Annotated in this window: 103 protein-coding genes, 1 tRNA gene and 1 pseudogene (1 of these 105 running past the window's edge); 54 read left to right on the forward strand and 51 right to left on the reverse strand. The window is 58.4% G+C overall.

The annotated features are described in order from the left end of the window. The 3 genes and pseudogenes from ACR0CA_RS04740 to ACR0CA_RS04750 form a co-directional block, all read right to left on the reverse strand. Window positions 1-103 (reverse strand): annotated as a pseudogene (locus tag ACR0CA_RS04740) ((2Fe-2S)-binding protein); the annotation flags it as partial. Between the two features lie 109 nt (window positions 104-212). Continuing rightward, window positions 213-1,214 carry a molybdopterin-binding protein gene (locus ACR0CA_RS04745; RefSeq protein ID WP_480897589.1) on the reverse strand — a complete coding sequence of 334 codons (1,002 nt, stop codon included), beginning with the start codon at window positions 1,212-1,214 and terminating at the stop codon, window positions 213-215. Next, window positions 1,211-2,179, reverse strand: coding sequence for an XdhC family protein (locus ACR0CA_RS04750; RefSeq protein ID WP_170353104.1), 969 nt, complete (start codon window positions 2,177-2,179; stop codon window positions 1,211-1,213). Before ACR0CA_RS04750 ends, ACR0CA_RS04745 begins: the two co-directional genes overlap by 4 nt. Before the next feature lie 224 nt (window positions 2,180-2,403). Here ACR0CA_RS04750 and ACR0CA_RS04755 point away from each other — a divergent pair, with 224 nt between their 5' ends. Beyond that, on the forward strand, window positions 2,404-2,904 hold the full coding sequence (locus ACR0CA_RS04755) for a hypothetical protein (RefSeq protein ID WP_170353103.1): 501 nt from the start codon (window positions 2,404-2,406) through the stop codon (window positions 2,902-2,904). Window positions 2,905-2,906: 2 nt separating this feature from the next. Here the strand turns inward: ACR0CA_RS04755 and ACR0CA_RS04760 are convergent, their stop codons facing one another. Both ACR0CA_RS04760 and ACR0CA_RS04765 read right to left on the reverse strand, forming a co-directional pair. Next, window positions 2,907-4,163, reverse strand: coding sequence for a vWA domain-containing protein (locus ACR0CA_RS04760; RefSeq protein WP_480897590.1), 1,257 nt, complete (start codon window positions 4,161-4,163; stop codon window positions 2,907-2,909). Continuing rightward, window positions 4,163-5,071 (reverse strand): AAA family ATPase, encoded by a 909-nt coding sequence (locus ACR0CA_RS04765; RefSeq protein WP_480502907.1) that lies wholly within the window; start codon window positions 5,069-5,071, stop codon window positions 4,163-4,165. Before ACR0CA_RS04765 ends, ACR0CA_RS04760 begins: the two co-directional genes overlap by 1 nt. A 152-nt stretch (window positions 5,072-5,223) precedes the next feature. Here ACR0CA_RS04765 and pyrC point away from each other — a divergent pair, with 152 nt between their 5' ends. Then, entirely contained in the window at window positions 5,224-6,261 is a 1,038-nt protein-coding gene (gene pyrC / locus ACR0CA_RS04770; protein ID WP_480897591.1) for a dihydroorotase, read from the forward strand. On the opposite strand, the gene ACR0CA_RS04775 is transcribed toward pyrC, so the two are convergent. Beyond that, entirely contained in the window at window positions 6,258-7,553 is a 1,296-nt protein-coding gene (locus tag ACR0CA_RS04775) for an MmgE/PrpD family protein (protein ID WP_480897592.1), read from the reverse strand. The genes pyrC and ACR0CA_RS04775 overlap by 4 nt on opposite strands. Window positions 7,554-7,591: 38 nt before the next feature. After that, complete coding sequence (locus ACR0CA_RS04780) at window positions 7,592-8,038, reverse strand: type II toxin-antitoxin system RatA family toxin (protein ID WP_170769594.1); 447 nt, start codon at window positions 8,036-8,038, stop codon at window positions 7,592-7,594. A 73-nt stretch (window positions 8,039-8,111) separates the two neighbouring features. Between ACR0CA_RS04780 and hpt the strand changes: the two genes are divergently transcribed. Then, complete coding sequence (gene hpt / locus ACR0CA_RS04785; RefSeq protein ID WP_170784648.1) at window positions 8,112-8,654, forward strand: hypoxanthine phosphoribosyltransferase; 543 nt, start codon at window positions 8,112-8,114, stop codon at window positions 8,652-8,654. A 133-nt stretch (window positions 8,655-8,787) separates the two neighbouring features. Further along, window positions 8,788-9,147 (forward strand): hypothetical protein, encoded by a 360-nt coding sequence (locus ACR0CA_RS04790; protein ID WP_170769592.1) that lies wholly within the window; start codon window positions 8,788-8,790, stop codon window positions 9,145-9,147. Here ACR0CA_RS04790 and ACR0CA_RS04795 read toward each other — a convergent pair. Beyond that, entirely contained in the window at window positions 9,128-10,294 is a 1,167-nt protein-coding gene (locus ACR0CA_RS04795; RefSeq protein ID WP_480897593.1) for an amidohydrolase, read from the reverse strand. The genes ACR0CA_RS04790 and ACR0CA_RS04795 overlap by 20 nt on opposite strands. Beyond that, a complete protein-coding gene (lipA, locus tag ACR0CA_RS04800; RefSeq protein ID WP_170784644.1) occupies window positions 10,291-11,241 on the reverse strand; it encodes a lipoyl synthase in 951 nt (316 codons plus the stop codon). The genes ACR0CA_RS04795 and lipA overlap by 4 nt, the downstream gene beginning before the upstream one ends. A gap of 261 nt (window positions 11,242-11,502) precedes the next feature. Between lipA and ACR0CA_RS04805 the strand changes: the two genes are divergently transcribed. Beyond that, entirely contained in the window at window positions 11,503-12,051 is a 549-nt protein-coding gene (locus tag ACR0CA_RS04805) for a redoxin family protein (RefSeq protein WP_480897594.1), read from the forward strand. 73 nt (window positions 12,052-12,124) lie between these two features. Here the strand turns inward: ACR0CA_RS04805 and ACR0CA_RS04810 are convergent, their stop codons facing one another. Together ACR0CA_RS04810 and ACR0CA_RS04815 are read right to left on the reverse strand one after the other, a co-directional pair. After that, window positions 12,125-13,048: a hydrogen peroxide-inducible genes activator gene (locus tag ACR0CA_RS04810; RefSeq protein WP_170784640.1), complete on the reverse strand. Its 924-nt coding sequence runs from the start codon at window positions 13,046-13,048 to the stop codon at window positions 12,125-12,127. 49 nt (window positions 13,049-13,097) lie between these two features. Then, window positions 13,098-14,195, reverse strand: a complete 1,098-nt coding sequence (locus ACR0CA_RS04815; protein WP_170788603.1) for a DUF6456 domain-containing protein — start codon at window positions 14,193-14,195, stop codon at window positions 13,098-13,100. Between the two features lie 242 nt (window positions 14,196-14,437). Here ACR0CA_RS04815 and ACR0CA_RS04820 point away from each other — a divergent pair, with 242 nt between their 5' ends. Then, on the forward strand, window positions 14,438-14,737 hold the full coding sequence (locus tag ACR0CA_RS04820; protein WP_170769586.1) for a DUF6477 family protein: 300 nt from the start codon (window positions 14,438-14,440) through the stop codon (window positions 14,735-14,737). Here the strand turns inward: ACR0CA_RS04820 and ACR0CA_RS04825 are convergent, their stop codons facing one another. Then, complete coding sequence (locus tag ACR0CA_RS04825) at window positions 14,738-16,282, reverse strand: trimethylamine methyltransferase family protein (protein WP_170769585.1); 1,545 nt, start codon at window positions 16,280-16,282, stop codon at window positions 14,738-14,740. It lies immediately after the preceding gene. Window positions 16,283-16,411: 129 nt separating this feature from the next. Then, the gene (locus ACR0CA_RS04830; protein ID WP_480897595.1) at window positions 16,412-16,855 is read right to left on the reverse strand and encodes a GNAT family N-acetyltransferase; all 444 of its coding nucleotides are present in this window, start codon (window positions 16,853-16,855) and stop codon (window positions 16,412-16,414) included. An 82-nt stretch (window positions 16,856-16,937) separates the two neighbouring features. Here ACR0CA_RS04830 and guaA point away from each other — a divergent pair, with 82 nt between their 5' ends. From guaA to ACR0CA_RS04875, 9 genes are all read left to right on the forward strand, one after another. Continuing rightward, complete coding sequence (gene guaA / locus ACR0CA_RS04835) at window positions 16,938-18,497, forward strand: glutamine-hydrolyzing GMP synthase (RefSeq protein ID WP_170784636.1); 1,560 nt, start codon at window positions 16,938-16,940, stop codon at window positions 18,495-18,497. A gap of 96 nt (window positions 18,498-18,593) precedes the next feature. Beyond that, window positions 18,594-19,499 carry a DMT family transporter gene (locus tag ACR0CA_RS04840; RefSeq protein WP_480897596.1) on the forward strand — a complete coding sequence of 302 codons (906 nt, stop codon included), beginning with the start codon at window positions 18,594-18,596 and terminating at the stop codon, window positions 19,497-19,499. A gap of 124 nt (window positions 19,500-19,623) precedes the next feature. Continuing rightward, window positions 19,624-20,772, forward strand: a complete 1,149-nt coding sequence (locus ACR0CA_RS04845) for an OmpP1/FadL family transporter (RefSeq protein ID WP_480897597.1) — start codon at window positions 19,624-19,626, stop codon at window positions 20,770-20,772. Window positions 20,773-20,870: 98 nt separating this feature from the next. Then, the gene (locus ACR0CA_RS04850; RefSeq protein ID WP_480897881.1) at window positions 20,871-21,767 is read left to right on the forward strand and encodes a DMT family transporter; all 897 of its coding nucleotides are present in this window, start codon (window positions 20,871-20,873) and stop codon (window positions 21,765-21,767) included. 49 nt (window positions 21,768-21,816) lie between these two features. After that, a complete protein-coding gene (locus tag ACR0CA_RS04855) occupies window positions 21,817-22,689 on the forward strand; it encodes an ATPase (protein WP_170769579.1) in 873 nt (290 codons plus the stop codon). A gap of 39 nt (window positions 22,690-22,728) precedes the next feature. Beyond that, the gene (gene metA / locus ACR0CA_RS04860; protein WP_170769578.1) at window positions 22,729-23,646 is read left to right on the forward strand and encodes a homoserine O-acetyltransferase MetA; all 918 of its coding nucleotides are present in this window, start codon (window positions 22,729-22,731) and stop codon (window positions 23,644-23,646) included. Next, window positions 23,636-24,589, forward strand: coding sequence for an alpha/beta fold hydrolase (locus ACR0CA_RS04865; protein ID WP_237217149.1), 954 nt, complete (start codon window positions 23,636-23,638; stop codon window positions 24,587-24,589). Before metA ends, ACR0CA_RS04865 begins: the two co-directional genes overlap by 11 nt. 49 nt (window positions 24,590-24,638) lie before the next feature. Further along, a complete protein-coding gene (gene ppk2, locus ACR0CA_RS04870) occupies window positions 24,639-25,508 on the forward strand; it encodes a polyphosphate kinase 2 (protein WP_170769576.1) in 870 nt (289 codons plus the stop codon). 95 nt (window positions 25,509-25,603) lie between these two features. After that, window positions 25,604-26,218 carry a TetR/AcrR family transcriptional regulator gene (locus tag ACR0CA_RS04875; protein ID WP_170769575.1) on the forward strand — a complete coding sequence of 205 codons (615 nt, stop codon included), beginning with the start codon at window positions 25,604-25,606 and terminating at the stop codon, window positions 26,216-26,218. On the opposite strand, the gene ACR0CA_RS04880 is transcribed toward ACR0CA_RS04875, so the two are convergent. From ACR0CA_RS04880 to ACR0CA_RS04890, 3 genes are all read right to left on the reverse strand, one after another. Then, complete coding sequence (locus tag ACR0CA_RS04880; RefSeq protein WP_480897598.1) at window positions 26,219-27,277, reverse strand: adenylate/guanylate cyclase domain-containing protein; 1,059 nt, start codon at window positions 27,275-27,277, stop codon at window positions 26,219-26,221. Continuing rightward, complete coding sequence (locus ACR0CA_RS04885) at window positions 27,274-27,642, reverse strand: group I truncated hemoglobin (protein WP_170769573.1); 369 nt, start codon at window positions 27,640-27,642, stop codon at window positions 27,274-27,276. The genes ACR0CA_RS04880 and ACR0CA_RS04885 overlap by 4 nt, the downstream gene beginning before the upstream one ends. Window positions 27,643-27,765: 123 nt before the next feature. Beyond that, window positions 27,766-28,608, reverse strand: coding sequence for a glycosyltransferase family 25 protein (locus ACR0CA_RS04890; RefSeq protein ID WP_480897599.1), 843 nt, complete (start codon window positions 28,606-28,608; stop codon window positions 27,766-27,768). Window positions 28,609-28,748: 140 nt separating this feature from the next. Between ACR0CA_RS04890 and speB the strand changes: the two genes are divergently transcribed. Further along, a complete protein-coding gene (gene speB, locus ACR0CA_RS04895) occupies window positions 28,749-29,723 on the forward strand; it encodes an agmatinase (protein WP_480897600.1) in 975 nt (324 codons plus the stop codon). Between the two features lie 21 nt (window positions 29,724-29,744). Here the strand turns inward: speB and ACR0CA_RS04900 are convergent, their stop codons facing one another. The 8 genes from ACR0CA_RS04900 to ACR0CA_RS04935 all read right to left on the reverse strand — a co-directional run bounded on the left by ACR0CA_RS04900 (window position 29,745) and on the right by ACR0CA_RS04935 (window position 38,998). Continuing rightward, a complete protein-coding gene (locus tag ACR0CA_RS04900; RefSeq protein WP_480897601.1) occupies window positions 29,745-30,962 on the reverse strand; it encodes an aminopeptidase P family protein in 1,218 nt (405 codons plus the stop codon). Window positions 30,963-31,124: 162 nt separating this feature from the next. Beyond that, window positions 31,125-32,336, reverse strand: coding sequence for an ABC transporter permease (locus ACR0CA_RS04905; protein WP_480549918.1), 1,212 nt, complete (start codon window positions 32,334-32,336; stop codon window positions 31,125-31,127). Window positions 32,337-32,341: 5 nt separating this feature from the next. Beyond that, complete coding sequence (locus tag ACR0CA_RS04910; RefSeq protein WP_480897602.1) at window positions 32,342-33,613, reverse strand: ABC transporter permease; 1,272 nt, start codon at window positions 33,611-33,613, stop codon at window positions 32,342-32,344. Window positions 33,614-33,681: 68 nt separating this feature from the next. Then, on the reverse strand, window positions 33,682-34,770 hold the full coding sequence (locus ACR0CA_RS04915) for an extracellular solute-binding protein (RefSeq protein ID WP_170769567.1): 1,089 nt from the start codon (window positions 34,768-34,770) through the stop codon (window positions 33,682-33,684). Window positions 34,771-34,868: 98 nt separating this feature from the next. Beyond that, the gene (locus ACR0CA_RS04920) at window positions 34,869-35,960 is read right to left on the reverse strand and encodes an ABC transporter ATP-binding protein (RefSeq protein WP_170784616.1); all 1,092 of its coding nucleotides are present in this window, start codon (window positions 35,958-35,960) and stop codon (window positions 34,869-34,871) included. Window positions 35,961-36,108: 148 nt separating this feature from the next. After that, complete coding sequence (locus ACR0CA_RS04925; RefSeq protein ID WP_480897603.1) at window positions 36,109-36,816, reverse strand: maleate cis-trans isomerase family protein; 708 nt, start codon at window positions 36,814-36,816, stop codon at window positions 36,109-36,111. After that, window positions 36,813-37,958 (reverse strand): M24 family metallopeptidase, encoded by a 1,146-nt coding sequence (locus ACR0CA_RS04930; protein WP_480897604.1) that lies wholly within the window; start codon window positions 37,956-37,958, stop codon window positions 36,813-36,815. The genes ACR0CA_RS04925 and ACR0CA_RS04930 overlap by 4 nt, the downstream gene beginning before the upstream one ends. Continuing rightward, the gene (locus ACR0CA_RS04935; RefSeq protein WP_480897605.1) at window positions 37,955-38,998 is read right to left on the reverse strand and encodes a pyridoxal-phosphate dependent enzyme; all 1,044 of its coding nucleotides are present in this window, start codon (window positions 38,996-38,998) and stop codon (window positions 37,955-37,957) included. Before ACR0CA_RS04935 ends, ACR0CA_RS04930 begins: the two co-directional genes overlap by 4 nt. Window positions 38,999-39,084: 86 nt before the next feature. On the opposite strand from ACR0CA_RS04935, the gene ACR0CA_RS04940 reads away from it, so the two are divergent. Both ACR0CA_RS04940 and argE read left to right on the forward strand, forming a co-directional pair. Then, on the forward strand, window positions 39,085-40,269 hold the full coding sequence (locus tag ACR0CA_RS04940) for a M24 family metallopeptidase (RefSeq protein ID WP_480897606.1): 1,185 nt from the start codon (window positions 39,085-39,087) through the stop codon (window positions 40,267-40,269). Further along, the gene (gene argE, locus ACR0CA_RS04945) at window positions 40,266-41,423 is read left to right on the forward strand and encodes an acetylornithine deacetylase (RefSeq protein ID WP_480897607.1); all 1,158 of its coding nucleotides are present in this window, start codon (window positions 40,266-40,268) and stop codon (window positions 41,421-41,423) included. The genes ACR0CA_RS04940 and argE overlap by 4 nt, the downstream gene beginning before the upstream one ends. On the opposite strand, the gene ACR0CA_RS04950 is transcribed toward argE, so the two are convergent. Further along, window positions 41,420-42,286 (reverse strand): urea carboxylase-associated family protein, encoded by an 867-nt coding sequence (locus ACR0CA_RS04950; protein WP_480897608.1) that lies wholly within the window; start codon window positions 42,284-42,286, stop codon window positions 41,420-41,422. The genes argE and ACR0CA_RS04950 overlap by 4 nt on opposite strands. Window positions 42,287-42,539: 253 nt before the next feature. On the opposite strand from ACR0CA_RS04950, the gene ACR0CA_RS04955 reads away from it, so the two are divergent. The 4 genes from ACR0CA_RS04955 to ACR0CA_RS04970 are packed head-to-tail and all read left to right on the forward strand — an operon-like array spanning window position 42,540 to window position 47,584. Continuing rightward, the gene (locus ACR0CA_RS04955; RefSeq protein ID WP_480897609.1) at window positions 42,540-43,790 is read left to right on the forward strand and encodes a sarcosine oxidase subunit beta family protein; all 1,251 of its coding nucleotides are present in this window, start codon (window positions 42,540-42,542) and stop codon (window positions 43,788-43,790) included. Between the two features lie 14 nt (window positions 43,791-43,804). Further along, the gene (locus tag ACR0CA_RS04960) at window positions 43,805-44,092 is read left to right on the forward strand and encodes a sarcosine oxidase subunit delta (protein WP_480549901.1); all 288 of its coding nucleotides are present in this window, start codon (window positions 43,805-43,807) and stop codon (window positions 44,090-44,092) included. After that, complete coding sequence (locus ACR0CA_RS04965) at window positions 44,089-47,031, forward strand: sarcosine oxidase subunit alpha family protein (protein ID WP_480897610.1); 2,943 nt, start codon at window positions 44,089-44,091, stop codon at window positions 47,029-47,031. Before ACR0CA_RS04960 ends, ACR0CA_RS04965 begins: the two co-directional genes overlap by 4 nt. Next, window positions 47,024-47,584, forward strand: a complete 561-nt coding sequence (locus tag ACR0CA_RS04970) for a sarcosine oxidase subunit gamma (protein ID WP_480897611.1) — start codon at window positions 47,024-47,026, stop codon at window positions 47,582-47,584. Before ACR0CA_RS04965 ends, ACR0CA_RS04970 begins: the two co-directional genes overlap by 8 nt. Before the next feature lie 5 nt (window positions 47,585-47,589). On the opposite strand, the gene ACR0CA_RS04975 is transcribed toward ACR0CA_RS04970, so the two are convergent. From ACR0CA_RS04975 to pyrH, 15 genes are all read right to left on the reverse strand, one after another. After that, window positions 47,590-48,594: a GlxA family transcriptional regulator gene (locus ACR0CA_RS04975; RefSeq protein WP_480897612.1), complete on the reverse strand. Its 1,005-nt coding sequence runs from the start codon at window positions 48,592-48,594 to the stop codon at window positions 47,590-47,592. 26 nt (window positions 48,595-48,620) lie between these two features. Next, window positions 48,621-49,229 carry a YrbL family protein gene (locus tag ACR0CA_RS04980; RefSeq protein ID WP_170788580.1) on the reverse strand — a complete coding sequence of 203 codons (609 nt, stop codon included), beginning with the start codon at window positions 49,227-49,229 and terminating at the stop codon, window positions 48,621-48,623. Window positions 49,230-49,403: 174 nt separating this feature from the next. Next, window positions 49,404-50,813: a hypothetical protein gene (locus tag ACR0CA_RS04985; protein WP_480897613.1), complete on the reverse strand. Its 1,410-nt coding sequence runs from the start codon at window positions 50,811-50,813 to the stop codon at window positions 49,404-49,406. Further along, complete coding sequence (locus tag ACR0CA_RS04990; protein WP_480502930.1) at window positions 50,813-51,559, reverse strand: methyltransferase domain-containing protein; 747 nt, start codon at window positions 51,557-51,559, stop codon at window positions 50,813-50,815. Before ACR0CA_RS04990 ends, ACR0CA_RS04985 begins: the two co-directional genes overlap by 1 nt. 10 nt (window positions 51,560-51,569) lie before the next feature. Continuing rightward, window positions 51,570-51,956, reverse strand: coding sequence for a GtrA family protein (locus tag ACR0CA_RS04995; RefSeq protein ID WP_170769552.1), 387 nt, complete (start codon window positions 51,954-51,956; stop codon window positions 51,570-51,572). Continuing rightward, a complete protein-coding gene (locus tag ACR0CA_RS05000; RefSeq protein WP_480897614.1) occupies window positions 51,953-52,912 on the reverse strand; it encodes a glycosyltransferase family 2 protein in 960 nt (319 codons plus the stop codon). The genes ACR0CA_RS04995 and ACR0CA_RS05000 overlap by 4 nt, the downstream gene beginning before the upstream one ends. A 383-nt stretch (window positions 52,913-53,295) precedes the next feature. After that, window positions 53,296-53,385: transfer RNA gene (locus ACR0CA_RS05005), tRNA-Ser, on the reverse strand. A gap of 89 nt (window positions 53,386-53,474) precedes the next feature. Then, on the reverse strand, window positions 53,475-55,892 hold the full coding sequence (locus ACR0CA_RS05010) for a DUF3772 domain-containing protein (RefSeq protein ID WP_480897615.1): 2,418 nt from the start codon (window positions 55,890-55,892) through the stop codon (window positions 53,475-53,477). Beyond that, entirely contained in the window at window positions 55,892-56,926 is a 1,035-nt protein-coding gene (locus ACR0CA_RS05015; protein WP_170788575.1) for a cysteine synthase A, read from the reverse strand. Before ACR0CA_RS05015 ends, ACR0CA_RS05010 begins: the two co-directional genes overlap by 1 nt. Window positions 56,927-56,995: 69 nt before the next feature. Next, complete coding sequence (locus ACR0CA_RS05020) at window positions 56,996-58,111, reverse strand: NUDIX domain-containing protein (protein ID WP_480897616.1); 1,116 nt, start codon at window positions 58,109-58,111, stop codon at window positions 56,996-56,998. 27 nt (window positions 58,112-58,138) lie between these two features. Further along, window positions 58,139-58,579 (reverse strand): TrgA family protein, encoded by a 441-nt coding sequence (locus ACR0CA_RS05025; RefSeq protein ID WP_170769547.1) that lies wholly within the window; start codon window positions 58,577-58,579, stop codon window positions 58,139-58,141. 16 nt (window positions 58,580-58,595) lie between these two features. After that, complete coding sequence (locus ACR0CA_RS05030; RefSeq protein WP_170769546.1) at window positions 58,596-59,804, reverse strand: SAM-dependent methyltransferase; 1,209 nt, start codon at window positions 59,802-59,804, stop codon at window positions 58,596-58,598. Between the two features lie 69 nt (window positions 59,805-59,873). Beyond that, window positions 59,874-61,295: a cryptochrome/photolyase family protein gene (locus ACR0CA_RS05035; RefSeq protein WP_480897617.1), complete on the reverse strand. Its 1,422-nt coding sequence runs from the start codon at window positions 61,293-61,295 to the stop codon at window positions 59,874-59,876. A gap of 48 nt (window positions 61,296-61,343) precedes the next feature. Then, window positions 61,344-62,570 carry an aminotransferase class V-fold PLP-dependent enzyme gene (locus ACR0CA_RS05040; protein WP_480897618.1) on the reverse strand — a complete coding sequence of 409 codons (1,227 nt, stop codon included), beginning with the start codon at window positions 62,568-62,570 and terminating at the stop codon, window positions 61,344-61,346. 228 nt (window positions 62,571-62,798) lie between these two features. Then, entirely contained in the window at window positions 62,799-63,542 is a 744-nt protein-coding gene (gene pyrH, locus ACR0CA_RS05045; RefSeq protein ID WP_170769543.1) for a UMP kinase, read from the reverse strand. 95 nt (window positions 63,543-63,637) lie between these two features. Between pyrH and miaA the strand changes: the two genes are divergently transcribed. The 5 genes from miaA to ACR0CA_RS05070 all read left to right on the forward strand — a co-directional run bounded on the left by miaA (window position 63,638) and on the right by ACR0CA_RS05070 (window position 71,352). Next, window positions 63,638-64,531 (forward strand): tRNA (adenosine(37)-N6)-dimethylallyltransferase MiaA, encoded by an 894-nt coding sequence (gene miaA, locus ACR0CA_RS05050; RefSeq protein ID WP_480897619.1) that lies wholly within the window; start codon window positions 63,638-63,640, stop codon window positions 64,529-64,531. 325 nt (window positions 64,532-64,856) lie between these two features. After that, on the forward strand, window positions 64,857-66,527 hold the full coding sequence (locus tag ACR0CA_RS05055; RefSeq protein WP_170769541.1) for an ABC transporter substrate-binding protein: 1,671 nt from the start codon (window positions 64,857-64,859) through the stop codon (window positions 66,525-66,527). 119 nt (window positions 66,528-66,646) lie between these two features. Then, a complete protein-coding gene (locus tag ACR0CA_RS05060) occupies window positions 66,647-67,693 on the forward strand; it encodes an ABC transporter permease (protein ID WP_480897620.1) in 1,047 nt (348 codons plus the stop codon). Between the two features lie 14 nt (window positions 67,694-67,707). Then, window positions 67,708-69,171, forward strand: coding sequence for an ABC transporter permease (locus tag ACR0CA_RS05065; RefSeq protein WP_480502936.1), 1,464 nt, complete (start codon window positions 67,708-67,710; stop codon window positions 69,169-69,171). 93 nt (window positions 69,172-69,264) lie between these two features. Next, window positions 69,265-71,352, forward strand: a complete 2,088-nt coding sequence (locus ACR0CA_RS05070; protein WP_480897621.1) for a dipeptide ABC transporter ATP-binding protein — start codon at window positions 69,265-69,267, stop codon at window positions 71,350-71,352. A 56-nt stretch (window positions 71,353-71,408) separates the two neighbouring features. Here ACR0CA_RS05070 and ACR0CA_RS05075 read toward each other — a convergent pair whose 3' ends face one another. Further along, entirely contained in the window at window positions 71,409-71,987 is a 579-nt protein-coding gene (locus tag ACR0CA_RS05075) for a lytic transglycosylase domain-containing protein (RefSeq protein ID WP_480549879.1), read from the reverse strand. A 206-nt stretch (window positions 71,988-72,193) separates the two neighbouring features. On the opposite strand from ACR0CA_RS05075, the gene ssb reads away from it, so the two are divergent. Continuing rightward, complete coding sequence (gene ssb, locus ACR0CA_RS05080) at window positions 72,194-72,700, forward strand: single-stranded DNA-binding protein (protein WP_170769536.1); 507 nt, start codon at window positions 72,194-72,196, stop codon at window positions 72,698-72,700. A gap of 18 nt (window positions 72,701-72,718) precedes the next feature. Continuing rightward, complete coding sequence (locus ACR0CA_RS05085) at window positions 72,719-73,789, forward strand: site-2 protease family protein (RefSeq protein WP_480897622.1); 1,071 nt, start codon at window positions 72,719-72,721, stop codon at window positions 73,787-73,789. Here ACR0CA_RS05085 and aroB read toward each other — a convergent pair whose 3' ends face one another. Beyond that, window positions 73,790-74,902 carry a 3-dehydroquinate synthase gene (aroB, locus tag ACR0CA_RS05090; protein WP_480549875.1) on the reverse strand — a complete coding sequence of 371 codons (1,113 nt, stop codon included), beginning with the start codon at window positions 74,900-74,902 and terminating at the stop codon, window positions 73,790-73,792. Then, a complete protein-coding gene (locus tag ACR0CA_RS05095; protein WP_480549873.1) occupies window positions 74,903-75,490 on the reverse strand; it encodes a shikimate kinase in 588 nt (195 codons plus the stop codon). A gap of 79 nt (window positions 75,491-75,569) precedes the next feature. Between ACR0CA_RS05095 and ACR0CA_RS05100 the strand changes: the two genes are divergently transcribed. From ACR0CA_RS05100 to ACR0CA_RS05140, 9 genes are all read left to right on the forward strand, one after another. Beyond that, window positions 75,570-75,719: a hypothetical protein gene (locus ACR0CA_RS05100; protein WP_170769532.1), complete on the forward strand. Its 150-nt coding sequence runs from the start codon at window positions 75,570-75,572 to the stop codon at window positions 75,717-75,719. Then, entirely contained in the window at window positions 75,709-77,232 is a 1,524-nt protein-coding gene (locus ACR0CA_RS05105; protein ID WP_480897623.1) for a hypothetical protein, read from the forward strand. The genes ACR0CA_RS05100 and ACR0CA_RS05105 overlap by 11 nt, the downstream gene beginning before the upstream one ends. Before the next feature lie 2 nt (window positions 77,233-77,234). Then, the gene (locus tag ACR0CA_RS05110; RefSeq protein WP_480897624.1) at window positions 77,235-78,188 is read left to right on the forward strand and encodes a site-specific tyrosine recombinase XerD; all 954 of its coding nucleotides are present in this window, start codon (window positions 77,235-77,237) and stop codon (window positions 78,186-78,188) included. A 63-nt stretch (window positions 78,189-78,251) separates the two neighbouring features. Next, window positions 78,252-79,559, forward strand: coding sequence for an HlyC/CorC family transporter (locus ACR0CA_RS05115; RefSeq protein WP_170784569.1), 1,308 nt, complete (start codon window positions 78,252-78,254; stop codon window positions 79,557-79,559). Between the two features lie 93 nt (window positions 79,560-79,652). After that, window positions 79,653-82,070, forward strand: coding sequence for a GcvT family protein (locus tag ACR0CA_RS05120; protein ID WP_480897625.1), 2,418 nt, complete (start codon window positions 79,653-79,655; stop codon window positions 82,068-82,070). 31 nt (window positions 82,071-82,101) lie between these two features. Next, on the forward strand, window positions 82,102-82,701 hold the full coding sequence (locus ACR0CA_RS05125; RefSeq protein ID WP_480897626.1) for a nucleotidyltransferase family protein: 600 nt from the start codon (window positions 82,102-82,104) through the stop codon (window positions 82,699-82,701). A 766-nt stretch (window positions 82,702-83,467) separates the two neighbouring features. After that, complete coding sequence (locus ACR0CA_RS05130; protein ID WP_480897627.1) at window positions 83,468-84,904, forward strand: DegQ family serine endoprotease; 1,437 nt, start codon at window positions 83,468-83,470, stop codon at window positions 84,902-84,904. A 182-nt stretch (window positions 84,905-85,086) separates the two neighbouring features. Continuing rightward, entirely contained in the window at window positions 85,087-85,767 is a 681-nt protein-coding gene (locus ACR0CA_RS05135) for a response regulator transcription factor (protein WP_170769525.1), read from the forward strand. Then, a complete protein-coding gene (locus ACR0CA_RS05140) occupies window positions 85,760-87,127 on the forward strand; it encodes a sensor histidine kinase (RefSeq protein ID WP_480897628.1) in 1,368 nt (455 codons plus the stop codon). The genes ACR0CA_RS05135 and ACR0CA_RS05140 overlap by 8 nt, the downstream gene beginning before the upstream one ends. Here ACR0CA_RS05140 and ACR0CA_RS05145 read toward each other — a convergent pair. Together ACR0CA_RS05145 and ACR0CA_RS05150 are read right to left on the reverse strand one after the other, a co-directional pair. Beyond that, on the reverse strand, window positions 87,108-87,575 hold the full coding sequence (locus ACR0CA_RS05145; protein ID WP_170769523.1) for a CYTH domain-containing protein: 468 nt from the start codon (window positions 87,573-87,575) through the stop codon (window positions 87,108-87,110). The genes ACR0CA_RS05140 and ACR0CA_RS05145 overlap by 20 nt on opposite strands. A 103-nt stretch (window positions 87,576-87,678) precedes the next feature. Beyond that, entirely contained in the window at window positions 87,679-89,178 is a 1,500-nt protein-coding gene (locus ACR0CA_RS05150) for a CHAD domain-containing protein (RefSeq protein WP_480897629.1), read from the reverse strand. A gap of 213 nt (window positions 89,179-89,391) precedes the next feature. On the opposite strand from ACR0CA_RS05150, the gene ACR0CA_RS05155 reads away from it, so the two are divergent. Further along, window positions 89,392-89,739, forward strand: coding sequence for a TfoX/Sxy family protein (locus tag ACR0CA_RS05155; protein ID WP_480897630.1), 348 nt, complete (start codon window positions 89,392-89,394; stop codon window positions 89,737-89,739). Window positions 89,740-89,792: 53 nt separating this feature from the next. Here ACR0CA_RS05155 and ndk read toward each other — a convergent pair whose 3' ends face one another. Beyond that, the gene (gene ndk, locus ACR0CA_RS05160; RefSeq protein WP_170352964.1) at window positions 89,793-90,215 is read right to left on the reverse strand and encodes a nucleoside-diphosphate kinase; all 423 of its coding nucleotides are present in this window, start codon (window positions 90,213-90,215) and stop codon (window positions 89,793-89,795) included. 98 nt (window positions 90,216-90,313) lie between these two features. Further along, complete coding sequence (locus ACR0CA_RS05165; RefSeq protein ID WP_480856518.1) at window positions 90,314-91,516, reverse strand: Bcr/CflA family efflux MFS transporter; 1,203 nt, start codon at window positions 91,514-91,516, stop codon at window positions 90,314-90,316. A gap of 104 nt (window positions 91,517-91,620) precedes the next feature. Here ACR0CA_RS05165 and ACR0CA_RS05170 point away from each other — a divergent pair, with 104 nt between their 5' ends. From ACR0CA_RS05170 to ACR0CA_RS05205, 8 genes are all read left to right on the forward strand, one after another. Next, window positions 91,621-93,471, forward strand: coding sequence for an ABC-F family ATP-binding cassette domain-containing protein (locus ACR0CA_RS05170; protein ID WP_480897631.1), 1,851 nt, complete (start codon window positions 91,621-91,623; stop codon window positions 93,469-93,471). Further along, window positions 93,468-93,860, forward strand: coding sequence for an ACT domain-containing protein (locus tag ACR0CA_RS05175; RefSeq protein ID WP_480897632.1), 393 nt, complete (start codon window positions 93,468-93,470; stop codon window positions 93,858-93,860). The genes ACR0CA_RS05170 and ACR0CA_RS05175 overlap by 4 nt, the downstream gene beginning before the upstream one ends. After that, window positions 93,857-94,477, forward strand: a complete 621-nt coding sequence (locus ACR0CA_RS05180) for a MarC family protein (RefSeq protein WP_480897633.1) — start codon at window positions 93,857-93,859, stop codon at window positions 94,475-94,477. Before ACR0CA_RS05175 ends, ACR0CA_RS05180 begins: the two co-directional genes overlap by 4 nt. Before the next feature lie 41 nt (window positions 94,478-94,518). Beyond that, complete coding sequence (locus tag ACR0CA_RS05185) at window positions 94,519-95,100, forward strand: retropepsin-like aspartic protease family protein (RefSeq protein WP_480897634.1); 582 nt, start codon at window positions 94,519-94,521, stop codon at window positions 95,098-95,100. 48 nt (window positions 95,101-95,148) lie between these two features. Then, on the forward strand, window positions 95,149-95,769 hold the full coding sequence (locus ACR0CA_RS05190; protein ID WP_480897635.1) for an ImuA family protein: 621 nt from the start codon (window positions 95,149-95,151) through the stop codon (window positions 95,767-95,769). A gap of 65 nt (window positions 95,770-95,834) precedes the next feature. Further along, a complete protein-coding gene (locus tag ACR0CA_RS05195; RefSeq protein WP_170769514.1) occupies window positions 95,835-97,049 on the forward strand; it encodes an MFS transporter in 1,215 nt (404 codons plus the stop codon). After that, window positions 97,046-97,642, forward strand: a complete 597-nt coding sequence (locus tag ACR0CA_RS05200) for a YceI family protein (protein WP_170769513.1) — start codon at window positions 97,046-97,048, stop codon at window positions 97,640-97,642. The genes ACR0CA_RS05195 and ACR0CA_RS05200 overlap by 4 nt, the downstream gene beginning before the upstream one ends. Before the next feature lie 70 nt (window positions 97,643-97,712). Continuing rightward, entirely contained in the window at window positions 97,713-98,933 is a 1,221-nt protein-coding gene (locus ACR0CA_RS05205) for an MFS transporter (protein WP_480897636.1), read from the forward strand. A 30-nt stretch (window positions 98,934-98,963) separates the two neighbouring features. Here the strand turns inward: ACR0CA_RS05205 and ACR0CA_RS05210 are convergent, their stop codons facing one another. Beyond that, window positions 98,964-100,625, reverse strand: coding sequence for a flotillin family protein (locus tag ACR0CA_RS05210; RefSeq protein ID WP_480897637.1), 1,662 nt, complete (start codon window positions 100,623-100,625; stop codon window positions 98,964-98,966). A 33-nt stretch (window positions 100,626-100,658) separates the two neighbouring features. Continuing rightward, window positions 100,659-101,414, reverse strand: a complete 756-nt coding sequence (locus ACR0CA_RS05215; protein ID WP_480897638.1) for an OB-fold-containig protein — start codon at window positions 101,412-101,414, stop codon at window positions 100,659-100,661. 218 nt (window positions 101,415-101,632) lie between these two features. On the opposite strand from ACR0CA_RS05215, the gene metG reads away from it, so the two are divergent. The 3 genes from metG (at window position 101,633) to ACR0CA_RS05230 (ending at window position 107,945) form a co-directional block, all read left to right on the forward strand. Further along, window positions 101,633-103,351: a methionine--tRNA ligase gene (metG, locus tag ACR0CA_RS05220; RefSeq protein ID WP_480897639.1), complete on the forward strand. Its 1,719-nt coding sequence runs from the start codon at window positions 101,633-101,635 to the stop codon at window positions 103,349-103,351. A gap of 274 nt (window positions 103,352-103,625) precedes the next feature. Beyond that, entirely contained in the window at window positions 103,626-104,804 is a 1,179-nt protein-coding gene (locus ACR0CA_RS05225; protein WP_480897640.1) for an efflux RND transporter periplasmic adaptor subunit, read from the forward strand. A 3-nt stretch (window positions 104,805-104,807) separates the two neighbouring features. Further along, a complete protein-coding gene (locus ACR0CA_RS05230; protein WP_480897641.1) occupies window positions 104,808-107,945 on the forward strand; it encodes an efflux RND transporter permease subunit in 3,138 nt (1,045 codons plus the stop codon). A 50-nt stretch (window positions 107,946-107,995) separates the two neighbouring features. Here ACR0CA_RS05230 and glpD read toward each other — a convergent pair whose 3' ends face one another. Further along, window positions 107,996-109,570: a glycerol-3-phosphate dehydrogenase gene (glpD, locus tag ACR0CA_RS05235; protein WP_480897642.1), complete on the reverse strand. Its 1,575-nt coding sequence runs from the start codon at window positions 109,568-109,570 to the stop codon at window positions 107,996-107,998. Window positions 109,571-109,768: 198 nt separating this feature from the next. Here glpD and ACR0CA_RS05240 point away from each other — a divergent pair, with 198 nt between their 5' ends. The 4 genes from ACR0CA_RS05240 (at window position 109,769) to ACR0CA_RS05255 (ending at window position 113,717) form a co-directional block, all read left to right on the forward strand. Beyond that, window positions 109,769-110,530: a DeoR/GlpR family DNA-binding transcription regulator gene (locus ACR0CA_RS05240; protein WP_480897643.1), complete on the forward strand. Its 762-nt coding sequence runs from the start codon at window positions 109,769-109,771 to the stop codon at window positions 110,528-110,530. A gap of 83 nt (window positions 110,531-110,613) precedes the next feature. Continuing rightward, complete coding sequence (locus ACR0CA_RS05245) at window positions 110,614-110,976, forward strand: DUF3302 domain-containing protein (RefSeq protein ID WP_170784531.1); 363 nt, start codon at window positions 110,614-110,616, stop codon at window positions 110,974-110,976. Between the two features lie 21 nt (window positions 110,977-110,997). Next, on the forward strand, window positions 110,998-112,143 hold the full coding sequence (locus ACR0CA_RS05250; protein WP_480897644.1) for an HlyD family secretion protein: 1,146 nt from the start codon (window positions 110,998-111,000) through the stop codon (window positions 112,141-112,143). Between the two features lie 11 nt (window positions 112,144-112,154). Further along, on the forward strand, window positions 112,155-113,717 hold the full coding sequence (locus tag ACR0CA_RS05255; RefSeq protein ID WP_480897645.1) for an efflux transporter outer membrane subunit: 1,563 nt from the start codon (window positions 112,155-112,157) through the stop codon (window positions 113,715-113,717). Between the two features lie 3 nt (window positions 113,718-113,720). Here the strand turns inward: ACR0CA_RS05255 and mprF are convergent, their stop codons facing one another. Beyond that, window positions 113,721-115,343 carry the 3' portion of a bifunctional lysylphosphatidylglycerol flippase/synthetase MprF gene (mprF, locus tag ACR0CA_RS05260; protein ID WP_480897646.1) on the reverse strand. It continues 987 nt past the right edge of the window, so 1,623 of the gene's 2,610 nt are visible here — the last part of the coding sequence; the start codon falls outside the window, past its right edge — the gene reads right to left on this strand; its stop codon occupies window positions 113,721-113,723.

Consider the following 115,343-nt stretch of genomic DNA (forward strand, 5'->3'; position numbering starts at 1 on the left):
CCGTCATCCCCAAATGATCACGCAAAAAGCCAGACAATAACGTCCGTCCCTCAACTTCACCGCTCACAGCTACGCCGTTCACAGTCATCGAGACCTGTGCCATGAAATCCTCCCGTTTCGTGTTGTTCCTCGGGTCGAGTTAAACACGCGGGTTTTCATTTGAGAACAAAAATCTGAGGCGGTTCAGAGGATTGTCGGGAAAGCTCACCGCATCACGGTTTCCGAGAAGAACGGGGCTGCGGGCGCGTCGGGATCTCTTTCAGCAACCCACCAACACCCATTCCGGCGATGTCGAGCCCCGTTGTTTCGATCCCGCAGGCCACGCGGGACAAAACCCAATCGGCCCCGTTCAGTGCAGATGAACGCGCGCAGCCCGGCAAGCCAATCACGGGCCGCTCGCTAAGCGTTCCGAGAAACAGAAGGTTGCCCGGATCGACCGGCATTCCGAACCGGTCCACCTGCCCTCCGGCGGCGCGTACCGCCTCGGGCGCCACGTCGTAAACGTCGGACGTGGCCGAGCCGGTCAGAATCATGACGATATCCCCCTCAGCGTCGGACACAGCCGAGGACAAAGGTTCTGCCTGATGCGGGACGATCCGAACGTCTGACAGTTCCATCCCCAGGGCTTCGACACGGCCGCGGATCGCTGCGATCCCCTTTTCGTTCGACGGGCCACCGGGAATATCAGTCACCACCAGACCCGCCGTTTTGTGAACCGGCGAGACCATACGGATGGATGCCTGTGCCAGACGTGCTGCGTGCATCACATCGCCTCCGGGCACGGCATAAGAGATAACCTTGATCGTAGCCACCATGCCGCCTTCGCCCATCTGCTGGTATTGCGGAACAGTCGCGACGGTGATCATCGGGTTGACGCGATTGAACGCTTCCAACGCCTCGACATCCAGCACGGCGACGCCCGGTCCATCCGACAGCAGATTCACGCGACCGGTAAAAGGTTGGGTCACGCGTAAACCCGCCTCGGTTGGGTTCGGAACTAGAGCGGCGGCCAGCATCCGGGCGGCCTCATCCTCGTGACAGTCACCGGGTTCCAGTTGCGCGACAGTGACGGAGCCAAGGCCAGCCTCGGTCAGGTCTTCGATGTGGTCTGCCGTCAGCGCGATGCCTTTACGCAGCTTACGATCACCGACCTTGATCGAGTGGGCAAGGATCGCGCCAGCGGCCTCGGCAATGGGGACAGGACCGAACTTCACGCTTTGCCCCGTAACACGGCGGTCATCTGTGCCAGTATGGCGACCGCAATTTCGGACGGATCGGCGGCCCCGATATCCAGACCAACCGGACCATGAATGCGGGCAATCTGATCTTCGGTGAACCCGGCCTCGGTCATACGAGCCACGCGTTTGGCATGGGTCCGGGTCGAGCCCAGAGCACCGATGTAAAACACCCCGGCGGCCAACGCTGATTCCAGCGCCGGGTCGTCCAGCTTGGGGTCGTGGGTCAACAACACCACAGCGGTGCGCGAATCCAGACCCAGCTTGGCAACAGCCTCATCCGGCCAATCGGTCAGTATGTTTTCACCCGGAAAACGGGCGCTGGACGCAAAAGCATCCCGTGGGTCGATAATCGCGGGGTCATACCCTGCAATCCGTGCCATCGGCACCAGCGCCTGCGCAATATGAACCGCACCCACGACAATCAGGCGCAAAGGTGGGTTGTGAACGGCCACAAAGGTCTTGCCGTCCTCTTCGAACCCCGAGCGATCCATACGCAGCCGGTCGGCATAAGCATTGCGACGCAGCGCGCGGTGGCCGGTCTCGACATTGACCTCATAGGCGAGTGGTACTCGCGCGGCACGCGCCTCGACCAGATCACGAAGCATGGGTTCGGGCAGAACGCTTCCGATGGGCTCGACCAACACCCGAATCGTCCCTCCACAGGCCAGACCAACAGCGAACGCATCTTCGTCGCTGACACCAAATTCCAACAGACGTGCTTCGCCTTCATCTATGGCCTCAAGCGCTTCGACGATCACAGCGCCTTCGACACAACCGCCCGAAACCGAGCCTTCGATCCGACCATCGCCGCCAATGACCAACTGCGCGCCCACACGGCGCGGGGCGCTTCCCCAAGTCTCAACCACGGTGGCGAGCGCGGCCTTTTTGCCATTGCTGAACCAGCGCAGCGCAGTTTCTGGGCTGTTGTCGAATCTGTCCATTGCGCCCTCCCATAGTGCTTTGACCCAACATAGGCAGGTTTGGCCAGATGAAAAGGAACCCCGACTTTAAGGTCAGACGCGGCAGTCAGGCTTCGGCGCGAATTGGCTGAGTTTTTACCATTTTCTGCAAAGCATTGATTGTCTGCAGAGCAGATTCTAGCCTACACATACATCTGCTGCATTCCAATATGCGCATATTTAATTTTCACAAGGGAGACAAAGAGTTGAAACGCATTTTTGCACTCGGAACAGCAATCGGACTTTTGGCATCCACGGCAGTCAGTGCAGATACATTCCTGCGCTATGGCGAGGTCGAGGGCTGGAAGGTATTCATTGATCAGGACAAGAAATCCTGCCTGATTGAGGCTATCGATGACTCCGAGAACGTGGTTCAGATGGGGCTAACCGAAGATCGCGGCGTTGGCTATGTGGGCGTCTTCACCAAAGAAAAAACCGACATCAAGCGCGGCGATACCGAGGCTGTGGCAATTCTTCTGGGCGACAATCTCTATATCGGTGAAGCCACCGGCATGAAGGGTAACATCACCAAGGGGTATTCGGGCGGTTACGTTCTGTCCAATGATCCCCAATTCGCTGAAGACATTGCCAAGCAAAAGGTGATGCTTGTCTTCCCCGAGAAGGAATTTGCCTTCACCGTGGATCTGACTGGCACCTACAAGGCCATGGAAATGGCCCGCAAGTGCAATGAAGAACAGCTGAGTTAACCCTAACTCGAAAGCGCGGTCATCAGCCGCGCTTTCTCACCCATGTCATCGGGTTTCGAGATGACCTCGGCCAGCTCCTCGAGCGAGGCAATCGAATGCCCGGCCCGAAAGCTGTCTACATGCGGCAACATCGCGGCCACGCCCTGCGCCTTAGGTGCAAACCCGTCCCAGCGCAGCAGTGGGTTCAGCCAGATCAGACGGCGGGCGGAAAGGTGCAGACGCTCCATCTCTTTTCCCAGCGCTTGCGGTTCGCCCCGGTCCAATCCGTCCGAGATTAGCAGAACCACCGCACCCTGCCCCATGACGCGCCGCGACCAGTCGCGGTTGAACGCGTGCAGGCATTCGCCGATGCGGGTGCCGCCCTCCCAATCCTGCGCTTCCGCCCCAGCGGCGGCCAAAGCGGCGTCCACATCGCGCTGATGCAGGTGGCGGGTAATATTGGTCAGCCGCGTCCCGAAAGTGAACGCGTGAACCTTGGCCCATCCAGCGCCTTTCGCGTTCGAGACCGAGTGCAGAAAATGCAGGATAATGCGGCTGTATTGGCTCATCGACCCCGAGATATCACACAGCACCACCAGATTGGGCCAGCGGATTCGGGGTTTCTGACGGGCGATTTCGTGCAACTCTCCGCCCTGGCGCATGGCGGCGCGCAAGGTGCGGGCGCGGTCGATCCTTTGCCCTACATGGCTGGCTTGACCGCGCCGGGATTCGATTGGTTTTACGGGTAGCGTCATACGGGCCAATATGCGCTTGGCTTGAGCGATCTCGGCGGTGCTCATCTGTTCAAAGTCCAGACTGCGCAAGCGTTCCTCGGTCGAGGCGGTTTGAGAAGCGTCGATCTCAAGCTCAGTTTCTTCGCCCGTGTCTTGCGTCTCTGGCTGATCGCGTTCGACACCGTCCAACAACGCCTCGGCCGCGCGCTTTTCGCCCGCGTCGGCCTTGCGGTCTTCCTGAACACCACGGATCGCGGGCAGCATCATGGCCATCATATGCTCCATATACCGCGGGTCGCGCCAATACATGCGAAAGACCTGCGCGAACACTGTGCGATGTTCGGGACGGTTCACGAAACAGGCGTGCAGGGTCCAGTAGAAATCCTGCTTTTCCGAGAACCCGGCAGCCTGCACCGCGCGGATGGCATCGACAACACGGCCCGTACCTACGGGCAATCCCGCCTTGCGCAGGGCCCGCGCGAAATGGGTGATGTTCTGCGCCAGTTTGGGGTTATCTGGGATATCTAGGGGAAGCTGCTCAGCCATCACACCGGTTCAAGCGTGGCTTTGGCTTCGTCCAGAATACGTTTTGCCTCAGAACCCTGCAGTTTCTGGATGTCGTCCTGGTATTTCAGGATCGCGCCCAGCGTGTCGCCGATCACTTCGGGGCTGAGGTTGATCACATCAAGTGCCAGCAGGCATTTGGCCCAATCTATCGTCTCGGCAACGCCGGGTTTCTTGAACAGGTCTTCGGTGCGCAGGTGCTGGACGAAGGCCACCACCTCGCGACTGAGCTCCTGTGCCGCTTCGGGTGCGCGGGCGTGAAGGATTTCGATCTCGCGCTCGAAATCGGGGTAGTCGACCCAATGATAGAGGCAGCGGCGCTTCAGGGCGTCATGCACCTCGCGCGTGCGGTTCGAGGTAACGATGACGATGGGCGGTTCCGGCGCTTTGACGGTGCCCAGTTCGGGGATTGTAACCTGAAAGTCGCTTAGCGCTTCGAGCAGGAACGCCTCGAAAGGCTCGTCCGTACGGTCCAATTCATCAATCAGCAGGACCGGCGCGCCGTGTTCGTCCGGGCGCATAGCTTGCAGCAGCGGGCGCTCGATCAGGTAGTCGTCCGAGAACAACTCGGATTGCAAGGCACCCCGGTCGGCGCCGCCTGAGGCTTCGGCTGTGCGGATTGCTACCATTTGCGCTGGGAAGTTCCATTCGTAAACGGCGGAGGACGCATCTAGCCCCTCATAACATTGTAGTCGGATCAGTCGGCGGTTCAGCCCGGCGGCCAGCGCCTTGGCGATCTCTGTCTTGCCGACACCGGCCTCTCCCTCCAAAAATAGCGGGCGGCCCAGTTTCAGCGACAGGAAGACAACCGTGGCCAAGGCCCGTCCGCAGACATAGCCCTGATCGCCCAGCATGGTCTGAACGGCGTCGATGGAATTTGGCTGTGTCATGGCGATCTCCCTCGGGGCACAAGAGGTCACGACGGCGCGCGCGCGTCAAGACCGGGGCTTTGCAAGGAGTTACGACGTTCGGGCATGTTGACAAGGGGCAGCCGTGCATTCGGGGCCTTTCACGGCTGCGCGCACTGTGCTAGCCGGGGGCCATGACCGATACCCTGACGATCCGCCGCCCCGACGACTGGCACCTGCATTTGCGCGATGGCGCGATGCTGGAAGCTGTCCTGCCCGAAACCGCGCGCCATTTCGCCCGCGCGATTATCATGCCAAACCTTGTACCGCCCGTGGTGCGCGGCGATCAGGCCGCCGCCTATCGTGACCGCATTCTGGCCGCCCTGCCCGATGGGATGGCGTTCGAGCCGCTGATGACTCTCTATCTGACCGAGGACACGGATGCCGAGGATGTCGCCGCCGCCCATGCCAGCGGGCTGATCAAGGCGTGCAAGCTGTATCCGGCAGGGGCCACGACCAATTCGGCCTCGGGCGTGCGGGATTTCGACAAGGTGCGCCCGGTACTGGAAAAGATGGCCGAGATCGGCCTGCCCATGTGTGTGCATGGCGAGGTTACGGATGCGGAGATCGACATTTTCGACCGTGAGGCTGTGTTTATCGAGCGCGTTCTGGATCCGATCCGCAAATCGACCCCCAGCCTGCGCGTGGTGATGGAGCATATCACGACCGCGAACGGCGTGGACTATGTCAAAGCCAATGGTACTGATCTGGGCGCGACGATCACGGCGCATCACCTGATCATCAACCGCAACCATATTCTGGTTGGCGGGATCAAGCCACATTACTACTGCCTGCCCGTCGCCAAGCGCGAGGAACACCGGCTAGCGCTGTTGGCCGCCGCGACCTCGGGCGATGCGCGGTTCTTCCTTGGTACTGACAGTGCACCGCATACGGATGCGAACAAGGAAATGGCCTGCGGCTGTGCCGGGTGCTTCACCGCGACGAACACGATGTCACTAGTGGCCGAGATGTTCGACCGTGAAGGGGCGTTGGACAAGCTGGAAGGGTTTACCTCGCTCAATGGCCCCGGTTTCTATGGCCTGCCGGTGAATGAGGACACGATCACACTGACCAAGGGCGAACCGGTCGTGTATCCCGAAAAGATCGACTCTGGTGACGGGCCTGTCACGGTGTTCGACCCAGGATTCCCGCTGCATTGGCGCGTGGTCTAATCCGCAAGCAATGCCGCCAGATCGCGAGCGCGGCCTCCGGTGCGCAGCATCGACCAGATCGAGTCCGCCTCGTCACCTCCGATCAGTTTGGCGGCCTTGCCGCGCACCCGATCTTCTCGCTCAGATAAGGGCATCGGGGTCAGAAGATCATGGCTGGCCTCTTTGCGCGCACCATCACGGCGCAGCAGGGTCAGGTGGGCTTGCGTCTCGGACAGCGTTTCATCCGCTTCGACCGTAACGCGATCACGCAGCGAGATCAGGCGCGGATCGGCGCAGGTTTTCTCGGAATAGCTGACGGGCAAGGCGGTGTCATATCCCAGCGCCTGCATCGCAATCACCGTCCGATATGAGAACTTTGCGCCCAGCCCAGTTGTCGGAGAAATCTGGTTGCACACGCTCATCCATCGCGGATGGGTCTTGACCGTGATCTCGGCCACTTCGGGTTCGGCGATGTCCAACGTGCGTGCGGCCTCCAGCGCTGCGTGCAGCCCGTGGCAGCAAGCGTGGAACTTGTGGCTGACGGATTCGAACAACCAATCCTCGCCCAACCGGTCCAGCGCGGTTTGCGTATCGTTTTGCCCCTGATGGGTTGCGCCGAACCCATAAGGGCCTTCCATAGCCTCGACATTTGGATCAAAACCTTTGGCGATCAGCAAAGCCGCCTCGACGCCAGCCGAGGCCGCAAGCCCCGCGTTATAGGGCTTACCCATAGTTCCAAACTGCGCTTTGAGCCCCGCCGCGCGGGTCGCCGACAGACCCAGAACTTTGCGCATCTGATCCACATCGAACCGCAGAATACGGCCCGCAGCCACGGCCGCCCCAAACGCGCCGGCTGTAGCCGTCTGATGAAACCCGGCCTGATAATGGTCGCGCCCCAACCACAGCCCCACGCGGATCGAGACCTCCATCCCCACCAAAGCGGCCTCAAGAACATCCACAAGAATGCGGTCGTCCCATTCACCAAGCGCAAGCGCCGCAGGTAGAATGGCCACCGACGGATGGCCGATATGGGCGAAATGTGTGTCGTCATAATCGAGCGCATGCGACACCGTCCCGTTAACCAGAGCCGCCCCGCGTAAGGGCGCGGCCCCACCGCCGAATAGATGGGCCTGCATGGTGCCGCCCTCATCAAGAACCAAGGCGCGCACGGTCTGCGAAACGGGTTCGTCTACCCCAGCCCGCCCCACCGCCAGCCAATCCAAAACGGACAAAGACGTCACCATGCGGGCTTGTCGCGACGTGGAAACGGGGCCAGCAGCAAACCTGGCCAAGGTATTGGTAAAATCACTCATGCGGCGCAGTCTAGCGTGCGCCGGGGTCGGGTAAAGCCTTAGCCGTACAAATCTGCGGCGCGGGCCTCGAAGGCTTTGACCACACGTTGCATGGCTTCGTTAAAGACGACGCCGATGATGCCCTGCAGGATGGCGTTCTTGAACTCGAAATCCACATGAAACGAGATGTTGCAGCCCCCTTCAGGCGCGTCCGCGAACTGCCAATCGGATTTCATGTATTTGAACGGCCCGTCCAGATACTCGGTGTCGATCCGGCGCTCCTCGGCGTGTAGTGTCACGCGGCTGCCGAACCGTTCGCGGAACACTTTGAAGGAAATCACCAGATCGGCTTCTAGCACCTGTGCCTCGCCCGCCGCATAAGTGCGCCTGATCCGGGCCGCCGCGCACCACGGCAAAAACTGCGGATACTTCGCCACATCCGCGACAAGGTCATACATCTGCTGAGCGGTATACGGCAGGTGACGTGTCTCGGAATGGGTCGGCATGGCGGTCCGCTATTTGCAGGTGACAATGGCGCGTCATGTCGTATGTTGCGCGCCAAAGATCAAGGGGGCAGTGATGACAGACCGCGCATATGTGATAGATGAGATGATCTCGGCCAAGGCCATCGCCGCCCGGATCGAGGAGTTGTGCCGCGAGATCACAGCCGAGTTTGGCGCAACCGACAAGCTGGTTGTCGTTGGTCTTTTGCGCGGCAGTTTTGTTTTTATCGCTGATCTGGTGCGCGAGTTGGACCTGCCTATCGAAGTGGATTTTCTCGAGGCGTCCTCTTATGGAGATTCCATGGAGAGCAGCCGTGAAGTACGTATTCTCAAGGACTTGCGCGGCGCAATTGAAGGACGCGATGTGTTGGTGGTTGAAGATATTGTCGATACCGGCCACACGCTGAACCACGTTACCAAACTGCTGCAAAGCCGCAAGCCTGCACGGCTGAAATCCATTGCGTTGCTGGACAAACCCAGCCGCCGCGAGGTCGATTTCCGCTCGGACTGGATCGGGTTTGAAATCCCTGATGAGTTTGTCGTGGGCTACGGCATCGATTACGCGCAACGCAATCGCAACCTGCCCTTTATTGGCAAGGTGCGATTTGTCAAAGACTGAGCGGCCCTCTGACCTATCCAGTTTGTGCAAGTAGCAGTGGTTAAGCTTCCTAAAAATTCTCCTATTTGAATATTATTGGACATTCCTCCCAGCAAGAGACTACCATTCGAGTACTTTGGGAGGTTTTTTACGTATGAAAACACTGTCTATTGGACTTATGGCGGCTTGCGCGGTAGCCGCAACAGTTGGAATTGCGGATGCAAAGGACAACAAGGGCAAAGGTAAAGGCCCCGACAAGTCGAAAATTGAAAAGTCGGTAAAAACAAATAAAGGCGTCGGTGTACCGCCCGGACAGATCAAGCGTTACACGCGAGGTCAGAAAATCCCTAATGACTTGGATTTTGACTATCTTGACGACCTCGATGGCTGGAAGTTGAAACCCCTGCCCGCCGGTCAGCGGTATATCCGCGTAGATGACGAAATCCTGTCGATATCCGATGACACAAAAACAGTTATTGATGCCGTTGGAATTGTCAGTGATCTCGTAAACTGAGGGCTGGGCCTACAAGAGATCGAATTACTGCACTGAAAACATCTACCCCTACAGGGATCAGCGCGTCCGGAAAATCATAGTCCGGGTTGTGCAGTTGCGGGTGCGCTTGTCCGGCACCCAGCCAAAACATCGCCGCCGCGGCGCTTTTGCCAAACTGGCCGAAATCCTCGGAAAACTTTTGAGGCTCATTCGTGAGAGTGCAAGGCACGCCCTCCGTAACACAAGCCTCGGCAACCGCAGCCACTGCTTGCGCATTGTTTGTGCAGGCCTCAAACACATCCTCATAAGTGATCTTGACCGCCAATCCCTGGGCTTCTGCTGTTTGGGTGACAAGATCTTCGGCTTCGGCGATCAAGCATTTCATACGGGTGTCAGACACGGTGCGCAGCGTCACCCACAGTTCGGCCGCTCCGGGGGCGACGCCGAATGTGGGTTCGCCCAGCCGCGCATGGGTCACGGTCGTCAGGGCGAAATCGGCATTCAATGCACCGCCCGTTCCTAGATCCGCAAGCTCCGGCATCAAAGACGCGAGCGCTCCAGCCGGCGAAATTCCATCCTGCGGTTCCGCCGCGTGAGAGGTCTTGCCACCAAGCATCACCCGCATCCCGCGTGACGCGCAGTTGGAGGGGCCCTCACACAGCAGCACCTCACCTAGCGCAAGGCCCGGCAGGTTGTGCAGCGAAAATACGAAGTCCGGCGCGATTGGCGCAAACTGAGGATCAGCTATATATGATACTGCCCCCTGCCCGGTCTCCTCGGCGGGTTGAAAGATCAACACCACACGGCCCTTTTGCGGAGGGGCCTGGGCCAGATGATCAGCTACGCCCAGCACCATGACCATATGGCCATCATGCCCGCACAGATGCCCTTTGCCGGGGATCTGCGAACAGTAAGGCAAATCCCCCAGTTCTTGAATCGGCAGACCATCCAACTCACACCGAATGGCGACGGTGGGTCCAGGTGCCGCGCCATCGAATACTGCGGCCACTCCATGACCGCCGATACCGGTCAGGACTTCGTCAGCGCCCAAATCGGTCAGCAGACCGGCCACACGCGCAGCTGTGTTATTCTCTTGCCCTGACAGTTCGGGAAACCGGTGCAGGTCATGGCGCAGAGCGGTTAGTCGCGCCAGCGTCTCGGGACTCACCCCTGATCCAACATTTTCTGCCGTGCGGCGCGCAGGCGGGCAAAGTCATCGCCCGCATGATAAGACGACCGGGTCAGCGGCGTGGCCGAAACCATCAGGAAACCTTTGCCATAGGCCGCTTTTTCGTACGACGCGAATTCCTCCGGCGTCACGAACCGATCCACCGCATGGTGTTTCGGCGTCGGTTGCAAGTACTGACCTATCGTCAGAAAGTCGATATCGGCGGCGCGCATATCATCCATCACCTGCCGCACTTCTTGTTCCTGCTCACCAAGCCCAACCATGATGCCGGATTTGGTAAAGATTGACGGATCGAGTTCCTTGACCCGCTGCAACAAGCGCAAAGAATGGAAATAGCGGGCACCGGGGCGCACCTCAGGGTAGAGACCCGGCACGGTTTCAAGATTGTGGTTAAACACATCCGGCTTCGCCTCGACCACAGCTTCCAGAACCGATGGCTCGCATTTCAGAAAGTCCGGGGTCAGAATCTCGATCGTCGTCTTGGGCGAGCGGTGCCGCACCGCACGAATGGTCTGGGCAAAGTGGTCTGCCCCACCGTCGGCCAGATCGTCGCGATCCACCGAGGTGATCACCACGTGGTTCAGCCCCAGCTTTTCAACCGCATGGGCCACACGGCCCGGTTCGAACACATCCAGCGCATCCGGTCGGCCAGTAGCGATGTTGCAGAAGGTACAACCTCGAGTACAAATTTCGCCCATGATCATCATGGTGGCGTGGCCTTGGCTCCAGCATTCACCAACATTGGGGCAACCTGCCTCTTCGCAGACGGTGACTAGGTTGTTGTCCCGCATGATCCGCCGTGTATCCGCATAACCTTTGCCGCCCGGCGCTTTGACCCGAATCCAGCTTGGTTTCTTGGGCTGAGCATTATCGGGCTTATGGGCCTTTTCAGGGTGACGTTGTTCGGGGATCTTCAGATCACGCACGGCTGGCTTTCCTGACTTTGGGTCAATTTGCTGTCGTCTAACATAGTCTGACGATCCGCACCATGCCACTGGGACATAACCGCCATGCGTTGGCGTTTTTGCGACGCAGCATTCAACAGTTGCGACACGTGATTGGGTGCGAACCACCGCACGATTTCAGCAGATTAGGCAAATTCGCACTTGCAGCAAAAGGCCGATTGAAGCGGGGTTGGAACTCTTTTAAAGAGCCGAAAAATCATCAATGAATCACAGGAGATGAATATGAAATCCGGTACCAAACTGCCTGAGGTCACGTTCCACACCCGCGTCCGCGATGACGCCGTCGAAGGCCCCAACCCCTTCCGTTGGGAAGACAAGACCACAGCAGATTACTTTGCAGGCAAACGGGTCATCCTGTTCTCGCTGCCCGGTGCGTTCACGCCCACATGCTCGACCTACCAACTGCCGGGGTTCGAAAACGGCTATGCCGATTTCATCGCCAAAGGGTTCGACGAGATCTACTGCATGTCGGTCAATGACAGCTTTGTCATGAACAAATGGGCCCAGGATCAGGGGCTGAAGAACGTCAAAGTCATCCCAGACGGCTCGGGCGAGTTTACCCGCAAGATGGGGATGCTGGTCGACAAGGACAATCTGGGGTTCGGAATGCGCTCGTGGCGCTATGCGGCCATCGTCAATGATGGCGTGGTCGACGCATGGTTCGAAGAGCCCGGCCTGATGGATAACTGCCCTGAAGACCCATATGGCGTATCCTCGCCGGAAACGCTGATGCAGCATCTGGAAGACTCAAAAGAACCTGCGCTGGCCTGAGCGTCCATCTTTCGAAGTCGGAACGACCCGCCCTTTTGGCGGGTCTTTTTTGTGTACGCGTGACCGACAGGATTTATATACGCGTAATCGACACGATGTCTTCGCCGACCACACGAATCACATCGGCCAGACTGTCAAACCAATCCTCGGCACGGGTAGACCTGCGCCGGACCAATCCCACAGTTCTAAAGGGCTGCGGTTTGCCGAACCGTTGTAGCTTTAACCCCGGCACCGCCCCGGTTTCGGCCTTCGCTGCCAGTTCCGGCATCAACGTCAAACCGAATCCTTCGGCTACAAGCCTTGACAGAGTCGCCAACGAAGACGCGCCCATATTGATCAACCCACTGCTGCGATCCTGCCCGCAGACCTCAAGCGCCTGATCCGTCAGGCAATGGCCATCATCCAGAAGCATTAACTGCGTGGTTTGCAAATCGACGGGGCGCAGCGCCTCGGGGTCCTGCCTCATGGTCTGCAAACGACCCGCGCTGCCTGCCAGCAAGAAGCGGTCTTCAAACAAGGGCAGTTCGAACAGCTCATTGCCGCCAGACGGCAGCGCCATGACGCCTGCGTCGATCTCTCCAGCGCGCAGCATGGCCAATAGACGGTCCGTGCGCGCCTCGCGAATCTGCACCCGTAGCGAGACATCTGAGGCGCGAAGTCCTGCCAGAACTCCCGGCAGGATATAGGGCGCGATGGTGGGAATAATCCCGATAGACAAAGACCTGTGCCCGCCTGAATGGTCGCGCGCGAACTGGTCAAGCCGGTCCGCTGCGCCCAGCACCTGCTGCGCATAGTCCAGAACGTCCCGCCCTAGCGGCGTCAGCAGAATATCGCGAGCCTGCCGTTCGAACAGCGGGCCGCCCAGCGTTTCCTCCAGCGCCTTGATCTGCACCGACAGGGCGGGTTGCGAGACGTTGCACATCTGCGCCGCCCGGCCAAAATTGCGCTGATCGGCCACGGCATTGAAATATTGAAGTTGTCTGAGCGTGAAATTCATAACCTTTGATTATCTCAACACCGCCCAACCGCAAGGGCAAATTATTACCCTAGCCGATCATTCGGTTCTTTTCCGCCTGATCCTCGTAGTGGCGCTTTAGGCGCTGAAGCGCGATCCGCAGGACGATTTTTCCTGACCTCGCCGACCAGCCCATACGCTTTTCGGCAAGTTCGAGTCCCTCAAGATAACAGCAACACCGCAGCGCTACGTCGCTTAGACCTGGCCCCAGATCGGACAAAGCGCATTCGACCCGATCCCGCGCATCGGAAGAACCGCGTCCATCTTTCATACCTGCACCAAAGCTGCCACGCCCACCCGCGGTCAGGAAATGATCCCAGTTCTGCGTCACTTGTGGGCCGATCTGGGCCAGTTCGAAATCTTCGCGTAACCGCTCTCCTGCTCGGACAAGGGTTTCATCCAGAAAGGGTTTCCCATCCCGGTCCCGGCGGCGCGCCAGGGCGATCAGTGGGCTCTCGGCCGCGCTATAGCGCATCCGACGGCGTCCTTCCGTTTTGGCCGCTCCGACCTGCGCCAGCGACGACGCCGTTTGAAACGGAGCCTGCGCCTCGGCCATTCCAAAGTCGTTGCGGCTGCGCGCTTTGTTCTCGGCCTCGGCGACCAACTGACTGAGCGCGGTGCGCCCAGACGATGAAATCCGATAGCGGGAAATGCGACCGGGATTGTCGCAGGTGATCCAATCCTTCAACGCCAGCGCCTGTGCCAACTTGCAGTCCACAACCGCCGTTCGGGTCGCGCTATTGTCGCCGCTGTCGCGCACCACAACCGCTTTATCCATTTCCTCGGCCACGGCCAGCACCGCCCCGGATTCGCATAACCGCCTAAGAACCCGCAGCGCCTCGCGCGAGAATTCTTCTTCGGCCGCAGCAACCCGATCTTCATGCCCGGCTGGGAACTTCTCGGAGGTGTCCGAGAAATGCGTCTCGGCCAAGGATTGCAGGGCAGCATCCACCAGCGGGTCATCGCGCCGCATTTCAACGCGGCGTATTTGCCGAAGTATGGTCGACGCATGGCACCCCGCGGACCGCGCAATGTCGCGGATCGACTGACCGGTCTCGGTATGCGCCAGATATCTCTGCGCCCCCTCAGGTACCCAGGCCGGAATGGTGAAAGCCACGTTATTTTCCATAGTTACTTGCCCTCGTCGACAATCCAATTCTGATTCCAATCGCCCCCGATGAATGTGTTAACCAATTCTAACTAGAGCCGCTTTCGTTACTCGTTCGTTAACCAACGGGGGTAAAAACCAGATTTGATTCAAAATCATAAACAGTCATGAAACCATCGCTCGGAGGGAAAGCAGTTAAAGCAACACCCGCTAAGGTTGTGTGACAAAGGCGGAGACTTTTACTCAGACAAAGGACCCCTTCCATGCAAGATCTGATGACCATGATTACCGCTTTACGCCGCCCTCGCCTGTTAGCACGGGCGGCAAAACACGGCGCGCAGGACTATGACCGGGATCGGCACTTGCAGCGCATTCTGGGCTACGGATCCCTGCCCGGAACAGGCGCGGCGCTGATCCGGCTGATGGATATGGAGAGAGAGGTCAACGCGCAGCGAGTTGCCGAAGATGCGGCCTATTCCTTGGTCCGTCATCTGGACCTGCTGATCGCGCTACTGGGCGAGGCGCAGCTGTACAAGGCCAGCCGCGCCGCGCAATATCAGTAATCAAGCAAAGGCGTCCGGCATGGAGGCCTTTTTCTTCTCGATATATTCATTCAGGGCCGCGTGGATCCCGGGGTCGAGCTGCGGCTGCTGGTAGTTGGCCAGCAGGTGCTCAACCCGCGACGACGCCAACTGGCGCGTATCGCGGCCACCTTCGTCTTCCCAAGTTTCGAACGGTTTGTAGTCCAGCAGATCAGACTTCCAGAACGCCTCCTTGAAGTTCGCCTGTGTGTGGGCACAGCCAAGGTAGTGACCGCCGGGGCCAACTTCCCGGATCGCATCCATTGCCTGTGCGTTATCGTCATAGGCAACGCCCTTGGCCAGACCGTGCAGTACGCCCAACTGGTCGGCATCCATGACGAACTTTTCAAAGTCGGCAACCAAACCGCCTTCTAGCCAGCCGCAGGAATGCAGCATGAAGTTCACACCGGCCATCAGGCCCATGTTCAACGAGTTGGCTGTCTCATACGCGGCCTGCGCATCAGGCAGTTTCGAGCCGCAGAATGACCCGGCCGAGCGGAACGGCAGTCCCAGACGACGGGCCAGCTGACCTGCGCCATAGGTGACCATCGACGCCTCAGGCGTACCAAAGGTCGGCGCGCCCGAGTTCATGTCGATCGACGACACGAAGGCACCAAAAATAGCCGGAGCACCGGGACGGATGATCTGGCTATAGGCAACACCAGCCATCACTTCGGCCAGCACCTGAGTCAGCGTCCCCGCAACCGAGACTGGAGCCATAGCGCCGCCCACGATGAAGGGCGAGATGATGCAGGCTTGATTATTCGCCGCGTATACTTCCAAAGAGCCCATCATCACATCGTCGAAAGTCATCGGCGAGTTGATGTTGGTCAGCGAGGTCATGACCGTGTTTTCCTGAACGAATTCTTTGCCGAACAGGATCTCGCACATCTCGATCGAATCCTGCGCGCGGCTGGGATCGGTGACCGAGCCCATGAACGGCTTGTCCGACAGGGTCATATGCGCCATCAGCATGTCCAGGTGACGCTTGTTCACCGGGATGTCCGTGGGTTCACAGACCGTACCGCCCGAGTGGTGCAGCCATTTGGACATGTAGGCCAATTTCACGAACTTGTTGAAATCATCCATGGTCGCATAGCGACGGCCACCCTGAGCGTCGCGCACGAACGGAGGGCCATAGACCGGGGCCAGAACCAGATTGCGACCGCCGATAACCACCGATTTCTCGGGGTTGCGGGCGTGCTGGGTGAATTCGCTAGGAGCGGTTTTGATCAGCTCACGCGCCAGACCACGCGGGATGCGGACCCGCTCACCGTCAACATCGGCACCGGCGTTCTTCCAACGCTCAAGCGCGGCGGGGTTGTCGACAAAGTTGACACCGACCTCGGCCAGAATTGTTTCGGCGTTGGTTTCGATGATCTGCAACGCTTCTTCGTTCAGAACTTCGAAGTTCGGAATGTTGCGTTCGATATACTTTGCTGTTTCGATACGTACCGCGGTGCGCTCGGCCCGGCGAGCGGCGCCACCGCCACCTCGTGCCCGACGCCGGGTGTTTGCCTCAGCCATGTGAAGATCCCGTCTGTTGGTTGGTTTGATTATTTTGGTACAGCAGCTAAAGCGGGAAAAGCATATGGATTACGGCGCTATCGGGGGAAAAGCGACATCTGCTTTGCGCCAACGCGGTGGACCCGGTTGCTATTCTGTCAGCGTTTTTTCCATCAGAACACTGTTTCCACTCACCTTTTGCTGCACCCAACCCAGATGAAGATACAGAGATACAGTCTGCTTCATAAAACGATGAGTTCGCAGCCTGAGTTTCTTCAACCCACTGACACGAGCGGTGGTTTCGGCGACACCTAGCAAGCGCTTTGCCAGCCCTTTACCCTGGGCGCTTGGTGAAACCGCAAGGTTATAGATCATCACCGCGCCATCAACCTGACCAAATACGATGAAGCCCATGACATCCCCGCCCTGCACCGCCACCCAGGCCGTTTGGTTTGCGATATCCTCGGCCACACCATCGGTCACATCCGGCAAATCCGGCAGGTCGCGCAAGGCCGTGGCATATGCGGCCGCGATGCATTCTGTAACCGCTTGTGTGTCATCCACGGTCGCCGGGCGCAGTTCGATTTCAGACATTTGCGACCTTTTCCGTTGCCATGCCTGCATTATTGCCGTCATAGCGCTTGCACATGCAAGGCTTGCGACCTAATAGCCAACCATGACCCAGGACACCCATGACCGCCTTCTGATCATCGACTTCGGCAGCCAGGTAACGCAGCTTATCGCGCGCCGCCTGCGCGAACTGAACGTCTATTGCGAAATCCACCCTTATCAGAACGTCACAATGGACTTCGTGCGTCAGATGGCGCCCAAGGCCGTGATTTTCTCAGGCGGGCCGGACAGCGTGACGCGCGAGGGTTCTCCGCGCGCGCCGCAAGAGATTTTCGACTATGGCGTACCGATTCTGGGCATCTGCTATGGTCAGCAGGTGATGATGCATCAACTTGGTGGCAAGGTCGAAAGCGGCCACGGCACTGCCGAGTTCGGACGTGCGTTCGTGACGCCTCAGAACCGTCTCGATATTCTCGAAGACTGGTTCGCCGAGGGTGACGAGCAGGTCTGGATGAGCCATGGCGACCACGTCAGCGAAATCGCACCAGGGTTCGAAGTTTTCGGCACCTCGCCTAACGCGCCTTTCGCGATCACTGCTGATGCAAGCCGTCACTTCTATGCGGTTCAGTTTCATCCCGAGGTGCATCACACGCCGAAAGGCGCGAAGCTGTACGAGAATTTCGTGAAGCTCGCCGGGTTCAAGGGCGACTGGACCATGGGCGCCTACCGCGAACAAATGATAGATAAAATCCGCGAACAGGTGGGCGACAAGAAGGTCATCTGCGGTCTGTCCGGCGGCGTCGACAGCTCGGTCGCGGCGATCCTGATTCATGAGGCGATCGGCGACCAGCTGACCTGTGTGTTCGTCGACCACGGGTTGCTGCGCAAGAACGAGGCCGAGGAAGTCGTCGGCATGTTCCGCGACAACTACAACATCCAACTCATCCACGCGGACGAAAGCGACCTGTTTCTCGGCGAACTCGAAGGCCAGTCCGACCCTGAGACCAAGCGCAAGATCATCGGCAAGCTGTTCATCGACGTGTTCCAGAAACACGCCGACACCATCGACGGGGCCGAGTTCCTGGCTCAGGGCACTTTGTACCCCGACGTCATTGAATCGGTGTCCTTTTCGGGCGGCCCCTCGGTCACGATCAAGTCGCACCATAATGTCGGCGGCCTGCCCGAGAAAATGGGCCTGAAACTGGTTGAACCCCTGCGCGAACTGTTCAAGGACGAGGTCCGTGCCTTGGGCCGTGAACTTGGCCTGCCCGCCAGCTTCATCGGCCGTCACCCCTTCCCCGGCCCCGGTCTAGCAATCCGTTGCCCCGGTGAAATCACCCGCGAAAAGTTGGAGATTCTGCGCGAGGCGGATGCCGTCTATATCGACCAGATTCGCAAACATGGTCTCTACGATGAGATCTGGCAGGCCTTCGTGGCCATCCTGCCCGTACGCACCGTGGGCGTGATGGGCGATGGGCGCACTTATGACTATGCCTGCGCCCTGCGCGCGGTGACTTCGGTCGATGGTATGACTGCCGACTATTACCCCTTCACCCATGAATTCCTAGGCGAGACCGCCACGCGGATTATCAACGAGGTCAAGGGCATCAACCGCTGTACTTATGACATCACCTCAAAGCCTCCGGGCACGATCGAATGGGAGTGATAAATTGCCGGGCATCTGCCCGGCTTTTTTGTTTCTGGTCGGTCGATTTGCCGTTACTTATCAAGACAACAAATTCCGGAACAGACAGGGCTTTTCATGGACAGTTCCAGACCGCAAATCGGCAAGGCCTCGCTCTGGATGCTGGGGGCGATTGCGTCGTTTTCCTCGATGGCCGTGGCCGGGCGCGAACTCAGCGTCACGCATGATACATTCGAGATCATGTTCTACCGCAGCATTGTGGGCATCTGCGTGGTAAGCCTTGTTCTCACAGTGACAGGCAAATGGCATCAGATTTCGGTGCATCGTCTGGGGCTGCACAGTCTGCGCAACGTGATGCACTTTACCGGACAGAACCTTTGGTTCTACGCGGTGTCGGTCGTGCCTCTGGCGCAGGTTTTTGCACTTGAGTTTACTCAGCCCATCTGGGTGATCCTGCTGTCACCCCTTCTATTGGGCGAGCGTTTGACCACTATACGCGTCCTGTCGGCGCTGATCGGGTTTGCCGGTATCCTGATCGTGGCACGCCCTGGCGCGGTGCCGTTAAGTGCAGGAGTGATCGCCGCAGCTCTCTCTGCCATCTTTTTCGCACTGACGACGATTTCAACGAAGAAACTCACTAAATTCGCCAGTATCGGCTGCATCATGTTCTGGCTGACGGTCATTCAAACCGGGCTGGGTTTTGCCGCATCAGTCGTTGACGGTCAGATGGTTCTGCCGACCTTATCGACCGCCCCGTTCTTATTGTTGGTGGGGTTCGCAGGGCTTCTGGCGCATTTCTGCATTACCAACGCACTGGCGATCGCGCCCGCTACAGTTGTTGTTCCTTTTGACTTCGCCAGGCTCCCCACAATTGCCATTGTGGGGGTGATTCTTTACCACGAACCGCTGGATCACTGGACGCTGCTAGGTGCCGTTGTGATCTTTTCAGGTATCTTTCTGAACGTTCGGGCAGAGAATCGTAACAGTTTGGCAACAGATTCCCCTAACACTCGTCACAAGTAACGCACGGTCACTAGTTGACGCTAAAATGACCCCTGAGTGAATATCGAGCATCCAAGCAACCACACTGCGCGCACTCACAAACGATCCCCGCGCAGATGTCAGGAGAGTATTAGGGAGGAATTCTATGAAAATGGCGCTTCTGCAGGCGTGCGCTTTGTGCGTTGGTGCGACCGGCGTTCACGCGGCGGGTCTGGACCGCAGCGGTCAGGGCATCAACTTGATCTTCGAAGAAGGCTCGGTAGTTCAGGCACGTCTTGGCTACGCTGACCCCGATATCAGTGGCTCACAGTTTGCACCCGGGCTGGGGGACGTCGACTCCGGAGACATCGCCGAGGACTTTTTCTCACCGGGATTGGGTTACAAACGGGCAATCAACGAAACATTGGATTTTGCCCTGATCTACGATCAACCTTTCGGTGCGGACGTTAGCTACCCTGCAAATTATCCCCTATCACTGAATCCAACAGTTCTTGCGGGTTTGGGCGGGCGAACCGACGTATTAAGAGCCGACGCAGATTTTGACGCTATCACTGCACTGCTGCGTTACAAGTTCAGCGGAGGCTTTAGTGCCATCGGCGGCGTCCGCGCTCAGCGCGTCGAAGCCAATGTCGCAGTTCCGGCTGTCCTAGGCTATGAAGTCGACTTCAGCGACGAAATTGACTTTGGCTACGTGGTCGGCGTGGCGTGGGAACGCCCTGAAATCGCGGCACGTGTGTCGCTGGTTTACAGTTCGAAAATCACCCACGATGTATCGTCTACTGAATCGTTCAACGCACTGGCTCCCGGCGCACCTTTGATAACCCAGGACACCGAAACCGAGATCGTCTCGCCTCAGTCTGTCAACTTGGACTTCCAGACCGGAGTTGCGCCCAAGACTCTGGTGTTCGGTTCGATTCGTTGGGTCGACTGGCCGCAGTCTGACGTTTCACCGCCGGTCTTTACCGGCCTACCGCCCAACAGCGATCCACTTGTAAGCTTCGCGGATGACACCTTCACCTACGCTCTGGGTGTCGGCTACCAGTTCTCCGAAGAATTCTCGGGCGCCCTGTCCTTCGGTTATGAGAAGGACACAGGCTCCGAAGTGTCGAACCTCGGCCCGACCAATGGCTTCTGGAGCGTTGGCGTAGGTGGCACCTACTCGATTGAGAAAGCTCAGATCTCGGGCGGCATTCGCTATACAGACATCGGCGACGCCACCACCACCACTGGTGGTGAATTCAGCGGCAACTCGGCTTGGAGTGCCGGTCTGCAGCTGACTTACGCGCTGGACTGATCCATTCAGTGATTACTTGAAAGGCCTTGCCTGATTGGTGGGGCCTTTTTCGCATCTTTCGGGTCGCCTTGGATCATCGCAGCGTGCGAAATACCGGCATGATGGATCAAAAACACCTTTCAGGCCGTGCATGGGCTGAACTTTTGCTGTTGGGCGTAATCTGGGGCGCGTCCTTCGTGTCGATTCGTATTGCATTGGATACGGTACCGGTCATGACCTCGGTGTTGCACCGGGTTTTCTGGGCGATGTTAGCTTTATGGCTGGTCGTTTGGATCAAGGGGTCGAAAATCCCGACAAACCGCCGCGTTTGGGGAGCCTTTCTGGTTATGGGCCTTTTGAACAATGCGATCCCGTTCTCTCTCATGGCGTGGGCTCAGTTGCATATCGAAACGGGGCTGACCTCGATTCTGAACGCAGCGACTGCAATTTTCGGCGTACTGGTCGCTGCGGTTTTCTTTCGGGACGAACGCTTGACGCTGACCCGCGCGGTTGGGGTTGGGTTGGGCTTTACCGGGGTGACGATCGCCATCGGTTGGCAGAATTTCATCACCTTCGACCTGCGCAATCTGGCGCAGTTGGCCATCGTCGCAGGCACCCTGTCCTATGCCCTCGCCGGAGCATGGGCTCGCGCGACCCTCGCCGATCTTTCGCCAATCGTTGCCGCTGCGGGGATGCTGACGGGATCAACGATGATGATATTGCCGCTCTCCCTAGTGACAGACGGGATGCCGTCATTTGCCCTGCCCGCCGAAACGTGGCTGGCAATCGCCTACTACGCACTCATCGCCACCGCCGGTGCATACCTGCTGTACTACCGCGTTCTCGCCATGGCGGGTGCCGGAAATCTGATGCTGGTTACGCTTGTCATTCCACCTGTGGCGATCCTTTTAGGCAGCCTTTTGCGGGATGAAGCCCTGCCGCCACAAGCCTATTTGGGCTTTGCGGTTCTGGCGGCCGGGCTCTTGACCCTTAACCGCTCGGCCAGACGTGATTGACGCCGCCGCTGCCCCGAATTAGCAAGGTTGGAAAAAGGGATAGCGGTCGATGATCTACAACTCGGCAAAAGACTGGCAGGGCGCGGCACGGAAGAAAGTGCTTTTCTTCGGCATGTCGGGGCTGGGCAAAACCTATGTGTCGAATGTGCTGCGGGATTCGGGCGACTGGTTCCACTACTCGATCGATTACCGCATTGGCACCCGCTATATGGGCGAATACATCACCGACAACGCCAAGGCCGAAGCGATGAAGGTCCCGTTCCTGCGTGATCTTCTTCTAACGGATTCGATCTATATCGGCTCGAATATCTCGTTCGAAAACCTGACCCCCGTCGCCGCCTATCTCGGCAAACCCGGCAACCCGGCATTGGGCGGATTGGAGCTGTCGGAATACCGCCGCAGGCAGGAACAGTTCCGCCTCGCCGAGATCCACGCCCTGCTGGACACCGAATACTTTATCGACCGCGCGCAGCGCCTTTACCAATATCCGCATTTTATCTGCGATACTGGCGGCTCTATCTGTGAATGGGTCGACCCAAATGATCCGCGCGATCAGGTTCTGTCGGAACTGTCGCGCCAGACCCTGATGATCTGGCTCAAGGGAGACGAAGACCACACTGCCGAGCTGATCCGCCGTTTCGACAAGGCCCCCAAACCGATGTCCTACCAGCCCGAATTCCTGACGCGGGTCTGGGAGGAGTATCTGATAGAACAAGGCTGCACTGCCGCCGAGGTCGACCCAGACGCCTTTGTCCGCTGGACCTATGCCCGCGCGTTAGCCCATCGCCAACCGCGCTATCAGGCCATGGCCGAAAACTGGGGCGTGGCAGTAACCGCAAACGACATGCACAATGTGCGTGACGCCGCGGATTTCGATGAGTTGATCGAACGCACCCTTGAGACCCGCGCCAACCGCGCTTAATTACCGCCTCTGTACTGAAACACCAAAGGCTTGCACCTGATGCCTATCAAGATCCCCGCTGACCTGCCCGCATTTGACGTACTCTCGCAAGAGGGCGTCATGGTCATGGCCGAGGATCAGGCTATGCGTCAGGACATCCGTCCATTGCGGATCGGGTTGCTGAATCTGATGCCCAAGAAGATTCAGACCGAAAACCAGTTCGCCCGCCTGATCGGCGCGACGCCGCTACAAATCGACCTTTCGCTGATCCGCATGACGGAACATCGCACAAAGAACACCGCAGCCGCCCACATGGCCGAGTTCTATCGCCCGTTCCAGGAGGTCAAGGACCAGAAGTTTGACGGGCTCATCATCACCGGCGCGCCGATCGAACATCTGGAATTCGATGACGTCACCTATTGGGAGGAGATCAGCGAGGTCTTCGACTGGACCCAGACCAACGTGCACTCGACCTTCGGCGTGTGCTGGGGTGGGATGGCGATGATCAATCACTTCCACGGCGTTCGCAAACATATGCTGGACGCGAAGGCATTCGGCTGTTTCCGACAACGCAATCTCGTGCCCTCTTCGCCGTTTTTGCGTGGGTTTTCGGACGAATGCGTGATCCCTGTCAGCCGCTGGACCGAGATGAAACAACCCGAGATCGACGGCGCCGCAGGCTTGACGACTCTTCTGGGCAGCGACGAAGTCGGCCCCTGTCTGGTTGAGGACCCCGAACATCGGGCAATCTATATATTCAATCATTTCGAATATGACAGCGACACGCTGAAACAAGAATATGATCGCGATATCGCCAATGGCACGCCAATCAATGTGCCGATGAATTATTACCCTGATGACGACCCGAGCCAGCCGCCGCAGAACAGATGGCGCAGCCATGCGCACCTGCTCTATGGCAACTGGATCAATCAGATTTACCAAACCACACCGTTCGAGATGGATCAAATTGGCCGTTAAAACGCTTGTCACTCTGGGTCTGCTTGTTGCCGGGCTGACCATAACTACCACCTGGCGTGCAGCGCAGAATGAGGCGCGATCCGAAGCTGCCTTTCCACCCGAAGGTCAGATTGTTGACGTAGACGGCGTTTCTGTCCACGCGGTTGTCATGGGTGAAGGGCCGGATGTGGTGTTGATCCATGGCTCCAGCGGGAACACGCGCGACATGACCTTTGCGTTGGCCCCAATCCTGGCCGAGCATTTTCGTGTCATCGTCTTTGATCGCCCTGGCCTGGGGTACAGCTCCAGCTTTAACCCCGATGGCGAAACTATTGTCGAGCAAGCGGAAATCTTGCAAGAAGCCGCCGCGCGCCTTGGGGCGGACAAGCCTATCGTCGCCGGACAAAGCTATGGCGGATCGGTGTCATTGGCCTGGGCTGTGACACGCCCCGAAAACATTTCGGCGCTAGTGTTGATCGCTCCGGCTGCCATTCCTTGGGAGACCCCATTAGACGGGTTCAACAGGATGGCAGCGACCCCAGCCGGAAACGCGCTGGCCCTTCCCCTGATCAGCGCCTTTATCCCCGAATGGTATGTCGAAAAGGCACTGGACCGTGTTTTCTCCCCACAAACTGCGCCCGAAGGTTATTCAGACCACTTCGGTCCCGGCCTGACCATCCGAAGCGCCTCGATGCATGCCAATGCAAAACAGCGCGCCAACCTGTTAGAAGAGGTTCGCGCACTGCAACCGCGCTATAAGGATATCGATGTTCCCACCGAGATCGTGCATGGCACCGCCGACACCACGGTCGGGTTGGGCTGGCATTCCCACCGGTTGATAGAACAGATCCCCGGCGCGGAACTGATCGAACTGCCGGGGATCGGCCATATGCCGCAGGTCGTCGCTGCACCCGAGGTGGCCGCTGCCATCGACCGCGCGGCCCAAAGGGCGGGTTTGCGTTAAGCCTTGCGCTAATCCATAGTAGGATATGGATTTTATCGAGAGGTAGCTAATGGCCCGATCCTCAAAAGGCTCCATTGAAAAATATTTTCGAAATGATGCGCCCAAAGACGTTCGCTCTGCGATCGAAAAGGCGGACAAGGACGATATTCTGAACTCCAGCTATCCTTACGAAGAACGGATGAAGCGTAAGGACTACGAAAAGCAGATGGAGGCATTGCAGATCGAACTGGTCAAGATGCAGTCTTGGGTCAAGGAAACCGAAAGCCGTATCGCAATCATCTTCGAAGGCCGAGATGCCGCAGGAAAAGGCGGCACAATCAAGCGCTTTCGCGAAAACCTTAATCCACGCGGGGCGCGCAATGTCGCGCTGAGCAAGCCTTCGGATCAAGAACGCAGCCAATGGTATTTCCAGCGTTACATCCCGCACCTGCCCTCGGCCGGTGAGATCGTGTTCTTCGACCGCAGCTGGTACAATCGCGGTGTGGTCGAGAACGTGTTCGGGTTTTGCGAACCGGAAGAGCGCGAGCGGTTCTTTCGCCAAGTCCTGCCGCTTGAAACCGGTTTGGTCAATGACGGAATCCAGCTTTTCAAATTTTGGCTGAATGTTGGTCGGGCCGAACAGCTTAATCGCTTTCTAGCGCGTGAAACCGACCCTCTGAAACAGTGGAAACTCAGCCCAATTGACGTTGCTGGGTTGAGTAAATGGGAGGAATATTCACAGTCCATAGCCGAGACGCTGACCCGCAGCCACTCGGATACCTGCCCGTGGACGATTGTCCGGTCCGACGACAAGAAACGCGCTCGACTAGCCGCAATCAGGACCGTGCTGCACGCAGTGGATTATGACGAAAAAGACGCGGATGCCATTGGCGCAAACGATCCGAAAATTTGCGGGGGCCCGGATATCTGGGATGCGTAGGCCGCGCCCGACGGATGATCGGTTGGACGTACCGACATCTCAGCATTATGTCATAAGATCAACGAGCCAAAACAAAAAAGGCGCTTAACACAGGCATGAGCAAACGCGGCTATCATCACGGAAATCTGAAACAGGCGCTGATCGAGGCGGCGCTATCGTTGATCGAGGCAAAAGGCCCAACCGGGTTTACCCTGTCCGAAGCTGCCAAGACCGCAGGCGTGACGCCTGCCGCCGTCTATCGCCACTATCAGGGCCGCGAGGACCTGATCGCCGAAGCCGCCCGTCAGGGGTTTGAGATGTTCGCGGATCTGATGCAGTTCGCCTATGACAAAGGCCAACCCTCGGCCCTTGCCGCGTTCGAAGCGACCGGACGCGCGTACTTGGCTTTCGCCCGCAAACATCCTGGCCACTATATCGCGATGTTCGAAAGCGGTATCTCGATCAACCGCACACCAGAATTGGCCCTTGCCGCCAACCGAGCAAAAGCGGTTTTGGAAAAGGCTGCATCCGATCTGTCACAGCATATTCCGCCCGAAAAGCGGCCTCCGGCATCCATGTTCAGCGCGCATATATGGGCCATGAGCCACGGTGTGGTGGAGCTGTTCGCCCGCAACACCGGAGCCAGTTCGCCTTTCCCGCCCGAGGATCTTCTGGAGTCCGGGATCGGTATCTATTTGCGGGGGCTGGGGCTTGTGCCGCAGGATGACTGATCAAAAAACGGTTTTGGGCTTCGGCATACTCAGGCCCGACGTGACATTGATCAAGTCCATCTCACCCATGCCTTTGACGTCGACGCGACCGATATCAGACACCTGAAACGCGTCAATCAGCGCATATTTCATCTCATCCGGCGCCACGATATGCATCGGGTTGGCAAAAACCTGAAGGCGCGAGGCCAGGTTCACCGCCGGACCAAATACGTCATAGACGTATTTCTGTATACCAACGACCGACCCGACTGCGGGCCCCATACCCAACCCGATACGGGCCTGCCATTTGTGGGGGTGGCTTTCATTGCGCCGCTCCAGATACCGCAGGAACCGGACCGCACAATGCGCAACGGCGGTGGCGTGATCCGGGGTTGGATCGGGCATTCCCGATACCGCAAGATAAGCATCTCCGATGGTCTTGATCCGCTCACAGCCAAACTGTTCGACGATGCGATCAAAGGCGGTGAAAATGTCATTCAACTCGCTCAGGGTCACGGTCGGGTCCGTCTTGGCGGCAAAGTCCGTGAAGCCGACAAAGTCCAGCATCACGACCGAGACCTCATCATAAAGCTGCGGCGTCACCACGCCAAATGTCTTGAACTCTTCATACACGGCGCGCGGCATCAGGTTCAGCAGCAGACGTTCGACACGCTCTTTCTCGCGCTCTAACTCACGCGTGTTCCGCTCAACCATTGAGGAATAGCTGTCGATCATGCTTTCCAATTCGCGGATGCGGGTGATGTTCTGGCATTCGACCACCAGAAGCTGCTCGTCCAGTCCACTTGCCAAAGACACGGCGACCGCAAAAACCAACGTCCGGCGCTTGGGCTTGATCTGCAATTCCACGGAATAGCGCAGGCCCGATTGCTTGACGTCCTCCAATTCGCGCGCGTCCAGGTCGGGGAACAGATCCAGCAGAGTTTGCCCTTGTTCAGGCGTCCCAAACCATTCTATGAACGGACCGTTCTGAAAAACGAAGCTCAGATCCGCGGCACGCACGACCGCAACACCAACGCCAATTGCCCGCAGCAACTGTTCGTTGATGGCCTGAATACTCATGCCGCCGAGCGCGCAACGATGATTGCGCGTTTGGATTCAATGGCTCCCAAGGCAATCTTGATATGCGCGTCTTCCATGCCGTGCTGGGCAAGAGCTTCGCCGAACAAATCGGCCATCTCGTCGAAATCTTCATGCGTGATGTTCAGATGCCGATGCACTGCCTCGATCCGGTCATCACTGAACGAGGCAGGTCCACCAACCAGAGAAGACACAAACTTGGTTTGGTGATCAATCAGACGCGGCATGTCGATATCTTCGAAATGGCCGCCGATCTGATCAGAATCCAGCGCCATTTCATAGAAGGTCATCACGATCCGACTGATCGTTTTGAAGCCCCCATAGCGGTCGTAAATTGACTGACTCATCCCCCAGACCCTTGTTTAACCGTAAACAACACTGGAAGATTATATCAAACTGACAGTTTTGTTAACGCTTATGCCTTTGGATTGCTAAACGCAGGGCTTCGAAAGGTTAAAATCCCGGCGCACCTAAACGCTCAGATCATCGGCACATGGGATGAAACCGACATATCCCCCTTGCTTCAAAAGCCGCGTTTGGCCCCCCATGCGCCAGCGCAACTTACGCCCGGCCGCCAGCAATTCACGTCGCAACCGGAACCATGTCGGCCCCTTGTCCAACCCGCTATTGGTTTTCTGATCCTGCGAGCGTTCGCTGACCTTCACCTCGTCAACAGTTTCTGCCTGCTGCTTAGACCAGATCACCTGCACACCGACAGCCGGAAAGCACTGAAACATCCGCCAATCCGTACGCGGGATCGAGACAAAATCGTCCAAATGGTCGGAATAGGCCGCGGACCATGCCAGCAACTTGCGACAGGCCGCATGCGACACCACATACGCCGCCGCGCTTGGTGCCATTTCCAGCATGGGGCGAACTTTCACCTGCCCCAAATCCCGCTCTGCCCCAAATCGCAAGGACCTGGGCGAATAGTCCAGCTTAACGAAATCATACTCGGTCGAATGGTTCAGTACATCCACAATGACGCAGCCCGCATCTGTGGACATCTCGACATCGTCCTCAAAGATCGCCACGGCGGTCAGGTTTTGGTCGACGGCGGCCTGCCAGACGGCCCGGTGGCTTTCGAAACAGGCGATCTCGCTTTGTTTTAAGCCCCAGCGGCTGCCTGAACCGGGAAGATAGCCGTTCTGGTTCAACGCTCCGGGTTGCTGCCCGTCAACCGCACTGAACCGGGTGGCACCTGATAGTCCAGCGTGATCGAACTGCGATTCCATAAAATCCCGACGGGCGGGGACGCGGTCCAGATTGATATAGAACACACCTGTTTCGGGTGGCAGTTCGTGCTGTCCCACGGCAATTCCTTTCAGACCTTTCGCTCAGATAGACACCCTTGGCGGGCGACATTCAACCCATCCACCCCTCAAAGAAACCTATCCTGCTTAAGACAACGCTTCTAAGCTACAACGGACAAACAAGAAACGGGAATCGCGCTATGTCGTCTCATGGGTATGCAAGTGGCCGTCTGAACCTGCCATTCGTCGGGATTTCAACCTTTGGAAAATCGCCTTATGTCGAGGATTGGGACCAGATCGACGCAAATGTGGCGATCATGGGCGCTCCGTTCGATTTCGGCACACAATGGAGATCCGGCGCTCGGTTCGGGCCACGTGCGGTGCGTGAGGCCTCGACCCTATTTAGTTTTGGCCATGCCGGGGCGTATGATCACGAGGATGACGCAACCTATCTGGATAGCTCGGTCCGCATGGTCGATATCGGGGACGCCGATATCATCCACACCAAGACCGAGGAAAGCCACGCCAATATCCAGTTCGGGGTCGAGAAAATCCTGAACGCCGGTGCCCTGCCCGTGACGATCGGCGGAGATCACTCAATCAACATCCCTTGCATAAACGCCTTTGCCGAGGATTGCGCCGAGAATGGTCCGATCCATGTGGTGCAAATCGACGCCCATCTTGATTTCGTTGACGAACGCCACGGCGTCACCGCTGGTCACGGCAATCCGATGCGGCGCGCGATTGAGAAACACTATGTCTCGGGCATGACGCAGTTGGGTATCCGCAACGTTTCATCGACTGCTAAGGAAGGGTATGAGGACGCCCGCGCGCGGGGGTCCGATATCCTGTCGGTGCGACAGGTCCGCAAACTGGGAACCGAGGGCGTTTTGGCGCGTATCCCTGAAGGCGCGCGTTATTATGTGACGATTGATATTGACGCCTTTTGCCCGTCGATCGCGTCTGGTACGGGCACGCCCAGCCATGGCGGCTTTCTGTATTATGACGTGCTGGAAATCCTGCAAGGGCTGGCGCAACGTGGAGATGTGGTGGGCATTGATCTGGTCGAAGTTGCTCCGAACTATGACCCGACTGAAAGCACGCAGATTCTGGCCGCACAGGTCTTGCTGAACTTCATCGGGTTCATTTTCCACGAACGCGGCAAGAGGGGCTAAGCGCCCCTCTTGCCTATCCGGTCAGACAATCGTGTTATGCTCGGGCCCATAGGGGAACCCGGTGATGTTCTCGGCCCCATCCTCACCGACGACCAGAATGTCATGTTCACGATAGCCACCGGCACCGGGCTGACCTTCGGGAATCCACAACATCGGCTCGATTGACACGACCATGCCGAGTTCCAACACCGTGTCGATATCCTCGCGCAGTTCCAGCCCTGCCTCGCGCCCATAGTAATGGCTGAGAACGCCGAACGAGTGGCCATAGCCGAAGGAGCGATATTGCAGCAGCCCCTCATCTGCAAAGAACCGGTTGATCTCGGCGGTGATGCCCGAGCAAGTCGCGCCGGGTTTGATCAGGCTTAGGCCAAGCTCATGCGCGGCGACATTGGCGTTCCAGATGCGCAGGCTGTCGGCGTCGGGTTCGCCCAGAAACAGGGTACGCTCCAGCGCAGTGTAGTAGCCCGAGATCATCGGGAAGGTGTTCAGCGACAGGATATCGCCCTTTCGCAGCGCCCGTTTGGTCACAGGGTTATGCGCGCCGTCGGTGTTCAGGCCCGACTGGAACCAGACCCAGGTGTCGCGGTATTCGGCGTCTGGATAAGCGCGGGCAATCTCAGCCTCCATCGCGTCACGGCCCGCCATGGCGATATCGATCTCGGTTGCGCCTTCACGGATCGCGGCGTGGATCGCAGCACCGCCCACATCCGCCGTGCGCGCACCGCCCTTGATCAACTCGATCTCTTCTGCCGATTTCACCATGCGAGCGGCCATCGTATCAGCGGCCACATCCAGCAGCTCGGGCTGCCCCAGCATCGCCAGCGCCGTGTCACGCGCGGCCAGCGTCATGTGGTCGCCTTCAATCCCGATCCGCTTGGCACCGCCGATCAGGCTGGCCACCGCGCGCCAGTAATTGTCGCGCTTCCAGTCGGTATAGATCACGTTTTCCTCGACCGAGCGTCGCCACGGCTGGCCCGCGTCGATATTCGCCGACACCGTCGTACACGCGTCCTGCGTCACCACGCAGCCATAAGGACGGCCAAAGGCGCAATACAGAAAGCCCGAGTAATAGGCGATATTGTGCATCGAGGTCAGCAGCACCGCCGGAATATCCCGTGCCGCCATCATGGCGCGCAGGCCCGACAGGCGGCGGTCATATTCGGCCTTGCTGAACGGCAACGGGGCCTTATCGCCATTGTGGCTGGTGAAGAACTCGGGGCGGTTTGTCAGGTCTGTCATCATGCTCTCTCCTGCATCGCCGGACGAAGGGTGCCCGGCCACAAGTCCGGGCGTTCAGGACAAGCGGCCTCGGGAACCGAGAGCCATGCACCCGTAGATATGTCACGACGCCATCGTGACCGGGCTGCATATCGCAATGGCTAAATCACGCCGCGGCGCGCGTCAAGCGGGGGAAAGACCCCGCAGACGCTCGGACCGGCGGCGCAGCAACTCAACCGTGGTCAGCAGCGCGATTGAGATCACGACAAGAATCGTCGCCACCGCCAGAATAGTCGGGCTGATCTGTTCGCGCAGACCTGTGAACATCTGCCACGGCAGCGTTTTCTGGCTGGCCGAACCGACGAACAGCACCACGACCACCTCGTCAAACGAGGTGATAAAGGCGAACAAGCCACCCGAGATCACGCCCGGCAGGATCAACGGCATCTGGATCTTGAAGAAGGTCCGCACCGGCCCTGCACCCATGTTCGCAGAGGCCCGCGTCAGCGACTGGTCGAAACCCACCAGCGTCGCGGTCACGGTGATGATCACGAACGGAATACCCAGAACCGCATGCGCAAGGATCACTTTCACATAGCCTACGAAGTTCTTGTCCATGCCCAGCGTGCCTTCAAGGAACCGGCCGATATCGCTGTAGAAAAAGAACATACCAGTGGCCGAGATGATCAGCGGCACAATCATCGGCGAGATCAGGATACCCATGATGGCCCGTTTGCCGGGAACGTGGCTCTGGCTCAGGCCGATGGCCGCCAGAGTCCCCAGCGAGACCGAGATGATCGTAGCAATCGGTGCAATGATCAGCGAGTTCTTGAAGCTACGCTGCCATTCATTGTTGGTGAAGAAGTCGCGATAGTGTTTCAGCGAATAGCCTTCGGGGTCCAACCGCAGCATCTCGGGCGTGAAGGTAAAGAAATCCTGCGCGTTGAACGACAGCGGCAAAACCACAAGGATCGGAGTAATCAGGAATACGAAGATCGCACCGCAAATCACTCGGAACGCATAGTGCCAGAAAACCTGCTGTCCCGTCATATAGGGCAGCAGCTTTTGGCGGTAGCGCCCCTCGTAAAGCCAGAAGATGAAGAAGGCAAAGAACCAACCGGCCAGCAAACCAACGATCAGGCCGGTCACGCCAGCAAACAGCAAACCAAGCGCGCCCAGTCCGAGGATTGTGATCCAGCGGGCCATACGTTCATTGTCCAGAACGTTGATATAGACCCAGGCCAGCCCCGCCATCAGGGCCGCCCCGATCACGATGCCCAGCAGGACACTGCCCTGCCCGGCCCCGACGAACATGCCAAGGAACCCTCCGGCAATGGCCACTGCGGGCAGGACAACCGACATGGGTTTGCGGGATATAGGTGTAAGTGCTGCCATCTTCTTTATCCCAGCTTCACGTTGTCGATGCCCACGATCTTGTCATAGCACCAGTAGAGTAACAGAACGACCGCCAGCAGGATCGTCCCGAGCGCAGCAGCCAATCCCCAGTTCAACGAGGATGAAATGTGGTACGCAATCCGGTTCGAGATGAAGACACCCTTGGTCCCGCCAACGATTTCCGGCGTGATGTAGTAGCCGATGGCCAGGATGAACACGAGGATCGACCCCGCTCCGATGCCGGGAATGGATTGCGGGAAGTAGATACGCCAGAAGGTCGTCCAGTTCGTCGCGCCCATAGATTTCGCGGCGCGGGTGTAGGATGGCGGAATGGTCTGCATGACCGAATACATCGGAAGGATCATGAACGGCAGCAGGATATGCGTCATCGCAATGATCGTGCCGAATTGGTTATTGATGATCACCAACCGAGCGTCATCGGCCACTAACCCAAGCCACACTAAAGTTTCGTTGATAACACCTTGCTGCTGCAACATAACCTTCCAAGCCGAAGTTCGCACCAGCAGTGACGTCCAGAATGGTAGTAATACTAGGATCATAAGCAGGTTCGACACGCGCATCGGCAGCGTCGCCAGCAAATACGACACAGGATAGGCCAGCAGGATACAGGATGCCGTGATTATCAGCGACATCATCAAAGTGCGCCCAAACAGCTTGATCAGAATTTGCTTGTCTTCAGGCTGCGCCTGCGCGCCTTCGGGCGTGCGGCGCATGTCGATGGCGTTCAGGAAATATCCGTTGGTGATCGGAACAGCGTGGGTCTTGATGGTACGCCAGGTTTCGATATCCCCCCAACCGTCGTGAATGTCTATCAGCTTGTCTTTGAACGGGCCATCGGTTTTCGGGTCCAGTTTTTTGATCTGACGACCCGAGCGACGGAACATCGAGGACATACCCGTCTGCTCATAGTTCAGGCGCGAACCAAGCCGGGTGTGTGTCTTCTCGTCAATGGCTACGACCATATCTTTGGTGAACGCGGCGTATAGTGCTTCATCCGGTAGTTCGCCGCTTTCCGCATCCCAGTTTTTCAACTCGACCACGGTCAATGGCAGGGTCTCGGCCACAATGCCGTTTTCAACCGATCGGAACAGCATCGAAACGATCGGGATCACGAAAGAGAGCAGAACGAACAATAGCAGCGGTGCAATCAGGGCCAGCGCCCGCAACTTGCGGCGGCGCAATGATCGCGCCAGAGATTTCTTCAGCGGCGTACCATCTGCAGCCAGCATCGGACCGGATTGAGTTGCGTCAGTCATCTGCGTCCCTTGGTCTTTTTTGGTGGGTCGGGGCCAATTGCGGCCCCGACCGATGACTTAAAACAGGCTTATTGAGCCAACCATGCCTGGAATTTCGCGTCGATGTCGTCGCGGTAGTCTGCCCAGAACTCGTAGTTATACAGGAACGTGTTCTTGGCGTTTTCCGGGTCAGTCGGCATATGCGGCGCCATGTCGATACCCAGGTCGGCATGCTGACCAACCAGCGGAGCCGACGAGGCACGGGCCGGACCATACGAGATGTACTTGGCCTGATCCGCCAGACGCTGCGTGTCGGTCGCAAACATGATGTAGTCCAGCGCACGCTGCGTGCGTTCTTCACTCAGACCTGCCGGAATGATCCAGCCGTCCAGATCGAACACCTGCGCGTCCCAAAGCATGGCGACGGGCTGTTTCTGCTCTTCGATCACGCTGAACAGACGACCGTTATAGGTCGAACCCATGATGACCTCACCATCGGCCAGAAGCTGCGGTGTGTCAGCACCGGCAGACCACCAGACGACGCTGTCTTTGATCGTGTCCAGCTTGGCCAGTGCCTGATCTTGGCCTTCAGCCGTCGCCAGAACATCATAGACATCGTCTTTGGCAACGCCGTCACAGATCAATGCCCATTCCATGTTGTTGATCGGACGCTTTTCCAACGAACGCTTGCCTGGATAAGCTTCCAGATCGAACACGGCGCATACATCGGTCGGCGGTGTGTCGCCCACCAGATCGGTGCGATAGCCAAATGTGGTCGAATACACGATCTGCGGGATAAAGCAGTCACTGACCAGCAGATCACCGAAGTCATCCGCCGCCGAAGTCCCGTCGGGCGCCGCGGCCAGATGCACGTCGGGGTCGATCTCCATCGCCAGACCTTCGTCGCACAGACGGATCGCGTCCGCAGCCACAACGTCGACCACATCCCAGGTAATGTTGCCCGCTTCATTCATGGCGCGCAGCTTGGCAACTGCTTCGGCGGAGCTGTCATCGTTCAGGATGGTGACGCCCGTTTTTTCCGAATAGGGCTCGTGATACGCCTTGAGCTGCGATTTGGAATAGGCGCCGCCCCAGGACACGATGGTCATCTCTTCGGCCATCGCGCCACCAGCAACGGCAGCAATCGCACTTGCCATCAGAGTGGTTTTAACTTTCATGATTAACTCCCTGTTATTCCCGTTGATTTTGCATTTCAGAACCGGATCACGGGGCAATCCGGCTGTTCTTTTCCCCGATGGTGCGGGGTCTTCATGCCTTAGGCGTCCAACGCCCGGCAGTCATGAGCCAGCCAGCCAATCTCGACTTCCTGGCCGGGTGACAGGCGAACCGCATCCGGTGCGTTCCGGGTTTTGATGATAAAGTCATCATTCCCCGCAACTGACAGGCGGAATCGGAACACGTCACCCATATAGATGAATTCCTTCACAGTGGCCTTCAACGTATGCGCATCCGCGTGCAAACGGTCCTTATTGAATTCCACCCGCTCGGGTCGGATCGAGACCTTGGTCCGCTCGCCCGCAGCGCTGACATTCACCGGCTTGGCGTCAATCTCTGATCCGTCATCCAGCGTCACGACGCAAGAGTCGCCGTCAATCGACTTAACAACGCCCTCCAATGTGTTGTTTTCACCAATGAATTGCGCCACAAAACTGTTTTCGGGTTCTTCATACAGAAGATCAGGTGGGGCAAGCTGCTGAATGCGCCCGTCATCAAACACGGCGACACGATCTGACATTGTCAACGCTTCGGTCTGGTCGTGGGTCACGTAAACCGTGGTAATACCCAGCTCATGCGCCAGACGCGTGATTTCGAATTGCATATGCTCGCGCAGCTGCTTGTCCAGCGCGCCCAGCGGTTCATCCATCAAAACCAACTCGGGCTCGAACACCAGCGCGCGCGCCAAGGCGATCCGCTGCTGCTGACCACCGGACAATTGCGCAGGGCGGCGGCTGCCAAAGGCCCCCATCTGCACCATATCCAGCGCCCGTTTGACTTTCTCTTCGCGCTCAGACTTGCCGATCTTGCGAACTTCCAGCGGGAAGGACAAGTTCTCGGCCACAGTCATGTGCGGAAACAGTGCGTAGTTCTGGAACACCATCCCAATGCCCCGCTTATGCGGCGGGATATTGTTGATAGGACGCCCGTCCAACATGATTTCGCCATGTGTGGCCGTCTCGAACCCGGCGAGCATCATCAGACACGTGGTCTTGCCCGAGCCCGACGGGCCAAGCATCGTCAGAAACTCACCTTTTGGAAGTGAAAGGTTCAGATCCTTTACGACAAGGATCTCGCCGTCATAAGATTTCTGGACACGCTGAAACTCGACGAACGCTGCGTCATTTGACATTACCAACTTGGCTCCCCTGTCTGTCCTTGCCTGCCCGGTTTATCCGGATCTCAAAGACCTTTCGCGAACCATTTAAGGACAAGCAGGACAGGTCGCGCAACCAAAATATGTCAGCAGTATGTCAATGACGCCGCCAGCCGCCTGAAATTCAGGCTGAATTCAGGTGCCGCATATGCCACGCAAGGCTTTGATTGCTGGACAGAACAGGTTTTCCCAGCCGATTTTCGATCTCAGGTATCGCATCGAAAGTTCTTAGATTCGTGCAGCTTAGGAACACAGCCTCAACCGCCGAATCAGCTCCCAACCGCACGGCGGCCTCGACCACGGACTCGCGTGAGATTCGGACGACCTTGCTTTCCTCGGCTTCTCCGAACGAGCCGAAAACACCCATCTCAATCCCGTTTTCCGCAAAGGCTGTGCGTAACGGTTCGTTCACTTCTTCGATATACGGGGACAACAGCGCAAACTTGGCCACCCCCCTGTCCGCAGCGCAAGCAGACGCTGCGCGCAGTGGATTCGTAACCCTCGCTGTAGCACAGGTTTTCTGCACCATTCGCTCAACGGCAGCTGAGCCAATCACGGAACTGGCCGAGGTGCACCCATAGCCAACCACTTTGTAGGGCCTCGCCTTCGGCAACAGATCCGCCGCTGCGGGCAATGCGGCCTCCATTTGCGACAGGGTGTCGGTTGTCACCTCGTGACCGCTGGGAATTCTGGACACGTAAATCGGCGCGCGACGGTCCGAGAAATAAGCGTTGAACTCGGGTTCGATCGTTTCATCCGTTTGCAGAACGATCAGACCCATCGGTGTGACCTGTGGATCGTCTGGTTCCAGTTCGTAAGGTAAGTAACTCATATCACAGGCAACTCCGGCCCAACGCGTGGACTGAGGAAGCGCGGCGCACCGTCATTGATGACGATGTCTTCCTCATGCACAAGGATTTTGCCGCCAACCGCAATGCCCGGTTCAAGCGTCAGAACCATGCCGGGTTCAAGCACCGTGTGGTCGGACGGGATCAATGATGGCCATTCGGTCAGCGACATCCCCAGCCCGTGCCCCAACCGCCCGGCCCCAGTATCGGCGTTGTGGCGGGACAGAACGTCATTCATAGCATGAAACAGGTCCGACGCAGTGGCCCCCGGGCGCGCGATATGAAATGCGCTGTCCGAGGCTTCGATCAGCGCAGCATAGGCTGTGCGCACCGCGTCCGCGGGCGCGCCGACCGACCAGTTACGGTCGTAGTCGCAGAAATACCCATCCCAGACCAAACCGGTATCCAGCATGAGAACATCGCCATCACTCATTGCGCTTTCCGGGGCGGGTGAAATGACGTCGGTATACCCACCCTGCTCGGCCCCGCCCGCAAGGTAAGGTACCCAGTCCGCGCCTTCCTCAAGGCACAGCATCTGAAACTGGCGAAAGACCTGATCAATCGAGACCCCACGCCCGGCAATTTCGGGCACGCGCTGAAATGCGCGACCGGCTATAGTACAGGCAGTTTCGATCTTGGATATCTCGGCGTCAGATTTGACCATGCGCAGGGTGCGCAGTATCCCCGCATCGCCCGAGACTCTCCGCGACCCCAATAGCGTCTGAAGCCGCAGCAAGTCTGCCATAGGCATCCGGACATGAGTTTCATGCCCATCCGGCACGCCGATTGTCGCGTCAGCCGGAGTGACCTCAACCAAAGTCTCGGCCAACAGGCTAACCCCGTCATCCGACAGGTCCGGCGCGCTCCATGTACGGATATCTTCGACCAAGGTTTGGCCCATCAAAGCAGCACCGATCGAGGGGATGACCGCGATGGGTTTCCCACTGGCCGGGACGATCAAAAACCAAGGCCGTGTCGGGCTTTCCCAAAACCTGGTCAGGTAGCCAGTGAAGTAACGAATCTCGGGCTCGGTGGTCAGCAGCAAGGCAGACAGGCCCGCTTCGGCCATCCTGTCTTGCGCGCGCATCAGCCGCGCTTGAAACTCGGCGGTGTCAAACCCCCTCATTCCGCGACCTCGGACAGGAAACACAAGACCCGTGCGTCGGGACCGATACCCAGTTCGGCGCGGACGTCCGGGTTCATGACGGCGGCCACACCTGCCCCGCCAGATGCCGTTGTGGCCACACCAGCCTCCGACATCGCGGGCAGATGTTGCGCGACCTCATCGTCCGTCAAAGTCAGGAACACATCGGCGTCCCGCGCCAATCCGTTCAAAGCAATCAGCGAAGGCTCTTTGCAATCCAATCGCCCCATGATGCTGTCCGGGCCATCGGCAAAGACGCAGGCTCCGGCCTCGATACTGGCTTGCAGGGCGGGCGCGGCGTCGGGTTCGACGACGATGATCCGGGGCGCATCGCCCCAGACATGCCGGGCATAGGCGGCGACCGCTCCGGCCAAACCGCCAACACCGGCCTGCAGCATGATATGCGTCGGCACCTCGGGGCATTGACGCACGGCCTCGGCCGCCATTTGAAGATAGCCCTCCATCAGAGTGTGGGGCAGTTCAAAATACCCCTCCCACGAGCTGTCAGACAGCAAGGTCCAGCCGTTGTCCTGCGCGGCCTGACTGGCAGCTTGCATGCTGGCGGCATAGTCCACGCCCTGTCGCACAACCGTAGCGTTTTGCGCCCTCAGGCGGTCAGCAAAGCTTTCGGGCACGGTCTCGGCGATATAGACGACCGCGTCCGCGCCGAATATCCGCGCACCAGCGGCGACGCTCATCCCATGGTTTCCGGCGCTGGCGGTGACATAGGTCCGCCCGCTAAGCGTTGTTTCGGCTGGCAAATCCGACACATCCGCAGCATGTCGTGCAATCACATAGGCCGCGCCAAGGGCCTTGAACGACCCAAGATTCATGCGTCCGCGCTCGTCCTTGATCCACAGATTCGCCACATCGGCCAGCCCCTTGGCATCGACCAAAGCGGTTTCCCCCGCCGCCGGACACCGCGCCAGAAGATCCGCTACACGAGCAGCATTTATAGAAGGGTACGGAGCAGAGCCGGCGAGTTTCTGCCCGCCGCGATGGGGATTGAGGGTGATCTTCACTGGGGTGTCTTTCCTGAGTTGCCCATTGACGTGACTGCATTCGTCCCGTTCTGTCAACGGAAACTCCATCGCGACAGGAGCGCCTCATGCCCCATGCCAATCCGGCCTTCACCCGCGCCGAATACGATCGCAGGCTTGCCAAGACACGTACGGCCATGGCTGACGCCGGATTGGACGCGCTGTTCATACAGGACCCGTCAAACATTACGTGGCTGACCGGGTATGAGGGCTGGTCCTTTTACGTGCATCAGGGCGTCGTCGTCCTACACGATACTGATCCAATCTGGTGGGGCCGCAATCAGGACGCCAACGGCGCGCGGCGCACGGTCTGGATGAGCGATGACTGCATTCACGGCTATGCAGATAACTATGTTCAATCGACCGAGCGGCACCCGATGCAAGACCTTTCCCGCCTGATCTTGGAATGCGGCCTTGAACGCGCCCGCATCGGGGTTGAGTTGGACAATTACTATTACTCGGCCAAGGCGCATCTGACTTTGGCCGCAGAATTGCCTCAGGCCACGTTGGTCGATAGCAACGCTTTGGTGAACTGGCAGCGTTCCGTGAAATCCGGTGAAGAGATCGCCCAGATGCGCAAAGCTGCGCGGATTTCGGAACATGTGATTGAAGGGGTGATAGAACGGATCGAACCCGGCTTGCGCAAGAACGAACTGGTGGCGCAGATTTACCACGATGCGATCTCGGGCGTGGGTGAGGATTGGGGCGATTATGCCGCCATAGTGCCCCTGCTGCCTTCGGGGCCTGATGCCGCCGCCCCGCATCTGACATGGGACGGCGCGCCATTCAAAACCGGGGAGTGCACCTTCTTCGAACTCTCGGGCTGCTATCGCCGCTATCACGCACCTTTCTGCCGGTCAGTCTTTCTGGGCCAGCCCCCAGACCACCTGCAACGGGCCGAAGCCGCGCTGGTGGAGGGACTTGAGGCAGGTTTGAATGCCGCCCGTGCGGGCAATAAGGCCCGCGACATCGCCCTTGCGCTGGCCGCTCCGCTGGAACGCGCCGGAATCGAGCGCGGTGCGCGCTGCGGCTATCCGGTGGGCCTCAGCTATCCGCCCGATTGGGGGGAACGCACCATATCGTTGCGCGCGGAAGACGAAACCGTGCTGGAACCCGGTATGACGTTCCACTTTATGCCCGGCCTTTGGATGGACGACTGGGGGCTTGAGATCACCGAGACCATCCTCATCACCGAAACCGGACCCGCCGAATGTCTCTGCAACCGTCCAAGAAAGCTGTTCGTGAAACCATGACCCTTCAAAGAACCAAAGACATTCTAGCCGATCTGATCGCGTTTGAGACGGTCTCGGCCGACAGCAATCTTGAGATTATCCGCTATCTGACCGACCGGCTTGAAGCCCTGGGAGCACGCTGTATCGAAACGCGCGATGCGACGGGCAAGAAGGCCAACGTCTTTGCAACACTCGGGCCTGACATACCCGGAGGTATCCTGCTGTCCGGCCATACAGATGTCGTGCCCGTGGCCGATCAGGACTGGACCTCAGACCCGTTCGAGATGATTGAACGAGATGGGCGACTGTATGGGCGGGGTACCTGCGATATGAAGGGGTTCATCGCGGCATCGCTCGCCTTTGCCGAAGCTTTGGACGTCGAAAAACTGACCCAACCGCTGCATTTCGCCTTTACCTACGACGAGGAAACCGGCTGTCTGGGCGCGCAGAATCTGGTCAATGACCTGTCCCAACGCGGCATCGTGCCCGACATTGCCATCATCGGCGAACCGACCGAAATGCGGGTGATCGAAGGCCATAAGGGTTGCTTTGAATACACCACGCGTTTTACCGGGCTGGAAGGTCACAGCTCGTCCCCGGATGACGGTGTAAACGCCGCCGAATACGCCGCGCGTTATGTGGGCAAGTTGCTTGAACTGCGCCATATTTTGAAATCGCGCGCACCGGCGGGCAGCGCGTTTGAACCCCCATGGACCACGATCAATGTCGGGTTCTTCAATAGCGGCGTCGCGCATAATGTGATCGCCAGCAAGGCCGAGATAGGCTGGGAAATGCGCCCGGTTCAGGCCAGCGACGCCGATCTCGTTAACCAGACGCTCAGCGACTACATTAACCACACGCTACTACCCGAAATGCAGGCCGTTCACCCCGAAGCCAGCATCACGCAGGACGTCGTCGCCGAAGTTCAGGGGTTGGAGCCGATGGAGGACAACGTTGCCCGCAAATTGGTGGCCGAACTGACCGGCGCCAACGGCACAGGCACTGTAGCCTTCGCCACCGAGGCCGGTCTGTTCCAGCAGCTTGGCGTTCACGCCATCGTCTGTGGGCCGGGCTCAATCACCCAAGCGCACAAGGCCGACGAATATGTCGAGATCGAACAGCTGGACCTGTGTTGCCGGATGCTGGACCGTCTGGGCCGCCGCCTGACCGCCTAGCCCGTGCCGCGCGTCCGATCATAGGCGGACCGCGCGGGCTGAACATGGGCCGCGCGGACATCCTCGCCGGGATCATAGACCTCCATCACCAGCGGATAGCAGGCGGCCACGTCTGACGAATGCTCGGATGAACAATCGCCGCCGGGACAGGCCGATAGACCCACGATCAGGTCAATCTCGGCGTAGAATTCCAGATAGTCGCCGGGGCGCACCGGGCTGGCCTTCATGAAATACTGCCCTGTGTCGCGGGTAAAGCCGGTACACATGAAGACATTCAGCACATCATGCACATGCATCTCGGCCTCGTGCAGCGGCAGGTCGCAATGATCGGCCAAGGCGCGGGTCAGGTTCGAATGGCAGCAATAGTGATAGTCGTCCCCCGACAGCAACCGTCCCGTATAAGGATCACAGCGCGTCCCGATCACGTCATGGACCGATCCTCCGTAGGCATCGAACCCATACCAGTCCAGCGTGTCTCCGACGATGGTCGCCATCGGGCGCATGTTGGGAAAGCTAGACCACATACGGTCGCCGGTGGACAAATGCGTACCGTGCAAAGCGCGGGTTTTACCCGAATAAAACCGCTCGGTCAGGTCATGTTTGTTCCACATGTTCAGATCGCCCACCTGTGGGCCATCCACCGAAAGCACGCGCAGAAAGGCCCCTGCGGGCACCTCGACACAAACTGCATCGCGCGGGGCCGCCGTCGCCTCGGCCGTTTTCTTCGCCCCCTGTCGAAGAGCATTCAGCCCGGCGATGTCGGGTTGCGGCAAACTATCCGGCGGGTAGCAGATGACCGGAGGCAGGCTCTGACGGACGACCGCATCTACCGGTGCTGTGAAATTCGGTGCCTTCAGTTTCATGCCTGCTCTCCCTGTGTTTCCACAGGTTTAGCGCATCATTAACAGCTGCGCTATCTGCACTTATGTTATGATTGCTGTCGAAGTAGGTCGGAGAGTTTGGCGAGGCCGCAAACAACCTTAGGCAACCTGAGTGTTACCCCCCACCATCGGTTCATCATTCAGATACTTGGGTCTGATTCAGACAGATCGATGTCGCATCTGAGGATACCCAACCGCACCAAAATAGTTAATTCTGGAAAAAAAGGTCCGATTCATGCGATATTCCGGCTTTCGAGTCATCAAAGAGGCACTGACCGGCCATAAGGGCTGGAAACCGGTCTGGCGCGAGCCTGACCCAAAACCTCATTACGACGTCATCATCATTGGCGGCGGCGGTCACGGTCTGGCAACGGCGCACTACCTGTCCAAGGTCTACGGCCAGCGCAATGTGGCAGTGGTCGAGAAAGGCTGGATCGGGGGAGGCAATGTGGGGCGCAACACGACGATCGTGCGCTCGAACTACATGCTGGACGGGAATGAGCCCTTCTACGAATTCTCGCTGAAACTGTGGGAGGGGCTGGAGCAAGACGTCAACTATAACGCCATGATGAGCCAGCGCGGTATCATCAACCTGTTCCACACGGACGGCCAGCGCGACGCCTATACGCGGCGCGGCAATGCGATGATCCTGAACGGTGCTGATGCGGAACTGCTGGACGCCGACCAGGTACGGGCCGAACATCCCTATTTGAATTTCGACGACGCCCGGTTTCCCATCAAAGGCGGTCTCGTCCAGCGCCGCGCGGGCACGGCCCGCCATGACGCGGTGGCTTGGGGTTATGCGCGGTCGGCGGATTTGCACGGGGTCGACATAATCCAGAATTGCGAGGTCACGGGCCTGCGGATTGAAAATGGCACCTGCTTGGGCGTCGAAACCTCAAAAGGCTTTATCGGAGCCAGCAAAGTGGGCTGTGCGGTCGCTGGAAACTCGAGCCGCGTGATGGGCATGGCCGGGATGCGGCTGCCCATTGAAAGCCATGTGTTGCAGGCGTTTGTGTCCGAGGGGTTGAAGCCCGTTCTGCCCAGCGTCATCACCTTTGGTGCGGGCCATTTCTATGTCAGCCAATCCGACAAGGGCGGGCTGGTCTTTGGCGGCGATATCGACGGCTACAACACCTATGCGCAACGCGGCAACTTGCCCGTGGTCGAGGATGTGTGCGAGGGCGGCATGGCCCTGATGCCCATGATCGGCCGGGCGCGTTTGCTGCGGATGTGGGGCGGCGTGATGGACATGTCGATGGATGGCTCACCCATCATCGACCGTACCCCCATTCAGGGGCTCTATTTCAATGGCGGCTGGTGCTATGGCGGATTCAAGGCCACGCCTGCCTCGGGCTATTGCTTTGCGCATCTGCTGGCAAAAGACGAACCACACCCCGTTGCCACCGCCTATCGTCTGGACCGGTTCCGCACTGGCCGGATGATCGACGAAAAAGGCGCGGGCAACCAGCCCAACCTGCACTAGAGGGGACCACGGATATGATCATTAATCACCCTCTGCTTGGGCCTCGCGATGCCTCAGAGTTCACCTATCTGGGCGATGCATCCCTGATCGACCGGCCCGACGGGATGGCCGAGAATGCCGCCGATGCGTTCTATGACTATGCCTATCTGCGCGACAATCCCGCCGGTGAACACCGCGAGCTGTGGTATCACGAAGCCGGGGACCGGTCTTGGCTGGTCGTCACCCGCAACACACTGACGCATGAGATTTCCAAGGTTGAACTGGCCCGCGACGTGGCCCGCGCGCGGGGGCGTTCGAAATGACACAAGTGAACCGGCTGACCGGCGGGCAGATCGACCGCGATACGACCCTGAACTTCTACTTCGACGGGCGCAGCTATACGGCGCATCCCGGCGATACTCTGGCTTCTGCGCTGCTGGCCAATAATGTGCGACTGATCGGGCGGTCGTTCAAATACCACCGCCCACGCGGGCTGCTGACGGCGGGATCCGAGGAACCCAACGGCATGGTGGAACTGCGCGCAGGTGCCCGCAAGGAACCCAACACCCGCGCCACGACGATCGAGATGTTCGACGGGTTGATCGCAAACTCGCAAAACCGTTGGCCCAGCCTGCGGTTCGATGCGCTGGCGGTGAATGACCTGTTTTCCAACTTCCTGTCGGCGGGGTTTTACTACAAAACCTTCATGTGGCCCGCCGCGTTTTGGGAGAAGCTGTACGAGCCGATCATCCGCCGCGCTGCTGGCCTCGGGTCGCTGTCGATGCAGGCCGACCCAGATGAATACGATAAAGGGTTCCGTCACTGCGACCTGCTGATCATCGGTGCCGGGTCTGCGGGCCTAATGGCAGCGTTGACCGCCGGGCGCGCAGGCGCAGATGTCATACTGGCGGATGAGGATTTCACGCTGGGCGGACGCCTGAACAGCGAGACCTTCTCGGTCGGCGACCACAGCGCCCCTGACTGGGCGGCACAAACCGTGGCCGAGCTGTCCGCCATGCCGAACGTCCGGCTGATGCCGCGCACCACGGTGATCGGAGCGTTTGACCATGGAATCTATGGGGCGGTCGAGCGGACGGGTGATCATCTGCCCTCGCTGCCTGCTGGCAAACCGCGCCAGATCCTGTGGCGCATCTATACCCAAAAGGCCCTGCTGTGTGCCGGAGCAACCGAGCGTCCCATTGCATTTGAAAACAATGACCGCCCCGGCATCATGACCGCCAGCGCGCTGCGGACTTATGCCAACCGATTTGCGGTGACAGCTTCGCCGCGGGTTGCTATCTTTACCAACAATGATGACGGCCACCGCACGGCCTCGGATCTTCACGCCAAAGGCGTCAAGATCGCCGCCGTGGTCGATGTGCGCGAAGATGCCCCCCTCAGCTATGACTATGAGGTGCTGAAAGGCGCGCAGGTGGTGAACACCAAAGGCCGTCTGGGCCTGAGCTTTGTCGAGGTCGCCTTGCCCGATGGTTCGACCCGGACACTGGATTGTGGCGCGCTGGGCGTGTCGGGCGGCTGGAACCCGAATGTCCACCTGACCTGCCATCAACGTGGACGGCCTGTTTGGAATGATGCCCTTGCAGCTTTCGTTCCGGGAGAAAACCTGCCCGTCGGCATGTCCGTCGCGGGCGCGGCCAATGGCATCCTCTCGACCCATGGCGCATTGCACTCGGGCGCCAAAACGGCCGCCGCCGCGCTGGATCTGACCACCCTGCCTGATCTGCCCGAGGCCGAAGACGCGCCGATTGCGCAAAAGCCGTTCTGGTATGTACAGGGTTGCAAACGCGCCTGGGTCGATCAGCAGAACGACGTGACGGTCAAAGATGTGAAGCTCAGCTATCAGGAAGGCTTCCGCTCGGTCGAGCATCTGAAACGCTATACCACGCTGGGCATGGCCACCGATCAGGGCAAGACCTCGAACATCACGGGCCTTGCGATTATGGCCGAGGTCGCGGGCAAGTCGATCCCCGAGACCGGCACCACCATTTTCCGCCCGCCCTACACTCCCGTTCCTATCGGCGCCTTTGCAGGCCGAATGACGGGCAAAGAGTTCCACCCGACCCGCCTGACGCCCTCGCACCAATGGGCCAAGGAACGCGGGGCGGTGTTTGTCGAGGCTGGGAACTGGCTGCGCGCGCAGTGGTTCCCCCTGCCCGGTGAGACGCATTGGCGCGAGTCCGTCGACCGTGAGGTGCGCCAAACCCGCGCCTCGGTCGGGGTATGCGATTGCACCACGCTGGGCAAGATCGACGTGCAGGGCACGGATGCGGCCGAGTTCCTCAACCGCGTCTACGCCAACGGCTTTGCCAAGCTGGCGGTCGGCAAAACCCGCTATGGGCTGATGCTGCGCGAAGATGGCATGGTCATGGATGACGGCACCGCCGCACGGCTGGCCGAGGATCATTTCGTCGTCACCACCACAACCGCAAATGCTGTAAGTGTCTATCGCCACATGGAATTTGTGCGCCAATGCCTGTTCCCGGATATGGATGTGCAGCTTATCTCGACCACCGATGGCTGGGCTCAATACGCGGTGGCAGGGCCAAATTCCCGCAAGCTTTTGCAAAAGATCGTGGACCCGGAATTTGATATTTCGAACGAGGCGTTTCCCTTCATGGCCTGCGGCAAGATCACCGTCTGCGGCGGGCTGAGGGCGCGGCTGTTCCGTATCTCGTTCTCGGGCGAATTGGCGTTCGAGATCGCCGTCCCGTCGCGCTATGGCGACGCACTAATGCGGCGGTTGATGACCGAAGGCAAAGAGTTCGACGTCACCCCCTATGGTACCGAAGCGCTGAGCGTGATGCGCATCGAAAAGGGCCACCCGGTCGGCAATGAGTTGAACGGCACCACCACGGCGCTGAACCTTGGTCTGGGCAAGATGGTGTCAAAGAAGAAAGACAGCATTGGTTCTGTTCTGTCCGAGCGTGAAGCGTTGACCGCACCGGATGTGCTGAAACTGGTCGGGCTAAAGCCTGTGAATCCGCAGGACAAGATCACCGCTGGCGGCCATTTGATGAATGCGGATGGACCGGTCGATGCAGCACATGATCAGGGCTATGTGACCTCGGCGGCCTATTCGCCCAATCTGAACAGTCATATCGGGCTGGGCCTGCTGAAACGCGGCGACGCGCGGATGGGCGAGAAGATGCGCCTTGTGTCACCCCTGACCGAATTGAATGTCGAAGTCGAAATTGTCTCGGCTCATTTCGTTGACCCCGAAGGAGAACGCCTGCGTGCATGATCTTGTTGCATTAACCGCCCTCGGCGGCACCACGCCACGCGTGGATACGGTCGGTCCGGTCACATGTTCTGAAGTCCCAGATGTGGCGTTGGCCTCAGTCACTGCCCGGTTGGGGCACGAGGCTGCAACGCAGGATGAGGTGGCGCGGCTTATCGGAACCGCAGCGCCAACCGCGCATCGTTTCGCCGGAGACCCTGTGACCGCCTTCTGGTCCGGCCCGGACCAATGGATGATCGAAGCCCCCTTCTCCACCCACGAAGACCTTGCCGCCTACGTCAAGACCGCCGTCGGAACCGTCGCTTCTGTCACTGAGCAGACGGATGCCTGGGCGCGGTTCGACTTGCAGGGCGACGGGATCAACGCGGTTCTGGAATTGCTATGCCAACTGGACCTACGTCAGTTTCAGTCCGGTCACGTCGCGCGGGGCGCAGTTCATCACATCGGGTGTTTCATCCTGTGCCGCAGCGCCGACCATGTCAGCCTTTATGGTCCCAGATCATCGGCCGGATCGCTGCACCATGCGGTTCTGGCGGCCATGCGTTCGGCCCATTAAGACAATCAGATCGAAGGCAACGGCGCGTTGTCCTCGACCCGGAACCGGTTGATCCGGCGACGGTCCTCTGCCGGGCTTAGCCCAAAGGCCGCTTTGTAATGCGATACCAACGGCGTGACCGAGCTGTACCCGACTGCAGCGGCAATCTGTGCAATCGGGTCTTTCGTATACATAACCATCTGGCGCGCGGCTTTCATGCGCATAGACCGATAGTAGTGGCTTGGGCTTTGACCTGTCGCCTGTTTGAAAGCTCGCTCGATCTGGCGGGGCGTGACCCTCATCTGCCCGGCAACTTCTGCAATCGAGATCGGTTCGCTCAGATGGCCGGCAAATAGCTCAACGCTACGCGCAACCAACGGGGGCAGTTGATCACCTGAACCAGGTGCAGTTGTGTCGGGAACTTTTTGACGCACCCCTGCGCCGCGCATCATCGGGTGCTGAAACCAGCAGGCGACCTCATGCGCGATCTCGCTGCCAAGACGGTCTGAAATCAAGTGCAACGCCAGTTCAAATCCAGCGGCCGCGCCCGCGGCGGTCCAGCGCGTATCGGTGCGCACAATCACTTCACTGCGCGCGTCTATGTCGGGAAACTCAGCCTCGAACGCCGCTTCATAACACCAATGAACCGAGACCGGCTGATCCACCATCGCGCCCGAGCGAACAAGGGGGAATACGCCTCCGCTAATGCCGCCGAGGACAGTGCCGTGCCGACCAAATCCACGTAACGCGCCGTTTCCAGTGCGCGGATCGGCAAACCCGGATGTCGGACTGCTGAGCAGAAACAGGATGTCGATATCCTTGCACCCTGTCAGGGCTAGCGCGGCTTCAAACCCCACACCCGCACTGGATTGAACCTTTTGCCCACGCTCGGACACAAGCACCCATCCAAAGGCTTGCTTCCCGGCGATTTCATTGGCCGCCCGAAGCGGTTCGATGACGGAGGTAAGGCAGGCCATCGGAAAGCCGTCAAACAGCAGAAATCCGATCGTGATCCTGTTTTCCTCATGCATCCGGGGATCCTAGCAGATATGCAGCCCTAAGAGCGAATTCCAAACATGCTGCCCATCCGTTCCCGACGACGCTGCATGGACTTGCGAAATGCCCAGTCGCTGAACAAGGCCAGCGGAAACAAGACACGTTCGCCCAAACCATCAATCACCACCAATTTGCCGCCGCGTTCTTCGGCCCGCACTATGTTTTCGTGGCTCATGTCGCCGACGATGATCCGCCCCCGTTCCAGGTCGTCTAGCAACTCCATGAACTCTTCCCCAAGGCGTTTGCGTCCAGCGGGATCCTCTTTGAGCGACATCCATTCCTTGTAGACTGTCGGTGCCAGATCTCCATCTGGTCCCGTCATTTTCTCGACAACAAGCGCTGGCCCCAATGAGGTCGGTGCATACCCCATGAAATGGGCCAGACGTTCAATCTCGGGGCAACCGCGATGCAGCGCGGCCAAATATTCGTTGGCTTCGCGGTTCCATTGGCGCAGGTTGCCATAGCGCCATTCCGCATAGCGCGGAATCCAATGATCACGTACAGGAACATCCGCGCGGACTTTCAACAAGGCATCCTGCCGATCGGGGTGCTGAAAGATCAGGTAATTCCGGCTTTTGCGCAATGGGGTGTGGTCAGTCAGGTCAATCATTTGGATCCGATACCTAAAGGGGGCGCGCCATGGCCGACGGCCGCATAAACTGGCACCTTGCGTCAGGGTCATAAATCCTTCGCCCTGCGGTTACAAATGTGTTTTTACCGTCGACCGGACAGAGACGGAGATTCAGCGCAACGCAATCTCGAACCTGCCATAACCGCCGTCAGACTATGGCCCGACCGGCGGGCTCGGCAGCAGGACAAATGCCACGGCGCCATCCGTTTCGACTAAAGATGTATGCGTCCAGCCCAGCGGATCAAATGGCGGGGTGGCATCCGTACATTCGTCTGGTGTCGTGTCGCACGATACAACCTCTGCCCCAGTCAGATATTCCAACCGCAGACGCAATCCGCGATCAAACTGAATGAACGCCTCGCGCGCGCCTTCCAATCCGTAGTAGCTACCATAAAGCTGCACACGGTTCATCCCGTCTGGGATCTCATCCGCCAAAGCCCGCGTTGTTTTTTGCCAAAGAGGAAAGGTGCCGTAGGTGATGCGTCCGAATAGGATTGTTACGATCAACAGAACACACATGATCACAATGCGCGCGACGCTGGCCAACCGGGTGGATGTGCTCGTAAGAATAAACACCGACATTGTCAGGGTGTAACCGAACAAAATCCAGTTCCAACCAAGTGCCCGAAACGGAACCTTAAGACCTGATGTCAGCGTTTTGGCGAACAAAGGGCCACAACCGGCGAGAACCGCGACCAGTACAATCGTTGCCACATAACGCTGACGCCGAAACAGGTAAAGCCACGAGACCGCGAAGAGCGATACCAAAAACACCCCGTTGGACAAAGACCCGCTGCCGACGCGATGCAAGTTTTCGTACAGGTGCAGTTTAAGCTTTTGATAGTTCAATGCCAGATCGCTTATCGACTTGACCTCGGTCGGGTCGCGCCATTCGGCCACCGGAATGTCGAACACTCCGTGATGCAGGAAATTCAACGAGTAGACCACACCGAAGGCCAATGCAAGGCTCGCAAAAAAAACCACCAGTGTTACGCCCGCACTGACATAGGTTTGCGGCGCCTTTCGGGACAGCAAAACAAGGCTCAACATCATGAACGGGTACGTGGTGTAAGCCATAAACGACAATGGCACCGCCACGATCAGCAACAGAACTGACGCCCGATGGGACAGAAAAACTACGGCCAGTGAAAACAGCGCTAGTACCCAGATACCGGGTAGCAAAGTGTTGAACCAGAACGATATCAGAAAAGCCGGCCGCGACAACGCGACGAACAATGCCATGACGCACAGGAACCACGCAGGCATGGAGCGCCCCAGGACTATGATCGCGGTGCATGCAGAAAAGATCGACCAACCCAGAACGTACAATGCAAAATTGACCGGTGCAGGCCAGAGGAACGGTCGAAACTGCCACCAGAAATTTAGCCAGCGCCCCTCATCCAGCGCCTTGCCATAAGCCATGTCGAAATGGCCCAGTAAGGCGGGAAAGTCGTCATGACGGACGAATGGATCGCTCAGAAATGGCCCATAGGTCGCCATCAGAGTTCCGAGGCAAAGCAGCGTCAGCCAGAAAACCAGCGTTATATCCGAACGCGCGGTCATCAATTGCTCCGATGAGACCGTGCGACAATGGAAGCGCGGGCTTGCGCGATTGCGGTGACCGTACGCAATGGCAGTCGCCGGACAATCATCTTTCGCAAGTTCCAACCGAAGGTTCCAACCTCACGCAGCGCTCCGGGTGCAACCTTTGTTGCCAAAACCTCTGGCGGTAAGGACGCTGCTGCAGCCGCATTGGCGTAAAGCACACTGTTGTAGCGGTACCAGGGCTCGATTGCCCCGTCGGAAAACAGTTTTGGGCGCAGGCAATCGTAGGCCGTGTACCCCTGCGTTTCGAACAGCCCTTGCCAGAACGATAAAGGTTGCTCGTTGATATGGAACTCTCCGCCCTGCCCCGGGACCGCCGCCGAGAACAACACAAGGTCGCTATGGGCTGTCAGGCTTTGCACAAGACTGGACGAGGCCTCATGCGGCAGATGCTCACCGACTTCTAAAGATTGGGCCAGACCAAAACGCCGCCCAAGATCGACGGGCTGAGTTAGGTCCTTTCCAAAAAAAGCATCCGGTGAAATGGCCAGACGCTCACGATCAACATAGTCTCCGTCTACACCGGCGATATCCGGGCATCCCGCCGCGGACCATTCCGACAGCCAGACACCTCGGCCACAGCCGAAATCGACAACACTGTCTGGCTTGACCCATGTCTGAAGACAACGGATCAGCCGGACAGCGGATTCGCGGGCTCCGCGGTCGATATAATCAAAGAACTCGTTCGAATAGATGTGAGACATAGCTGCTCTTTCAAAGTGACTTTTCTTCGCGGTAGACCCAAAGCCGTAGGATCACAAAATTTATGACAGGCAGGACGATGACTACTAGTCCGGCGGTGACCGGTTGAGACAGTCCAAACCGAGGCCCCAAAACACCTGTAATGGTTGATGAAACGACAAGTCCGATGCCGATCATGCACAAGAACCGACCAAACTGAGCCGGCGCCATGACGGGCTTGCCGAAGGTCCAGACAGACTGACCTATATACTGGATCAAGATCGCGGTTCCAAAAGCCAGCGCATTGGCAATCCAAGGTGAGCCGACAAGCCGCAACAGCCCCAGATAGGTCAGGAAATAGTAGACAGCCACGCCTGTACCAACGACCGCAAAGCGGAATATGCGACGTGTATCGGTCATGCCTGCTTTGATACGTCCCTAACCGAGACATCCGTGGATTGCCCGACATGTTCATCGACAAAATACAACGGGCGGCCCTTGGCCTCGACATAAAGGCGACCAAGATACTCGCCGATGATGCCGAGCGTCAGCAGTTGAATGCCCGAGAAGAAGCTGATCACCAGAACGGTCGAGGCCCAACCAGCCACAGTGTTATAAAGGATTAGGGACCAGAACACATAAACGGCCATCAAGGCCGCAATGATCAGGGTCAGAAAGGCAAGGCGCGTGGCGATTTGCAGGGGCTTAATCGAAAAGCTGGACAGAGCGTCAAAGGCCAGCCTAATCATTTTGGACATCGGATATTTAGTCTCACCGGCCACGCGGGGGTCGCGGATGTATTCAATGCCAATCTGGCGAAACCCGACCCAGGCAAACATGCCGCGAATGAACCGAGATCGCTCGGGCATGTTCAAAACCGCATCCAGCGCGCGGCGACTGACCAGCCGGAAATCGCCCGTATCATTCGGGATCGGAACATCGGACAGGCGATTCAGTAAGCGGTAAAACCCGTGCGCGGTCATCTTCTTGAACCAGCTTTCGCCCTTGCGCTCACTACGCCGACCATAGACCACATCATACCCACGATCCATCATCGCCATCATATCCGACAGCAATTCCGGCGGATCCTGCAAGTCCGCGTCCAGCATGAAAATCCGCTCGCCTTTGGCTGCCATCAGACCTGCGGTCAGTGCTACCTGATGTCCGCGATTGGTCGACAACTTCAAGCCGCGCACACATGAATGTCGATCCGCCTGTGCGCAAATGCCGTCCCAGGTCTTGTCCGTTGAGCCGTCATCAACCAGCACGATCTCAACCTCCGAGGCCCAGGCCCTGGTCGCAGCGATCAGACGGTCCACCAACATAGGAAGAGAGTCCTCTTCGTTCATGCAAGGGACGACAACAGACAATAACATCTAACCTCCACAGGCAAATTGCCCTACTCGTTTTATGCACATCCCAACCCCGCCATGCGAGGCCGGTCAACTCCTAGTTTTCGGGTCCTTACCCTTGATATCTCAAGCCGAAACGACCGCTAATCCAAACACGCCAGATTTCAGCCTGTAGTTACCGATCTGTCACATTGCCGTTTCGGACTACACAACGATGTCCCGATGCCCGACTGATATGGCAGCATTGCGCCCAACTTGCGACAAAAGCGGTTATTTATCTGAAGCGGTCAAACTATGCGACGTTCAGACAACAAACCAGCAGGCAAGCGACCTAAGGTCCAAGGAGAAATTCGCCTCGGGCCAAAACAGTCTGGGGGTATATCTGAGGTTCGAGAATTGAGGGATTGTGGCGGAGAGACAGGGATTCGAACCCTGGAGACGGTTTCCCGCCTACACACTTTCCAGGCGTGCGCCTTCGACCACTCGGCCACCTCTCCGTGCGGGCGATATTTGGACTATCGCTTGGGGATTTGCAAGGCCCGATTAGAGCGTTTTTTTCGCTTTGCGGAAAGGGTCGCGAAACCCGTCAAGGCTCGTCCCCGTCCCCGCCTGACAGGTCAACCTCGGTCATCTCGATCGGCGTGGATGCGGGCGCAGACGCCTGTGCCGCGCTGTCCTGGGCGGGATCCGCCACACGCAAGGTTTCGGGATTGCGCAGCCAGACGTCGCGTTGGGCAAACGGGATTTCGATACCTTCTTCGACAAACCGGCGGTTGATTTCATGGTTCATGTCCGACTTCACGGACAGCATCCAGTTGACGTCTCGAAGGATAGCCCGGATTTCAAAATCCAGCGAGTCTGCACCAAACCCCTGAAACACCACATTGGGGGCCGGATTAGCCAAAACCATGGGATGCGCATTGGCAATCTCGCCCAGGATCGCCTCGACCCGGCGGGTATCGGTGCCATAAGCGACCCCGACCGGCACGATCACTCGCCCGACCGTGTTGCCGCGCGTATAGTTCGTCACCACACCGCTGATCAGGTCCGAGTTCGGCACAATCACATCGGATCGGTCGAACGTCTCGATCCGTGTCGAACGGACCGAGATATCGCGCACATAGCCCATCATCCCGTTAACATCGATCCAGTCGCCTTTCGAGATCGGACGCTCGACAAGCAGGATGATACCCGAGACAAAGTTAGACACGATGGTCTGCAAACCAAAGCCGATACCGACCGACAGCGCACCAGCAACAATCGCCAGCGAGGACAAGTCGAACCCAGCCACCATAATGGCGCAGAGCGCCGCCAGGAAAATTCCGACATAGCCTGTCCCGGCGACAATCGCGTTCTGGCCACCGGGGTCAATCTTGGTCTTGGGCAGCAGGGAACTGCGTAGCCCCCCTTGCAGCATTCGGGTCAGGCCAAAGCCCATCAGGAAGACGATCAGGAAGGTAAAGAAATTCTTCGGTGAAATCGTCACGCCACCGATGTCAAAACCCAGCAGGATGCGGGACCAGACCTCAAGTAAGTCGGTTTCGCGCGCGCCCCAGTAGATCGCCAGAACTGGCAGCGCTAAGATCGCCATCGCGAACCCGATCAAGACCGCAAAAAGCGAATCTTTCGCCGCCTCGCCCTGCCCCGAAATCCAGCCATAAACGGCCGTCAGGAAACGTTGGAAGATGACCAGTGCCCCAATCAGGACCAGTGATTTGACCGCAGGATAGACAATCGCTTCGGCGGCATTCGTATAGCCGATGACAGCCAGAATTGGGCTGGCTATACCCAACAGGAACAATGCCCGGCGGAGAAACTCGATCAACTGGGTCAAACCCGTCCCCCGAGCCAGCGACCCATCATCAGCATCCAGCGGGGCTTCGGTGCTTCGGATCTGTCGCACGCGTAACAGAACCAGTGCGGTCACAATGGTGACGGGGAACCCGACAACAGCGCGCGTCGCATCCGAGATATTCTCGATCTGCTCGAATAGGTCGACCAGCTCATGCAGGATCAAAAGCACGGCCAGAACGTCCAGATAGACCCGCAACTCAGCCACGCGCTTGGCGGTCAGACGTTTAAACCCCTGTGCTTCTTGCAGCACATAGACTTGCCGCCCGATCCAGTCGAAATAGAAAATGATCGCAGCCCAATATGGCACGTTTTGCAGCAGCAATGTGCCGCGAAAGCCGGGAAGTCCGGACATGACAATGGCCTTGACGACCAGCCAGACCCCCAGCCAGGGTAAAAGAATGCGCAGCAGCGATGTCAGAAAGGTCCACACCCCACTGCCCTGCCCGCCGAACTGCCGCATGTAGTTTCCGGCCACCTCGGGCCAGTGCTTGCCGAAGAACAGCAAAACCCCGGCAACTGCCACCAGAAGGGCGATACCCAGCCCCTGATCGCGCAGATTTTCATGCACGACATCCGTGCCAAAGTTTCGACGCGCCTCGTTAAAGAGGCTTTGACCTGCTTCGCGAAGATCGGTCCATGCCGGCCCCCAATACACGGGATTGACCGGCGACGGTCCCCGCTCCAACAGCTCTTTGGTCTGCCGGGTCCGCAAGAGCTGGTCGATTTCGGTGATCAGGCCATTGGCGCGGCTGAACGCCTCTTCCGAAATGATCTGCGGGACCCGAAGCGTATTCAGCTGTTCTTCCAAATGGGCCCGCAGAGCGGCAATGTCATCGGGCTCGGTCGCGTCACCTTCGGGTTTGGGACCCAGCGCCTTGATTTGCGCATCAAGCGTCTGGATACGCTCGGTATTCGCGCCGCGTGCTCGGTTGAAGTCATCGCGGTACGTATGAATTTCCGCACGCAGATTCTCGAGCGCTGCGTTCGAGGCGCGATCCGCTTCGATCACGGTCTCGGCTCGGTCCGCTGTTTTGACCCAGCCCTGATAATACTCGCTCTGTCTGTCCGAAAGCTGCGCGACCGCTGGGCCACACAGAACCGCTATACAAACCGAGACAAGCGCCAGGAACAGGCGGACCTGTCGCAACATCACACGTCCTCGAACACGCCGGGAATGCTGCGTGGGGCTTCGGTCATCCAATCGGGTACCGGCAGTTCTTTTTCGCGCAGGAATTCCGGGTTGAACAGTTTGGACTGATAGCGTGTGCCGTAGTCGCACAAGATCGTCACGATCGTATGGCCCGGCCCAAGGTCCTTGGCCAGACGCACTGCACCTGCCATATTGATCGCGGTCGAACCGCCCATAACCAGTCCTTCTTCGCGCAGCAGATCGAAGATGAGTGGCAGCGCCTCATTATCGGTCATCTGATAGGCGTAATCGGGCTTGAACCCCTCGAGGTTCTTGGTGATGCGCACCTGACCGATGCCTTCGGCGATCGAGCTGCCCTCCATCGCGATCTCACCGGTGGTGTAGTAGGAATAAAGCCCCGCACCCATCGGATCGACGAGGCCAATTTTAACGCCCTTTGGCTGCAATGCATCAGCGACGCCAGCCAGCGTTCCGCCGGAACCCACGGCGCAGACAAAGCCATCGACTTTGCCGCCGGTCTGTTCCCAGATCTCAGGCCCGGTGGTTTCCACATGCGCCTGACGGTTGGCCACGTTGTCAAACTGATTGGCCCAGATGGCGCCATTGGGTTCGGTCTGCGCCAGTTCCTCGGCCAGACGGCGCGAGTAATGCACGAAGTTGTTGGGGTTGCGATAGGGCGCGGCAGGCACCTGCACCAGTTGCGCACCGGCCAGACGCAGCATGTCCTTTTTCTCTTCAGACTGGGTTTCCGGGATCACGATTACAGTCTTGAACCCCATCGAGGCCCCGACCAGCGCCAGACCGATCCCGGTGTTCCCGGCAGTGCCTTCGACTATCGTGCCACCAGGTTTCAATTCACCCCGCGCGATGGCGTCCCGAATGATATAGAGCGCGGCGCGGTCTTTGACCGACTGGCCGGGGTTCATGAACTCGGCCTTCCCCAGAATTTCGCACCCGGTTTCCTCGCTGATGCGCTTCAATCGGATAAGTGGAGTTTTTCCGACTGCGTCGGCAAGGTCTTTCGCAATGCGCATGGCGCCCTCATTTCATTACGGATCAAGGCAGATTTACAGTTGCCGCGCGCCAACCACAAGCGGCGATCCTCAGGCGCGCAAACGGTTTCGGTGCCTCGCAAGCCAATGGGCCAGCGCCAGCAAAGGCAAATCTTTGAACCCATGCGCATCGACACGATCCATGAAATCGACAAATGGCAGGATTTGGCTTCGGATATCTTCTCCTTCCGAGGCCAGCCCACCGCCTTGAACTGTCAGCTCCAGATCCGCCAGACCCACGTAAAGGTGAATGTATTCGGTCGATGACCCGCTCGAGGAATAGGCCCCGCCCGCATATTCCAGCGACTGCAGGACCACGCCCGCTTCCTCTTGCGCTTCGCGGCGGGCGGCGTGTTCGGACGTTTCACCGGGGTCGATCATCCCTGCGACGGGTTCCCACATCCAGGGCTCGGGATCGTCGATCATGAAAACCGGCGGGCGAAATTGTTCAACCAACAAGACCACATCTCGCGCCGGGTCATAGGGCAGAACCACAACGGCACTGCCTTGCATCAGGCTGCTGCGCTGTAGAACCGGCCCCAACGTGCCGTCATGTTGCCTGTGTTGCAGCGCGACCTCTTCCATTCCGAAGTAGTTCACATGAGCATGCCGGTGCTCATGCAAGACCACATCCTTGGCGACATCACGCGGGTCACCTGTCCCGCGCTGACGCGCGGCGATTTTGGCCCATGCCCGTGTTCGAAGTGCCGGAAAGCTTCTGGCCAGCGTGGCCGCGTCGATCTTGCCGAAATAGCCCATCACCTCATGTGCGGCGGTTACGGATATATCGCCCCAACGATCGACCCAATCTCGCAATTCCCAACGCTCCGTCGGGGTCCAGATACCCGGATCGGGGAAGTACACATCCGCCTGCACGCTGGCACCCTCTATCGTCTCAACCCAAAGGGGGCGCAGTTCGTAGTCAAACCCACCCTCATAAAAATTGAGCCGCTCAAGGTCGTTCTGAGACAGATTCTGAACCAACAATCCTTCCGCATACGAGCCCTTTTCTGACAGGATCATCGGAAACGCCTGATCTTTGACCCCATAAACCGCGTGGTCCCGCAGTCTGGCCTCGGACAGTTTCATTTCAGATGCGGGGCGATCCAGCACAAGCTCGAGCAAAGGCAGGTGTTGCAGCGTGCCGTAGAAAAACAGGTCAGTCACGGATCAAATCTCGTATTCGGTCGAGAATTACCGCCAGCGACGGCTGGCTTCTTCTGTGGCAAGACCCGCGACCAACGCACCGATCGCCAACGTCCACAGTATTTCTGGGGCCAGCAACTGCTGCCCAAATTCGACACTGATCTGAAAAATGGCCAGCAAAGCCTCGAACGGGCCATCATAGCGGTGACGCATGGCCAGCCGGATCATTTCATTGCAGCCCTGAACAAACAGGCCCCAGAACACCAGAGCCGCCATCCCGGTCAGGCCGTTGTTCACACCGGCTGTCCACCCGCGGCCCGCACGTTTGCCCATGACTTTCCAGCCACAGATGACCCCAAGCAACATGTTGACATAGGTGAACCAGCCGTAGTCCTTCCCCTCTTCGCCGTTCTCGATCACCATGCTGGAGACGAGAAAAGCCACAACCAATAAGCAGGTTGCAGCGACAAGACGAGACGCGGTGGGCATTGTAAGGGTCCGTTGTTTAACTCGGTTTTGCTATTGTGATCTGTGTCACATCGCAATTACCCGTGTCAAAGGCCGCGCCACATGCGGTCAAATAATAATTCCACATGCGGCGAAAACGCTCATCAAAACCCATCTGAGCGATATCGTCCCATTTATCGTTGAACGTGTCATACCAACGTCGCAGTGTCAGATCGTAACTTTTGCCAAATTCCCTTGATTTGACCACGGTCAAACCCGCTTGAGTCACCTGATCCTTTAGCACGGACGGCGCGGGCAGCATCCCACCCGGGAAGATATATTTTTGAATGAAATCAACACCATTGCGGTAGACGTCCCAGCGATGGTCGGCGACAGTGATGATCTGCAATGTGGCCTGCGCGCCTGGTTTGAGCCTTTCGCGGACGGTTTCAAAATAAATCGGCCAGTATTTCTCACCCACCGCTTCGAACATCTCGATCGAGGCGATGCCATCATACTGCCCACGCTCGTCTCGGTAGTCCTGCAACTTGAATTCAACAAGATCAGAAAGACCTGCTTTCTCAATACGTTCTTGCGCAAACTTCAACTGCTCTTGGCTGATGGTCAGCCCTGTGACCCGCAAGCCACGCTCTTTCGCGGCATATTCAGCAAAGCCACCCCAGCCACATCCGATTTCAAGGATATGATCGCCGGGTTTTGCGCCCATCTCGTCGACAAGGCTGGCATATTTTGCCGTCTGCGCCTTCTCCAGACTTTCCTGCCCGGTTTCGAACAAAGCGCTGGAATAAGTCATCGTATCGTCCAGCCATGCGGAGTAAAAATCATTACCCAAATCATAGTGATACGAGATGTTCTTCTTGGCCTGCTTGCGGCTGTTTCCGTTTAGCCAGAACCGCAAACGCTCATAAGCCTGCACCAGAAACTTGCCGGTGAAATCGTCGTAAACCGTTTCGGTGCCCAGATGCACCAGGTCCATAAAAGAGCGCAGGTCTGGCGTGCTCCAGTCACCTTCCAGATAGGCGTCCGAGAACCCAAGCTCACCTTCACGCACTAGTCGGGCAAAAACGTCGGGGTTATGGATATCTACCTGCGCGATTGGTCCGGGCTTGGCCCCTTCGGTGCGAAACACGCGGCCATCAGGCAGCACAATGTCCAGGCGACCGGACTCCATCTTTCGCAACATCTTCGTCACTTGCGTGAAGTATCGTGGCAGGTTTTCTTGCCCATCTGTCGTTGTCAGGATCATCCGCTCTCCCCTATGCGGTTGTTGGCGTAGGCTAGGCCGAGTTTGTGTTTCTGGCAAGTTTTCAGTTCCTTACTGGTTCTTGTAGTGTTCATAGGCCGCCAGCGCGCGCCTGCGCCCGTCGGCCAATTCGACAACGGGTTGAGGGTAGCCGTCATCTGGGGCCAGCCCCCAAGCGCGCGGGATGGCTTCAAAATAGGCAAGCGCGGTGTCGGGCGGATTGGCTTGTCCTTCGGCGATCCACCGCCGGATATATTCGCCGTCTGGGTCAAACTTTTCTTGCTGCGTGACCGGGTTGAACACTCTAAAGAACGGAGACGCATCCGGCCCCGATCCGGCCACCCATTGCCAGCCCATCGCATTGGCGGCAATGTCCCAGTCGATCAGGCAATCCTCGAACCACCGCATCCCGATTTTCCAGTGTGTCATCAGATGCTTGGTCAGGCAGCTTGCCACGATCATACGCGCGCGGTTGTGCATCCGTCCCGTCACATACATCTCACGCAGACCGGCATCCACCACTGGTATACCTGTTCGGGCTCGCGTCCAGGACAGAACCTCGGGTTGGTCGTTGCGCGTTTGCCATGGAAACTGATCCCAATCAGGCTTCCAGTTCTGATGTGTGATGTGCGGCCAGTGAAACATCAGGTGATAGGCGAACTCGCGCCAGACAAGCTGACGCAGATAGGCATCTGTGCCCGACACCCCGTTCAGGGCCGCATTCTGTACCGCGTGCCAAATACGCCGTGGACTGATCTCTCCCAGCGACAGGTATTCGGACAGGGTCGAGGTCCCCTCGGACGCCAGCAGGTCGCGGTTTCGGGAATAGTCGGGCAGACGATTCAAGAACCCTTGCAATACGGCCAGTGCCGCAGTTTCGCCCGGCTGCACGAAGCGAGTCACGACCTGCGCGCCCCGGTTCATCGCAGCACCCAAACGCCACAAAGACAGATCTTCGGACATGGGCCACTGCGCCGGAGGCGTCAATCGCGTCGGCGCGGCCTCCGGTTGTGGAACCGACCGCCCCTGAACAGCCCGCCACATCGGAGTGAACACGCGAAACGGCTGACCCGTTTTGGTGGCTACGTCCCAAGGCTCGAACAGCAAATGGCCAGGGAAGGATTTGGCTTCAACCCCTTGGTCCTTAAGCGCCGATTTCACCTGTGTATCGCGCGAAACAGCATCCGGGTCATAGGCGCGCGACCAATAGACGGAGGAGGCGCCAGTTTCGGCGACAACGTCTTGCAAAACTTGCAAAGCGGTGCCCTTGCGCAGGATCAGACGGCTTCCGGCCTTGCCGAGGGCGCTTTGAAAAGCCTCAATCCCCAGACCCAGCCGCCATTTTGGCGCAGCACCCAGTTTGTCCGTCAGATCATCACAGATGAACAGCGGGATGACGGGCCGACCGGTGGAGGCGGCCGCGCTTAGCGCTGGGTGATCCGACAGGCGCAAATCCCGCCGGAACCACATGATGATCGCAGATTGTTGTTCCATAACCGCCCAGACATTTTTCCCATTCTACGGCAAAGGACGGACACTGGATCACAAAACGGCGTCAAGTGCATTCAATAATTGATCAATTTCCTGTTGCGATGTGTAGTGCGTGAAGCTGACCCGCAACACGCCCTGCGCCAGATCGACCCCCATCGCCTGCAACGGACGCCCGGCGTAAAAATCGCCTCCACCTGCCATAATCCCGTGTGTGGCCAACTCACCCGCCACCTCTTCCGCATTTCGGTTCAACGCCAAAGCAACTGTGGGTGCGCGTTTTTCTGCATCATCGGTGCCAATCAAGCGCACGGCATTTCGGTTTGCCACCGCATCCAGCACCGGCTGTAGCAATGACACCTCGTGCCCACGCATCAGATCATGCACGAACGCCCCGCGCTGAGTGTCGGACCCGTCGGGACCACCGTGATGTTCGCTGAGTATGGCGATATAATCCGCCAGGCCCGCACTGGCCGCGATCTGCGCATGATCGGGTCCGGCAGGCGTGAACCGCTTATACAGAACATCGCCGTTGAAAAAATGCGCTTGGTTGGGCAGCGTCTGCCCCAATTTTCGCCGGACCACCATACATCCTTGATGCGGACCATAAGTTTTATAGGCTGAAAACAGATAGATATCCGCCCCCAGCTCATCCACATTCGGAAGGCCGTGCGGCGCGTAGGACACCCCATCAACACAGACAAACGCACCCGCTGCATGCGCAATAGCGGTGATCTCGGCCACCGGATTGATCTCACCAACTACGTTCGAGCAATGGGGGAAACAGACCAGACGCACCTTGTCGTCCAGCAGGTTTGCCAGATCCTGCGGGTCAAGCGAGCCGGTCTCGGGGTCGATTTGCCACTCCCTGACCTCAATCCCATCCTCGGCCAAGCGCCGCCACGGGCCGGAATTGGCCTCATGGTCCTGATTGGTGACGATGATCGCTTCACCCGGCTGCATCCACTGCCGAAATGCCTGCGCCATGACATAAGTGTTCTGCGTGGTCGAAGGGCCAAAGCTTAACTCATCGGTGTCGACGCCCAGAATAGCCGCCAAGCGCCGACGCGCCTCGTCCATCTCGGCGCCCGCTAGACGACTGGCCTCATAGGGCGCATAGGGTTGTACTTTGCGTTCGGTATAGTAGCGAAACAGCCGGTCCAGCACGGGCTTGCATGTGTAAGACCCACCGGCGTTTTCGAAAAAGGCCTGGCCTTGCAGCGATGGTTCGGAAAAGGCGGGAAACTGCGCGCGGACAAAGTCTAAATCCAAAGTGCTCATGGCACGGAACTCCTTGATCATGCAGGTCAATCTTTTAAGGGACCGGGCATGATTCCGGCCTCTTCGGACATCATGGCAGGTCTTCCAGCCGAGCCGCCGCAGCCGCGACGACAGCCCCAGCACAGGCAAGGACGCGGCCAAACTGCCCAGACCGACCAATCCCGTCAAGCGCCCGAACAAAAAAAGCCGGGTGCGATGGCCCGGCTTTTGTCACATATGGGTGAAGGCTTAGCCCTGAACCTTGGTATAAGTCCCTTCACCGGCAAGGATTCCCCGGAAGCCGCCTGGTTCGTCCAGACCAAACACGATGAGCGGCAGGTTGTTGTCTCGCGCCAACGCAATGGCCGAGGCGTCCATAACCCGCAACCGTTTTGCCAGCACGTCATCGTAGGTGACTGTGTCATAGCGCACCGCGTCCGCATGTTCTTTGGGGTCTTTGTCATAGACACCGTCCACGCCGTTCTTCCCCATGAAGATCGCCTCGCAAGCCATTTCATTTGCTCGCAAAGTAGCCGCAGTGTCGGTGGTGAAATAAGGGTTCCCGGTCCCCGCTGCAAAGATGCAGACCCGTTTTTTCTCAAGGTGCCGTACAGCACGGCGACGGATATAAGGTTCGCACACCTCATCCATGCGAATAGCCGAGATCACACGGGTGAACACCCCGATCTCTTCCAACGCGGATTGCATCCCCAGCGCGTTCATCACCGTGGCCAGCATCCCCATATAGTCCGCCGTCGTCCGCTCCATCCCCTGCGCCGAGCCGCTGAGACCCCGGAAAATATTGCCGCCGCCGATCACCATGCAGATCTCAACACCCAGATCATGCACCGATTTGACCTCTTGCGCGATGCGCTGGACGGTCGGCGGATGCAGGCCAAACCCCTGGTCGCCCATCAGCGCCTCGCCAGAGATCTTCAGCATCACGCGACTGTATTTGGTTTTCGGGGTATCGATGTCTGGGGAAAGGGTCATGTTGCGCTCCGGGCTGGCACGGGTTTAATTCCGGCGCAAAATGAAGCAAAACCGCGACAGGTTCAATGCGGATCATGAGGAACAAGGCAGCCCCAATGGCCAAAACAGATACATCGCCAGTTTGGGACCGCCTGCCCCCTATCCCAGACGATAAACCCGTACTGATTGCGGGGCCGACAGCGTCAGGTAAATCCGAACTTGCACTTCGGATCGCCGAAGAATTTGGCGGCATCATCGTCAATGCAGATGCCAGTCAGGTGTATGACTGCTGGCAGGTGATCTCGGCCCGCCCCTCGACTGGGGATGAGGCCCGCGCACCGCATCTGCTCTATGGTCATGTCGCGTATGATCAGGATTATTCGACCGGCCATTGGCTGCGCGAGGTCACACCCTTGCTGACCGGCCCACAACGCCCGATTATTGTTGGGGGCACGGGGCTGTATTTCTCGGCCTTGACCGAGGGCATGGCTGAAATACCCGCTACTCCGCCAGAAATACGTGCCGAGGGCGACCAGCTTGACCTGCAAACGCTGAGCAAGGGTGTGGATGCCGAAACTCTGGCCCGGTTGGACCGGCAAAACCGCGCCCGCGTCCAGCGCGCTTGGGAAGTGCAGCGCGCCACCGGACGCAGCCTGCGGGACTGGCAAGCTGATACTCCGCCGCCTATTCTGAGCCCGGACGACACGGTGCCGATCGTATTTGACGTGGACAAACAATGGCTTCTGGATAGGATCAATCGCCGTTTCGATCTGATGCTAGATACCGGCGCTTTGAATGAAGTCGAGGCGATGCGATCCCTCTACGACCCCTCTCTTCCCGCCTTCAAGGCCATCGGTGTCCCCGAGCTTATGTCATATCTTGACGGCCAGCTTTCCCTGGATGCCGCCCGAGATCGCGCCACGATCTCGACCCGCCAGTTCGCCAAACGACAACGCACCTGGTTTCGAGCACGGATGAAAAACTGGATTCACGTTGATTTCTCAAAGTGATACTAGCGCAACTTGCCACTGCGATAGACGGCAAGAATTACGCGCCATCGATGATCCGAATCCCTTGTGTTAATGGGAACCCGCCAGGCTTCTTGAGCCAGGACACGATCCCGTATTTCCAGGCTGCGATCCTCCACAATGTCGCTTTTGTCTCCTGAATGACGATTTCGAACGTTGACCTAACAGAATTTCTGGTGCCGAATGAAGGCATGGGGATGTTCAGTATCACAGCAACGAATACCCGCGGACGCGCTGCACGCTTCTTTCGGCGTTGAGCGGTTCCACTCACAAATCACAAAAATTGATGTCACAGGGAGAGACATAAATGACAAAGCAAACCTTGACCGGAGCACCGATGCACTGGGCGGCGGAGATGCACGCACAGGAATATCGTGACGGCAAGCTCAGCCGGCGCGAGTTCATGGCCCGCGCCACCGCGTTGGGCGTTGCCGTGCCCGCCGCTTATGGCATGATCGGACTGAATTCACCCGCAGCCGCGCAAGAACCGCAGCGTGGCGGCACCATCCGTTATCAGATGGAAGTGCGCGCGCTGAAGGATCCGCGCACCTATGACTGGACCCAAATCGCCACTTACACCGCTGGCTGGCTGGAATATCTGGTCGAATACAACAATGACGGCTCGTTCAAACCCATGCTGCTGGAAAGCTGGGAGGCCAATGACGACGCGACAGAATACACTCTGAACGTCCGCAAAGGCGTCAAGTGGAACAATGGCGACGACTTCACCGCCGAAGACGTGGCACGCAACATCACCGGCTGGTGTGATGCGGGGCTAGAGGGCAACTCGATGGCATCCCGCATGGCATCGCTGATTGACGAGGCCACGCAGAAGGCCGCGGACGGTGCAATTACGGTTGTGGATTCCCATACCGTCAAACTGACGTGTAACGCGCCCGACATCACCATCATTCCCGGCATGGCGGACTATCCGGCCGCCATCGTACACAGTAGCTTTGATGCCAATAACATGCTGGCCAACCCTGTCGGCACCGGCTTTATGATTCCCGAAAGCCACGAGGTCGGCGTCAAAGGTGTGCTCGTGCGCAACGAAGGCTTTGACTGGTGGGGCTATGAGGCCGGCAAAGGCGGCTATATCGACCGGATCGAGTTTATCGACTACGGCACCGACCCGGCAGCCTTCCTGGCCGCCTATGAGGCCGAAGAGATCGACATGAACTGGGAATCGGTCGGCGAATTTGTTGACATCTTCGACGGCATCGGCCTGACCCGTTCGGAAATCCCCTCGGGCTTTACCATCGTCATTCGTCCGAACCAGTTGGCCGAAGACGCCAATGGCAATAAGATCTATGGCGACAAACGTGTGCGTCAGGCGCTGGCCATGGCCGTGGACAACAATGTCTGCCTCGAGCTTGGCATGTCCGGCTACGGCATCCCTGCCGAGAACTGCCATGTAGGTCCGATGCACCCCGAATATGACTCGGCGGTGACCCGTATTCCCTATGATCCGGCAGGTGCCAAGGCCCTGATGGAAGAAGCGGGCATGGCGGACTTCGAGCACGAAGTTCAGTCGATCGACGATGACTGGCGTCGCAATACCACCGCTGCTGTGGTTGCGCAGTTGAACGATGCGGGCATCAAGGCCAAACACACGGTTCTGCCCGGCTCGACCTTCTGGAACGACTGGACGAAATACGCCTTTTCCTCGACCAACTGGAACCACCGCCCGCTGGGCACGCAGGTTCTGGCCTTGGCGTATAAGTCAGGCGTGGCGTGGAACGAGTCCGGCTTTGCCAATGCCGAGTTCGATGCGCTTCTGGCCGAAGCGAACTCGATCGCCGATGTGGACAAGCGCCGCGAGGTGATGGCCAAGCTGCAAACGATCATGATCGAAGAGGGTGTGACCATCCAGCCTTATTGGCGGACAGCAATGCGTCACCACCGTGACAACATGGTTGGTGTTGAAAAGCACATCGCGGACCTGCCGCAGCTGTATAAGTTCGGCATCGTCTCTTAAGCCGACACCTACAGGGCCGCGCCGTAAGGGCGCGGCCTTTTCGTCGGCGCTGAGCCGGCGAAAAATACTAGCGACGCGCACGGCCTGAAACCAGCGCCAGCCGACCAACAGGGGCTATCATGGGACTATTCATTCTAAGGCGGGTCGGGATCATGCTGTTGACAGCATTGTGCCTGACATTCCTGGTCTTTTTCCTCACCAACCTGTATCCGAACCTCGAAAAGCTTGCCAAAACGCAGGGCAACTTTCGGATGTCGGATGAACAAGTCGAGAGTTTTCTGGAAAAAGGCGGCTATCTTCAGTCAACGCCGATAAAATATGGCGAATGGCTGGGTGTTCTGCCGTCGTACCGGCACACCAACGAAGACGGAACCATTCAGGGCCGATGCATTCTTCCGGGTAAAACCGCCAAGGAATCGCCCAATTTCTGCGGTATCTTGCAGGGGTATTGGGGCTATTCCACAGTCTTCAAAGAAGAGGTCGGAACAGTTGTCGGCACACGTCTCGCCCTAACCGGTCGGCTGATGTTCTGGGTGATGCTGCTGATGGTCCCTTCGGCACTGATCCTTGGCGTTCTGGCGGGCATGAAAGAGGGCTCGGCCACCGACCGCACCCTGTCCACCTTTGCCATCACCACAACAGCGACACCGGAATATGTGTCAGGTGTGATCTTCATCGCCATCTTCACCTCATCCGCCGTCGGATTGAAGTGGTTCAAGGGCACGGCCACGCAGGCTATGGAGAACCCGACATTCGAGAACTTCTTCCTGCCGGTGCTGACGATTGCGCTTTACGGGATGGGTTATATCGCTCGGATGACCCGCGCCTCGATGACCGAGGTGATGACGGCACAATATATCCGTACCGCGCGGCTGAAAGGCGTGTCCTTCTCGAACATCGTCATGAAACACGCGCTGCGCAATGCGCTGATCGCCCCCTTTACCGTCATCATGTTGCAGTTCCCATGGCTGCTGAATGGTGTGGTGATCGTCGAGACCCTGTTCAACTACAAGGGCTTTGGTTGGGCGCTGGTGCAGGCGGCGGGGAATAACGACATCCAGCTCTTGCTGGCGATTTCGGTCGTGTCGGTCTTTGTGGTGCTGGTGACGCAGCTGATCTCGGATATCGGCTATGTCTACCTCAACCCGCGTATTCGCATTTCTTAAGGGAGGGTTAGATCATGGAACCACTTACCTGGACCGGCTCTATCGCCTTCCTCAACCCGCTGATCGCCTTGGCGCTGGCACTGATGGCGCTGTCCGTTGTCGCCTGGATGCTGGCGAGCATCATCCTGCCCGAGGATCAGATGACCGTGAACCCGGACGGCACGCTCACGTCCAGTTCGGGGCTGCGAAATATGATCCAAGCCGCGATGCGATACAGTTTTCTGGCCAGTGTCGGCCTTGCGGTTGCCTATATCGTCCTTGGCATCCTGATGGGCACAAACGCCGGGATCATCGGCGCCATGTCCCAGCAGTTTCTGCCGGTTTGGATGTCGCTGATCCTGCTTTACGCCATGTCGATCGCGTTCAAGCGCAAGCTGGGTCTGTATGGCAAGCTGTTCGACAGCCCCATCGGCATGATCGGGTTCGGCCTTGTGATGTTCTGGGTATTTACCGGAATTTTTGGGGCGATGGATCTGATCGTCACCCATGACCCGCTGGACCAGATTTCGGGCATGAAGAACAAAGTACCAGGAACGCCTTTGTCCAGTTTGGAAGAGGGTCAATACGCCTGGTATCTGCTGGGCGGAGACAACTTGGCCCGCGACGTGTTCAGCCGCATGGTCAAAGGGGCCTGGATCGTGGTGCAGATCGCCCCGCTGGCAACGATGTTCGCCTTCATGGTCGGGATCACGCTGGGTTTGCCTGCCGGGTACTATGGCGGTCGTTTGGACACACTGCTGTCCTTCCTGGCCAACCTGATCCTGGCTTTCCCGGTGATCCTGTTGTTCTATCTGCTGGTCACGCCCGAGATCGTGGCGACAGGGGTGCCGAACTATATGGCCGCTGTCCTGTTTGTCTTTCCCATCATCTTTTTGGGGGTGTTACTGAACTCTCGTTACTATACACGTCCGAATTTCCGCACGCCGCTGCTGATTGGTGTGCTTGGAGTGGCGCTGTGGCTGTATCTATCGCTGATCTCGACCGGCGGGTACATTGTCAACACCGACAGCTATAGCATCTGGGGTCTGCCAACCTATCTGGACCTGTTCGACATCCCTGGCGGCATCCTTGTGGTGTTTGTTTCGGTGGTCTTTGTGAACTCGCCCACTGTGTTCCGTATCGTTCGCGGGCTGGCGCTGGATATCAAAACCCGCGACTATGTGGCGGCGGCGCAAACGCGAGGCGAAGGCCCCTGGTACATCATGCTATGGGAGATACTGCCCAATGCGCGTGGTCCGCTGATCGTCGATTTCTGTTTGCGGATTGGCTACACGACCATTCTTTTGGGGACCTTGGGTTTCTTTGGATTGGGTCTGCCACCGGAAAGCCCGGACTGGGGTTCAACGATTAACGAGGGGCGTAAGCTGCTGTCGATCTATCTGCACCCTGCCCTTCCGCCTGCTTTGGCCCTCTTGTCACTGGTTCTGGGTTTGAACCTGCTGGCCGACGGTTTGCGCGAAGAAAGTCTGAAGGACTGATTGTGATCGAGACCGGGGGGCAGCCCCCCTGACCCCCCGGGATATTTTTAGCCAGATGAAGGGATCCCCCTGACTCTCGCGAGGAGTAACAAGATGAACAAACTGGCGGATTATGACGGGCCAATTCTTGAGATCGACAAGCTTTCGATCTCGTTTTTTACCCGGTTGAGGGAAATTCCCGCCGTTATGGATTTTTCGGTCAGCGTTCAGCCCGGTGAGGCTGTGGGGCTGGTTGGTGAGTCCGGCTGCGGCAAGTCCACGGTTGCGTTGGGAGTCATGCAGGATTTGGGCAAGAACGGGCGCATCGTTGGCGGCTCGATCAAGTTCAAAGGGCGTGATCTAGGCGAGATGACCACCGAGGAGTTGCGCGACATTCGCGGCAATGAGATCGCGATGATCTATCAGGAACCGATGGCATCGCTGAACCCAGCGATGAAGATCGGTAAGCAGTTGATGGAAGTGCCGATGATCCACGAAGGCGTCGGCGCAGAAGAGGCCTATGCCCGCGCGTTGGAGGTTGTCACCGATGTGCGCCTGCCGGACCCAGAGCGGATGCTGAATTCTTTCCCGCATCAGCTCTCTGGCGGACAACAGCAGCGCATCGTTATCGCCATGGCATTGATGTCGAAACCGGCGCTTTTGATTCTGGATGAGCCAACGACCGCGCTGGACGTGACGGTTGAAGCGGCTGTGGTCGAACTGGTCAAGGATTTGGGCAAGAAATACGGCACCTCGATGCTGTTTATCTCGCACAATCTGGGGCTGGTGTTGGAAACCTGCGACAGGCTGTGCGTGATGTATTCGGGTGAGGCGGTCGAGCGCGGCTCGATCAAGGATGTGTTTGACGAGATGCAGCACCCCTATACACAGGCGCTGTTCCGCTCGATCCCTTTGCCGGGGGCCGACAAGAACACGCGCCCGCTGGTGGCCATTCCGGGGAACTTCCCCCTGCCCCATGAGCGCCCGCCGGGCTGTAACTTTGGGCCGCGCTGTGACTATTTCGAAGAAGGGCGTTGTGATACTCAGGATATCCTGATGCAGGCTGTGCCCGGAAATGACCGGCACCATACGCGCTGTCTGAAATTCCAGGAGATTGACTGGAACGCACCGATCACCGTCGGCGAACAGAAGGAAAAGGCTGCGATTGGCCGCACAGTTCTGAAGATGGACAATCTGAAGAAATACTATGAGGTTGCGGCGAATGCGCTGTTTGGCGGCGGCGAAACGAAGGTGGTGAAGGCCAACGAAACGCTCAGCTTTGAGGCGCATGAATCCGAGACGTTGGCCATTGTGGGCGAATCCGGCTGTGGCAAGTCTACGTTTGCCAAGGTGTTGATGGGGCTGGAAACGGCGACGGATGGGCAAATCCTTCTGGACAATCGCAACATCGAAGCCGTGCCGATTGAAGAGCGGGACGCCAAGACGGTGGGCGAAGTTCAGATGGTATTCCAGAACCCGTTTGACACGTTGAACCCGTCGATGACCGTTGGCCGCCAGATCATCCGCGCGTTGGAGATTTTCGGCGTCGGCAACTCGGAAGCCGAGCGGAAAAAGCGGATGCTGGAGCTGCTTGATCTGGTGAAGCTGCCGCGCGCCTTTGCCGATCGGATGCCTCGCCAGCTGTCTGGCGGTCAGAAACAGCGTGTGGGCATTGCCCGTGCGTTTGCCGGGGACGCGCGGATCGTGGTGGCGGATGAGCCGGTCTCGGCACTGGATGTGTCCGTGCAGGCGGCCGTGACGGACTTGTTGATGGAGATCCAGCGTGAACACAAAACGACTCTGTTGTTCATCAGCCATGACCTGTCGATTGTACGCTATCTCAGCGACCGGGTGATGGTCATGTATCTGGGCCATGTGGTCGAGTTGGGCACCACCGATCAGGTCTTTGCCCCGCCTTATCATCCCTATACAGAAGCGTTGCTGAGCGCGGTGCCCATCGCTGATACGTCAATCGAGAAACAGCATATCGTGCTAGAAGGCGATATTCCTTCTGCGATGAACCCGCCTCCGGGCTGTCCGTTCCAGACGCGGTGCCGCTGGAAGTCCGAGGTGCCGGGTGGCTTGTGCGAACAGCGCGTTCCGCCGGTGAAAACTCTGGCCGAGGGACATCAGGTCAAATGTCATTTGGCCGAGGATGTCCTGGAACGTATGGAGCCGGTCATCAAGATTGCAGCCGAATAAAACACAAAGGCCAGCCGCAGGGTTGGCCTTTTACCTATTGGGACGGGAAGCGGAGTTTAACCGCCCCAGATCACCCTGACGTAATTCTGCGTTTCTTTATACGGCGGAACGCCACCATGTTTTTCCACCGCGCCCGGACCAGCATTATATGCCGCCAGCGCCAGACGCCAGGATTTGAACTTGCGGTATTGAGCGGACAGATAGCGCGCGCCACCTTCCAGATTTTCCCGTGGGTCCAGCGGGTTGACGCCAAGCGTTCTTGCTGTCGCAGGCATAAGCTGTGCCAAACCTAGTGCTCCCTTATGCGAGACAGCATTGGGGTTCCAGCCGCTTTCCTGCTGGACCAACCGCAAGAACAAGTCTTCGGGGACGTTATGCTTACGCGCCGCTTGCCGCGCGATGGTCAGATACTGGCCTTTATATTTCCCATTATAACGCTGGCTGAACTGACGCCTCGGCGTCTTTGGCTTATAGCGCTCGGAATTGCGGTATTGTGTGGCCGCGCGCGAATCCAACACCTTGGATTGCTTGAGGAAAATGTCCTTGCGGCTTTTCGTCGACAAGGTATCCGCCACAGCCGGGGCTGAGACCAGTGCACAGCATAGCACCGAAAAACTCGCTAACAACAACCGCATAAATGCCGATCCCGATCTCTACGAACCTGAACGAGTATAGATATTTCAGCAAAGAATGAAAGCTTGGTGAATCATGCCTAAAGAATTAGCGCGCTCATTTTCGCGTCATCAACCATGTTTCAACCAAAGCGCAGGCCGTATAGGGTCGCAGAAATAACAGGTGCCAGATTCGGGCACTGCTCAGTCAGAAAAGAACGAGGGAATATATGGCGGGTTCAGTCAACAAAGTCATTCTGATCGGAAATCTCGGTGCCGACCCTGAGGTTCGGTCGTTCCAGAATGGTGGAAAGGTTTGCAACCTGCGCATCGCCACGTCTGAGACATGGAAAGACCGCAATACCGGCGAACGCCGGGACCGGACGCAATGGCATACGGTCGCCATCTTCTCGGAGCCCTTGGTGCGTGTGGCCGAGCAGTATCTGCGCAAAGGCAGCAAGGTTTACATCGAAGGCCAGCTTGAGACCCGCAAATGGCAGGATCAGTCCGGACAGGATCGATATTCGACCGAAGTGGTTCTGCGCCCTTACCGCAGTGAACTGACCATGCTGGACGCGCGCGGTGAAGGTGGCGGCGGTGGTGGGTATGGCGGCGGCCAATCCGGTGGCGGCTATGGCGGTCAGGCCGGTGGCGGCTATGGGGATCCTTATGGTGGGCCGTCCGGCTCTCCGGCCCCTGCATCCGGCGGTATCGACGACGACGAGATTCCGTTCTAACCAAGACGGAGAAATATCATGACATGGTCCTTCTCACTCGGCCGGATATTGGGGTCGGAACTGAGGGTCCATGTCACCTTTTTCCTGTTGCTGGCCTGGGTCGGGTTTGCCGCCTATTCCAGCGGAGGTCTGGCGGCCGCGGTTGAAAACCTGATCTTCGTGCTGGCGCTATTTGCCTGTGTGGTCGCCCATGAATTTGGCCATGCGCTGATGGCCCGGCGCTATGGGATCAAAACGCCTGACATTACCCTATTGCCAATCGGCGGGCTGGCTCGGCTCGAGCGGATGCCGGAAAACCCCATGCAAGAGGTTTGGGTGGCGCTGGCAGGCCCTGCGGTCAATGTTGCAATCTGGGTCTTGCTGGTTCTTCTGGGCGCGGGAATGCCTCTTGAAACCATGGCTCAGATCGACAGCACCGGCCCCGGCCTGCTGAACCGTCTGGCTTATGTGAACCTGCTGTTGGCCGCGTTCAACATGATCCCCGCCTTTCCGATGGATGGCGGGCGTGTGTTCCGTGCCCTGCTGTGTCTGAAAATGGATCGCGTCAAAGCCACACGGGTCGCCGCGCTGGCGGGTCAGGCGGTGGCGGTCGGGTTCGGGTTCCTTGGGCTCAGCACCGGGAATGCGCTGTTGGTGCTGATCGCGGTATTCGTCTTTGTGGCCGCAAATGCCGAAAATCAGGACGTGACGATGCGCTCGGTCGCGCGGCGCGTGCTGGCGCGCGATGCGATGATCACCGAATTTCACGCTCTTTCCCCCGACGACACGCTGGCGACCGCCGCGCAGGCCGTCATCCATACCACGCAGCATGAGTTTCCGGTGCTGTCCCCCGATGGCAAGCTGCAAGGCTTTGTCACGCGCAATCGTCTGTTCGCGGCCCTTGCCGATGAAACACCCCGGTCCAATCCGGCCACTTCGATCATGGAACCGGACATTCCAAAAGTTCGCTTGACCGACGGGTTGGAGGCCGTGCTGGACGGGCTGCATAAAGGCGCCCCGGCCATTGCGGTTTGCACTGCTTCGGGGGCGATGGTGGGCTATATCACACGCGAGAATATCGGCGAGCTGATGGTGCTCAACGGGCGTTGATCAGGCAGTGGCCAGCGCGTCCTGAAGCACCGACAGTACTGCATCACGCGGTACGTCAGAGGTGACGAATGCCTGGCCGATTCCGCGCGCCAGAATGAACCGCAATTGACCGTCGATCACCTTCTTGTCCTGCGCCATCAGATCAACCAGAGCCTCAGCGCCTGGAAGTTCTCCGGGAATGTCCGCCAAATCGGTCTTCATGCCCATCGTACGCAAATGCGCACGCACGCGGCTGGGGTCTTCCTGAGAACACAGACCAAGACGCGAGGACAGCTCGAACGCCAGCGCGCAGCCGATGGCCACGCCTTCACCATGCAGCAGCCGGTCGGAATAACCCGTTGCAGCCTCAAGCGCGTGACAGAAGGTGTGGCCGAGGTTCAGCAACGCACGGTCGCCCTGCTCGGTCTCATCCCGTGCCACGATATCGGCCTTCATCTGCACCGAGCGGGTCACGGCCCGCACCCGCGCCGCCATATCGCCCCCCGCCACATCGGTTCCATTGTCTTCCAGCCATTCAAAGAAGTCGGCATCCCCGAGCAGGCCATATTTGACGACCTCACCATAGCCGGACAGGAAATCCCGATCCGTCATCGTACCCAGCACCGAAGTATCGGCCAACACCAACGAGGGCTGATGGAAGGCTCCGATCAAGTTCTTGCCCTGTGGTGCATTGATGCCGGTCTTGCCCCCGACGGAACTGTCCACCTGCGCCAGCAGCGAGGTCGGGATTTGCACGAAGCGAACACCGCGCCGCAGGACGGCTGCGGCAAAGCCCGCAAGGTCGCCGATCACGCCACCGCCCAACGCAATGACAATATCCCGGCGCTCAACCTTCTCGGCCAGCAACCACTCGACCGCACGTTCGAAATGAGGCCAGCTCTTGGTCGCCTCACCCGCAGGCAAAGCCAGTGACGACATCTCGATCCCGGCTGTCGCCAACCCGTCGCGCAGCCCATCCAGATGAAGAGCGGCCACGTTCTCATCCGTCAGGACAGCGACCTTGGGCCGGTGCAAAAAGGGCGCGATCCGTGCCCCGGACTGCCCCAGCAGGTCTGGCCCGATCTCGACATCATACGCGCGTTCGCCCAGCTCAACATGTACGGTTTGGTGCATTTATTTTTGTTCCAGAACATCAGGCCGCTTGAGCAAAGCCTCGACAACGCGGCCAACCATATTGTCGATCGAAATCTCACCGTCCGAGGTCACAGTCAAATCGGCCTGCTGGTAAACCGGCACGCGGGCCTCATATATTCCGCGCAATGTCGCATAAGGATCGTCGGTGCGCAGTAAGGGCCGGGTATCCTTGTGCTTGACCCTGTTCCACAACACGCTCAGATCAGCATTCAACCAGACGGACACGCCGCGTTCGGTGATCATCCTACGGTTCTGCTCGGACAGAAACGCGCCGCCGCCGGTGGACAGAATGCCCTTTTCCTCATCCAGCAGCCGCCCAATGACCTGACTTTCCTTGGTGCGAAAGAACGGCTCGCCATCACGTTCGAAAATCTCGGGGATGGTCATGTTCGCTGCCGATTCGATCTCGGCATCACTGTCAAGGAACGGAACACCCAGGCGCAAGGCCAACGCCCGGCCCACGGCGGTCTTTCCAGCCCCCATCATCCCCACCAGAACTACGGTTTTGTGCAACACAAGGTGCTGGACTGGGGCAACCGTGTCAGTGTTTTGCTTTATTTCGCTCATTTCACCGTGAATGACGTGATCTTAAGAAAAATGCCAGCTATAACTGGGACAAAAGAAAAAATTGAGGCGACGTTGAGCAATGGGCCGTCTGATCAAACTGCTGATATATCTGGTTTGCCTGTGTTTCATCGGGCTGGTGGGCTATGCATATCTTGGCCCATTCTTCGGGGTGGATTTCTCGGCCCCGCAGGATGAAGTCCGCGAACCGGTCATCCTGAATGTGGAGTAGGAGCGCAGTTGCCGCGCTTTTCCTGGCCGGAGCCGCACAGGCGCAGCAGGAACCCCTGTCTGCGATCGAATGGCTGACCCAACCTCCGGAAAACTTGCCCGGCACCGTTTTGCTGGAACCGCCCGTGTCACAGACCGGCCTGCAGCCGGGGGTCGAGGTCACAGCGCTTGAGGCTTTGTTGCCGCCCTTGGGGTTGGTGTCGTCCTCGGTGACAGGCCTGCCGGTCGATATGTGGAAAAACAGCGACCCAGGCAGGCTGGCCGAACTGATCGCCGATGTACCCGTAAGGTATAACCCGGCAATGCAGCGCCTGCTGTTCACCTTGCTGCTGTCCGAGGCGCGTGCGCCATCCGGCCCCAATGCCCAAGAGATATTGCTGCTGGCGCGACTGGATCGGTTGATGCAACTGGGCGCGGCCGATCCTGCGCAATCGCTGGTGCAACTGGCTGGTCCGACCGACAGCCGCGACCGGTTTCAACGTTGGTTTGACGCGACGCTGCTGACGGGCGACGAAGATCGCAGTTGCACCGCACTGATCGCGCAACCGCACCTGTCACAGGATTACGCGGCGCAGATTTTCTGCAAAGCGCGACGCGGCGACTGGGCCTCAGCAGCGCTGACGCTTGAGGCGGCCCATGCGCTGCAAGTGCTGCCCGATGAGGATTTGGCCGTTCTAGACCGCTTCCTCAGCCCCGAACTATTCGAAGACGCCGAATACCTGCCGCAACCTGATGACCCTGATCCGCTGACCTTCCGCCTTTATGAGGCGATTGGCGAGCGTTTGCCCTCGGCCCCATTGCCGCGGGCCTTTGCCAATGCCGACCTGCGGGATGTGGCGGGCTGGAAAGCCCAGATCGAGGCGGCCGAGCGGTTGACCCGTGTGGGTGCGCTGACGCCGAACCAGTTGTTGGGGCTTTATACTGAACGTTCGCCTGCCGCTTCAGGTGCGGTTTGGGATCGCATCGCGGCGGTGCAGCGGTTCGAAACCGCGCTGGATTCCGGCAAGCCCGAGGCCATATCACCCGCCCTTCTCGATGTCTGGACCCAAATGCGCAGCGTCGGGCTTGAGGTCCCGTTTGCCGAACTTTTCGCAGACCGGCTGTCGCAGGTTTCACTGACGGATGCCGAAGCCGAGACCTTGCGGTGGCGTATCCTGCTGCTCTCGGACCTTTATGAAAGCGCCGCCCTATCCGTCCCGGACAAAGGCGAGGAGAACCAGTTTTTGGCCGCACTAGCCCAAGGGGATCCGGGGCGCGCGCGCTCGCCATCGCCATTAGCCGATGCGGTTGCACAAGGCTTTGCCTGGGCCGCACCTGTGCCGTCAGATATCGAAACGCTACTAAACAACAGCCAGCTGGGTGAGGCGATTTTGGAAGCGATGAACCTGTTTGCTCATGGCTCTCGCGGGAACCTCGTGGACCTGACTGCTGCCATCGCCACCCTGCGCCGCGTCGGGCTTGAGGATACCGCCCGCCGCGCTGCACTGAACCTGCTGATCCTGCAAGGCACCTGATCATGGCCGCCCCTGCCTCCGCCGAGATTTGGATTTCGACCTTTCTGGAAGCTCAGGCTGCCGAGCTAGGTGCGGCCAATAACACCCTTTTGGCCTATGGCAACGACCTGAAGGATTTTGCCGCTTGGCTGAAACGCCGCAAGATGGGATTTACCGCAGCAGACCGCGACTTGATCGAGCGCTATCTGATCGATTGCGACGCGCAGGGCCTGTCCCAGTCGACCCGCGCCCGCCGCTTGTCTGCGATCAAGCAGATATACCGGTTCGCGTTTGAAGAAGGTTGGCGCGACACCAATCCGGCAATCCAGATCAAGGGTCCGGGCCGCCAGAAACGCCTACCCAAGACGCTGGATGTACCCGAGGTCGATCGCTTGCTGCAAGCCGCGCGCGAAACCGGCCGCTCAAAGGCCGACCGCATCCGCAACACCTGCCTGATGGAGCTGCTTTATGCCACCGGCATGCGCGTGACCGAACTGGTGTCACTGCCGGTCTCTTCGGCGCGGGGCGATCCCCGAATGCTGCTGGTTTTGGGTAAAGGCGGCAAGGAACGGATGGTCCCCCTCTCCCCTCCGGCCCGCGACGCGCTGGCTTTGTGGCTAAACACGCGGGACGCCGCCGAGGACGACACGGTGTCAAAAGGCGGTCAGCGCTCGCGCTACCTATTCCCGTCGCGGGGCAAGTCCGGGCATCTGACCCGGCACATGTTCTTCCACCTGATCAAGGACCTGGCCGTGCATGGTGGCGTATCGCCTGAAAAGGTGACGCCCCACACATTGCGCCATGCTTTTGCGACCCACCTCTTGGCGAACGGGGCCGACTTACGCTCGATCCAAACATTGCTGGGGCACGCCGATGTCGCCACGACGGAAATCTACACCCATGTGCTGGACGAACGTCTGGCCGAGCTGGTGCTCGAGCATCACCCGTTGGCGAAAGACCCTGGTGATAAGGGCTAACCCCTTGATCCGCAGGGGCCGCACCCCCATAACGAAGACAACAACACAAACAACCAAGGACCGATGGAACCCTCTGCTTCTATGATCGACGGCGCATTCTGGTTTACGACCGGCGCCATTTTGCTTTTACTTGTCCTTTCAGGATTTTTTTCAGGTTCCGAAACAGCATTGACCGCCTCGTCGCGCGGCAAGTTGCGGGCGCAGGCCGACAAAGGCTCGCGCGGGGCGCAGAAGGCGCTAGATATCACCGATGACAATGAACGTCTGATCGGCTCGGTCCTACTGGGCAATAACCTCGTGAACATCCTCGCGGCCTCACTGGCGACGGCGCTGTTTACCAAGCTGTTCGGCGAAAGCGGCGTAGCGCTTGCGACACTGGTGATGACCTTGCTGGTGCTTATCTTCGCCGAGGTACTGCCCAAAACCTATGCCATCACCAATGCCGAGAAAGCCGCCGCGCTGGTCGCCCCGATCATCAGCGTAGTGGTGACCGTCTTTTCCCCGGTCGTGGCCGCCGTCCGACTTTTGGTGCGGGGTGTTCTGCGGCTATTTGGGGTACAGATCGACCCAGACAGCAACATCCTTGCCGTGCGGGAAGAGATCGCCGGTGCGCTGCAACTGGGTCATTCGGAAGGCGTGGTAGAAAAGGAAGACCGCGATCGTATTCTGGGCGCGCTGGATCTGGCGGACCGTGCAGTCGAGGAAATCATGCTGCACCGTTCGAATATCGAGATGATCGACGCCGACGACGCGCCCGAGGCAATCTTGCAGCAGTGTCTGAAAAGCCCTCATACCCGCCTGCCCGTCTTTCGGGACGAGCCCGAGAACATCGTGGGTGTCGTTCATGCCAAAGACCTGTTCCGCGCCATGTACGCGCATGCCGGCGACAGTGAAAGCGAAGCCAACCGGCTGGAAAGCTTCGATATCTCGAAGGTGGCCAATGATCCGTATTTCGTGCCAGAAACCACCACTCTGGACGATCAAATGCGGGAATTCCTGCGGATGCACAGTCATTTTGCGTTGGTGGTGGACGAATATGGCTCGCTGCGGGGGTTGATCACTCTGGAAGATATTCTTGAGGAGATCGTGGGCGAGATCGCCGATGAGTTCGACATTGATGAGGACGTCCCCGTCACCCGAACCGAAGATGGTCAGTACCTTGTTGAAGGAGCGATGACGATCCGGGATGTGAACCGCGCGATGGAATGGACCCTGCCTGACGACGAGGCCAATACCGTGGCTGGTCTGGTCATCCACGAGGCGCAGATGATCCCCATAGTGGGTCAGGTATTCTCGTTCCACGGTTTCCGGTTCGAAGTTACCGCCCGTGAAGGTAACCGCATCACTGAGTTGAAAATCCGTCCGCTGTAAAACGTCTCGTGCGACATGTCGCGTCGGAAACGGAACAGTCAGCCCCGGTCTGCCCTTGCACGCTTTGGCCAGATACAAAGCGGAGGCACGGGCATGAAATCGACAACGCGGGTGGCAGTGATTGGTGGCGGTGTTGTCGGATGTTCGGTTCTATACCACCTGACCAAGCTGGGTTGGTCAGACGTGGTGCTGCTGGAACGTTCTGAGCTGACCAGCGGGTCCACCTGGCACGCGGCGGGCGGGTTTCACACGCTGAACGGCGACACCAACATGGCCGCTTTGCAGGGCTATACGATCCGCCTTTACAAGGAACTGGAAGAGATCACCGGCATGTCCTGCGGGTTGCACCATGTGGGCGGTGTGACGCTGGCCGACAATCAGGACCGGTTCGATATGCTGCTGGCCGAGCGCGCCAAACACCGGTTCATGGGGCTAGAGACAGAGATCGTTGGCCCTGACGAGATCAAGAAAATCGCACCCATCGCCAATACCGAGGGCATCCTTGGCGCGCTCTATGATCCGCTGGACGGCCATCTTGACCCTTCGGGCACCACCCACGCCTATGCCAAAGCGGCCCGGATGGGCGGGGCCGCGATCGAAACCCATTGCATGGTGCACGAGACCAACCAGCGCCCCGACGGCACTTGGGATGTGGTGACAGACAAGGGCACCATCCACGCCGAACATGTGGTCAACGCAGGTGGCCTATGGGCGCGTGAGGTCGGCGCAATGGCAGGGGTCTATTTCCCGCTGCACCCGATGGAGCATCAGTATCTGGTGACCGACTCGATTCCTCAGATCGAAGCTATCATTGATGCGGGCGGAGAACATCCGCATGTGATGGACCCCGCAGGCGAAAGCTATCTGCGGCAGGAAGGCCGGGGCTTGTGCATCGGCTTTTACGAACAACCCTGCAAGCCCTGGGCCGTGGACGGAACCCCGTGGGAGTTCGGGCACGAGTTGCTGCCCGACGACTATGACAAGATCACCGACAGTATTGAATTCGCCTATCGCCGCTTTCCGGTTCTGGCCGAAGCCGGAGTGAAATCGGTGATCCATGGTCCGTTCACTTTTGCGCCGGATGGGAACCCTCTGGTCGGGCCAGTGCCGGGGCTGCGCAACTATTGGTCGGCCTGCGGAGTGATGGCCGGGTTCAGCCAAGGTGGTGGCGTTGGCCTGACGCTGGCTCAATGGATGATTGAAGGCGAGCCTGAGAGAGACGTCTTTGCTATGGATGTGGCCCGCTTTGGCGACTGGATCAGTCCCGGTTACACCCGCCCCAAGGTGATCGAGAATTACCAAAAACGCTTCAGCGTCGCCTATCCGAACGAAGAACTGCCCGCCGCCCGCCCCAACCGAACCACCCCGATGTATGACATCTTCACCGATCTGGGCGCTGTCTGGGGCCAGCAATACGGGCTGGAGGTCCCCAATTACTTCGCTCAGGGCGATGAACCAGACTATGAGACGCCCTCATTCCGCCGGTCCGATGCCTTCAAAGCCACCGGGCGCGAGGTTCGTGCTGTGCGCACTGCCGTGGGCATCAACGAAGTCCACAATTTCGGTAAGTACCGCATCACAGGTCCCAATGCGCGGGCTTGGCTGGATCGGATCATGGCCGGGCGCATCCCGCAACCGGGTCGCCTGTCGTTGACGCCGATGCTGTCGCCCAAGGGTAAGCTGATCGGGGATTTCACTGTCTCTTGCCTGGATGAGACCGAGTTCCGCCTGACCGCCTCATACGGGGCGCAGGCGTTCCATATGCGGTGGTTCCTGCAACATCGCGAAGACGGCTTGCAGATCGAAAATATCAGCGACCGGCTGAATGGATTCCAGATCGCAGGCCCGAAGGCAGCAGAGGTTCTGGACGCCTGCACCCGCGATGATGTCTCGGCGCTGCGCTTCATGGATGTGCGCCGCATGACCGTGGGCATGACCGACTGCATCGTCCAACGCGTCAGCTATACCGGTGACCTGGGGTACGAGATCTATTGTGATCCGATGGCGCAGCGGCAGCTGTGGTGGACGCTGTGGCAAGCCGGAGAGCCGATGGGCCTGACCCCCTTCGGCATGCGCGCCATGATGAGCCTACGTCTGGACAAGTTCTTTGGATCATGGATGCGGGAGTATTCTCCCGACTACACACCGGCTGAAACCGGGTTGGATCGGTTCATATCCTTCGCAAAACCCGTCGATTTCATAGGGCGTGCGGCGGTCGAACGTGAGGCGCAAAACGGCCCCTCCCGAAGGCTTGTCGCATTCCAGGTCAATGCCGAGGACGCCGACGTCAACGCCTATGAGCCGATCTGGTTGAACGGCAAGGTGGTCGGGTTCTGCACATCGGGCGGCTATTCCCATTTTGCGGAAAAGTCGATTGCCATGGGGTTCCTGCCCGTCGAACACGCGACAGACGGTCGGGACGTCGAGATCGAGATACTGGGGCAACGCCGCCGCGCGCGGATGATTTCAACCCCACTTTTTGATACGGATGGCTCGCGAATGCGGGGATGACAGCGGGGCGGAACGCGGCCATCTTAAATAAATGAGTCTCATCCCGATCATCCTTTTGGCCGCCGGGCAATCCAGCCGTATGCGCGGCACGGATAAGCTGATGCAAAACGTCGGAGATACTCCTCTTCTGCGCCGCTCAGCCATGACGGCCCGGCAGGTTGGGCCGGTGATCGTCGCCCTGCCCCCGCTCCCTCATCCGCGCTATCAAGCGCTGGACGGGCTAGACCTGACACTGGTCGAGATCCCGGACGCCGCCGAAGGTATGAATGCCAGCCTACGGGGTGCCATGACCCATCTGCCGGCCGAAGCAACAGCCGCAATGGTCCTGCTTTCGGACCTTCCCGACATCACGGCCAAGGATTTAAACAGTGTGGTCAGCTCGGTTACAGAACACCCGAAAAAGTTGATATGGCGCGGCGCAACTAAGGATGGAAAACCCGGTCACCCGGTTATTTTTGACAAATCTCTGTTCGCGGAGCTGCGCCGCCTGACCGGCGATGAAGGTGCGCAAACTGTTGTGCGCGCGCATTCCGACAAGGTGCATCTTCACCCCTTGCCCAATCGGAACGCACTGCTGGACTTGGATACGCCCGAAGATTGGGCGGCATGGCGGGCGCGGCACAGCTTGTAAGGCAGGTCCGTAAAACAAACACGGCCCGGTCTTTGCAGACCGGGCCGGTGCCCAAAACAGGACTACCACTTTTCATCAACCCTGAAAGCGCGGCCAAAGCTGCCTATAAGGCACCTCGGCTATCCGCTGCCGAACCTAAACAAGACCCCCTCGTTAACATGCCGCTCAGCGCTTCCAGTGATCGTGACGAACCTTCGGCACCCCCTAGTGCCGTCGGCTTCCCCTCGCTTGGGCCTGATCATCGTCACCGATTGGTTGAGGGCAAACAACGTAAATTTGGAAAGATCGGGTCATTTAGGATGTATCGGAATGGTTTTTCAGCAACATCTCTGAATATTGACTTCTCCCTTAGGTTGCATTCTGCTATTGAAATTTAAGGAAAATAGCAGGTTAAACATGCACATTTGACATGTATACCCACCGAAAATCTACGATTATACCTGTGCGACCAATATGTTTTGACACATCTCCACAACCAATAGTCGAACCCCAAGCCAACACCACCTTGGCTTGATCATTTGTTCATCAAATTGAATCAATTCGCGTCTTTTGGAGGATTGGACCGGCAATAGAGGACAATCTCACGATTCGAGCCACGCGATTCGCTCCGTTGACCCGAGTCGTATGACCGACCGGTCGTCATACCACCGTGTCTTTATGGCAAAATTAAGATTTCTTAACCTTTGGCACAGGAAATGATCAGACTGGTGCGCCACCTCCTGACTTAACGCGCGAACGGAACCGCGCGATAAAACAGGAGACCAAAATGAGCATCCGTAAATCCTCTCTTCTCGTGCCGCGCACGTCCGGCTGGATCGGCGTCAGCGCCCTGAGCGCCGCGCTGCTGGCCACCACCGCCCTGCCCTCGAAAGCGGACGAAGCCCTGGCTGACCTGGTTGAAAGCGTGTCTCCCTCGGTTGTGACCATTATCGCGGAACAAGAGGCAAAGCCGACACCGGCACAGGGTCAGAACTTTGACTTTGAGGCCCACCCGTTTGGCGAATTCTTCAAACGTTTCGGCACGCCCGAGGGCTTCAACACACCACAGCGCGGACCGGCACAAGGTCTGGGATCCGGTTTCGTGCTGGACGAGGCAGGCTACATCATCACCAATCACCACGTCGTCGATAACGCCACGACCGTCACCGTTCGCCTGTATGACGACCGCACATTCGATGCTGAAATCATCGGCACCGACCCGTTGACAGACATCGCCGTGTTGAAGATTGACGCCGACGCCGGATTGCAGGCCGTTGAACTGGGTGACAGCGACGTGATCCGCGTAGGCGAGGACGTGGTGGCCATCGGCAACCCGTTCGGGCTTAGCTCGACCGTGACTACAGGGATTGTCTCGGCCAAGGGGCGCAACATCTCGCAAGGGCCCTATGCCGAGTTTATCCAGACGGATGCGGCGATCAACAAGGGCAACTCGGGCGGGCCGCTGTTCAACATGGACGGCGAAGTGGTTGGCGTGAACTCGGCTATCTATTCGCCCAGCGGCGGATCTGTGGGTCTGGGCTTTGCGGTAACCTCGAACATCGTCGAGCATATCGCCGCCGACCTGCGCGATGACGGTCAGGTCAGCCGTGGATGGCTGGGTGTCTCGATCCAGAATGTCAGCCCCGAAATTGCCGCAGCCATGGGCATTGACATCTCAACCGGCGCGTTGGTGTCGGATGTGGTCGATGGCAGCCCCGCCGAAGGCGTCTTGCAACAGGGCGATATCATCCTGACCTTCAATGACGAGGCCGTGGACTCCAGCAGTGACCTTCCGCTTCTGGTGGGCACTACCAAGGTTGGCACCGAAAGCACCCTGACGGTGCTGCGAGACGGGACCGAACAGCAGCTGGAACTGACCATCGGCCAGCACCGAAGCGCGGCACTGGACGTTGAAGACCCGGTGGCCGAGGCGACCTCGGGCACCGCACTGGGTGTGACCGTCGCCCCGCTGACCGAAACCACCCGCTCCGAGATCGGTGTGTCCGACTCGGTCAACGGTGTGATCGTGACCGACCTCAAGCCCGACAGCCCTGCGGCAAAAGCGGGCCTGCAACGCGGTGATGTCATCGTCAAACTGGGCAGCCAGGAGACCGACACGCCCGACGCGCTGAAAGCCGCGCTGGACAGCGAAAAGACCGATCCCGCGCTGGTGCTGATCAACCGGGCCGGAAACCAGATCTTCGTGGCGGTGGAAATCGCCTGATCTGACACCCGCGCGCGCCACGTGATGGGGAATATCTGGCGTGCGCCTCCCCGGCGGTTTGTCTTGTCCGCTCTCTGCCGGGACTGCCGGGTGCGCCGCAACGCACCCGGCACGTATCCCATCAAACCCGGTGCCTTACCCGGAAATTTGTGTTTAAATCCCGCTGGAAAGGAGGTCCGATCATGAGCCGCCGTCTGCTGATCGTCGAAGATGACCAAGATACGCGCGACTTCATCGCCAAAGGTTTTGGCGAAGAAGGCTACGTGGTCGAACAAGCTGCTGATGGCCGCGAGGGGCTATACCATGCCACCGATGGCGGGTTTGATGCCATTGTGCTGGACCGAATGCTGCCGGGGCTGGACGGGTTGTCCCTGATCAGGTCCTTGCGGGCCGCGGGGCTGAAGACACCGGTCCTGATGCTGACCGCCATGAGCGCGGTGGACGAACGCGTCAAAGGTTTGCGTTCGGGGGCGGATGATTACCTGGTAAAACCGTTTTCCTTCCAAGAGTTACATGCCCGTATTGAAGCACTCCTGCGGCGTCCGCAGGAATCCGAGGAAAGCGCCATCCTGACCTGCCGTGATCTTGAAATGGATTTGCTGACCCGCAAGGTCACACGCGATGGACACGAAGTTACGCTGACCCCACGTGAATTCCAGATTTTGGAATATTTCCTGCGCCGCAAGAACCGCGTGGTCTCTCGCACCATGTTGCTTGAAGGGGTGTGGGACTATCATTTCGACCCCAATACGAATGTGGTCGACGTCCATATCTCGAAACTGCGGCGTCAGCTGGACGAAGGCGGCGGACCGCCGCTGATTGAAACCGTTCGCGGTGCGGGTTACATGATATCTGATGGATAACATACGGCTGTCGTTCAATAATTCACGCACGCGCCTGATATTGGCCAGCATGGTGCTCAGCACATTGTTGACCGCGACGGTTCTGGCATTGGTCTACGTCACCGCCAATCGAAGCATCGAGGGCGAGACGCGTTCGGTCGTATCGGCCGAACTCACCGGATTGGCGGATGAATATGAAAGACGCGGGCTGATCGGGCTGCTAACAGCGATTGAACGCCGCCTGCCATCCGCCGCCGAGAGGGATGCGATGTACCTGCTGACAGATCGCTTTGGGGCGACACTAGCCGGAAACCTCAAGCAATGGCCAGCAGACATCGCGGCTGGCAGCGGTTGGGTCGATCTGGAACTGCGCCGTGCGGACAATGACCAACTTGTACCCATCTCAGCGGCCTCAATCCGTCTACCCGGCGGTGAGCGCCTATTGGTCGGGCGAGACGCGCTGGCGCGACGGCAGTTTGACCGGGTCCTTTTGCGCACCGTTGGGATCGTCTTGGTCATTGCCCTGGCACTCAGCATCTTGACCGGGTGGCTGTTCACGCGTCTGGTCTTTTCCCGCCTGTCCGACATCGCAAACACCGCCGAGGATATCGTTTCCGGGGATCTGTCTCGCCGAATGCCAATGCGTGGAACCGGGGATGAGTTCGATCAGGTCGCCGGCACGCTGAACTCGATGCTGGACCGGATCGAAGAGTTGATCAGCAACCTGCGCACCACCTCCAACTCAATCGCCCATGACCTCCGATCCCCACTGTCCCGTCTAAAGCAACGCGTCGAAGCGCTGTCGGATCCCACCAAAACCGATCAAGACCGCGATATCGACGTAGCCCGCGCAACAACCGAGATCGACCATGTACTGCGCGTTCTGGGCCAATTGACCGAGATTTCCCGCGCCGAAGCCGGCGTGGGGCGGGAACAGTTCGAAACAGTTGAACTTGAACAACTGGTACGAGATGTGGTCGACCTTTACGATCCCGTCGCCGCAGAAGAGAACATTCGTCTGGTAATTGAAGGAACCGCCGCACCGCTGAGCGGGCATAAACCCCTGCTGTCCCAGGCCCTGTCGAACCTGCTTGAAAACGCCTTGCGCTACGCACCGGAACATACTGAAATCACAATCACTTTGACCGATGATGGTAAGGAGACATACCTAAGCGTCCGCGATCGCGGGCCGGGCGTTGCGCCCGAGGATCTTTCACGCCTTCAAGTGCCCTTTGTGACCCTCGATCCAGCCCGGACCGAACGCAATGCAGGACTTGGTCTGGCGCTGGTATCGGCCATCGCGCATATGCACGGTGGAGAATTCCTGCCGCAGGACGCGGCTCCCGGTCTGAAAGCGACGATCAAACTGGCACACCTTTGATCGCCAAGGTCTTGTTCTTATAGCGTTTATCCTCTGTGACTTCCGCGCCGAACCATTCAGGCGGAACAAAGGATTTGGCGTCTGCCTCGGTCTCAAACTCAACCTCGACCATGTGCAACGGCGTCAGGCCACCCTGAAAAACATCCAACTCAAAAACGCGCCCATCGGACAGCGTTCCAGTGTAACGTTCCTTCTCGACCCGCCGTTCCGTGGTCTCGGGCCAGAAGGTTTCGAACTGCTCGCCCGAGATTTCGGTTTCGCGTTCTACGCGCACTAGTTCTCCGCAACCCTTCAGCGTCAGGAAATAGCGTTCATTCTTTTGCCGCAACCGCAGTTCAGTGGAATCCTCAGGCGCAGTCAAATAGCCCTGGCGGATCACGGCCCGGTCCAGATGCTGCAAGTCTGGAACCGCTGAAACCAGGAATTTCCGTTCGATTTCAGTGCCCATGCCTATGAACCTACATTGCTATCAACGACGGCCAACCTCATCACTAGTAACTATCTCATATGAGAAAAGGCTTTGCTACCGAACCGAGGGGGCTCGCAGGCTGTCATTGGAACAGCCTCCGGAACTGATTTTTGATCTCGGGGTTGTCCAAACCACGGAGATGCGCGATCACACGCTGGCGTTCTGCCTCTTGGCGTTGTTTTAGCACAGTGATCACCCCGCCTGCGGACAGAGCGAGCTGGGCGATTTCGGGCTGTTCGGTTTCAACCTGTCGATCCACCAATTCCAGCAACGCTTTTTGCTGAACCGAGAAGTCGTTGAATCGGCCTAGATTATCTTGCAGTTTTTTCAGCGGTTTAAGTATGGTATTTAACGATTTTTGGTTGAACAAAGGACCCAAGAACTCCATTAAATAACGGAGTTTCTTCCCTTCGATCCTCAGGTCATGGACCAAGGCATCGGGCGAATTCGGCATAATCTGACGCGCCTGTCTGCACAGTTTTCCATAGCGTTTCCAGATCATGGTGCAGGCGAAGTCATAAGCTGCAAGCTCTGCGTTCGGGCCGGTCTGTACACTCTTTGGATCGGTGATTTGACTGCTCAGTTCCAACATACACCGGTTATAGGACGCACTTCTGAATTTCTGAGATAGAACTTTCCATGACCTTTTACGCTCTGCCTCAAACTGTGCAAACATGATCTCGGCACCAACATGAAGGTTTTCCGGTATCATGCTGTAATAATTATTTTTCTCAAGTAGATAGACATCAAGGTCGCGCAACCGGTTGGTCGGGGCCATAAGATCGGAAAACGTTCTCTTCAAACCCATCGTCTGATGAGGTGAAAACACTCCTTTGAACAGGCTGAGTACCGAACGGATGCGCCGGAGTGAGACACGGTAGTCATGCAGGAACTCGGTATCGTAATCTGCGATCACACCATTTTCGTTTTGGCGCGCCACCGCCAGATAGGTCCCAATAATCTTGGTCGCCACATCTACAGTGGGTTGTGCTCGAGCAAGGGGGATATCGGGTTTGGCCTGGTAACGCGGCGTGTCCGGAGACAGCGCAGTGAAAACCCCAGTCGCGTTTCGTATATTTTTGTTTTTTTCAATTAACTTACGGATATTTTTCAAACTTGAAGATGGCCCGTTCACTTGGCACAAAACCACAATCGTCGCACGTCCATGATCCGAAACAAGATCAACCACCTGGCCTTGAACACGTGTCTTTCGCAAGTCGTCGAGAACCGAGAACTTGCGCACCTTCACAGTTCCAGACGCAACCGGAATGAGCGCCCGAAGCGTGGGAAACTTTGCCAATCCTGACCGGACCGCGCCGTTTGGTAGATTTTGAACGAACTGTCCGGCGCCACTGCCCTGCTGCGTCACATGTCGCTTAAAGGAAAACAGATGCAACTTTCCATCAGTTTCAATCAAAAGTTTGCCTTTGGACACAAGAGATTGGTCATGGCAATCTAGGATGTGAAAAAGTCGTTTTGATGACTCGCCGATCGTCAAGTTCCAATGATTCTTGAGCGCCCCTTCGATAGCTTTTTCGTCAAACCGACCTGACAAGAAGAACACCGCACTTTCTTTGCCCATCAAAAACCCTCCAGCCGCCCGGATCGCATGTACATCTTGCAGGTAAGCATTTGTTTTTCAGCGATTTCCATAGTCTTGGGCACGAAAGGACCTCATGACGGTATTTGCCGGTGAAAGCTTAATTTGGTCCTGCAGGCAAAGGTGCCACGACCGGAAGGCATTCACGGTGAAATTCGGATGACAGAGGATACACCGTATCATAAGACTTTTCACATGTCCGATCCCGTCTCATCCATACGCAACCTCGGCCCCGCTTTCGAACAGGCCTGTGCGCGTGCCGGGATACACTCGGCGCAAGGATTGCGGGAATTGGGGCCAGATGCGGCCTACACGAAACTATTGCAGTCGGGTTCTCGCCCGCATTTCATCGGGTACTACGTGCTGGTCATGGGCCTTCAGGGGCGTCCATGGAACGATTGCAAAGGCGAGGAGAAGAAGGCGCTGCGCAAACGGTTCGATGCGATCAAGGCCAGTGTCAGCACCGCGCCTGAGATGCAGATCATCGCTGATCTGGATGCGATCGGCGTGCGGATCTCGGCTGCGGACCTCGAACCCGAATGAAAAAGGCCGCCCCCGGTAACGGGAACGGCCCTGAATTCTGCTAAGGCTAAAGCTTAGCCGACCAATTCGATACCCGAGAAGAAATAGGCGATCTCAACCGCTGCGGTCTCAGGTGCGTCTGAGCCGTGGACCGAGTTTTCGCCAACCGATTCAGCAAACTCGGCGCGGATGGTGCCAGCAGCTGCGTCTGCGGGGTTGGTTGCGCCCATGACTTCGCGGTTCTTGGCAATGGCGCCTTCGCCTTCCAGAACCTGAACAACGACCGGAGCCGACGACATGAATTCGCACAGTTCGTCATAGAACGGGCGCTCGGCATGCACTTCGTAGAACTTACCGGCTTGTTCCTTGGTCATGTGGATGCGCTTTTGCGCAACGATGCGCAGGCCCGCGTCTTCGAACTTGGCGTTGATCTTGCCAGTCAAGTTGCGGCGGGTTGCATCAGGTTTGATGATCGAGAATGTGCGTTCCAGTGCCATATCGGCCTCTCCTTCGTGTTTGGCGCGCTGCGCCGAAATCCATCGCGCGCCGCCTAGCACGGTATGTGGCCCAAGAAAAGTGTTATATGGCGCGGCGCTCAGATCGTGTCCGGCAATGGGTCCAACTGGTCGACCCGCCGAACATAGAGGATGGACAGAAGCCCTGCGAAACTGCTGAGGCACATCATGCCAAGAACGATAAATGGGGCATTCGCGGCAGTAACCAAGGCCCCGGTGGCCATGGTCAGCACGGCCCCCAACGCCACAGTCATCGCGCCAGACAGCCCCGCAGCGCTACCCGCCAATTGCGGACGTACAGACATCAGACCGGCGGTGGCATTAGCGACGGTCAGCCCGTTGCCGAACCCCACCAGAATGGCTGAACCAAAAAAGGTCCAGACGCTGCCGCCCTCGGCTGCGAACACCACAAGACCCACAAGTGGCCCAACCGAGGCAATCACACGCCCAAAAAGAATCATATTATTCAGCCGGGCCCGCGCCGCCAGACGCCCGGTCAGATAGCTGCCCGCCATGAACCCCAGCGTGATGATCCCAATCCCCAACCCTAGTAGCGCGGGGTTCAGATCGAACCACGTTGCTGCAACCAAAGGCGCACCGGTGATAAACGCATAGAACCCTCCAATCGAAAACGCCGCACAGAAGGAATAGCCCCAAAACCGACGTGAATTGAAAAGCTGCGGATAGAGCCTCATCTGCGCGGCGAAGGTAGCGGTTGTGTTAGTGTTGGTCTCACCCAGATCGACCCATATCAACGCCAAGAGGCCCGCGCCCAGAAGAAGATACAAAATAAACCCGGCGCGCCAGCCGAATAGCATCTCGAGCAGACCGCCCAGCATCGGCCCCAGCATCGGTGCTAGCGCCATAGCCATCGAGACATAACCCAGCTTTGCCGCGGCCTCATTCGGTGGATGCATATCCCGTATCGCGGCCCGTGCCAGAACCTGCCCGGCCACGACGGCACCTTGCAGCATCCGAAACCCTAGAAACACCCAGATCGACTGCGCCAACGCACATCCGACCGAAGCAACGACGAAGATGACCATACAGATCAGCAATACCGGCCTGCGTCCGAACCGGTCGGACAACGGCCCCATGATCAGTTGCAGGACTGCCGACAGCGCCAGATAACCCGCGATCGACAGGTTCACCAGGCCGTATTCCGCCTCCAGTGCCGCGCCGATACTGGGCAGCGATGGCAGGAACATGTTCAGCGACAGAACCGAAAGCGCCGTCAGCAAAACCAATGTGATCAAGGACGGAGGGGACTGCGCAGGCCGCATCAAACATTCCACTTCATTCAAACATGGCAGCGCTATCACATTGATCCCGTGTTGAACATGCCAAGCCGCTGGCGGCGGCATCATACCTCTGTTAAGAGCGGCCCATGCTACGGATCGAAGACATCAATTACGCCGTTGAAGGCCGCCCCTTGTTCGACGGGGCCAGTGCAACCATCCCCGATGGGCACAAGGTGGGTCTTGTGGGCCGCAACGGCACCGGAAAGACCACTCTGTTCCGCCTGATCCGGGGCGAACTGGCGTTGGAATCGGGCAATATCGTGCTGCCCAAACGCGCACGGATCGGCGGTGTGGCGCAAGAGGTGCCCTCCTCCGATGTCTCGCTGATCGATACCGTTCTGGCGGCTGATACCGAGCGCAGTTCCCTGATGGCCGAGGCCGACAGCGCCACCGATCCCTCGCGCATAGCCGATATCCAGACTCGTCTCGCCGATATCGACGCCTGGTCCGCCGAAGCCCGCGCAGCCTCGATCCTGAAGGGCCTGGGGTTTGATGATGAGGATCAGCTGAAACCCTGCTCGGATTTCTCGGGCGGCTGGCGGATGCGGGTTGCGCTGGCAGCGGTGCTTTTTTCGCAGCCCGACCTGCTGCTGCTGGACGAACCGACCAACTATCTGGATCTCGAAGGCGCTCTGTGGCTGGAGAGCTATCTGGCCAAATACCCGCACACGGTCATCATCATCAGCCACGACCGCGGGCTGTTGAACCGCGCGGTGGGGTCGATCCTGCATCTGGAAGATCGCAAGCTGACCTACTACGCGGTGCCTTACGACAAATTCGCCGAACGCCGCGCCGAACGCATTGCTCAGGCGGAATCGGAGAACGCCAAGGCCAAGGCCCGCATTGCCCATCTGCAAAGCTTCGTGGACCGTTTCCGCGCAAAGGCCACTAAGGCCGTGCAGGCCCAGTCGCGTCTGAAGATGATCGAGCGCATACAGCTTGTCTCAACCCCGCAAGAGGCCGCCCTGCGCGCGTTCTCTTTCCCTGAGCCCGAGGAACTTTCGCCCCCGATCATTCACCTTGAGGGCGGTATCACAGGCTATGGCGGCACCGAAGTGCTGCGCCGTCTGAACCTGCGAATTGATCAGGATGACCGCATCGCCCTGCTGGGCAAGAACGGTCAGGGCAAATCGACTCTGTCGAAACTGCTGTCCGACCGCCTGCCCCTGATGGCGGGGAAAATGACCCGCAGCTCTAAGCTGCGCATCGGCTATTTCGCCCAGCATCAGGTGGATGAGCTGTATGTGGACGAGACTCCTCTGGACCACCTGCGCCACCTGCGCCCGGATGAGGCACCGGGCAAGTGGCGATCCCGTCTGGCCGGGTTTGGCCTCAATGCCGACCAGGCGGATACAGAGGTCGGGCGTCTGTCGGGCGGCCAGAAAGCACGCCTGTCGCTGCTGCTGGCCACGATCGACGCGCCGCATATGCTGATCCTGGATGAACCGACCAACCATCTGGACATCGAAAGTCGCGAGGCGCTGGTCGAGGCGCTGACCGCCTATTCCGGCGCGGTGGTGCTGGTCAGCCACGACATGCACCTGCTGTCGCTGGTTGCGGATCGGCTGTGGCTGGTCTCGGACGGAACGGTAAAACCGTTCGAGGGCGATTTGGAGGCCTATCGCGCCCTGTTGCTGGCCCGCGACAAGCCGGTCAAGGAAAAACCTGCAGTTGCGAAACCCAAACGCCCTTCACGCGATGCAATGCTGGCGCTACGCGCCGATCTGCGCAAATGCGAGGACCGGATTGAGAAGTTGACGGATATGCATGAAAAGCTGTCTGCCAAACTGGCTGATCCAGGCTTGTATGAAGATGATCGGATCAACGATCTGGAAACCTGGAACCGCAAATTCGCCGAGGTGGTTGAAGCGATGCAAAAAGCCGAAGCTCTGTGGGTCGCCGCCGCAGAACGTTTGGAGGAAGCCGAAGCGTCATGACATCCCCCGTGATCGAAACCAAAGCCATGATTGCCGGTATGCGCCCCGCGCTTCAGCCCGGTGAATATGCCTTTGTTGTCTGGCCGTCCGACGCAGAATGGCCAAAGGGCACAAGGGCCAGCTGTATCGAGGCCGAGGGTCTTTCGCTGATCGTTCCGTTCGAGGCAGCACAGACCGGCGCAGTCCCTATGCGCTGCATTACCCTTCAGGTGCATTCCTCGCTGGAAGGTGTGGGCCTCACCGCTGCTGTCTCAAGCGCACTTGCACAAGCCGGCATTCCGGCAAACATGGTCGCGGGGTATCACCATGACCACGTTTACGTTCCCAGCGATCAGGCCGATAAGGCCGTGGCAATCCTGACAGAACTTCAGCGCGGTGCCGCAGAATGATCGACCTGGCCTTCTTCATCACCGCTTTCACCACCTTGTTCGTGGTGATCGACCCGTTCGGCACCACGCCGATCTTCGTGGCTCTGACACAGGATATGGACGCCGCAACACGCCGCAAAACGGCGATCCGCAGTTGCCTGACTGCCGTTTTCATCCTGATCGCCTTTGCCGCGTTTGGTGAGGCGGTTCTGGGCTTTGTCGGAATCTCGATGGAGGCTTTCCGCGTCGCAGGCGGCGCGCTTCTATTCCTGACGGCGCTGGACATGCTGTTCGACCGCCGCACCAAACGGCGCGAGGATAGAGCCGAGGAAGAAGAGCACCCTGACCCGTCCGTGTTCCCTCTGGCCATTCCGCTGATCGCGGGGCCGGGCTCGATTGCCACGATCATCCTGCTGGCGGGGCAGCACCCTGGTGTGCTGGGCATCGTCGAGGCTTGCGTCGTCATGCTGGCCGTCATGGCGGTAGTTCTGATCTTTTTCCTGTCAGGCGGTGTGATCGCGCGCATCCTCGGCAAGACCGGGCTGAATGTGCTGACCCGGTTGTTGGGGATGCTGCTGGCGGCGCTGTCGGTTCAATTCATTCTGGATGGCCTCAAGGCCTTTGGATTTGCCTCCTGACCGCCCATATACGTGTCAGGTCAACCCGTTAGGATATCGGTATGGATGAGGATAGCATTGCACGTTTGGCGTATCTTAGCCTGTTGGGCGTGGCGGTTGTCGCGTGGTTCATCTCGCAAAACCGGCAGACGCTGAACAAGACGTTGCAACAGGCCATGGCCTGGGTATTCATCTTCATCGGCGTAATCGCCGTCGTTGGCCTGTGGGAAGATATCCGCTCGACCGTCAGCCCGGTGCCGCAGTTGACCGTGACCGGCGAAACGATCGAAGTGCCCCGCTCGGCAGATGGCCATTATTACCTGCCGGTCGAGGTCGATGGGCAGACGATCACTTTCCTAGTGGATACCGGTGCCAGCCAGATAGTCCTCAGCTCCCGCGACGCTGAACGGATCGGCGTTGACCTGAACCAATTGAATTATTTCGGACGCGCTCTGACTGCGAATGGCGAGGTACGCACCGCGCCTGTACGGCTGGAAACGGTCACTTTGGGCCCGATCACCGATCAGAATATCTCAGCCTGGGTGAATGAGGGCGAGCTGCACCAGTCGCTGCTGGGGATGGATTACTTGCATCTGTTTTCGAACATCCAATTCGCGGACGGGCGTATGATCCTGTCTCGCTAGAGATATTTCAGGATTGAGAACAAAATAAGAACATGTTAGATTGTCGGCATGTCCACAACGCTTCTTGGCCGCAAACCCGCACGTGATATACCGGGGCTGGCGCTGCACCCTCAGATCACCTTGCAACTGGGCCGCGTGCACGAAGCCTGCGGCCCTGCCCGGCGCAGTTTCGCCGTCTGGCTGGCTAGTCAGGTGCAAGGCCCCGTGCTGTGGATTTCCCCCGCGTGGGAGCCGGGCCAGCTGAACCCCGACGGCATGATGCCCTTTGTCGACCCCGCCCGGTTCATCTTTGTCCACCCCACCCGCGCCGAGGATATCTTGTGGTGTCTGGAAGAGGCACTGCGCAGCGGGGCCGTTCCGCTGGTGATCGGTGATCTGCCCGGCGCGCCGGGGCTGACGCCCGTGCGGCGGATGCATCTGGCGGCCGAACAGGGCGGCGCGATGGGACGGGCCCCACTGGGGCTGTTGCTGACACCCGGCGACGGCGGCGCGCAAGGGGTTGAGACGCGCTGGCACATGGCCGCGAACCATACTCAAGAGGCGCGCCGCTGGACCCTAACCCGCCGCCGTGCCCGCGCCCTGCCCCCAGTCACATGGCAGGCCACCCAGACCAAACCGCGCGCCGGATTGAACCTGCAAAGAACGGCAACCGACGAGGTATCGGCGTGACACCACCACGTGATCACGAAAGAAGTGACTAGCCAACCCCCACCCTGCGCCCTAGCGTTCCGGGAATGAGCCACGCAATCCACGACAGCCGCTATTCATGGCTACGCCTCACGATCACGCTTGCCATCGCTACGGTGGCGAATGTCGGCATGTGGGCGGTGATCGTGGTGATGCCCGCGATTGAGACACAGTTCGACGCCGGACGGGCCGAAGCCTCGCTGCCGTACGTTCTGACCATGGTAGGCTTTGCGTTGGGAAACATGTGGCTGGGGCAACTGGTCGATCGTCTGGGTGTGACCAAAGCGTTGATCGGGGCCGCCATACTCAGCACCGTCAGCTATGTGCTGGCAACGCTGGCGCCGAACATGATCACCCTGTCACTGGCACATTTGCTGGTGGGGCTGGGCACCTCCATCGGGTTTGGGCCGCTGATCGCCGATATCTCGCACTGGTTCATGAAGCGGCGCGGTATTGCCGTGGCACTGGTGGCCAGCGGCAATTACCTGTCAGGCGCGATCTGGCCGACCCTTCTGTCGGACATTTTGGCGCGGGACGGCTGGCAGCAGGTCTATCTGACGCTTGCCATGATCACGCCTGCCATCGTCATCCCACTGTCCCTGTTGCTGCGCCGTCAGGTTCCGGCCGAAGCGCATCAGACCGCAGCCGCCAGCGCCAGAATCAAGGCCAGCAGCGTCGGGATCTCACCACGCGCGTTGCAATACATACTGGGTCTGGCCGGGATCGGGTGCTGCGTCGCGATGTCGATGCCGCAGGTCCATATTGTCTCATACTGCGTCGGGCTGGGCTATGGCCCCGCTGTCGGAGCCGAGATGCTGTCGCTGATGTTGCTGGGCGGCGTGGTCAGCCGCGTGATTTCCGGGATGGTGGCCGACAAGCTGGGCGGGCTGATGACCCTGCTGATCGGGTCGATCCTGCAATGTATCGCGCTGTTCCTGTTCCTGCCCTATGACGGCATGGTCTCGCTCTACATCATCAGCCTCATGTTCGGGCTGGCACAGGGCGGCATCGTGCCCAGCTATGCGCTGGTCGTGCGTGAATACATGCCCCCGCAAGAGGCCGGAGCCCGTGTAGGTTTTGTCATGATGATGACCATCATGGGCATGGCCTTGGGCGGCTGGATGTCGGGTTGGATTTACGACGTAACCGGAAATTATCAACTGGCCTTTATCAACGGCATTCTCTGGAACGGGCTGAACATCGCAATCCTGCTGATGTTGCTGAAACGATCGCGCCCCCGCAGGCAGGAGGTCATGGCATGACCCAACTAACTCGACGCACAGTCCTGGCCAGCCTGATTGCACTGACTCTTGCGAGTTCGGCGCTGGCTGCGCCACGCACGTATCAACTAGTCCCCGAAGAGACATCCGTCGATTTCACCTTTGACCTGTCCGGCATTTCCCAATCCGGCACCATGCCAATCGAGTCTGCCGACATACAGATCGACCTGAATGATCTTCTCAACAGTCGGGTGGACGTGATCCTGAACGTCGCCAAAGCGCGCACCAAACTGCCCTTCGCCCGCAAACCCATGCTCAGCGAGAGCGTGCTGGCGGCAAAGGAATATCCAACCATCCATTTCGTCTCAACCAGTGTTCAGCTTGGTGAGGGCGGTCGTATCTCGAACGGGGCCATCATCAACGGAGACCTTACAGTGCGCGGAGTCACCATGCCGATCGAACTGAAGGCCGACCTGTTTCGCGCGCCCGGCAGCGCTGCGGACAGTCTGGATGACCTGTCCATCCGCCTGACAGGCGAGCTGAACAGGCACGACTTCGGCGCCTCAGGTTTTGCAGATCTGGTTCAGGATACGGTCGGGCTGGATATCCGGGCAGAGATTCAACGGACCCAATAGCAAAAAAACGACGCGACAAAGTCGATAAGCTGCGCGATTCCTGTGCGGGATGCCGCAAGGTGGGGGCGTTATGCGCACGATGATTTCCTTTGCCGCCCTGTTTCTTTCGGTCATTTTGCTACAGCTCTCGACCGGAGGCGTCGGCCCGCTTGACGCCATCTCGGGCCTGACACTGGATTTCTCGACCGAGCAGATCGGCTTATTGGGGTCCGCGCATTTCATAGGATTCTTTGTTGGCTGCTGGTGGGCACCTCGCCTCATGGGCAGCGTCGGACATTCGCGCGCATTTGCTGTGTGTACGGCCTTGGGTGCGATGGGTTTGCTGGGCCATACTCTGACTGAAAACCCGAACATATGGGCCGTACTGCGGATCGCGTCAGGCACCTGCGTTGCTGGTTGCTATACAGTGATTGAGGCTTGGTTGAACGCCAAGGTCACAAACGAGTCGCGTGGCCGCGTGATGGGCAGCTATCGCATCGCCGATCTGGGCGCGTCGCTTTGCGCGCAATTGATTATCGCCGTGCTGCCACCCGCGTCTTATGCGTCTTACAACCTGCTGGCCATCTTGTGCTGTGCTTCGCTGTTGCCTCTGGCCCTGACCCGGGCCAGCCAGCCTAAGACGCCCGACGCGCCCCGCCTGCGCCCCAGACTGGCCTGGACAAACTCACCTCTGGCGGTGGCCGGAGTGATTGTTTCGGCTCTCAGCTCTGCCTCGTTTCGCATGGTCGGCCCGGTTTATGGGCAAGAGGTCGGGCTGGGTGTGGATCAGATCGCCTTCTTCTTGGCTTCCTTCGTTCTTGGCGGCGCGCTAGCGCAATATCCGCTGGGATGGCTGGCCGACAAATATGACCGGCGATGGGTGTTGATCTGGCTGTCTGCCGCTGCAGTGCTCAGCTGCGGCATCACAATGGCGGCCAGCGGGTCCGGTACCTTCGGCGTCATGCTGGCGGCTGGGTTCTTTGGCTTGACCACCTTCCCGATCTTCTCGGTATCTTCTGCCCACGCCAACGACTTTGCCACGACCGAACAACGGGTTGAGCTTTCTGCCGCGCTGATGTTCTGGTACGCGCTGGGGGCTATTGCCTCACCCTACATCTCATCCACGCTGATCCAGCAGTATGGGCCGGGTGCCTTGTTTGCCTTTGTGGCAGTAGGTCATATGGGGCTGATCGTGTTCGGTCTGGCGCGGATGCGATCCCGCCCAACACCGGATGCGCGGACGAACTATGTCTATGCGCCGCGCACGTCCTTCACCATCGGGCGATTGTTGAAACGGTCGCGCGAAGAATAAAGGGCCGGGAAATCCCGGCCCTTCCTTTTGTTACTGGGTCGGAGGCGTCTCGTCCTCCAGCCCCTCGACGGGGTCCTGCGTCTGCTCTAGCGCTCCGTTCACTACGCCGCCGACACCGTTTTCCATCGACAGACCAAGCTCTTCGCCCAGCTTCTTGAGCGCGGGCATCTGCACCGCCATGCCCATGATCGAATCCAGTGCCTGATTGACCACCGGCTTGTCGCTGTTGGCCGTGCCGCCCGAGGCCCCGGCCCCGATGCCGCCCACCTGATGGATCTTGATCGAGTCGATTTTTTCCGCAGGCTTGACCATCTCCGAGATGATCGATGGCATCGTCTCAATCCGCGCCATATCGACCTTCATGCGGATCTGGGCCGCGGACAGAGCATTGTCGGCCTCGACAATGGCGCGCTTGCCTTCGGCTTCGGCCAGCATGTCGTTTTTCTTGGCCTCGGCCCGGATGTTCAGCGCGTCTGCCTCGGCTTGTGCCTCTTCGCGGCGGGCTTCGGCGCGGTCCGCGGCGGCCTCTTTCTCGGCCTGCGCGGCCAGCCGGATCGCGGTCGCCTGACGTTCGGCCTCACGCGTGGCTTCGATCAGAGCGATCTGCTTGATCCGCTCGGCTTCGGCCACCTCGCGGGCGGTCGCGACGGCTTCGGTTGCCTTGGTCGCCTCGGCACGGGCCAAGTCGGCAGACGCACGCGCGCGGCTTTCCTCTTCGGATTTCTGCGCGATGATGATCTGACGTTCCTGTTCGGCCACTTCAATCTCACGCTCTTTGGCAATCTCGGCATCGCGGATTTTACGCTCCCGCTCAATATCGGCCGAACGGATGGCTTCTTCACGGGCGATCCGGGCGCGTTCAGTCTCGCGCACCGAGTCCTCGGTCCGGGCTGCGATTTCGGCCTCTTGCGCCACGCGCATGGTTTCGACCTTTTGGGCCTGCTCAATCCGTGCCTGCGCCTCATCCTGTTCGATCAGCAGCTTTTGGCGTTCCGCCTCCATCGCGGCGCGGCGCACTTCAACCTCGGCCTCAGCATCGATCTGCGCGCGTTCCTTTTTGGACACGGCAATTACCTCGGCCAGCCTACGCATACCCACGGCGTTAAAGGCGTTGTTTTCGTCCAGCGCCTCGAACGGTGTCTGATCCAACGCAGTCAGCGAGACAGATTCCAGCGACAGACCATTCTTCAACAGGTCTTCGGACACCGCATTCTGCACCTCTTGCACAAAGTCGGCGCGGTTCTCATGCAGACCATCCATGGTCATCTGAGCCGCCACGGCGCGCAAGCCGTCAATCAGCTTGCCTTCGATCATCTCACGCAGTTGCTCAACGTCGAAAGTGCGGTCGCCCAGCGTTTGCGCGGCACGTGCGATACCCTCTTCGGTCGCCATGACCGAGACGTAGAACTCGACACCTACATCCACGCGCATCCGGTCTTTGGTAATCAGCGCGGCCTCGCCACTGCGCTGCACCTCAAGGCGCAGGGTCTTCATGTTAACGGGGCTGACCTCGTGCAGCAGTGGAATGACCCAAGCACCGCCATCCATAATGACTTTCTTGCCGCCTTGACCGGTCTTCACGAGGCTGACCTCACGCGTTGTACGACGGTACAATCGTTTCAGAACCAATCCGATCATCAAAATTACGGCGAGTACACTCGCGACAGTACCGATCAGGAATGTAAGTTCCATGCAAAATCCTCCGAGTTGGGGCTTGAAATTTGGTTAGTCTGACAAGCCGACCAGAACGAACCGGTCGCGCCGTCTGTCACGCAGAACAAGGACCTCTGTGCCTTGTTCCAGCATCTCGTTGTCCTGCAGCGGCTCGGCGCGCAGGTAATGTGTGTTGCCAAAGCGATCCATGACGCGCACCTCGGCTGGACGTCCGCGCAAGGCAGTGCCCTGAGTAATCACACCGCGACGGCGAGCAAGCATCCGTTCCGACATCGCCTCGGTCTCGGTCTTGGGCAGAAGGCGGGCAAAGACGCTGCCGAACCCACGGGCGAACCACAGACCGAACGCACCCGCCGGGATCGCGGCCATCCACGCAGGCAGGTCAAAGCCCAAAAGATCGCGCAGCGCCAGTTGCAGGCCCATGCCCGACAGGCCAAAGCCCGCAAGCAGCACCGCCAGCCAGATCATGAAGGGCACCTTGCCCAGACCTAACCATGCCATAGGTCCGGACGGTTCGGCCCCCGGCGCATCAGCCTCGATCTCGGCCAGCTCAAAGTCACCCAGATCAACATCCGCGTCGATGTCCAGATCAAGGTCGGCCACATCCAGATCAGGCGCATCAACCGCATCCAGGTCAACCTCGCCCTCACCCGCCAGTAAGCTGCCGCCGATCGCCAGAGCCACAAGCTCTAGCGCCAGCAGACCGAACAGCAGCGCAAGCGAAAGGGTAAAGGGCACAAAAGCACCCTCGAGCAAAAAGTCGAACATCAGCGGATCGCCCTCGTTATTGTATACTTTGGTATACATTTCATATGGGAAGTCATTTCTCGAAATTCAAGAGGTTGTGATTTCAATTTACAACCTATGGGTATTGCGCGCTGTCATCCGGGTACAATCGGCGGCCGCATCAGTGGCGCGTTTTCTGATAGATGCGTGTCTAAAATGACATGTGGGTAAAAGCCGGGGTTTTGCTGGGCGGTCACATAAGGTAGACGGTCGCGCAGTTAGATACGTGGAAACGCAAAATGGCTCGGATTCTCATCACCTCGGCGATCCCTTACATCAACGGGATCAAGCACCTCGGCAACCTGATCGGCTCGCAATTGCCAGCTGATCTGTATGCACGCTACCAGCGCGGCCGAGGAAATGAGGTCATGTTCCTGTGTGCCACCGACGAGCACGGCACGCCAGCCGAGTTGGCCGCAGCAAAGGCGGGCAAACCGGTGGCAGACTATTGCGCCGATATGTACGCCGTTCAGGCCGATATCGCGAACCGCTTTGGGTTGAGCTTCGATCACTTCGGGCGGTCTTCCAGCGATCAGAACAAACGACTGACCCAGCATTTCGCGGGCAAGCTGGACGAGGCCGGGCTGATCCGTGAGGTCAGCGAGAAACAGGTCTATTCCAACGCCGATGGCCGGTTCCTGCCTGACCGCTATATCGAGGGCACCTGCCCCAACTGCGGCTATGACCGCGCGCGCGGCGATCAGTGCGAAAACTGCACCAAGCAGTTAGACCCAACCGACCTGATCGAGCCGCGCAGCGCCATCAGCGGCTCGACTGATCTAGAGATCCGCGAGACCAAGCACCTGTATCTGCGCCAATCCGCGATGAAAGATCAGCTGGATGCATGGATCGACAGCAAAGCCGACTGGCCGATCTTGACGACTTCGATTGCCAAGAAGTGGCTGCATGACGGCGACGGCCTGCAGGATCGCGGCATCACCCGTGATCTGGACTGGGGTGTGCCGGTGAAGAAAGGCGATCAGGACTGGCCGGGGATGGAAGGCAAGGTCTTCTATGTCTGGTTCGACGCGCCGATCGAATATATCGCCTGCGCCAAGGAATGGGCCGATGCCAGCGGCAAACCGGATGCAGAGTGGGAACGCTGGTGGCGCACCGACAAAGGTGCGGATGACGTCCGTTACGTACAATTCATGGGCAAGGACAACGTGCCCTTCCATACGCTCAGCTTCCCCGCCACAATTCTGGGTTCGGGCGAGCCGTGGAAGATGGTCGATCACCTGAAATCCTTCAACTATCTGAACTATGATGGCGGCCAGTTCTCGACCAGCCAAGGCCGCGGCGTTTTCATGGATCAGGCGCTTGAGATCCTGCCCGCCGATTACTGGCGCTGGTGGCTGCTGAGCCATGCGCCGGAAAGCAGCGATAGCGAGTTCACGTGGGAGAATTTCCAGCAATCGGTGAACAAGGACCTCGCTGACGTGCTGGGCAATTTCGTCAGCCGGATCACCAAGTTCTGCCGTTCAAAATTCAGTGAGGCGGTGCCAGAGGGCGGCACATTTGGTGATCGTGAACAAGAGCTTATCGCGGAACTCACCCGCCGCGTCCGTGCCTATGAAGGGTTCATGGAGGCGATGGAGGTTCGCAAATCAGCGCAAGAATTGCGCGCGATTTGGGTGGCAGGCAATGAATATCTGCAATCTGCGGCGCCGTGGTCGACCTTCAAGGAAGACCCCGAACAAGCCGCCGCGCAGGTCCGCCTGGGCCTGAACCTGATTCGCCTTTACGCGGTGCTCAGCGCGCCGTTCATCCCCGAAACCTCGGCCCGGATGCTCAGCGCGATGAATACGCTGGACACAAGCTGGCCCGATCAAGTGGCCGAGGCTTTGGACGCGCTACCTGCGGGTCACGCGTTCACGGTGCCGGATGTGCTGTTCGCCAAGATCACCGACGAGCAGCGCGAAGATTGGGAGACCCGCTTCGCGGGCACACGCATCTAGGCGCCAACAAGGATCAAGACAAAGGGGCCTTTCGGCCCCTTTTTTCTTGCCCGCCTGTTCGCACACGACCCCAAACCCAAAAGAGAAAAAGCGAAAAACACCACGTAAACAACCGCACTTCCAGCATTTTTTCTAGATCTTATCCCCAGCGAAAAACCTCAATACGCTTGAGAAAAAATCGCAAACCCGTCATCCTCGTCTCAAAGTGCAATCGACTCGGCCTGTAAGTGGGTGGTCGGGTCGATTTTTGTTAGACCATCACGAGGCATTCGCCATGTTCTTTGATCCAAACTTTTTGAAACCTTTGCAGAATGGCCGGTCGTTCAAAGCGCTCAGTTGCGCTGCCGCGTTGGGCTTGATTACACTTGCCGATCCCAGCACAGCGCAAGACACTGGCGATGCGCAACCGCCCAAGGTTTCAATCGCGGCCGCGTACACTCAGGACATTACCGAGGAAGCAACCTTTATCGGTCGGGCCGAGGCGCTGAATAAGGCGGATATCATCGCTCGGGTCAGCGGGTTTCTGGACAGTCAGAACGTGGAAGATGGTGCGTTGGTTAAGGAAGGCGATCTGCTGTTTACCATCGAGCCTGACCTCTATCAGGCCACGCTGGATGCCAGAAATGCCGATCTGGACCGGGCGCAGGCCAATCTGGAACTGGCCAAGGTGGAGCTCGCACGTAAACAGGAATTGTACGAGCGTGACGCGACCCCAGAATCCGAACGCGACATTGCCCGCGCCAATGAACTGGTGGCCGAAGCCGAGGTCAAGTCCGCGCAGGCCGCGATTAAACAAGCCAAACTTGATCTCAGCTATACGGAAATCCACGCTCCCTTCGACGGACGTATCGGTCGCGCTACTACAAGTGTCGGGGATGTGGTTGGGCCGAATAATCCACCACTGGTGAATATAGTCAGCGAAGCCCCGATCTATGTGAATTTTTCGCTGAACGAAAAGGAGTTCACGTCGGTTCTGCAAGCGGTGGGTGAAAACGCCGCCTCGCTTGCGGAAAGCAATAAAAGCCCAGTGGTGAAAGTTGTCCTGCCCAACGGGACCGAACTGGATGAGGAAGGTACAATCGTCTTTGTCGACAACCGAATAGACCCGCTGACCGGGGCGATCAGGATGCGGGCTCAATTCGACAACGCCAAGCGTCTGATCGTCGATGGTGCATTCTTAAGCGTGCAGATCGAGGCATTGAAACCAACGACTGAGGTGTTGATCCCGCAAGCCGCTTTGCAGCGCGATCAGAGGGGCGAGTTTGTGCTGGTCGTGAATGATCAGCAAATGGTCGAACAGCGCTATATAACCACCGGCAACACGGTTGAGACCGCTATCATCGTCAAGGATGGGCTGCGCGCAGGGGAAAGCGTGATTGTCGAGGGCTTGCAACGGGTGCGTCCGGGTGTCGCCGTTGATGCGGTTGTCGCCTCTGAGCAGCCGGGAGAATAACGGATGTTCTCTGCCCTGTTCATCAGCCGGCCCAAGCTGGCGCTTGTCATTTCGCTGGTGCTGACCATCATGGGCGGCATCGGTTACATGGTGCTGCCGGTGGCGCAATTCCCCGACATCACCCCGCCCGTGGTCAGTGTTACGACCACCTATACCGGTGCAAATGCCGAGACGGTCGAAAACACCGTCGCCGCCCCGATCGAGGCGCAGGTCAACGGTGTGGACGACATGATCTATATGACGTCGACCTCGTCCGACAACGGTTCCTATTCGCTGAATATTACGTTTGAAGTCGGAACTGACCCCGACATCGCATCAGTCAACGTGCAAAACCGCGTGGCACAGGCGATGTCTTCGCTGCCTACCGAAGTGACCTCTTCGGGCGTCGTCACGCAAAAAGCTTCGACCAACATGCTGCTCTTGGTCACGCTGACATCGCCCAATGGGACATATGACAGTGTCTTCCTGTCGAACTATGCGTCGATCAACCTAAAAGACGCGCTGGCGCGGGTTCAGGGCGTTGGTAAGGCTGATGTTCTGACCAACCTGGAATACGCAATGCGAATCTGGATGGACCCTGATCAGATGGCCGCCTTGTCGATCACGCCGGGCGATGTGATCAGTGCCATCCGGGAACAGAATATCGAGGTCTCTGCAGGGTCTATCGGGTCTCCGCCTGTGCCAGAGGGCCAAACATTTCAGTACACCATTAAGACCAAGGGCCGACTGACCTCGGCCGATGAATTCGGTGATATCGTGATCCGTACTGGTGAGGCAGGATCGATTGTACGGGTCAAGGATATCGCACGGGTCGAGCTGGGCGCTCAGTTCTATTCGGCCTCGGGCTATTTCCAGGCTGTGCCTGCTACCGTCATCGGCATTTACCAGGCTCCTGGCGCGAACGCGTTGGCCGTGTCTGAACGCGTTCAGGCCGAGTTGGATCGCCTGTCGCGGTCTTTCCCGACGGATGTTGAATACCAAGTGCCCTTCAACACCACCGATTTCGTTGAGCAATCGCTGAATGACGTGGTCTCGACGCTGATCCTGACCTTCATTCTGGTGATCTCAGTGGTGTTTGTCTTTCTGGGCAGTTGGCGGGCAACGATCATTCCAGCGGTGGCCATCCCTGTCTCACTGATCGGGACATTCGCATTCCTTCTGGCCTTTGGGATGTCGCTGAACACGATCTCGTTGTTCGCGCTGGTGCTGGCCATCGGGATCGTGGTGGATGACGCCATCGTGGTTGTCGAGAACGTAGAACGGATCATCGCCGAAGAAGGCCTCCCCCCCGCCGAGGCGACCCGCAAGGCAATGGGCCAGATCACCGGGCCGGTGATCGCGACCACCCTGGTTCTACTGGCTGTTTTCGTGCCTGTAACCTTTATGCCGGGCATCTCAGGAAGGCTATATTCGCAGTTCGCAGTGACGATTTCGACCGCTGTTGTGATTTCGTCCATCAACGCACTGACACTGTCCCCTGCCCTGTGCGGTCTGGTGCTGCGGGCGCGGTCCGGTCCTCCAAAAGGGCTGCTGGCGATGTTCGAAAACTTCATCGGAACCGTGCGCAGCGGCTACGTCGCCATTGTGCGCAAGATGCTGATCCTGCCGGTGGTGGCTTTAGGTGTCATCGTCGTTCTGGCGATGGGCACCGGTACGATCATGGGCACCACATCCAAGGGCTTTATCCCGCTTGAGGATAACGGATATCTATTCGTGGACATCCAACTGCCCGACGCTGCTACACTAGAGCGGACCGAAACCGTCTCCAGCCGCGTCGACGACAAGATCCGCGAAATTCCGGGTGTGGCCAGTACCGTTCTAGTCAACGGGTTCTCGTTGCTGAACGGCACGACGACCAACGGGGCCGCAATCTTTGTGAACCTTGAGAACTGGGAAGAGCGGCAAGAGCCGGACCTCACCGCCGACGCGATCCTGAGCAAAGTTCTAGCAATTGCAAACGGCGAATCTGCAGCCTCGATCGTGGCGTTCAACCCACCCCCCATTCAGGGTCTGGGCATGTCGGCGGGTGTCGAGATGGAGGTACAGCAGACCGGAGGTGGCTCGCCTCAGGATCTGGCCTCGGCCGTGGGTTCGTTTGTCTATGCGGCGAACCAACGACCTGAGATCGGACAGGCCTACACAACCTTCCGCGCCAATGTTCCACAGTTGTTTGTCGATCTGGATCGGGAAAAGGCCAAAACACTGCAAGTCTCGGTGGCCGAGATTTTCCAGACCATGCAGGCGCAGTTGGGTTCGTATTACGTGAATGACTTCAACCTGTTCGGCCGGGTCTACCGCGTGATGATTCAGGCCGAAGGGTCATACCGGACCAAGGTCGACGACATCGCAAACCTCTATGTTCGCTCGACCAAGGGCGAGATGGTTCCTTTGGGAACGTTGATCGACGTGGAAAATGTGCTGGGTCCGGTTTTGCTGAAACGGCACAACCTGTTCCGGTCTGCCACGGTGACGGCGGTTCCTGCCCCCGGCTTGTCCAGCGGCGATGCAATCACTGTCATGACCGAGGAATCCGCCAACGCCCTGCCCCCCGGTTATGCGTTTGAGTGGACCGGCACAGCGCAGCAGCAGTTGGCTTCGGGCGGTCTGGTGATCGTGATCCTGGGGCTGGCAATCTTGTTCGGGTATCTGTTCCTTGTGGGTCAGTACGAGAGTTGGTCGTTGCCAGTCTCGATCCTGCTATCTGTGATCGTCGCCTTGTTCGGGGCGGTGGCGGCGGTGGCTATCGTCGGTAGTGACATCAACCTCTATACACAGATCGGGATGATCATGCTTGTGGGGCTGGCCTCGAAGAACGGCATTCTGATCGTCGAATTTGCGATGGAGCAACGCGCCAACGGTCTGTCGATCAAGGAAGCTGCTGCCGAAGCTGCGCATCAGCGTTTCCGCGCGGTGATGATGACCGCGCTGTCCTTCCTGCTGGGTGTTGTACCGCTGCTTGCCGCCAATGGCGCCGGTGCGGCCAGTCAGAAGGCCATCGGTGTGGCCGTGTTCGGCGGGATGCTGGCGGCGACGCTGATCGGTGTCATTCTGGTTCCGGTTCTCTATGCCCTGATGCAGGGGCTGCGAGAATGGATCAAGGGCACCAAGAACGACCCCGGCCCATCCGGGGAAACAGCCTGAACCAAAAAGCCCCGCTTATCCAGCGGGGCTTTCTTCTGTGTACAGGTCGTTCAAGCCAGTTTTTGATCCATCCACGCCTGAATGCGCGCTATCTGCTCGGGCGTCAGCCTCAACCCCAGCTTGTTGCGTCGCCAGACCACATCCTCGGCAGTGCGGGCGTATTCGCGGGTCATCAGCCAGTCCAATTCGCGCGCGAACAGTGTCGCGCCGAACTCTTCGCCTAGATCGCTGGTCGTTTTCGCATCACCCAATATGTTGCGTACTTCGGTGCCATAGGCGCGCACAAGCCGCTCGGCCCAGCCGTGATCAAGGAACGTAAACTCTGCCTGAATCTGCCCGATCAGTTTTTCCACACCATCCACCGGGAAATCTCCGCCCGGCAAGGCCACGCCTGCCGTCCATGGCCCCGGAAGATCAGGGAAGTGTTCCGCCACTTTCTCAAGCGCGCTCTCGGCCAGCCGCCGATAAGTGGTGATCTTGCCGCCAAACACATTTAACACCGGCGCCCCGCCTACGGCGTTTACCTTCAGCGTATAGTCTCGCGTGGCCGCTGTGGCACTGCTAGCCCCATCATCATAAAGCGGGCGCACACCCGAATAGGTCCAGACAATCTGATCCCGCGTCACCGGCGATTTGAAATAGCGCGAGGCGAAAGCACACAGATAGTCCTGCTCAGCCTCAGTGCAGACAGGCGGTTCAGACGGGTCAGCATGGTCCTGATCGGTGGTGCCGATCAACGTGAAATCCCGTTCGTAAGGAATGGCAAAGATTATGCGGCCATCCTCACCCTGAAAGAAGTAGCATTTTTCGTGGTCGAACAGCCGGGGCGTTACGATATGGCTACCGCGCACAAGACGAACCCCTTCGCGTGAGTTCATGTGGATTTTAGTCTGGATGATATCGCCGACCCAGGGACCGCCCGCATTGATCAGCATCTTTGCCCGCACTGTGCGGGTCTCGTCTGACCGCTTGTCGCTGAGCGTGATCTCCCAGAGATCATCCACGCGTTTTGCCGACAGAACTTCGGTCCGGGTCATGATCTGCGCACCCCGCGCCTCGGCATCCCGCGCGTTCAGGACAACCAACCGCGAGTCCTCGATCCAGCAATCGGAATATTCATAGGCCGTCTGGAACCGATCCTGTAACGGAGCACCCTCGGCCGCTGTGCTTAGGTTCAACGCGCTGGTCCCCGGCAGGATTTTGCGCCCGCCCAGATGGTCATAAAGAAACAGTCCCAAACGGATCAGCCATGCCGGACGGCGCCCCTTCATCCACGGCATCACAGTGCCAAGCAGCCGTGAGGTCGGCGTCTCAGAGTCAAACCGCATGTCTTTGTGATAAGGCAGCACAAACCGCATCGGCCAGCTGATGTGCGGCATCGCCCGCAGCAGAGTTTCGCGTTCGATCAGAGCCTCGCGCACCAGTCGAAACTCAAAATACTCCAGATAACGCAGCCCGCCGTGAAACAGCTTGGTCGAGGCTGAGGATGTAGCCGACGCCAGATCATTCATTTCGGCCAGCGCGACCGACAATCCGCGCCCGGCGGCATCCCGCGCGATACCGCAGCCATTGATCCCGCCACCGATAATGAAAAGGTCGGTCACTTGTTGGTTTTGCTGTGTCATATCTCAAGATGCCCATGACATAAAAAATCAGCGCCATTAACCCGATACACGCTCGAGTCGTCAATGTTTACTTTCGTTATTGTTCGCTTTCTGCATCAGAACGGAACTTTTGGCAAATTGATCTTGCAGTTTTACCGAAACCTCCCGCAAACAGGTTGGAAAGGAATAAAATCGAACATCGCCCTATCGGAGTTACAAATGTCCCTGTCCTTCCGCCAATCCGACATTCTGGAAGTTGCACGACAGGATGGCCGTGTCATGGTCGAAGAACTGGCGCAAAGATTTGATGTCACAGTACAAACCATCCGACGCGACCTTTCTGAACTGGCGGACATGGGAAAGCTGGACCGCGTTCACGGAGGTGCGGTCTTGCGGTCGGGCGTGTCGAATATCGGCTACGAAGACCGCCGGGCGCTCAACGCTGACACCAAGGTTCAGATCGCACAAGCCTGCGCGCAGGACATACCTGACGGTGCGTCCCTCTTCATGAATATCGGCACTTCGACCGAGGCCGTCGCGCGTCAACTGCTGAACCACAAAGACCTGATGGTGGTGACCAACAACATGAATGTCGCCAATATCCTTGTCGAAAACCCAAACTGCCAGATCGTTGTCGCCGGGGGCGTGCTGCGCCGCTCGGACGGTGGATTGGTGGGGGATCTGACGATAACGACCATCGAGCAATTCAAGTTTGACTATGCGGTGATTGGATGCTCGGCCCTGGATGCGGCGGGCGATTTGCTGGATTTCGACTTTCAGGAGGTTAAGGTCAGCCAGACGATCATAGCCCAAGCCCGACAAAGCCTGCTGGTCGCCGACCACTCGAAATTCCAACGGACCGCGCCCGCGCGGATCGCCTCGCTGACCAATGTCGATGTGTTTTACACCGATCAACCTTTGGCAGAAGACCTGGCCAAGAAATGCGCGGAATGGAATACGAAGGTCAAACTGTGCGCCTGACGGGGCGGTAGCCGATAATTTAATTGACGAACCCCGTGCCAACGTCTGAGGATGGGGCAACCTTCCAACAAGGAGGCACGAGCATGGGACTGTTGGGCCAACCCCTTGGCTATTACGATTATCTGACTTTTGTCGCGTTGATCCTGCTGTTGGGCGCAGTCATGGCGCTGTTTTTGTTCATCATGGGGCTGCCTGGTCGCATCGCGATCAAGCGCAACCATCCACATGCCGAGGCCGTCAAAATCATGGGCTGGATGGGCTTTCTGGCTATCGTGCCCTGGGTGCATGCCTTCATCTGGGCCTTCCATGATGGAACCACCGTCGATATCCGCCGGATGCCAGACGACGAACGCGACGCGATCCGAAAGGAAATCAAACGGTTGGGTGGTACCTTGAATGAAGAATACCGCGATCCGCTTGACCCGGACGAGCCGCAGAAAAGCTAAGGCCAAAGGACCCTCCACACGATGTTTGTCGCCCTCGGCATTACGCTTTTTTATCTTATTTTCGTTTGGCTCATTTTCTTCAAACTGCAATGGCTGAAGTTCAACATTGCGTGGGGGATCGTGTCCTTCTGGGTCGGCGCACATCTGCTGTTGATCTTTCTGGTCGCCCTGCGCTTCTTCCAGCCGTTTTCCATCGACAGCCATGTGGTGCGTTCGACCATCCAGATTGTACCGCGTCTGACCGGCCCCACCCTGCTGACCGAAGTTCTGGTCGAGCCGAATACGCAAGTGAAAAAGGGGGCCCCCCTTTATCGTTTTGATGACACTGTCTTTTCGCTTGAGGTGGATGAAGCCAAGGCCCAGCTTGTAGCCGCGCAGCAGAATGCGAAGATCCTTGAACAGGATGTCATCGCGGCAGGCGAAGCGGTCGAACGCGCCAATGCGCAGCTTGCATACGCTTTGACCCAGCAGACGCGATATCAGAACCTTGTCCCCGCAGGCGGTGCGCGCCAGGATGAGCTGGACCGCTGGAACGAGCAAGTCACGGAAGATGAGGCCAAGATCAAAGAGGCACAAGCCAATCTGGAAAAGGCCGAATTGGCGAAAGCATCGCAGATCGACGGGGTGAATACCGGTATCCTTCAGGCGCAGGCACAGTTGGACAAGGCGCAGTATTATCTGGACAACACCACGATCTACGCGCCCGAAGATGGCATGATCGTTTCACAGCAGGCCCGACCCGGCCTTGTCGTCGGTGACCTGCGTCTGGGGGCAATTGCCAGCTTTGTCACCACCGACAACCCTTATATTCTGGCGACTTACCGGCAGCAAAACCTGAAATTCGTCGAGCCGGGGCAAGAGGTTGAGGTCGCGTTGGACCTTTATCCCGGTGAAATCCTTACCGGTAAGGTCGAGGCGATCTGGTGGGCTACCCGTCAGGGTCAATACCTGCCCTCGGGTCGCCTGCCCGGCTTTGAGCTGCCTAAACTGCCGGGCCGCATTGCGGTGCAAATCTCGGTCGATATTCCGGATGGTCACACCTTCCCCGCAGGCGGCCACGCGGCAGTCGCGATCTATACCGGTCAGGGCAAAAGCTTTGAATTCCTGCGACGCATCAACATTCGCCTCTACTCATTTGCGAACTTCATCCGCCCGCTGGATATCTGAGGACATAGCGCATGAAACGAACCCGCCTGACCCGCCAACTGATGGGCACCGTTCTATGCGCCGCCCTGTTGGCCGGATGCGCACCGGTAGGGCCGGATTTCGTGCGCCCGAACTCTCCGGTCGTGAAGGAATGGATCGAGGTTAACAGCCCCAGCGCCGGTCCCAGTGGTTTGACCTCGCGCAGCGCGCCCGTGGTCAAATGGTGGGAGACGTTCAATGACCCCACTCTCAACAGGCTGATCAACGAAGCCTATGCCCAGAACCTCGACCTGCAGGTTGCCGGGGCTCGCGTATTACAAGCCCGTGCGCAGTTGGGCATCGCGTTTGGCGAGTTGTACCCACAATCACAAGCCATCGGCGCCTCGATCGAACGGCGTCAGGTCAGCGAAAACCTCGGCCCGATTGCCGATATTCGCGAGATCATCCCGCTGGACACCGAGTTTTCGACATCGCAAGCCGGGTTTGACGCGCAGTGGGAACTGGACGTCTGGGGCCAGCAACGGCGCGGCGTGCAGGCGGCGCGGTCCAATCTGGCGTTGCATGTGGCCAATTACGACGACGCGCTGGTGACGCTGACGGGCGATGTTGCCGCGCTCTATGTCAATATCCGTGCCTTGCAGGAATCGCTGGCGGTCGCGCGGGAAAACATCCGGCTGCAACAGGAATCGGCGGACCTGACCCAGTTGCGGTTCAACAATGGCGTTACGACCGAGCTGGATGTGCAGGAATCCACCGCCCTTCTGAACAACACCAAGGCACTGGTGCCCGCGCTGGAAAGCGATCTGCAACAGACCAAGAATGCGCTGGCGGTTCTGCTGGGCACGACACCTTCGCGCATGACCAGTCTGTTGGGCAATTCCGGGCGCATCCCCTCGGCCCGGCCCAACGTCGCCGTGGGTGTTCCCGCCGAATTGCTGCGCCGCCGCCCCGACGTGCGCGCGGCAGAGCTGGCGGCAGCCACGCAATCGGCGCAAGTCGGGATCGCCATGGCGGACCTGTATCCGCAGTTCATCCTGTCGGGTTCGATCGGCGTGCAGGCCTCCGGTGGGCGCGACCTGTTCACATCAGCCAGCTCCACGGGTTTGGCCAATGCCGGCGTGGTGTGGAACGTGCTGAACTACGGCCGGATCAAGAACAATGTCCGCGCGCAGGACGCCGCCTATCAGGCGCTGATCGCGAATTATCAGAACACTGTGCTGACCGCCTATTCCGAGGTTGAAAGCGCCATGGTCGCTTATACCCAATCGCGCAAACAAGTCGGATTCTATGAAAACAGCGTCGCCGCTTCGCGCCGCGCGGCAGAGATTGCGGTGGATCAATACCGGGACGGCATCGCGGACTATTCCCGCATCCTGAACACGCAGACGGCATTACTGAATTCGCAAGCCAATCTGATCGAGGCACGCCAGCAGGTGTCCAGCAATCTGGTCGCTGTTTACAAAGGTCTGGGCGGCGGCTGGCAGATTCGGCAAAATCAGGAATTCCTGCCCGAAACGGTTCTGGCCGAGATGGCCTATCGCACCGATTGGGGCGATTTGCTGCAAGAGACGCCGCAGCAAGCCAGCCTGAAATAGCGCCTATTTGGTGAGGCCCCGCAACCCGCCCGAGATCAGGATATTCACCTCGTACAAAATACGCGGTGCAGATAGTCCACCGGGGCTGGCCAGATAGTTCGGGCTCCATTCCGGATCAAACTTTTGTTTGAAACTGCGCAGGCCTTCGAAGTGATAGAACTGCTCGCCATGTTCATAAACGAACCCTCCGATCCGGTTCCAGATCGAGGCCAGTTGCCGGTTCTCGATCCCCGAAAACGGTGCAGCGCCCAGTGAAAACCATTGGAAACCCTGCTCAGACCCCCATGACATCATCTCGGCGAACAGTGCGTCCATGACAAAGCTGGGGCTGTCGGGTTCATAGCGCATCAGGTCCAGCGATAGCTCGGATTTTTGACCGCCCTGGAACAAGTTGGCAAAGGCCACGATCCGCCCCCCTTCCTTGTCGCGCAGCACGGCGTGGTCGAAATAGGACAGGTAGGCATCGTCAAACCCACCAAGGGCAAAGCCCTTTTCCTCGCCCGCTTTCTGCGCCAGCCAGTCGTCTGAAACCTGACGCAGTTCTGGCAGGTATGGGGCCAAGTCCTCTTTCGGGATGATCTCGAACACATAACCTTCGCGCTCGGCCCGGTTCTTGGCCTGCCGGAAGCGCTTGCGCGACTTGCCGTCCAGCGAGAAATCTTTCAGCGGCACCCGCGCGACCTCTCCTATTTTCAGGATCGACAGGCCGAGGTCCAGAAAGGTCGGCAGGTATTTGGTCGAGACGCTGTAGAATGCGCACAGCTTGCCTTCGCGATCCGCCATCTCGCGCAATTGCCAGATCAGTTGCTGCCCCGCTTTTTCATCGCCTACAGGCTCTCCCTTGGTGATCAGCGCGTTGCCGGTATCGGCATAGGCCAGAAAGGCGCTGTCATCGGGGGCGATCAGGAACTGCTTGTCCCCGGTCAGGGAAATCTGGGATTCGGTATCCTCGCTCTCCATCACCAACCGTTCGACCACCGCAGGGATCTCGGTGCGTTCCGGCACAGGGATTTCACGCCCGAACAGAGACATCACAGCCACCACCCCAAGGATCAGCGCCACCACAAGGCTGGAGCGTAGGAATCGCGAGGCGTCACCGTTCCAGGCAAACTCCCACCACAGGGCGTTTTGGTATTCCACATGAGAATAGGCAAACAGGCCGATCCAGAAGATCACGGCCAGCAAGGCAAAAACGCTGATCAGCCAGGGGATGTTCAGGCGAAAGATCGACGCGCCGCTGACCCGATAAAACGCGTCCTTGAACGTGGCCAGCAACGCGATGGCCGCGACCATGCCAATCGCCTCATGCGTGTCCAGCCCCTTGGTCAACGAGGCAACAAACCCCGCCACCATCAACAGCATGGCGACGATCCACGCGCGGTAGAGCTTGCGAAACAACCCGCGCGAAACCAACAGCAACAGAACTCCGATGGCGCTGCCAGCCAGATGGGACGCCTCAACAAAGGACAAGGGCAGCACATCCCGTAGAACGCCCAGTTTCTGACTGCTCGCAGGCAGCGCACCGGACAGCAGCAATATGACCCCAGCCACGGCGGCCACGCCCGCGGCAACCATTGGCACGATCGGGCGCATCAGGCGGTAAACCCATGTGGCTGCACCCGTGAT

Source organism: Ruegeria sp. F12 (genome assembly GCF_056533885.1).

Excerpts from the sequence above, each read along its gene's own strand:
- ACR0CA_RS04750 (WP_170353104.1), bottom strand. The coding sequence starts at position 2,179 with ATGGACAGATTCGACAACAGCCCAGAAACTGCGCTGCGCTGGTTCAGC.
- ACR0CA_RS04760 (WP_480897590.1), bottom strand. The coding sequence starts at position 4,163 with ATGGCTGAGCAGCTTCCCCTAGATATCCCAGATAACCCCAAACTGGCG.
- ACR0CA_RS04765 (WP_480502907.1), bottom strand. The coding sequence starts at position 5,071 with ATGACACAGCCAAATTCCATCGACGCCGTTCAGACCATGCTGGGCGAT.
- pyrC (WP_480897591.1), top strand. The coding sequence starts at position 5,224 with ATGACCGATACCCTGACGATCCGCCGCCCCGACGACTGGCACCTGCAT.
- ACR0CA_RS04775 (WP_480897592.1), bottom strand. The coding sequence starts at position 7,553 with ATGAGTGATTTTACCAATACCTTGGCCAGGTTTGCTGCTGGCCCCGTT.
- ACR0CA_RS04780 (WP_170769594.1), bottom strand. The coding sequence starts at position 8,038 with ATGCCGACCCATTCCGAGACACGTCACCTGCCGTATACCGCTCAGCAG.
- hpt (WP_170784648.1), top strand. The coding sequence starts at position 8,112 with ATGACAGACCGCGCATATGTGATAGATGAGATGATCTCGGCCAAGGCC.
- ACR0CA_RS04790 (WP_170769592.1), top strand. The coding sequence starts at position 8,788 with ATGAAAACACTGTCTATTGGACTTATGGCGGCTTGCGCGGTAGCCGCA.
- ACR0CA_RS04805 (WP_480897594.1), top strand. The coding sequence starts at position 11,503 with ATGAAATCCGGTACCAAACTGCCTGAGGTCACGTTCCACACCCGCGTC.
- ACR0CA_RS04810 (WP_170784640.1), bottom strand. The coding sequence starts at position 13,048 with ATGAATTTCACGCTCAGACAACTTCAATATTTCAATGCCGTGGCCGAT.
- ACR0CA_RS04815 (WP_170788603.1), bottom strand. The coding sequence starts at position 14,195 with ATGGAAAATAACGTGGCTTTCACCATTCCGGCCTGGGTACCTGAGGGG.
- ACR0CA_RS04820 (WP_170769586.1), top strand. The coding sequence starts at position 14,438 with ATGCAAGATCTGATGACCATGATTACCGCTTTACGCCGCCCTCGCCTG.
- ACR0CA_RS04825 (WP_170769585.1), bottom strand. The coding sequence starts at position 16,282 with ATGGCTGAGGCAAACACCCGGCGTCGGGCACGAGGTGGCGGTGGCGCC.
- ACR0CA_RS04830 (WP_480897595.1), bottom strand. The coding sequence starts at position 16,855 with ATGTCTGAAATCGAACTGCGCCCGGCGACCGTGGATGACACACAAGCG.
- guaA (WP_170784636.1), top strand. The coding sequence starts at position 16,938 with ATGACCCAGGACACCCATGACCGCCTTCTGATCATCGACTTCGGCAGC.
- ACR0CA_RS04840 (WP_480897596.1), top strand. The coding sequence starts at position 18,594 with ATGGACAGTTCCAGACCGCAAATCGGCAAGGCCTCGCTCTGGATGCTG.
- ACR0CA_RS04845 (WP_480897597.1), top strand. The coding sequence starts at position 19,624 with ATGAAAATGGCGCTTCTGCAGGCGTGCGCTTTGTGCGTTGGTGCGACC.
- ACR0CA_RS04850 (WP_480897881.1), top strand. The coding sequence starts at position 20,871 with ATGATGGATCAAAAACACCTTTCAGGCCGTGCATGGGCTGAACTTTTG.
- ACR0CA_RS04855 (WP_170769579.1), top strand. The coding sequence starts at position 21,817 with ATGATCTACAACTCGGCAAAAGACTGGCAGGGCGCGGCACGGAAGAAA.
- metA (WP_170769578.1), top strand. The coding sequence starts at position 22,729 with ATGCCTATCAAGATCCCCGCTGACCTGCCCGCATTTGACGTACTCTCG.
- ppk2 (WP_170769576.1), top strand. The coding sequence starts at position 24,639 with ATGGCCCGATCCTCAAAAGGCTCCATTGAAAAATATTTTCGAAATGAT.
- ACR0CA_RS04875 (WP_170769575.1), top strand. The coding sequence starts at position 25,604 with ATGAGCAAACGCGGCTATCATCACGGAAATCTGAAACAGGCGCTGATC.
- ACR0CA_RS04880 (WP_480897598.1), bottom strand. The coding sequence starts at position 27,277 with ATGAGTATTCAGGCCATCAACGAACAGTTGCTGCGGGCAATTGGCGTT.
- ACR0CA_RS04885 (WP_170769573.1), bottom strand. The coding sequence starts at position 27,642 with ATGAGTCAGTCAATTTACGACCGCTATGGGGGCTTCAAAACGATCAGT.
- speB (WP_480897600.1), top strand. The coding sequence starts at position 28,749 with ATGTCGTCTCATGGGTATGCAAGTGGCCGTCTGAACCTGCCATTCGTC.
- ACR0CA_RS04900 (WP_480897601.1), bottom strand. The coding sequence starts at position 30,962 with ATGACAGACCTGACAAACCGCCCCGAGTTCTTCACCAGCCACAATGGC.
- ACR0CA_RS04905 (WP_480549918.1), bottom strand. The coding sequence starts at position 32,336 with ATGGCAGCACTTACACCTATATCCCGCAAACCCATGTCGGTTGTCCTG.
- ACR0CA_RS04910 (WP_480897602.1), bottom strand. The coding sequence starts at position 33,613 with ATGACTGACGCAACTCAATCCGGTCCGATGCTGGCTGCAGATGGTACG.
- ACR0CA_RS04915 (WP_170769567.1), bottom strand. The coding sequence starts at position 34,770 with ATGAAAGTTAAAACCACTCTGATGGCAAGTGCGATTGCTGCCGTTGCT.
- ACR0CA_RS04920 (WP_170784616.1), bottom strand. The coding sequence starts at position 35,960 with ATGTCAAATGACGCAGCGTTCGTCGAGTTTCAGCGTGTCCAGAAATCT.
- ACR0CA_RS04925 (WP_480897603.1), bottom strand. The coding sequence starts at position 36,816 with ATGAGTTACTTACCTTACGAACTGGAACCAGACGATCCACAGGTCACA.
- ACR0CA_RS04930 (WP_480897604.1), bottom strand. The coding sequence starts at position 37,958 with ATGAGGGGGTTTGACACCGCCGAGTTTCAAGCGCGGCTGATGCGCGCG.
- ACR0CA_RS04940 (WP_480897606.1), top strand. The coding sequence starts at position 39,085 with ATGCCCCATGCCAATCCGGCCTTCACCCGCGCCGAATACGATCGCAGG.
- argE (WP_480897607.1), top strand. The coding sequence starts at position 40,266 with ATGACCCTTCAAAGAACCAAAGACATTCTAGCCGATCTGATCGCGTTT.
- ACR0CA_RS04950 (WP_480897608.1), bottom strand. The coding sequence starts at position 42,286 with ATGAAACTGAAGGCACCGAATTTCACAGCACCGGTAGATGCGGTCGTC.
- ACR0CA_RS04955 (WP_480897609.1), top strand. The coding sequence starts at position 42,540 with ATGCGATATTCCGGCTTTCGAGTCATCAAAGAGGCACTGACCGGCCAT.
- ACR0CA_RS04960 (WP_480549901.1), top strand. The coding sequence starts at position 43,805 with ATGATCATTAATCACCCTCTGCTTGGGCCTCGCGATGCCTCAGAGTTC.
- ACR0CA_RS04965 (WP_480897610.1), top strand. The coding sequence starts at position 44,089 with ATGACACAAGTGAACCGGCTGACCGGCGGGCAGATCGACCGCGATACG.
- ACR0CA_RS04975 (WP_480897612.1), bottom strand. The coding sequence starts at position 48,594 with ATGCATGAGGAAAACAGGATCACGATCGGATTTCTGCTGTTTGACGGC.
- ACR0CA_RS04980 (WP_170788580.1), bottom strand. The coding sequence starts at position 49,229 with ATGATTGACCTGACTGACCACACCCCATTGCGCAAAAGCCGGAATTAC.
- ACR0CA_RS04985 (WP_480897613.1), bottom strand. The coding sequence starts at position 50,813 with ATGACCGCGCGTTCGGATATAACGCTGGTTTTCTGGCTGACGCTGCTT.
- ACR0CA_RS04990 (WP_480502930.1), bottom strand. The coding sequence starts at position 51,559 with ATGTCTCACATCTATTCGAACGAGTTCTTTGATTATATCGACCGCGGA.
- ACR0CA_RS04995 (WP_170769552.1), bottom strand. The coding sequence starts at position 51,956 with ATGACCGATACACGTCGCATATTCCGCTTTGCGGTCGTTGGTACAGGC.
- ACR0CA_RS05000 (WP_480897614.1), bottom strand. The coding sequence starts at position 52,912 with ATGTTATTGTCTGTTGTCGTCCCTTGCATGAACGAAGAGGACTCTCTT.
- ACR0CA_RS05010 (WP_480897615.1), bottom strand. The coding sequence starts at position 55,892 with ATGTTGCGACAGGTCCGCCTGTTCCTGGCGCTTGTCTCGGTTTGTATA.
- ACR0CA_RS05015 (WP_170788575.1), bottom strand. The coding sequence starts at position 56,926 with ATGCGCATTGCGAAAGACCTTGCCGACGCAGTCGGAAAAACTCCACTT.
- ACR0CA_RS05025 (WP_170769547.1), bottom strand. The coding sequence starts at position 58,579 with ATGCCCACCGCGTCTCGTCTTGTCGCTGCAACCTGCTTATTGGTTGTG.
- ACR0CA_RS05030 (WP_170769546.1), bottom strand. The coding sequence starts at position 59,804 with ATGATCCTGACAACGACAGATGGGCAAGAAAACCTGCCACGATACTTC.
- ACR0CA_RS05035 (WP_480897617.1), bottom strand. The coding sequence starts at position 61,295 with ATGGAACAACAATCTGCGATCATCATGTGGTTCCGGCGGGATTTGCGC.
- ACR0CA_RS05040 (WP_480897618.1), bottom strand. The coding sequence starts at position 62,570 with ATGAGCACTTTGGATTTAGACTTTGTCCGCGCGCAGTTTCCCGCCTTT.
- pyrH (WP_170769543.1), bottom strand. The coding sequence starts at position 63,542 with ATGACCCTTTCCCCAGACATCGATACCCCGAAAACCAAATACAGTCGC.
- miaA (WP_480897619.1), top strand. The coding sequence starts at position 63,638 with ATGGCCAAAACAGATACATCGCCAGTTTGGGACCGCCTGCCCCCTATC.
- ACR0CA_RS05055 (WP_170769541.1), top strand. The coding sequence starts at position 64,857 with ATGACAAAGCAAACCTTGACCGGAGCACCGATGCACTGGGCGGCGGAG.
- ACR0CA_RS05060 (WP_480897620.1), top strand. The coding sequence starts at position 66,647 with ATGGGACTATTCATTCTAAGGCGGGTCGGGATCATGCTGTTGACAGCA.
- ACR0CA_RS05065 (WP_480502936.1), top strand. The coding sequence starts at position 67,708 with ATGGAACCACTTACCTGGACCGGCTCTATCGCCTTCCTCAACCCGCTG.
- ACR0CA_RS05070 (WP_480897621.1), top strand. The coding sequence starts at position 69,265 with ATGAACAAACTGGCGGATTATGACGGGCCAATTCTTGAGATCGACAAG.
- ACR0CA_RS05075 (WP_480549879.1), bottom strand. The coding sequence starts at position 71,987 with ATGCGGTTGTTGTTAGCGAGTTTTTCGGTGCTATGCTGTGCACTGGTC.
- ssb (WP_170769536.1), top strand. The coding sequence starts at position 72,194 with ATGGCGGGTTCAGTCAACAAAGTCATTCTGATCGGAAATCTCGGTGCC.
- ACR0CA_RS05085 (WP_480897622.1), top strand. The coding sequence starts at position 72,719 with ATGACATGGTCCTTCTCACTCGGCCGGATATTGGGGTCGGAACTGAGG.
- aroB (WP_480549875.1), bottom strand. The coding sequence starts at position 74,902 with ATGCACCAAACCGTACATGTTGAGCTGGGCGAACGCGCGTATGATGTC.
- ACR0CA_RS05095 (WP_480549873.1), bottom strand. The coding sequence starts at position 75,490 with ATGAGCGAAATAAAGCAAAACACTGACACGGTTGCCCCAGTCCAGCAC.
- ACR0CA_RS05100 (WP_170769532.1), top strand. The coding sequence starts at position 75,570 with ATGGGCCGTCTGATCAAACTGCTGATATATCTGGTTTGCCTGTGTTTC.
- ACR0CA_RS05105 (WP_480897623.1), top strand. The coding sequence starts at position 75,709 with ATGTGGAGTAGGAGCGCAGTTGCCGCGCTTTTCCTGGCCGGAGCCGCA.
- ACR0CA_RS05110 (WP_480897624.1), top strand. The coding sequence starts at position 77,235 with ATGGCCGCCCCTGCCTCCGCCGAGATTTGGATTTCGACCTTTCTGGAA.
- ACR0CA_RS05115 (WP_170784569.1), top strand. The coding sequence starts at position 78,252 with ATGGAACCCTCTGCTTCTATGATCGACGGCGCATTCTGGTTTACGACC.
- ACR0CA_RS05120 (WP_480897625.1), top strand. The coding sequence starts at position 79,653 with ATGAAATCGACAACGCGGGTGGCAGTGATTGGTGGCGGTGTTGTCGGA.
- ACR0CA_RS05125 (WP_480897626.1), top strand. The coding sequence starts at position 82,102 with ATGAGTCTCATCCCGATCATCCTTTTGGCCGCCGGGCAATCCAGCCGT.
- ACR0CA_RS05130 (WP_480897627.1), top strand. The coding sequence starts at position 83,468 with ATGAGCATCCGTAAATCCTCTCTTCTCGTGCCGCGCACGTCCGGCTGG.
- ACR0CA_RS05135 (WP_170769525.1), top strand. The coding sequence starts at position 85,087 with ATGAGCCGCCGTCTGCTGATCGTCGAAGATGACCAAGATACGCGCGAC.
- ACR0CA_RS05140 (WP_480897628.1), top strand. The coding sequence starts at position 85,760 with ATGGATAACATACGGCTGTCGTTCAATAATTCACGCACGCGCCTGATA.
- ACR0CA_RS05145 (WP_170769523.1), bottom strand. The coding sequence starts at position 87,575 with ATGGGCACTGAAATCGAACGGAAATTCCTGGTTTCAGCGGTTCCAGAC.
- ACR0CA_RS05150 (WP_480897629.1), bottom strand. The coding sequence starts at position 89,178 with ATGGGCAAAGAAAGTGCGGTGTTCTTCTTGTCAGGTCGGTTTGACGAA.
- ACR0CA_RS05155 (WP_480897630.1), top strand. The coding sequence starts at position 89,392 with ATGTCCGATCCCGTCTCATCCATACGCAACCTCGGCCCCGCTTTCGAA.
- ndk (WP_170352964.1), bottom strand. The coding sequence starts at position 90,215 with ATGGCACTGGAACGCACATTCTCGATCATCAAACCTGATGCAACCCGC.
- ACR0CA_RS05165 (WP_480856518.1), bottom strand. The coding sequence starts at position 91,516 with ATGCGGCCTGCGCAGTCCCCTCCGTCCTTGATCACATTGGTTTTGCTG.
- ACR0CA_RS05170 (WP_480897631.1), top strand. The coding sequence starts at position 91,621 with ATGCTACGGATCGAAGACATCAATTACGCCGTTGAAGGCCGCCCCTTG.
- ACR0CA_RS05175 (WP_480897632.1), top strand. The coding sequence starts at position 93,468 with ATGACATCCCCCGTGATCGAAACCAAAGCCATGATTGCCGGTATGCGC.
- ACR0CA_RS05180 (WP_480897633.1), top strand. The coding sequence starts at position 93,857 with ATGATCGACCTGGCCTTCTTCATCACCGCTTTCACCACCTTGTTCGTG.
- ACR0CA_RS05185 (WP_480897634.1), top strand. The coding sequence starts at position 94,519 with ATGGATGAGGATAGCATTGCACGTTTGGCGTATCTTAGCCTGTTGGGC.
- ACR0CA_RS05190 (WP_480897635.1), top strand. The coding sequence starts at position 95,149 with ATGTCCACAACGCTTCTTGGCCGCAAACCCGCACGTGATATACCGGGG.
- ACR0CA_RS05195 (WP_170769514.1), top strand. The coding sequence starts at position 95,835 with ATGAGCCACGCAATCCACGACAGCCGCTATTCATGGCTACGCCTCACG.
- ACR0CA_RS05200 (WP_170769513.1), top strand. The coding sequence starts at position 97,046 with ATGACCCAACTAACTCGACGCACAGTCCTGGCCAGCCTGATTGCACTG.
- ACR0CA_RS05205 (WP_480897636.1), top strand. The coding sequence starts at position 97,713 with ATGCGCACGATGATTTCCTTTGCCGCCCTGTTTCTTTCGGTCATTTTG.
- ACR0CA_RS05210 (WP_480897637.1), bottom strand. The coding sequence starts at position 100,625 with ATGGAACTTACATTCCTGATCGGTACTGTCGCGAGTGTACTCGCCGTA.
- ACR0CA_RS05215 (WP_480897638.1), bottom strand. The coding sequence starts at position 101,414 with ATGTATACCAAAGTATACAATAACGAGGGCGATCCGCTGATGTTCGAC.
- metG (WP_480897639.1), top strand. The coding sequence starts at position 101,633 with ATGGCTCGGATTCTCATCACCTCGGCGATCCCTTACATCAACGGGATC.
- ACR0CA_RS05225 (WP_480897640.1), top strand. The coding sequence starts at position 103,626 with ATGTTCTTTGATCCAAACTTTTTGAAACCTTTGCAGAATGGCCGGTCG.
- ACR0CA_RS05230 (WP_480897641.1), top strand. The coding sequence starts at position 104,808 with ATGTTCTCTGCCCTGTTCATCAGCCGGCCCAAGCTGGCGCTTGTCATT.
- glpD (WP_480897642.1), bottom strand. The coding sequence starts at position 109,570 with ATGACACAGCAAAACCAACAAGTGACCGACCTTTTCATTATCGGTGGC.
- ACR0CA_RS05240 (WP_480897643.1), top strand. The coding sequence starts at position 109,769 with ATGTCCCTGTCCTTCCGCCAATCCGACATTCTGGAAGTTGCACGACAG.
- ACR0CA_RS05245 (WP_170784531.1), top strand. The coding sequence starts at position 110,614 with ATGGGACTGTTGGGCCAACCCCTTGGCTATTACGATTATCTGACTTTT.
- ACR0CA_RS05250 (WP_480897644.1), top strand. The coding sequence starts at position 110,998 with ATGTTTGTCGCCCTCGGCATTACGCTTTTTTATCTTATTTTCGTTTGG.
- ACR0CA_RS05255 (WP_480897645.1), top strand. The coding sequence starts at position 112,155 with ATGAAACGAACCCGCCTGACCCGCCAACTGATGGGCACCGTTCTATGC.